Source organism: Bacillus sp. IT-79MI2, assembly GCF_949768135.1.
GTDB lineage: Bacteria > Bacillota > Bacilli > Bacillales > Bacillaceae_G > Bacillus_A > Bacillus_A pseudomycoides.
Window position 1 is genome coordinate 1 of the sequence record NZ_CATKPV010000048.1, and the last position, 102,340, is coordinate 102,340.

Annotated in this window: 101 protein-coding genes, 13 pseudogenes and 1 riboswitch; of the genes and pseudogenes, 92 read left to right on the plus strand and 22 right to left on the minus strand. The window is 34.7% G+C overall.

Features of this window, described 5'->3' with window-relative positions; all coding sequences use genetic code 11:
• Window positions 1-1,066: 1,066 nt before the first annotated feature.
• Window positions 1,067-2,359, minus strand: a complete 1,293-nt coding sequence (locus ACM6HU_RS05240; RefSeq protein WP_016115441.1) for a histidine--tRNA ligase — start codon at window positions 2,357-2,359, stop codon at window positions 1,067-1,069.
• 444 nt (window positions 2,360-2,803) lie between these two features.
• Between ACM6HU_RS05240 and ybaK the strand changes: the two genes are divergently transcribed.
• Window positions 2,804-3,277, plus strand: a complete 474-nt coding sequence (ybaK, locus tag ACM6HU_RS05245) for a Cys-tRNA(Pro) deacylase (RefSeq protein WP_016115440.1) — start codon at window positions 2,804-2,806, stop codon at window positions 3,275-3,277.
• Between the two features lie 304 nt (window positions 3,278-3,581).
• Here the strand turns inward: ybaK and ACM6HU_RS05250 are convergent, their stop codons facing one another.
• Window positions 3,582-3,791, minus strand: a complete 210-nt coding sequence (locus tag ACM6HU_RS05250; protein ID WP_016115439.1) for a hypothetical protein — start codon at window positions 3,789-3,791, stop codon at window positions 3,582-3,584.
• 482 nt (window positions 3,792-4,273) lie between these two features.
• Here ACM6HU_RS05250 and rraA point away from each other — a divergent pair, with 482 nt between their 5' ends.
• From rraA to ACM6HU_RS05285, 7 genes are all read left to right on the plus strand, one after another.
• Window positions 4,274-4,759 (plus strand): ribonuclease E activity regulator RraA, encoded by a 486-nt coding sequence (rraA, locus tag ACM6HU_RS05255; RefSeq protein WP_016115438.1) that lies wholly within the window; start codon window positions 4,274-4,276, stop codon window positions 4,757-4,759.
• A gap of 383 nt (window positions 4,760-5,142) precedes the next feature.
• On the plus strand, window positions 5,143-7,002 hold the full coding sequence (locus tag ACM6HU_RS05260) for a DUF4430 domain-containing protein (protein ID WP_016115437.1): 1,860 nt from the start codon (window positions 5,143-5,145) through the stop codon (window positions 7,000-7,002).
• Between the two features lie 55 nt (window positions 7,003-7,057).
• Window positions 7,058-7,849 (plus strand): DUF4430 domain-containing protein, encoded by a 792-nt coding sequence (locus tag ACM6HU_RS05265; protein WP_016133090.1) that lies wholly within the window; start codon window positions 7,058-7,060, stop codon window positions 7,847-7,849.
• A 22-nt stretch (window positions 7,850-7,871) separates the two neighbouring features.
• Entirely contained in the window at window positions 7,872-8,750 is an 879-nt protein-coding gene (locus ACM6HU_RS05270) for an energy-coupling factor transporter transmembrane component T (protein WP_414848056.1), read from the plus strand.
• The gene (locus ACM6HU_RS05275) at window positions 8,723-10,384 is read left to right on the plus strand and encodes an ABC transporter ATP-binding protein (protein WP_275857594.1); all 1,662 of its coding nucleotides are present in this window, start codon (window positions 8,723-8,725) and stop codon (window positions 10,382-10,384) included. The genes ACM6HU_RS05270 and ACM6HU_RS05275 overlap by 28 nt, the downstream gene beginning before the upstream one ends.
• Window positions 10,357-11,079, plus strand: coding sequence for an ECF transporter S component (locus tag ACM6HU_RS05280; RefSeq protein ID WP_033671326.1), 723 nt, complete (start codon window positions 10,357-10,359; stop codon window positions 11,077-11,079). The genes ACM6HU_RS05275 and ACM6HU_RS05280 overlap by 28 nt, the downstream gene beginning before the upstream one ends.
• A 214-nt stretch (window positions 11,080-11,293) precedes the next feature.
• Window positions 11,294-12,004 carry a YwiC-like family protein gene (locus ACM6HU_RS05285; RefSeq protein WP_016115432.1) on the plus strand — a complete coding sequence of 237 codons (711 nt, stop codon included), beginning with the start codon at window positions 11,294-11,296 and terminating at the stop codon, window positions 12,002-12,004.
• Between the two features lie 46 nt (window positions 12,005-12,050).
• On the opposite strand, the gene ACM6HU_RS05290 is transcribed toward ACM6HU_RS05285, so the two are convergent.
• Window positions 12,051-12,242 carry a hypothetical protein gene (locus ACM6HU_RS05290; RefSeq protein WP_016115431.1) on the minus strand — a complete coding sequence of 64 codons (192 nt, stop codon included), beginning with the start codon at window positions 12,240-12,242 and terminating at the stop codon, window positions 12,051-12,053.
• Between the two features lie 455 nt (window positions 12,243-12,697).
• A riboswitch (SAM riboswitch) is annotated at window positions 12,698-12,796 on the plus strand.
• Between the two features lie 102 nt (window positions 12,797-12,898).
• Between ACM6HU_RS05290 and ACM6HU_RS05295 the strand changes: the two genes are divergently transcribed.
• The 4 genes from ACM6HU_RS05295 to ACM6HU_RS05310 all read left to right on the plus strand — a co-directional run bounded on the left by ACM6HU_RS05295 (window position 12,899) and on the right by ACM6HU_RS05310 (window position 14,781).
• The gene (locus tag ACM6HU_RS05295; protein WP_003202914.1) at window positions 12,899-13,159 is read left to right on the plus strand and encodes a hypothetical protein; all 261 of its coding nucleotides are present in this window, start codon (window positions 12,899-12,901) and stop codon (window positions 13,157-13,159) included.
• Window positions 13,160-13,439: 280 nt separating this feature from the next.
• Window positions 13,440-13,829 carry an SWIM zinc finger family protein gene (locus ACM6HU_RS05300; protein ID WP_016115430.1) on the plus strand — a complete coding sequence of 130 codons (390 nt, stop codon included), beginning with the start codon at window positions 13,440-13,442 and terminating at the stop codon, window positions 13,827-13,829.
• Between the two features lie 23 nt (window positions 13,830-13,852).
• Window positions 13,853-14,428: an NAD(P)H-dependent oxidoreductase gene (locus ACM6HU_RS05305; protein WP_016115429.1), complete on the plus strand. Its 576-nt coding sequence runs from the start codon at window positions 13,853-13,855 to the stop codon at window positions 14,426-14,428.
• Window positions 14,428-14,781, plus strand: a complete 354-nt coding sequence (locus ACM6HU_RS05310) for a hypothetical protein (RefSeq protein ID WP_016115428.1) — start codon at window positions 14,428-14,430, stop codon at window positions 14,779-14,781. Before ACM6HU_RS05305 ends, ACM6HU_RS05310 begins: the two co-directional genes overlap by 1 nt.
• 63 nt (window positions 14,782-14,844) lie before the next feature.
• Here the strand turns inward: ACM6HU_RS05310 and ACM6HU_RS05315 are convergent, their stop codons facing one another.
• The 4 genes from ACM6HU_RS05315 to ACM6HU_RS05330 all read right to left on the minus strand — a co-directional run bounded on the left by ACM6HU_RS05315 (window position 14,845) and on the right by ACM6HU_RS05330 (window position 19,293).
• On the minus strand, window positions 14,845-16,191 hold the full coding sequence (locus ACM6HU_RS05315) for a short-chain fatty acid transporter (RefSeq protein WP_016115427.1): 1,347 nt from the start codon (window positions 16,189-16,191) through the stop codon (window positions 14,845-14,847).
• Between the two features lie 105 nt (window positions 16,192-16,296).
• Complete coding sequence (locus tag ACM6HU_RS05320; RefSeq protein WP_016115426.1) at window positions 16,297-17,559, minus strand: serine hydrolase domain-containing protein; 1,263 nt, start codon at window positions 17,557-17,559, stop codon at window positions 16,297-16,299.
• Window positions 17,560-17,659: 100 nt separating this feature from the next.
• Window positions 17,660-18,859 (minus strand): MFS transporter, encoded by a 1,200-nt coding sequence (locus tag ACM6HU_RS05325; protein ID WP_016115425.1) that lies wholly within the window; start codon window positions 18,857-18,859, stop codon window positions 17,660-17,662.
• Between the two features lie 14 nt (window positions 18,860-18,873).
• Entirely contained in the window at window positions 18,874-19,293 is a 420-nt protein-coding gene (locus ACM6HU_RS05330) for a MarR family winged helix-turn-helix transcriptional regulator (protein ID WP_016115424.1), read from the minus strand.
• 174 nt (window positions 19,294-19,467) lie between these two features.
• On the opposite strand from ACM6HU_RS05330, the gene ACM6HU_RS05335 reads away from it, so the two are divergent.
• From ACM6HU_RS05335 to ACM6HU_RS05345, 3 genes are all read left to right on the plus strand, one after another.
• Window positions 19,468-20,385, plus strand: a complete 918-nt coding sequence (locus ACM6HU_RS05335; RefSeq protein WP_170927969.1) for an alpha/beta fold hydrolase — start codon at window positions 19,468-19,470, stop codon at window positions 20,383-20,385.
• A gap of 120 nt (window positions 20,386-20,505) precedes the next feature.
• A complete protein-coding gene (locus tag ACM6HU_RS05340) occupies window positions 20,506-21,702 on the plus strand; it encodes an MFS transporter (RefSeq protein ID WP_016115422.1) in 1,197 nt (398 codons plus the stop codon).
• Window positions 21,686-21,886, plus strand: a complete 201-nt coding sequence (locus ACM6HU_RS05345) for an NETI motif-containing protein (protein ID WP_016115421.1) — start codon at window positions 21,686-21,688, stop codon at window positions 21,884-21,886. Before ACM6HU_RS05340 ends, ACM6HU_RS05345 begins: the two co-directional genes overlap by 17 nt.
• 511 nt (window positions 21,887-22,397) lie before the next feature.
• Here the strand turns inward: ACM6HU_RS05345 and ACM6HU_RS05350 are convergent.
• Together ACM6HU_RS05350 and ACM6HU_RS05355 are read right to left on the minus strand one after the other, a co-directional pair.
• Window positions 22,398-23,687 carry a DUF5068 domain-containing protein gene (locus ACM6HU_RS05350; protein WP_016115420.1) on the minus strand — a complete coding sequence of 430 codons (1,290 nt, stop codon included), beginning with the start codon at window positions 23,685-23,687 and terminating at the stop codon, window positions 22,398-22,400.
• 321 nt (window positions 23,688-24,008) lie between these two features.
• A complete protein-coding gene (locus ACM6HU_RS05355; protein ID WP_016115419.1) occupies window positions 24,009-24,356 on the minus strand; it encodes a hypothetical protein in 348 nt (115 codons plus the stop codon).
• 577 nt (window positions 24,357-24,933) lie between these two features.
• On the opposite strand from ACM6HU_RS05355, the gene ACM6HU_RS05360 reads away from it, so the two are divergent.
• The 17 genes and pseudogenes from ACM6HU_RS05360 (at window position 24,934) to ACM6HU_RS05440 (ending at window position 37,765) form a co-directional block, all read left to right on the plus strand.
• Entirely contained in the window at window positions 24,934-25,389 is a 456-nt protein-coding gene (locus ACM6HU_RS05360) for a YrhA family protein (protein WP_016115417.1), read from the plus strand.
• A 93-nt stretch (window positions 25,390-25,482) separates the two neighbouring features.
• Window positions 25,483-25,944 (plus strand): ankyrin repeat domain-containing protein, encoded by a 462-nt coding sequence (locus tag ACM6HU_RS05365; protein ID WP_016115416.1) that lies wholly within the window; start codon window positions 25,483-25,485, stop codon window positions 25,942-25,944.
• 44 nt (window positions 25,945-25,988) lie between these two features.
• A pseudogene (locus ACM6HU_RS05370) lies at window positions 25,989-26,156 on the plus strand (T6SS immunity protein Tdi1 domain-containing protein); the annotation flags it as partial.
• Window positions 26,157-26,235: 79 nt separating this feature from the next.
• Window positions 26,236-26,706, plus strand: coding sequence for an Imm30 family immunity protein (locus ACM6HU_RS05375; protein ID WP_016115415.1), 471 nt, complete (start codon window positions 26,236-26,238; stop codon window positions 26,704-26,706).
• A gap of 74 nt (window positions 26,707-26,780) precedes the next feature.
• Window positions 26,781-26,885, plus strand: a pseudogene (locus ACM6HU_RS05380) (DUF6985 domain-containing protein); the annotation flags it as partial.
• Window positions 26,886-27,362: 477 nt separating this feature from the next.
• On the plus strand, window positions 27,363-27,683 hold the full coding sequence (locus tag ACM6HU_RS05385) for a DUF3895 domain-containing protein (RefSeq protein ID WP_016115414.1): 321 nt from the start codon (window positions 27,363-27,365) through the stop codon (window positions 27,681-27,683).
• A 296-nt stretch (window positions 27,684-27,979) separates the two neighbouring features.
• Complete coding sequence (locus tag ACM6HU_RS05390) at window positions 27,980-28,759, plus strand: hypothetical protein (RefSeq protein ID WP_016133087.1); 780 nt, start codon at window positions 27,980-27,982, stop codon at window positions 28,757-28,759.
• Between the two features lie 19 nt (window positions 28,760-28,778).
• Complete coding sequence (locus ACM6HU_RS05395; RefSeq protein ID WP_016115412.1) at window positions 28,779-29,492, plus strand: pentapeptide repeat-containing protein; 714 nt, start codon at window positions 28,779-28,781, stop codon at window positions 29,490-29,492.
• Between the two features lie 208 nt (window positions 29,493-29,700).
• Window positions 29,701-30,060: a hypothetical protein gene (locus ACM6HU_RS05400; RefSeq protein WP_414848057.1), complete on the plus strand. Its 360-nt coding sequence runs from the start codon at window positions 29,701-29,703 to the stop codon at window positions 30,058-30,060.
• Entirely contained in the window at window positions 30,027-30,344 is a 318-nt protein-coding gene (locus ACM6HU_RS05405; RefSeq protein ID WP_414848058.1) for an HNH/ENDO VII family nuclease, read from the plus strand. Before ACM6HU_RS05400 ends, ACM6HU_RS05405 begins: the two co-directional genes overlap by 34 nt.
• Complete coding sequence (locus ACM6HU_RS05410) at window positions 30,328-30,756, plus strand: SMI1/KNR4 family protein (protein WP_016115409.1); 429 nt, start codon at window positions 30,328-30,330, stop codon at window positions 30,754-30,756. Before ACM6HU_RS05405 ends, ACM6HU_RS05410 begins: the two co-directional genes overlap by 17 nt.
• A 275-nt stretch (window positions 30,757-31,031) precedes the next feature.
• Window positions 31,032-31,193: pseudogene (locus ACM6HU_RS05415) on the plus strand (ADP-ribosylglycohydrolase family protein); the annotation flags it as partial.
• Window positions 31,194-31,980: 787 nt separating this feature from the next.
• On the plus strand, window positions 31,981-32,112 hold the full coding sequence (locus ACM6HU_RS05420; protein WP_016115408.1) for a hypothetical protein: 132 nt from the start codon (window positions 31,981-31,983) through the stop codon (window positions 32,110-32,112).
• A 214-nt stretch (window positions 32,113-32,326) separates the two neighbouring features.
• Window positions 32,327-33,646: an HBL/NHE enterotoxin family protein gene (locus tag ACM6HU_RS05425; RefSeq protein ID WP_414848059.1), complete on the plus strand. Its 1,320-nt coding sequence runs from the start codon at window positions 32,327-32,329 to the stop codon at window positions 33,644-33,646.
• A 65-nt stretch (window positions 33,647-33,711) separates the two neighbouring features.
• Window positions 33,712-34,932: an HBL/NHE enterotoxin family protein gene (locus ACM6HU_RS05430; protein ID WP_016115406.1), complete on the plus strand. Its 1,221-nt coding sequence runs from the start codon at window positions 33,712-33,714 to the stop codon at window positions 34,930-34,932.
• A gap of 37 nt (window positions 34,933-34,969) precedes the next feature.
• Window positions 34,970-36,097 (plus strand): hemolytic enterotoxin HBL binding subunit HblB, encoded by a 1,128-nt coding sequence (gene hblB / locus ACM6HU_RS05435; protein WP_016115405.1) that lies wholly within the window; start codon window positions 34,970-34,972, stop codon window positions 36,095-36,097.
• 267 nt (window positions 36,098-36,364) lie between these two features.
• Complete coding sequence (locus tag ACM6HU_RS05440; protein WP_414848060.1) at window positions 36,365-37,765, plus strand: HBL/NHE enterotoxin family protein; 1,401 nt, start codon at window positions 36,365-36,367, stop codon at window positions 37,763-37,765.
• Window positions 37,766-37,910: 145 nt separating this feature from the next.
• Here ACM6HU_RS05440 and ACM6HU_RS05445 read toward each other — a convergent pair whose 3' ends face one another.
• The gene (locus tag ACM6HU_RS05445; RefSeq protein WP_016115403.1) at window positions 37,911-38,603 is read right to left on the minus strand and encodes a cytochrome P450; all 693 of its coding nucleotides are present in this window, start codon (window positions 38,601-38,603) and stop codon (window positions 37,911-37,913) included.
• Window positions 38,604-38,687: 84 nt separating this feature from the next.
• Window positions 38,688-38,900 (minus strand): hypothetical protein, encoded by a 213-nt coding sequence (locus ACM6HU_RS05450; protein WP_414848061.1) that lies wholly within the window; start codon window positions 38,898-38,900, stop codon window positions 38,688-38,690.
• A 447-nt stretch (window positions 38,901-39,347) separates the two neighbouring features.
• Here ACM6HU_RS05450 and ACM6HU_RS05455 point away from each other — a divergent pair, with 447 nt between their 5' ends.
• Both ACM6HU_RS05455 and ACM6HU_RS05460 read left to right on the plus strand, forming a co-directional pair.
• On the plus strand, window positions 39,348-40,631 hold the full coding sequence (locus tag ACM6HU_RS05455) for an aminopeptidase P family protein (protein ID WP_016115402.1): 1,284 nt from the start codon (window positions 39,348-39,350) through the stop codon (window positions 40,629-40,631).
• 91 nt (window positions 40,632-40,722) lie between these two features.
• Window positions 40,723-40,935: pseudogene (locus tag ACM6HU_RS05460) on the plus strand (multicopper oxidase family protein); the annotation flags it as partial.
• A 200-nt stretch (window positions 40,936-41,135) separates the two neighbouring features.
• On the opposite strand, the gene ACM6HU_RS05465 reads toward ACM6HU_RS05460, so the two are convergent.
• The 8 genes and pseudogenes from ACM6HU_RS05465 to ACM6HU_RS05500 form a co-directional block, all read right to left on the minus strand.
• Window positions 41,136-41,504, minus strand: a complete 369-nt coding sequence (locus ACM6HU_RS05465) for a hypothetical protein (protein WP_016115400.1) — start codon at window positions 41,502-41,504, stop codon at window positions 41,136-41,138.
• A gap of 304 nt (window positions 41,505-41,808) precedes the next feature.
• Window positions 41,809-42,489 (minus strand): DUF1266 domain-containing protein, encoded by a 681-nt coding sequence (locus ACM6HU_RS05470; protein ID WP_016115399.1) that lies wholly within the window; start codon window positions 42,487-42,489, stop codon window positions 41,809-41,811.
• Between the two features lie 12 nt (window positions 42,490-42,501).
• Window positions 42,502-43,800, minus strand: a complete 1,299-nt coding sequence (locus tag ACM6HU_RS05475) for a J domain-containing protein (RefSeq protein WP_016115398.1) — start codon at window positions 43,798-43,800, stop codon at window positions 42,502-42,504.
• On the minus strand, window positions 43,797-45,500 hold the full coding sequence (locus tag ACM6HU_RS05480; protein WP_414848062.1) for a molecular chaperone HscC: 1,704 nt from the start codon (window positions 45,498-45,500) through the stop codon (window positions 43,797-43,799). The genes ACM6HU_RS05475 and ACM6HU_RS05480 overlap by 4 nt, the downstream gene beginning before the upstream one ends.
• Before the next feature lie 595 nt (window positions 45,501-46,095).
• Window positions 46,096-46,402: pseudogene (locus tag ACM6HU_RS05485) on the minus strand (MFS transporter); the annotation flags it as partial.
• Between the two features lie 78 nt (window positions 46,403-46,480).
• Complete coding sequence (locus ACM6HU_RS05490; protein WP_016115396.1) at window positions 46,481-46,813, minus strand: hypothetical protein; 333 nt, start codon at window positions 46,811-46,813, stop codon at window positions 46,481-46,483.
• Window positions 46,814-47,885: 1,072 nt separating this feature from the next.
• A complete protein-coding gene (locus ACM6HU_RS05495) occupies window positions 47,886-48,425 on the minus strand; it encodes an STM3941 family protein (protein ID WP_016115395.1) in 540 nt (179 codons plus the stop codon).
• 197 nt (window positions 48,426-48,622) lie between these two features.
• Window positions 48,623-48,751: a DUF1963 domain-containing protein gene (locus ACM6HU_RS05500; protein ID WP_229161768.1), complete on the minus strand. Its 129-nt coding sequence runs from the start codon at window positions 48,749-48,751 to the stop codon at window positions 48,623-48,625.
• 393 nt (window positions 48,752-49,144) lie between these two features.
• Between ACM6HU_RS05500 and ACM6HU_RS05505 the strand changes: the two genes are divergently transcribed.
• The 10 genes from ACM6HU_RS05505 to ACM6HU_RS05550 all read left to right on the plus strand — a co-directional run bounded on the left by ACM6HU_RS05505 (window position 49,145) and on the right by ACM6HU_RS05550 (window position 62,404).
• On the plus strand, window positions 49,145-52,573 hold the full coding sequence (locus ACM6HU_RS05505; RefSeq protein ID WP_414848063.1) for a DUF4132 domain-containing protein: 3,429 nt from the start codon (window positions 49,145-49,147) through the stop codon (window positions 52,571-52,573).
• Between the two features lie 15 nt (window positions 52,574-52,588).
• Entirely contained in the window at window positions 52,589-53,695 is a 1,107-nt protein-coding gene (locus tag ACM6HU_RS05510) for an ATP-binding protein (protein WP_016133072.1), read from the plus strand.
• The gene (locus ACM6HU_RS05515) at window positions 53,656-55,962 is read left to right on the plus strand and encodes a DUF5682 family protein (RefSeq protein ID WP_414848064.1); all 2,307 of its coding nucleotides are present in this window, start codon (window positions 53,656-53,658) and stop codon (window positions 55,960-55,962) included. Before ACM6HU_RS05510 ends, ACM6HU_RS05515 begins: the two co-directional genes overlap by 40 nt.
• Window positions 55,952-57,058: a VWA domain-containing protein gene (locus ACM6HU_RS05520; RefSeq protein ID WP_016133070.1), complete on the plus strand. Its 1,107-nt coding sequence runs from the start codon at window positions 55,952-55,954 to the stop codon at window positions 57,056-57,058. Before ACM6HU_RS05515 ends, ACM6HU_RS05520 begins: the two co-directional genes overlap by 11 nt.
• Window positions 57,034-58,671 carry an SWIM zinc finger family protein gene (locus ACM6HU_RS05525; protein ID WP_016133069.1) on the plus strand — a complete coding sequence of 546 codons (1,638 nt, stop codon included), beginning with the start codon at window positions 57,034-57,036 and terminating at the stop codon, window positions 58,669-58,671. The genes ACM6HU_RS05520 and ACM6HU_RS05525 overlap by 25 nt, the downstream gene beginning before the upstream one ends.
• Window positions 58,643-58,921 carry a hypothetical protein gene (locus ACM6HU_RS05530; protein WP_016115389.1) on the plus strand — a complete coding sequence of 93 codons (279 nt, stop codon included), beginning with the start codon at window positions 58,643-58,645 and terminating at the stop codon, window positions 58,919-58,921. The genes ACM6HU_RS05525 and ACM6HU_RS05530 overlap by 29 nt, the downstream gene beginning before the upstream one ends.
• Before the next feature lie 174 nt (window positions 58,922-59,095).
• Window positions 59,096-59,440 (plus strand): DUF2185 domain-containing protein, encoded by a 345-nt coding sequence (locus ACM6HU_RS05535; RefSeq protein ID WP_016115388.1) that lies wholly within the window; start codon window positions 59,096-59,098, stop codon window positions 59,438-59,440.
• A gap of 283 nt (window positions 59,441-59,723) precedes the next feature.
• Entirely contained in the window at window positions 59,724-60,599 is an 876-nt protein-coding gene (locus tag ACM6HU_RS05540; protein ID WP_016115387.1) for a DnaD domain-containing protein, read from the plus strand.
• Between the two features lie 467 nt (window positions 60,600-61,066).
• Window positions 61,067-61,855, plus strand: coding sequence for an Imm47 family immunity protein (gene imm47 / locus ACM6HU_RS05545; RefSeq protein WP_077293957.1), 789 nt, complete (start codon window positions 61,067-61,069; stop codon window positions 61,853-61,855).
• Between the two features lie 114 nt (window positions 61,856-61,969).
• Complete coding sequence (locus tag ACM6HU_RS05550; RefSeq protein WP_414848065.1) at window positions 61,970-62,404, plus strand: hypothetical protein; 435 nt, start codon at window positions 61,970-61,972, stop codon at window positions 62,402-62,404.
• A 299-nt stretch (window positions 62,405-62,703) separates the two neighbouring features.
• Here ACM6HU_RS05550 and ACM6HU_RS05555 read toward each other — a convergent pair whose 3' ends face one another.
• The gene (locus ACM6HU_RS05555; RefSeq protein ID WP_033671322.1) at window positions 62,704-62,973 is read right to left on the minus strand and encodes a hypothetical protein; all 270 of its coding nucleotides are present in this window, start codon (window positions 62,971-62,973) and stop codon (window positions 62,704-62,706) included.
• A 578-nt stretch (window positions 62,974-63,551) separates the two neighbouring features.
• On the opposite strand from ACM6HU_RS05555, the gene ACM6HU_RS05560 reads away from it, so the two are divergent.
• The 18 genes and pseudogenes from ACM6HU_RS05560 (at window position 63,552) to ACM6HU_RS05645 (ending at window position 77,178) form a co-directional block, all read left to right on the plus strand.
• Window positions 63,552-64,082 (plus strand): SMI1/KNR4 family protein, encoded by a 531-nt coding sequence (locus ACM6HU_RS05560; protein ID WP_414848066.1) that lies wholly within the window; start codon window positions 63,552-63,554, stop codon window positions 64,080-64,082.
• Between the two features lie 164 nt (window positions 64,083-64,246).
• Window positions 64,247-65,917, plus strand: a complete 1,671-nt coding sequence (locus ACM6HU_RS05565) for an IS200/IS605 family accessory protein TnpB-related protein (protein ID WP_414848067.1) — start codon at window positions 64,247-64,249, stop codon at window positions 65,915-65,917.
• Between the two features lie 263 nt (window positions 65,918-66,180).
• Entirely contained in the window at window positions 66,181-66,402 is a 222-nt protein-coding gene (locus tag ACM6HU_RS05570) for a hypothetical protein (protein WP_229161764.1), read from the plus strand.
• Window positions 66,383-66,823: pseudogene (gene imm47 / locus ACM6HU_RS05575) on the plus strand (Imm47 family immunity protein); the annotation flags it as partial. The gene ACM6HU_RS05570 and the pseudogene imm47 (ACM6HU_RS05575), both read left to right, overlap by 20 nt.
• Before the next feature lie 174 nt (window positions 66,824-66,997).
• Window positions 66,998-67,501 carry an SMI1/KNR4 family protein gene (locus ACM6HU_RS05580; protein WP_016115380.1) on the plus strand — a complete coding sequence of 168 codons (504 nt, stop codon included), beginning with the start codon at window positions 66,998-67,000 and terminating at the stop codon, window positions 67,499-67,501.
• Between the two features lie 72 nt (window positions 67,502-67,573).
• Window positions 67,574-68,056, plus strand: a complete 483-nt coding sequence (locus ACM6HU_RS05585) for a hypothetical protein (RefSeq protein WP_016115379.1) — start codon at window positions 67,574-67,576, stop codon at window positions 68,054-68,056.
• A gap of 93 nt (window positions 68,057-68,149) precedes the next feature.
• Window positions 68,150-68,644, plus strand: a complete 495-nt coding sequence (locus ACM6HU_RS05590; protein ID WP_016115378.1) for a hypothetical protein — start codon at window positions 68,150-68,152, stop codon at window positions 68,642-68,644.
• 539 nt (window positions 68,645-69,183) lie between these two features.
• A complete protein-coding gene (gene pulA / locus ACM6HU_RS05595; protein ID WP_016131727.1) occupies window positions 69,184-71,754 on the plus strand; it encodes a type I pullulanase in 2,571 nt (856 codons plus the stop codon).
• Between the two features lie 245 nt (window positions 71,755-71,999).
• Window positions 72,000-72,365, plus strand: coding sequence for a hypothetical protein (locus ACM6HU_RS05600; RefSeq protein ID WP_077293960.1), 366 nt, complete (start codon window positions 72,000-72,002; stop codon window positions 72,363-72,365).
• A 139-nt stretch (window positions 72,366-72,504) separates the two neighbouring features.
• Window positions 72,505-72,861 carry an Imm3 family immunity protein gene (locus ACM6HU_RS05605; protein WP_016115375.1) on the plus strand — a complete coding sequence of 119 codons (357 nt, stop codon included), beginning with the start codon at window positions 72,505-72,507 and terminating at the stop codon, window positions 72,859-72,861.
• Window positions 72,862-72,969: 108 nt separating this feature from the next.
• Window positions 72,970-73,326: a hypothetical protein gene (locus ACM6HU_RS05610; RefSeq protein WP_016115374.1), complete on the plus strand. Its 357-nt coding sequence runs from the start codon at window positions 72,970-72,972 to the stop codon at window positions 73,324-73,326.
• Between the two features lie 2 nt (window positions 73,327-73,328).
• On the plus strand, window positions 73,329-73,919 hold the full coding sequence (locus ACM6HU_RS05615) for an SUKH-4 family immunity protein (protein WP_016133063.1): 591 nt from the start codon (window positions 73,329-73,331) through the stop codon (window positions 73,917-73,919).
• Window positions 73,920-74,063: 144 nt separating this feature from the next.
• Entirely contained in the window at window positions 74,064-74,540 is a 477-nt protein-coding gene (locus tag ACM6HU_RS05620) for an SUKH-4 family immunity protein (RefSeq protein WP_414848068.1), read from the plus strand.
• A 204-nt stretch (window positions 74,541-74,744) separates the two neighbouring features.
• Entirely contained in the window at window positions 74,745-75,137 is a 393-nt protein-coding gene (locus ACM6HU_RS05625) for an immunity 50 family protein (protein ID WP_016133061.1), read from the plus strand.
• Window positions 75,138-75,207: 70 nt separating this feature from the next.
• Window positions 75,208-75,555, plus strand: a complete 348-nt coding sequence (locus tag ACM6HU_RS05630) for a hypothetical protein (protein WP_016133060.1) — start codon at window positions 75,208-75,210, stop codon at window positions 75,553-75,555.
• 84 nt (window positions 75,556-75,639) lie between these two features.
• Window positions 75,640-76,035 carry an immunity 22 family protein gene (locus tag ACM6HU_RS05635; protein WP_033671320.1) on the plus strand — a complete coding sequence of 132 codons (396 nt, stop codon included), beginning with the start codon at window positions 75,640-75,642 and terminating at the stop codon, window positions 76,033-76,035.
• 96 nt (window positions 76,036-76,131) lie between these two features.
• On the plus strand, window positions 76,132-76,272 hold the full coding sequence (gene tnpA / locus ACM6HU_RS05640; RefSeq protein WP_414848071.1) for an IS66 family insertion sequence element accessory protein TnpA: 141 nt from the start codon (window positions 76,132-76,134) through the stop codon (window positions 76,270-76,272).
• Between the two features lie 63 nt (window positions 76,273-76,335).
• Window positions 76,336-77,178, plus strand: a complete 843-nt coding sequence (locus tag ACM6HU_RS05645; RefSeq protein ID WP_016133058.1) for an SDR family oxidoreductase — start codon at window positions 76,336-76,338, stop codon at window positions 77,176-77,178.
• A gap of 166 nt (window positions 77,179-77,344) precedes the next feature.
• Here the strand turns inward: ACM6HU_RS05645 and ACM6HU_RS05650 are convergent.
• A pseudogene (locus tag ACM6HU_RS05650) lies at window positions 77,345-77,503 on the minus strand (helix-turn-helix domain-containing protein).
• Window positions 77,504-77,713: 210 nt separating this feature from the next.
• On the opposite strand from ACM6HU_RS05650, the pseudogene ACM6HU_RS05655 reads away from it, so the two are divergent.
• The 30 genes and pseudogenes from ACM6HU_RS05655 to ACM6HU_RS05800 all read left to right on the plus strand — a co-directional run.
• Window positions 77,714-77,815: pseudogene (locus ACM6HU_RS05655) on the plus strand (phosphoribosyl-ATP pyrophosphohydrolase); the annotation flags it as partial.
• A 197-nt stretch (window positions 77,816-78,012) separates the two neighbouring features.
• The gene (locus tag ACM6HU_RS05660) at window positions 78,013-78,390 is read left to right on the plus strand and encodes a DUF6985 domain-containing protein (RefSeq protein WP_414848072.1); all 378 of its coding nucleotides are present in this window, start codon (window positions 78,013-78,015) and stop codon (window positions 78,388-78,390) included.
• A 236-nt stretch (window positions 78,391-78,626) separates the two neighbouring features.
• Window positions 78,627-78,767 carry a hypothetical protein gene (locus ACM6HU_RS05665; protein WP_016115372.1) on the plus strand — a complete coding sequence of 47 codons (141 nt, stop codon included), beginning with the start codon at window positions 78,627-78,629 and terminating at the stop codon, window positions 78,765-78,767.
• A gap of 416 nt (window positions 78,768-79,183) precedes the next feature.
• Window positions 79,184-79,720, plus strand: coding sequence for a SecY-interacting protein Syd (locus ACM6HU_RS05670; RefSeq protein WP_016133056.1), 537 nt, complete (start codon window positions 79,184-79,186; stop codon window positions 79,718-79,720).
• 125 nt (window positions 79,721-79,845) lie between these two features.
• Window positions 79,846-80,409 carry a DUF1444 family protein gene (locus ACM6HU_RS05675; RefSeq protein WP_016115370.1) on the plus strand — a complete coding sequence of 188 codons (564 nt, stop codon included), beginning with the start codon at window positions 79,846-79,848 and terminating at the stop codon, window positions 80,407-80,409.
• Between the two features lie 95 nt (window positions 80,410-80,504).
• Window positions 80,505-81,104 (plus strand): hypothetical protein, encoded by a 600-nt coding sequence (locus ACM6HU_RS05680; protein ID WP_016115369.1) that lies wholly within the window; start codon window positions 80,505-80,507, stop codon window positions 81,102-81,104.
• A pseudogene (locus ACM6HU_RS05685) lies at window positions 81,101-81,235 on the plus strand (cupin domain-containing protein); the annotation flags it as partial. The gene ACM6HU_RS05680 and the pseudogene ACM6HU_RS05685, both read left to right, overlap by 4 nt.
• Before the next feature lie 322 nt (window positions 81,236-81,557).
• Window positions 81,558-81,683, plus strand: a complete 126-nt coding sequence (locus ACM6HU_RS05690) for a hypothetical protein (protein WP_016115368.1) — start codon at window positions 81,558-81,560, stop codon at window positions 81,681-81,683.
• Between the two features lie 339 nt (window positions 81,684-82,022).
• Window positions 82,023-83,081 (plus strand): endonuclease/exonuclease/phosphatase family protein, encoded by a 1,059-nt coding sequence (locus tag ACM6HU_RS05695; RefSeq protein WP_016115367.1) that lies wholly within the window; start codon window positions 82,023-82,025, stop codon window positions 83,079-83,081.
• A gap of 24 nt (window positions 83,082-83,105) precedes the next feature.
• Window positions 83,106-83,347, plus strand: a pseudogene (locus ACM6HU_RS05700) (chemotaxis protein); the annotation flags it as partial.
• 737 nt (window positions 83,348-84,084) lie between these two features.
• On the plus strand, window positions 84,085-84,429 hold the full coding sequence (locus ACM6HU_RS05705; RefSeq protein WP_414848069.1) for a hypothetical protein: 345 nt from the start codon (window positions 84,085-84,087) through the stop codon (window positions 84,427-84,429).
• An 81-nt stretch (window positions 84,430-84,510) separates the two neighbouring features.
• Window positions 84,511-84,858 (plus strand): DUF2185 domain-containing protein, encoded by a 348-nt coding sequence (locus ACM6HU_RS05710; RefSeq protein ID WP_016115364.1) that lies wholly within the window; start codon window positions 84,511-84,513, stop codon window positions 84,856-84,858.
• A 144-nt stretch (window positions 84,859-85,002) separates the two neighbouring features.
• Window positions 85,003-85,521, plus strand: a complete 519-nt coding sequence (locus ACM6HU_RS05715) for a SecY-interacting protein Syd (RefSeq protein ID WP_016115363.1) — start codon at window positions 85,003-85,005, stop codon at window positions 85,519-85,521.
• Window positions 85,522-85,575: 54 nt separating this feature from the next.
• On the plus strand, window positions 85,576-85,755 hold the full coding sequence (locus tag ACM6HU_RS05720) for a hypothetical protein (RefSeq protein ID WP_016115362.1): 180 nt from the start codon (window positions 85,576-85,578) through the stop codon (window positions 85,753-85,755).
• A gap of 156 nt (window positions 85,756-85,911) precedes the next feature.
• Window positions 85,912-87,045: an RNA-guided endonuclease InsQ/TnpB family protein gene (locus tag ACM6HU_RS05725; protein ID WP_414848070.1), complete on the plus strand. Its 1,134-nt coding sequence runs from the start codon at window positions 85,912-85,914 to the stop codon at window positions 87,043-87,045.
• Window positions 87,046-87,062: 17 nt separating this feature from the next.
• Window positions 87,063-87,587, plus strand: a complete 525-nt coding sequence (locus ACM6HU_RS05730) for a hypothetical protein (protein ID WP_016115360.1) — start codon at window positions 87,063-87,065, stop codon at window positions 87,585-87,587.
• A 71-nt stretch (window positions 87,588-87,658) separates the two neighbouring features.
• Window positions 87,659-88,348, plus strand: a complete 690-nt coding sequence (locus ACM6HU_RS05735) for a hypothetical protein (protein WP_033671317.1) — start codon at window positions 87,659-87,661, stop codon at window positions 88,346-88,348.
• A gap of 65 nt (window positions 88,349-88,413) precedes the next feature.
• Entirely contained in the window at window positions 88,414-88,806 is a 393-nt protein-coding gene (locus ACM6HU_RS05740; protein ID WP_016115358.1) for an immunity 22 family protein, read from the plus strand.
• 21 nt (window positions 88,807-88,827) lie between these two features.
• The gene (locus tag ACM6HU_RS05745; RefSeq protein WP_016115357.1) at window positions 88,828-89,544 is read left to right on the plus strand and encodes an endonuclease V; all 717 of its coding nucleotides are present in this window, start codon (window positions 88,828-88,830) and stop codon (window positions 89,542-89,544) included.
• Between the two features lie 236 nt (window positions 89,545-89,780).
• Window positions 89,781-90,725 carry an ATP-binding protein gene (locus tag ACM6HU_RS05750; RefSeq protein ID WP_016115356.1) on the plus strand — a complete coding sequence of 315 codons (945 nt, stop codon included), beginning with the start codon at window positions 89,781-89,783 and terminating at the stop codon, window positions 90,723-90,725.
• Between the two features lie 25 nt (window positions 90,726-90,750).
• Window positions 90,751-92,490, plus strand: coding sequence for a tetratricopeptide repeat protein (locus ACM6HU_RS05755; protein WP_016115355.1), 1,740 nt, complete (start codon window positions 90,751-90,753; stop codon window positions 92,488-92,490).
• A 207-nt stretch (window positions 92,491-92,697) separates the two neighbouring features.
• Window positions 92,698-92,889: a DUF378 domain-containing protein gene (locus ACM6HU_RS05760; RefSeq protein WP_016115354.1), complete on the plus strand. Its 192-nt coding sequence runs from the start codon at window positions 92,698-92,700 to the stop codon at window positions 92,887-92,889.
• A gap of 207 nt (window positions 92,890-93,096) precedes the next feature.
• A complete protein-coding gene (gene serC / locus ACM6HU_RS05765; RefSeq protein WP_016115353.1) occupies window positions 93,097-94,179 on the plus strand; it encodes a 3-phosphoserine/phosphohydroxythreonine transaminase in 1,083 nt (360 codons plus the stop codon).
• A 12-nt stretch (window positions 94,180-94,191) separates the two neighbouring features.
• Entirely contained in the window at window positions 94,192-95,364 is a 1,173-nt protein-coding gene (locus tag ACM6HU_RS05770) for a phosphoglycerate dehydrogenase (protein WP_016115352.1), read from the plus strand.
• Between the two features lie 13 nt (window positions 95,365-95,377).
• Window positions 95,378-96,625 carry a DUF1015 domain-containing protein gene (locus ACM6HU_RS05775; protein ID WP_016115351.1) on the plus strand — a complete coding sequence of 416 codons (1,248 nt, stop codon included), beginning with the start codon at window positions 95,378-95,380 and terminating at the stop codon, window positions 96,623-96,625.
• Between the two features lie 639 nt (window positions 96,626-97,264).
• A complete protein-coding gene (locus ACM6HU_RS05780) occupies window positions 97,265-97,942 on the plus strand; it encodes a response regulator transcription factor (protein ID WP_077293979.1) in 678 nt (225 codons plus the stop codon).
• Window position 97,943: 1 nt separating this feature from the next.
• On the plus strand, window positions 97,944-99,320 hold the full coding sequence (locus tag ACM6HU_RS05785; RefSeq protein WP_016115349.1) for a sensor histidine kinase: 1,377 nt from the start codon (window positions 97,944-97,946) through the stop codon (window positions 99,318-99,320).
• A 201-nt stretch (window positions 99,321-99,521) separates the two neighbouring features.
• Window positions 99,522-99,962: pseudogene (locus ACM6HU_RS05790) on the plus strand (Tn3 family transposase); the annotation flags it as partial.
• Between the two features lie 841 nt (window positions 99,963-100,803).
• Window positions 100,804-101,493, plus strand: coding sequence for a hypothetical protein (locus tag ACM6HU_RS05795; RefSeq protein ID WP_016115347.1), 690 nt, complete (start codon window positions 100,804-100,806; stop codon window positions 101,491-101,493).
• 243 nt (window positions 101,494-101,736) lie between these two features.
• Window positions 101,737-102,182: pseudogene (locus tag ACM6HU_RS05800) on the plus strand (hypothetical protein); the annotation flags it as partial.
• 85 nt (window positions 102,183-102,267) lie between these two features.
• Here ACM6HU_RS05800 and ACM6HU_RS05805 read toward each other — a convergent pair.
• Window positions 102,268-102,340, minus strand: a pseudogene (locus ACM6HU_RS05805) (YaiI/YqxD family protein); the annotation flags it as partial.

Below are 102,340 nucleotides of genomic sequence, written 5' to 3' on the forward strand. Positions count from 1 at the left end.
CCATAGCTTATGGTGAACGGCTTTTTTCGCGCGGTACTTGGGGCTATCTAATTAAGAGATTCGTAATTCCTAAAGAAAAATAATTTCGTTAAAATCCCCATACCCATCAACCTAACAGAATAGGTTGCTCCAAAAATGATAAGAATGAACTTCGTTGCTATAAAAGACATAAAACCATAAACACTTACTTCATATTTACTTTTGTTGTGAACGGTAAAAAGTATCTACCAATTGATTATACTCGCTTCTTGAAATTTCTTTATTATACAGTTTAATTAATAACTCTTTATGCGCCTTCGAAAACGCTATTTTGTCAATAAATTTTGGATACATATGATCATTCTCTCCTCATCTGATAAATTATTATGTTGCACTTCCCTTGAGTATTATAATAAAATAAACAACCAATGTTTTATGGAATATTGTATATCGAGATGAATGGATATATTTGTAAACTCTTACTATAACGAGAGTATAAAAATTCATAATATTTTAATATTAAAAATAAAGAAATGATTATGGCAATCCCAACAGAAGTTTTAACATGCTTAGGTGGAGCAATTACAGCACTAGAAGAGGCTTTAAAAGTAGCAATGTAATATAATTCTTTACGCCTATTTTTAAAATATGTTAAGTAATGTAATGAAAGGAGCTGAGTTGATATCACGGTATTAGAACAAATAAACCAATCCTCTCAATTATTATTACTTTTATCAACACTTTGTTTTTACATGTATTTACGAAAAGAGAGACAAAAAAAGAAAACTTACTAGTTTAGAATTTACGATGTATATAGTAACGTAATGTGCCTATCTTCTTTGGGGAATTAGTTTTATTGGTAGAGTGTGGGGGTAATGTGACTGTCTTTGTAAGCAGTAGAATTACGATTTATGAACGAGGGATGAAATGATAATAGTATGTAAATTTAGTGCGATATAGAAATATAATAGAGAATAGGGGGACAAAAAATCCACTTTTAAACAAATAAAAACCCATGGAGAAATGCTATTTTCTTCGTGGGTTTTATTATTTTTTTTCGCAAATCACCTAATAGGTAGATGATCTCTTATAAGTACTTACTTAAAGTTCCGTCTTCAATACAAGAGAGGGGAATGGTTTGTTCAGTGCTTCTTACCATATTTCGTAAAATAATTGTTTCTGTTTGTATCTCATTTTCACCAATAATAAGCACGTAAGGAATATTCTCTTTATTTGCGTAATTAAGGGACCGTTTTAATTTACGTCCAGCAAGTTCCAGCTCAACTTTGAAAGTACTTTTAGAACGCAAAAGTTGTGTAATTCGTAAACATTCCACTTCGGTGTTAATAGGAATAATGAAAATATCAGCACAAGTAGATTCCGTTTCTTTTTGCGTAAGAGCTGTATAAATAACATCCAAGCCAAAGGAAATCCCTACTGTTGGATAGGATGTATTGTCGTTACGAAAGGCTCCAATTATATTATCATAACGTCCGCCACTACCAATACTTGAAGTAATGCTTCCATCTGTTAAAAAAATTTCATAAACTGTGCCTGTATACATTGTAAGTCCTCTTGCTAGGAATGGATTGAAAATCGTATTGTTTTGGACGCCAAGAGCGAGTAAGTATTGCTGTAATTGTTGTAGTTCGTTGATTCCATCCGTAACAAGTGAATTTGAGAAAATTTGTTTAAACTCATTAAGTTCTAATGTCATACAAGATTCAACCGTATGACAAACAACCTCTATAGTGTCATTTACTATTCCACGGCTTTGTAAATCCTTCCGTACACCATCAATTCCGATTTTTTCAAGTTTATCTAATGATAAAATAACATCGTTTGTTTGTTCATCTTGAATTTCAACTGATTTAAGAATACCTGTTAATAACTTCCGATTATTATATTGAATTGTAACATCTAAGTTTAAAGTTTTGAAAAGATCAAATGCCATGGCCATCAATTCAGCTTCAGCAATAACAGATTCTACGCCGACTATATCAACGTCGCATTGAATAAATTCACGAAACCTTCCTTGTTTTATTGGTCCATCACGAAAGACCTTTCCAATTTCATAGCGTTTAAAAGGCAGCCTGATATCCGGGTTCATTGCTATTACTTTTGCAAATGGAATCGTTAAATCATACCGAAGAGCGATTTCACGATTTCCTTGATCACGTAGTGTGTACATTTCTTTTAAAATTTCAGCACCGCCTCCATATTTATAGGCCATAAGTTCATACATATTTAATGTAGGTGTTTCAAGCGGTTTACAACCATATCGTTCAAAAGTCTCTTCACAAGCACGTTTAATTCTATTTCGTAACAACTGTTCCGCGGGTAAATAATCTTTTGTTCCTTTTACATTTCTTACATCCATTTGAATCACTCCTTTTTTAAATTAAAAAAAGCTATGCAGGTATAAAAATACCCACATAGCTTTATGAATGCTTCGTGGGTAACAGGAAAAGCCCTGTACCCACGAAGAAAAAATTCTTCGGATACACGGCATTATGTATGATGATGAAGTTGGAAAGAAGTATTAGAATTAAACATATTCAATCTCTCCTTAAGTTTTTTCAAAAGTATAACAAATGTTTTTTGAAATATCAATGTTTTTTGAAAATAAAAACAAGATTAATGGATGAATTAATCCTACTGTATATAAACAGTTTGAGTGATAGAATATGCTTGTCATCACTTGTTAAAAAATAGCAAAGTAAGCTACAATACTTATGTATTTGAAATTATATTTCCAACGTCTTTATCTCAATTCATATATTAAATAATACATATAAATTTGTTGCAGGAGGATTTTAGCACAATGGAATACAAAACGAATGTAATGCGGTTATTAGATAAGAAAAAAATCAATTATAAACATTATAGCTATGTGGATACTGATGCGATTAGTGGAATAGATGTTGCTTTGGTATTAGGACAATCTCCTAATCAAGTATTTAAAACACTAGTCACCATGGGGAAATCAGGGCAGCACTATGTTTTTGTTGTACCTGTAAATAAAGAATTAGATTTGAAAAAAGCAGCTTCTAGCGTTCGTGAAAAATCAATAAGTATGCTGAAATCTAAAGATTTACTCTCGCTCACCGGCTATATTCATGGTGGCTGTTCACCGATAGGGATGAAAAAATATTTCCCTACGGTCATTGATAATAGTGCTACGGAGTTGGATACAATGATCTTTAGTGCCGGGAAGATAGGGTATCAAGTTGAACTAGGACTAGATGAATTTAAAAAAATAATTCGCTTTGAACTACACGATATTGTAGTTGAGTAGTATATTATTAATTCCAATGATTGAGTTGGAGATATAATAGATCCATGTACTGGAATGTAATAAAAAGAGCCATTTGGCTCTTTTTATTATTTTATCCCGCATTAACGGGCAGTAAGACCCCCACCTCAAGATTCAGAGAGAAACGAGGAAGATAGGTGGGGGATCAACTGTCCGTAAAAGCCCGATTGGTGAGGGCTAATAATCAGTGGGGGATGAAGAAAACCCCCACTGATTAAAGTCTCACTTTATTGAGAAGGCTTGCTCTTCTTAATGGAGTGAAGGTAGTGGGGCTAGGTACTGAAATTTAATTCGTATTATTTTGGAATTTCGGTATCTTTTTAATGCCTTCGGTTCCTACGATACTGCCAATAAGTGCAATTAATATACTTGAAGAAATAAATTTAATTATATAGTAAATTCCTGTTCCAGTAACTAAATCTAAGATTAAAAACTTTTTTATAGTTGAGCCTTTTATTATGTGAATAACAATTTGATCGTTTTTTCTATTCAACATTGTCACACCCTTATCCTTTTACAAAAGAATATTACAAGGAAAGGTTGTCATATTCACTCATGACTACATAATAGTTATCTAATTTCAGTGTTGATGATTAAAAAGTAAAAAGAGGTTAACTAGCTTTTTAACAAAAGCTTCATTATAAAAACAAAAGAGCAGCTAGCAAAAGCTAACTGCTCAGCCCCAGGGAAAGGGAGAAAAGATTGTAGGTACTACAAAATTTGATTAAAGCTGTTCACCAGCCTTTATACAGTATGTACGGAATTTGAAATATTATACAGGAGGGAGAGAAAGTGAAAGTATAGAAGATTTCTGATCATGTAACTGAAGTTAATATGAAGTTTCTGAATGAGAGGTCTTCCGATTGTTCTTTATATGTATTTCTTCTTATTAGTATACAAAATTTCGCAATATAAGACAGGTGAAAAATAAAACGACAAGAATATGTAACGTAAAGGAAAAAGAAAAGAGGGAGAAAGATGTGGAGAACGACAGATCTTTGTGATGCCTTTGAAGGAGACGTACAAGTATGTAAGCCTATTTTTCAATCATATGGAAAGAAAGAGCAATTTCATGGGAAGATTGCAACGGTTAAAGTGAAAGATGATAATGTATTAGTAAAGGAAGCGCTACAAACTTTACCAGAGGGGACTGTGTTAGTAGTTGATGGAGGTGCTTCTACGAACTGTGCATTACTTGGAGATAATTTGGCAAACATTGCAAAGGAACGAAATATAGCAGGGATTATTGTATATGGATGTGTTCGTGATTCTAAGGAACTACGAAATATTAACATTGGTATTTTAGCATTAGGTACAATGCCGAAGAGAAGTAGAAAAGAGGGAAAGGGAGAAACAAAAATTCCTTTGCAATTTGGAGAAATTGAGTGGATTCCTAATCAGTATGTGTATGCGGATGAAGATGGTATTATTGTATGTGAACAACCGATTCATAGCAACCTGTAGTATCTATATAATAGAAGCTTTATAATTTAATGTAACCGGCTATTATTCTTAGAAAATAAATCAGAGAAAACATAGACAAAATCTCGTGTCAATAGTAAAATAATACAGAAATTTATAATTTGATGAATGTATAGGTATGTCGTTTATACGATAACTTTAAAAGGAAATTGGTGGAAATAAAATGGGTTCGCCGTTAAAAGTGAATGTTATCACAATGATACATTCATAAGTTACATGCTCTTTCCTATACAAATACAACCGCTACCTATGCGGATAGGAGGAGGTGTTGTGCATTTTGTTTAGCACTCACGGTAGAGTGCTATTGCACGCCCTTGAAGGGCCTTTTTTTATGTATATGTAAGCAAAGGGAGGAATAACCAAGGATGGCAATGATAAAAAAATGGCTGCTTACGTTGATAATGGCAGTGGCATTAGTATTTGTTTCATTTACAAATACTGTACATATTACGTTTGCTGAAGGGAAAACAGCAACACTTGCGATCATTGGAGAATCGCAAAAAGGAGTTATTTTATGTCCGAAAGAAGTGCCAATTGAAGATGGAGAAACAGCCTATAGTTTGTTACAAAAAGTTATGGGGACTAAAGTAACAGCTGAGAATACGAAGTATGGTATGTATGTTAAAGGTATTGACGGTTTAATGGCTGGTGATATAAGTGCTACAAGCGGATGGGCATATGATGTGAATGATCAAGCTGCCATGGTAGGGGCAGATAGTTATAAATTAGAATCTGGAGATGTTGTTGCATTTCGTTTTGTTGTAAATTGGGACAATATGAGCACAGAAAAGTTGCAACAAGTACTCGATAAGATTGGAACTTGTGAAAAAGATCCAGGTACTACAAAACCAGAAGAGCAAAAGCCGGATGGTCAAAAGCCTGAAGAACAAAAACCAGAAGAGCAAAAACCAGAAGAGCAAAAGCCAGATGGACAAAAACCAGAAGAACAAAAGCCAGATGGACAAAAACCTGAGGAACAAAAACCAGGAGAACAAAAGCCGGATGGACAAAAACCTGAAGTTCAGAAGCCACAAGAACAAAAGCCTAATGAGTTGAAAGAACCAATCAAAAATGAATTACTAATAAAGCAATTAGATCAAGCGATTGCGAAAACATCAAAAAAAATGATGGAAGATGGAATCGATAGTGATTGGGTAGCAATTGCACTAGCACATTCAGGGAAAAATATTCCAGTAGGAACAAAAATTAGTTATTTACAATCTTTAACACAAAAAGTAGAAAAACGTGTGGAACGATTTAGCGCTACAGATATAGCAAGAACTGTTTTAGCGGTATTAGCGGTAAATGGAAATCCAACAAATGTTGCAGGAAAGAATTTAGTTCAAAAACTATATCAATCTGAAAAACTAAATTCTGTTACTGGTTATACATTTGCTTTACTTGCACTTGATACAAAAAAATACGAAGTACCAGCTGGAGCAAAGTGGAACCGTGCGGCTTTAGTAAAAGAGATTTTAAATGCACAACATACAGACGGTGGTTGGACATACAATGTGGAAAGTAGTAAGGAAGAGGCTAGTAATATTGATGTAACAGGTATGGTTTTATCAGCATTAGCACCATATCAGAAACAACCAGAGGTAAAACAAGCTGTAAAAAAAGCAGTGCAATATTTGTCAAGTAAACAATTGAACACTGGTGGATTTGAAGCTGATGGTCAAGAAAATTCAAATAGTGTTGCACAAGCAATTATTGGACTTGCTATTACAGGGATTGATCCAACTAGTGAAACATTTACTAAAAATAATGTAAACGCAGTTCAAAATTTAATATCATACCAACTTGCAAATGGTGAATTTAAATGGTTGCCAAGCGACGAAGAGGGTAGCAGTATGGCTACTGAACAAGCACTTTTAGCACTTGTTCAATATAAGGCATTTGTAAATGGTAAAGGTTCTATATATGATTGGACAAATTCATCAACTGAAGATGATATAAACTCAGTTGAAGAGCCGAAGGAACCTGTAGTGGATGAGAGCAATGGGATTGAAAAGCAAGAAGTGATTCAAAAACAAGAGAAACAAACAAACGATGAGAACTCTCGTGTTGTTACGAAAGATAACACAGTAAATAATGAAAAAACTGCGAAAAATCGTCAGTTACCAAAAACAGGAGCATCTGCTTGGGATACTGCTATGCCAGTAGGAATGGGCGTATTATGTATCGCTTCAGCATATGTTTTATGGAGACGAAGAGCAGCTTAACAAAAATTAGGAGCAATGATTTGCTCCTAATTTTATTAGGAAAGGTGAGAAAAACATGAGTATGATGAAATGGTTACTCTCAGTTGTCCTTTCATTTGGATTGCTTGTTGGATGTAGTCAAAATGAATCAAAACCTGAACAAAAAGCAATTTCAAAAACAGAACAAAAAGAAGAACTGAAACAAGAAGAGAAAAAGGAAGAAAGTAAACCGGAAGAACAGCAAGAATCAGTAGAGAATAAACAACAAGAAGAGCTACAAAAGGACAATCAGGAACAAAAATCGCAAGAACAACCTGAAATAAAGAAAGAAGAGAAAAAAGAGCAAGAACCAGTTGCTCAGCAAAAACAACAAGAACAAACAAAAGCGCAGCAAGAAAACGCTGAACAAAAGAAAGCACCAGAAGTAAAAGAAGAGGCTAAAGTAGTTAATCAGCCAAAAGAAACACCAAAGCAGGAACAGTCGAAAGATCCAGAACCTAAAATAGTCCCAAAGCCACAACCTCAACCCGAACCAAAGCCAGTACCAAAACCAGTACCAAAACCACAAGCTCAGCAAGTTACCATTTCTGTACGTGGTGATCAAGGGTATTTATTAGGTGCGAAAAAAGTAGATATGCAAGAAGGAACTACAGTTTTTGATGTGTTAAACAATACAGGGCTAGATATTGATTCAACTGGATCTGGAAACAGTAAATATATAAAAGGGATAAATGATTTATATGAATTTGACAAAGGACCAAAAAGTGGATGGAAGTATCGTGTAAATGGTACTTTTCCAAACCGAAGTGCAGGTGCATATAAAGTCAAGCCAGGAGATAATATCGAATGGGTATATGTGTTAAATTAGGAAAGGGCTTTAGGTAAAGGTTATGAAAATTATCTTTTCTTCTTTACATCCTTTTGTGAATTTTTTTTATTATATTGGGGTGATGATACTATGTATGATGTGTCTTCACCCTCTTTTTTTAATGGGTGCGATTATTATGATTGTACTGTTAAACATCATGCAAGAAAATGGCGAGAAAATAAGAACAATGTTACCAAGTACGTTTCTTTTCTTTGTAATGGTGATTGTGTTAAATCCTTTGCTAACGCATAGGGGAGCGACTACATTGTTTCGTTTAGGGGATAATCGAATTACATTAGAAGCGTGCATGTATGGATTCATAATGGGATTATTGTTACTTGCTATTATGTTCACATTTACTTCCTATAATGATGTGATTTCAAGTCATAAATTTTTGTATTTATTTTCACGGATTTCACCGAAAGTTGCGTTACTAACAATGATCACAGTGCGTTTCGTTCCTTTATTTATCCGGCGTTTAAGACAAATTACACTTGTTCAAAAGACAAAAGGAGTGCAATTAGATTCAGGCTCATTCATAGGGAGAATCAAAAATGGAATGAAACTCTTGCAGGTGTTGCTTGTTTGTTCTTTAGAAGATGCATTACAAACGGCAGATTCCATGCAAGCGCGTGGATTTGGAGTGACGAAGCGTAGTACGTACATTCGATATCGAATGGAAAGGCAAGATTGGTACATACTTGCGTGTTTAGCAATTTTATTACTAAGCTGTTTTGTGTTCAATTTTTACGGTGCTGGCAAACTATTAATCTATCCAAGAGTGGAATCGCTTGTATTTCAGCAATATGATGGAATATTATTCGTGTTATTTATACTGTTTATTAGTTTACCAATCATAATGGAAGGGGGGGAATGGTTATGGTGGCGCATGCAGAAATAAAAAATTTAGCATTTACGTATGCTGATGAAAAAGTACAAGCATTAACGGGCGTTTCCTTGAGGGTCTCTCAAGGTGAGTTTATTGTGCTTGCTGGCCGCTCAGGATGTGGTAAGACAACACTTTTGAAACATTTTAAGAAAGAGTTACTCCCAATTGGAAAGTGCACAGGCAATATGTATTATAATGGAACTTCTTTACTGGAGATGCCAGACTTATTGTCAGCACAAGAAGTGGGAATGGTATTTCAAAATCCTGAAAATCAACTTGTTATGGATACGGTAATTCAAGAATTGGCATTTTCTCTTGAAAATGTTGGTTTAGAGACAAGTATAATTCAAAAGAGAATCGCTGAATTAATTAGTTTTTTAGGGTTTCAAGATTTGTTACACCAGTCTGTTCACACGTTATCGGGGGGACAAAAACAACTTGTTAATTTAGCGGCAGTTCTTGTTTTACAGCCCAAATTATTACTCCTTGATGAACCGACAGCACAGCTTGATCCAATTGCAGCAAAAGATTTTTTAGGGTTATTGAAACGAATTAACGAAGAACTCGGGATTACAATTATCATGAGTGAACATCGTTTAGACGAAGTAATGCCACTAGCAACTCGAGTTGTGTTTATGAATGCTGGGGAAATTATTTATGATGGAATCCCGCAACAGGTTATATCGAAAATGTGGACAGTAGAAGAATTCCGACCGTTTATCCCTCAAATTCCAAGATTGTTTTTAGAATGGAATGTAGAGCAAATACCCTTTACGGTAAGGGAAGCACAAACACAAATTCATTCTGAGTTATCTATCGAACATGAAGTGCCAGTTATATCACGGGCAGAAAAAAAAGAAGTGATTTTACAAGTAAAACATATATCCTTTCAATATGAAAAAAATAGCCCTTTTATTTTAAAAGATTTAACGTTATCGATTGAGCAAGGGAAGTGGACTGCGCTTGTTGGGAAAAATGGTACTGGAAAATCAACACTTTTAACCATCTTGGCAGGATTAAACAAAACTAGAAGAGGAAAAGTACGGTGGAACGGAACGGAGATTTATAAAATTGATTCAAAGGAACGATTTAAAAGAATAGGTTTTGTATCGCAACATCCATATTATCATTTTACATTTGAGACGGTGTGGGATGAAGTTTTTGAAAGAGTGAATGAATTATATGGTGATAATGGGAAAAAAATAGCCGAAGATATGTTAAAACGATTTTGGCTTCATTCTATTCGAGATCGTCATCCACATGATTGTAGTGGGGGAGAACAACAGTTAATCGCACTATGTACAGCTTTATTATCGAAGCCAAGTTTATTATTACTAGACGAACCGACAAAAGGGCTTGATCCAGAAAAAAAAGAAAAATTAGGTGTGCTGTTTCAAGAGTTACAAAAAGAAGGAACAACAATTGTGATGGCAACACATGACATTGAATTTGCAGCTAAATATGTTGATCATTGTATGATGTTATTTGATGGGAACGTAATTATGGATGATACACCAAAGAAATTCTTTAGTGATAATTTCTTTTATACAACATCTATTAATCGTTTTATTCGCAAGCAATTACCTTATGCATTAACGTGGGAGGATGTGTACAAATCGTGTCCAAACGATATTTTGCTCTCATAATGCTTAGTTTCATTATTGCAATAAGTACGCTTCTCTTTACTTCTTTTGTAACAGATAAATATTATATTTGGTGTAGTTTATTTTTATTATCCATTATCATGTTACCTTTTTATATACGATTTGAGAGGAAAGCATTTGTTTCACGTGAAATAGTCATTGTAGCTGTTTTAGCAGCAATAGCAGCAGTTAGTCGTGTACCGTTTTCCATTATGCCGAGTGTACAACCAACATCTTTTGTTATTATTGTATCTGCAATTGTTTTTGGAAGTGAAACAGGCTTTATGATTGGGGCAACGGCAGCACTTGTATCTAATATATTTTTAGGACAGGGGCCTTGGACACCGTGGCAAATGTTTTCTTGGGGAATGATAGGTTTTATAGCTGGTTTACTTCGAAATACATTTATAATGAGAAAGTTATGGGGGAGAGTCATCTATGGGTTCATAGCCGGTTTTGTTTTTGGCTGGATTATGAATTTGTGGGGGATACTTGGCTTTTTAGAAGGATTAACATGGAAAGACTTTATTGCATACTACGCTGCAAGTTTTTACTTTGATCTAGCTCATGCACTCTCAAATGTAATTTTTCTTGTTTTGTTTGGCTCATCGTGGATTAGAATTATTACAAGGTTTAAAAAGAAATATGGAATTTTAGATGATGATAAAGAGCTATTATCTCAAGTAAACAAAGCATAAGTATATATCATAAAGCATAAGAATATAAAGTAGGGTCGCGACTTACATATTCGTTTGCCTCTTTCATGCTTCTTACCACTGGTGAGAAGCATTTTTTCATACATATTATATTGTGAAAAATGTCAAGAAATCGATTTAATATGCTTCGATTTTTATATGAGATTTTTTATATAATAGTAAATGAGAAAAAATTCAAAGAGGAGATGCCATATTCATGAAGCTAGTTGTTCCAAAGCAGCACGGTGCATGGGGGATGCTGCTGATTCCGTTTATACTTAGTGTAATACTTGGTAAACCTACTTTCTATCATATTCCACTCTTTATCGCTTGGTTATTTATCTATTTAGCAACGTATCCATTTTTGATGTATATGAAGCAAACGCGAAAGAAAGAATTTTTACATTCAGCAATTATTTATTTTATTATTGCATGTGTCTTCGGTATACTATCTTTACTATACGAGTGGAAAATTCTTTTCTTCGCAGCTATTATGATTCCGCTCTTTTTTGTGAATATATATTTTGCTCGTCAAAAAAGGGAACGAGCTTTAGTAAATGATATTTGTGCAATACTTGTTTTTTGCATAGGTGGTTTAATAAGTTATTATTTTTCGATGAAAACAGTTGATGAAACAGCATGGTGGATTGCAGCAACTTCTTTTTTATACTTTTTAGGTAGTACATTTTATGTGAAAACAATGATACGTGAAAAGAATAACCCGACCTATCGCTATGTATCATGGGGATATCACATTTTCTTAACTGTTGCATTGTTTGTAGTAAACCCATGGCTTTCTCTAGTTTTTATACCTAGTCTAGTTCGAGCAATTATATTATATGGTAAGAAAATATCTATTTTAAAAGTAGGGGTTTTAGAAATCGTTAATTCTGTATATTTTTTAATTGTCACGGCAATACTGTTTTAGTATGCCATTTGAGTTACATCCCATCTAGTAAATAGATGGGATGTATTCATTCTTGTTCCAAAATATGAACCGTATGATCACATTTTTGTAAGGCGTGCTCCACAGCCTGCAAGGATTGTTCTATACGTTCTCGATTATCAGTTTTTTCGACTGTTTGTAATGCGTTTTCTAAAGATTGTTTTGCTTCATGTAAAGAATGATAAGAATCTTGAACATATCCACGTGCGTTTTTGTTCATTATATATTCCTCCTTTATCCCGCTATTTGTGGGCAGTAATACTCCTACCTCAAAATTCGGTGAAAGCATTGTCCGGCTCTAGCGGCTAAAATCTCCGGTCGTTTCGTCCCCTCGGACGAGGAAAAAAGCGCCTCTCTGTCGGGGGCTCCAACGTCCTGTGATTCTGAGCGAGCCGCTTCCGCTTTTCTAAAGAAGTTAGGTGGGAGATAAACTGCCAGTAAAAGCCCGATTGGTCGGGCTAATAATCAGTGGGGGATGAAGAAAACCCCCACTGATTAAAGTTTCACTTTATTGCATACACTTCTAGTATGAGCGTTAGAAAAGAAAATATAACTTGTTTTAAATGTTTTATCCCTGCTATTACAGATAGTAATGGTTCAATTGATTAAAGTTTCACTTTATATGATTTGACAATTGAAATGAAAATGGCTATAGTAGGCTATAAAGTGAATATTTTCTTATCCAGAGAGGTGGAGGGACTGGCCCGATGAAACCCAGCAACCGCGATGCAGGTGCTAATTCCAGCAGAACATATTTGTTCTGGGAGATAAGACGAAGATATATACGTAACTTCTTCTTATCGAAGAGGTTTTTTTGTTGCAAAAAAACCGATTCTAAAAACAACAGAATAAGAAGAAAGGGGTTGCAATTGTACTGTGACACTTGAAAAATACGTAAAGCTGCGTAATGCAGTATATGAATATATGATGGAGCAAGATAAACCAATATCACTATTAGATATTCAAGAACATATCGTTTCGCATCATGAAGGAAAATTCACGAAAAAAATGTTACACCAATTTTATTTATCAAGGCTATTAGACGAACTGAAACTGGATGGGAAAATTACTTTAGCTGATGAAGAATATCTCTATGCTGAAAAAGGGGTATATTATAAGGCGCGAAAAGGGAGCTAGTCTCTCTTTTTTTTATGTTATAATTTATCTGAAAATTAAAAGGAGTATGTAGAGTAAAAGACTGCTAAAGCAGCCTGATACAAGGGAATGGTGTTGAGTGTGTAGTGTCAAAAGTTGAATATGCCCTGAAAGAGGCATTTCATTCGGCTAAAAACGAAAAGAGACACCTTCGCCGAGTAGGTGTCAGTTGTTGTGTCATGTAGGCTTGCTACTTGACATGTATTAGAATATCATGCAAACCAGGCGGAGTCAAAAGGGAATTTAAGGAAAGGTAGATGTTATGTACGCTTTTTTAGTAACTGAAATGAAAAAATGGATTTCTAGGCACATTATAGATAGAGGATACGAATATTATGAGGAGGGACATGTAGAGGATATAGAAATACATAATGGTAAAGTATTTGCGTTCGTCACAGGGAATTATGGGAATTATGAAGTAATCATTGATCTTGTAGATTTTATGGGAAGTAGTTGTGAATGTCCTTATGAAAAACATTGTAAACATATGGCAGCAGTTGTGTATGCAATTCAAGGTACTGGAGAAAGGAAGATTAGGGAGAAGTTGCAGATGTTAGAAAAAGAGGAATTGATGGTAATCATGCAGAGATTATTAATGAGTTCTAAAAATGTAATGATTGTAGAGAAGATATTACAAAAAAGGAAATTTTAAATTAAGAAAGGTGTTGTTTGGAGATGAATGTACTAATCATATATGCACATCCCAATCCATCTAGTTTCAATGCATCCATTTTAGAACATGTACAAAAAGGATTGCAAAAAACAAATCATTTTGTTACATTGCTCGACCTTTATAAGGAACAATTTAACCCAGTACTTATTTTTAATGAAGATAAGAGAAGACGTGATTTAGTATATGAAGAAGAAACAGAAAAATATAGAACATTGGTTAAAGAGGCAGATTCTTTTATCTTTATTTATCCAATATGGTGGTGGGGGATGCCTGCTATTTTAAAAGGATTTATTGATCGTGTTTTTGTTGCAGGATTTGCATATAAATATGAAGGGGTAATACCGAAAGGATTACTTACAAGGAAAACTGCGTGGGTTATCAATACACTAGATTCACCACTATGGTACGTGGCACTATTATATCGCTCTGCTGATTGGGTGATTATGAAAAAGGGTATTTTACGATTTTGTGGTATACGCCAAATAAAACGTTCAGTCTTTCAATCTGTAAAAACAAGTAAAGCAGCAAAACGTGAAAAGTGGCTTATGGAAATCTACCAAAAGGCTAAAAATTTATAATGAAAAAAATAGAAAATATAATGAAATGCTGTAATCGGAATGATGAATTGTTTCGTACGTATATAGCTTGTTTATTTCAATTGAAACATCATAATGAAGCGTTTAAAAAGGTATGCCAAGAATTAAGAGCAGATTATTTAGTAAGGGGAATTTGTGAACGAGAAGTTGAGGGGATCATCAAGGAAAGTAAAGAGTACAAAATGTATGATTTACCGAGAGTATTAAGGTGGGATTTTTTACGAAATAATCCATCAATGATTGAAAATGTTTGTACGACGTTATTTACATATAGAAGATTAAATCTTTCATGTGAAGAATGGATAAATGTAATAAGGTGCATAGAAAAGAATTGATTTATATAAAAGTTATTATGTAAAAAAGCTAGTATAAAACTAGCTTTTTTGTATGTTTTAAAATCAAATAAAAAGGAAACATAAACCGATAACTACGCCAGCATAAAGTAGATTAACAACACAAAATCCCATAATGTCGCGCGCACTTAAACCGGCAATTGCTAAAGCTGGTAATGCCCAAAAAGGTTGTATTAAGTTCGTCCAAGCATCACCCCAAGCGATTGCCATCGCAGTTTTCGCAGCAGGTACACCAAGTTCTGCGCCAGCTGGAATCATAATAGGAGCTTGTACAGCCCATTGACCGCCTCCAGAAGGGACGAAAATATTTACAATTCCCGCACTTAAAAATGTAAATAGAGGGAAGGTGGTTTCATTAGAAATGCTAATAAAGAAATTAGAAATCGCTCCTCCTAGAGAGAGCCCTTCGCTATTTGCCCCAATCATCATTCCCATAATTCCTGCGTAAAATGGAAATTGGAGTAAGATGCCAGAAGCACTTTTCGTTGAATCTGAAAAAGCACGAATATATTGAATAGGGGTACGATGAAAAATAAGACCAGTGATTAATAATATAAAAATAACGATATCTAGCGTGAGATTAAAACCTTTCGTACTAAAATAATGAAAGATATAGATAAGTCCTAATAGCCCAATGCAAATAGTCATCCAAATACTATTTTCCATCTTCTCAGCAAATGTACGAGCCTCTATTTCTTGGGTAGCCGCTTCTTCTTGAAATACACTCGGATTAACAGTAATCGTATGATTTTCATCAGGGTGCATCGCTCTATTTATAAGCGGCATTGTTACTAAGAAGATGATTACAGGAACAATTGCATACGGTGAAAATAATGTTTCTGTTATTGGGATTGCTTCCTTTATACTTCCAGCGGTTGTTTTAATTAATGTTTCTCCCCCAGATGCTAAAGTAAGTGGTATAGAGGCAGAAAGTCCCGCGTGCCATATAAGAAAACCGGAATAGGAAGAAGCAATGGCAAGTCGATAATCTAAGCCTTGTATATGCTTTGCAACTTCCTTTGCATATAAAACGGACACAACAATGCCAAATCCCCAGTTTATGTACGCACCTAGTAAACTAACAATAGAAATAGCAATAATACCTTGTCCGCTTGTTTTCGGCAATTGTGCAGCTTTTGCTAAGCCTTTGCGAATAAGTGGAGCGTTAGCTAAGGCAGAACCTGTAACAAGTACGAGTGCCATCTGCATGGCAAAGGCTAAAAGGCCCCAAATTCCATTCCCCCAATGGGCAATCATTTCTACTGGTGACTGCTGCGTTGCAAACATTCCAAAGAAGATAACAAAAATCGTTAGTAAACAAGATAAAATAAAGGGTTCTGGTAAAAAGCGCTGCACAAGAGCGACACAACCATTTGTAAAAGAACGAAACAAATACATCAACCTCCTTAAGTTTATTTCTTTACATATTCGCTATAGTCAATGGGATAACCTCCATTAAACTGAAGATTCAGATAAATGATAAATAAAGAAAAGCTTTCACTCCTGTGAAAGCTTTTCTAAGTGTTTTGCAATTTGTACATACATATTGGAATAAGTAGCATGAACATCACTGCTCGGATTCGCATTTGAAGAAAAATGTACAATTACCATATTCGCTTTGGGATCTATATAGAGACATTGTCCATAGCTTCCCAATACTTCAAATGCACCGTGTTCATTATGGGAAATCCACCATTGATTATGATAAGAAATGGAAGCACCAGGCCAGATAGCTAACTCGCCTTCTCGTATGCTTTTTATATCTTCTGGAATAGAAGAAGGTAGAACTTGTTTTCCATTATATTGACCGTTATTTAAAATCAATTGACCAAATCTGGCCATATCTCTTGCAGTCGCATTCAAACCGGCGCTTGCTTGTTCAACTCCTGTTTCATCAGTAACATAATAAGCGTTTTCTTCCATACCTATTTTGGACCAAATTTGTTCACCGACATTTTCAGCTAATGATTTACCAGTTACTTTCCGAATGATCCAGCCCAGTGTTTCGGCAGAACCATTATTATATGAAAACTCTGTTCCAGGTGGTGCTGTTTCTTTTGCTTCTCGCAACATATCATAAATTTTCATTGGACCGTCATAGTTTTTAGAACGAGGAAGGATATTACTAGCTAAATATAATTGAGCATCTTGATTTTCTAATCCCCGTTGTATATACCCATGTGTCGGGTATTCAGCAGAAATCTGCATGTCCATTAATTGTTGAATCGTTGCTTTGCCGAATGGAGTATTTCGTAATTCTTTGATGTATGTTTCAGCAGTCGAATTTCCATTGATGAGTCCTTCTTCGGTTAATGATTGTATAAGCGCACCAGTAAATACTTTCGCTAAAGATGCCATTCCATGCGGTTCATTTTGTTTATATCCATTGAAATACTGTTCATAAACAAGCTTGTCGTTATGCACGACGACAAATGCATCTGTTTTATTCTCATCTAATAGCTTCTTTAAAGGAACATTTCCTCCGTTTTCTTTTTGAACAGAGAAATCATCTAAGTTTTGTAATGCAGTAGGGAATGTGGCTACTTGTTCAGGGTTATTTTTCACTTCACTTGTTAAAGCTAGTTCTTTCATATGTGTGTATGACCAACGCAAATAGGGATCTTGTAACCAATTTTCCTTTGTCACGTTCTCTTTAGAAGGGGGGACTTTATTTTGTTTAAAAAATGCAAATCCAAGCCCTGTTACGACAAACAATAGTATAAGTATAAGTAATAAAAAGGGAGATTTTTTAAAGTTCATATATATACCTCCTTGTTATTTCTACAGTAAGTATACGCTCGTTTTCTTAGAAATACAAAATAAGGAAAGTAAACAGAGGAGTTTACTTTCCTTATTGATGTTAAGCTGATATTTTTCCATCTGTAAGTTGCTTTTTGAATTTTTGCTTTCTGCCATGTAAGAAGTAATAAATAAGTAATGTAAATGCAACGATAATGGCAGCAATGAAATACATATTATGATAACTTGATTTTGCAGCTATTATACCTAAAATGAAAGAACCAAACCCAATACCGCTATCAAAGAATGAAAAATAAGTAGCAGTTGCTGAGCCGCGTCGATGGTTTGGAGCCGCAGAAATAGCAATGGTTTGGAAACTTGGAATTAATGTTCCATAGCCTAAACCAATTAATACACCTGCACCAAGGAACCAAAATGACGTTTGTGCTTGGCTTAAGATGAACATTCCAATTGTGAAAATAATAATCGAAGGATAAACAAGTACATTTTCACCGAAACGATCAAATATCTTTCCTGTAAATGGGCGGGAAAGCACAACAACGAGTGCGTATACGATAAAGAAGTAACTTGCAACTTCTCCTAAGCCAATTTCTTTTGCGTAAATAGGAATAAAAGATAATATGCCACTATAAGAAAAAGCAAGAACAAATCCTGTAAGAGCAATTGGAACAGAAGAAGGTTCAATTAAATCTTTCCATTTCATTCGTTCACATTTTTGTTTACTTACTGGCTTTTCATGTGAGATATTTACAAGTAAACCTAATAGAAATGCTAGTAATGAAAATACAGAACAAACGATAAATAGAATAGTAAATGAAAAGTGCGAAATAATCGTTAAACCTAAAAAAGGACCGATTACCATCGGCAGACTCATAAATACACCGAAATAGGCAAGTGCTTCACCGCGTCGATGAGGCGGTGCGACGTCTGTTACAATTGTACCTGTTGCTGTAGTCGCCATTCCAAATCCAATACCATGAAGGAAGCGAAGGGCAAGTAATAAAAATAAACTTTGTGCACCGAAATACATCACGGTAGCTGCTAAAAATAATGAAAGAGAAATAAATAAGATTTTCTTTCTCCCTAAATCGTCAAGCCACTTTCCGGTAAATGGGCGGCATAGGACAGAAGAAATAAGGAATACTGTTGCGACTAAACCAATTTCTTCGGGTTTTCCTTTCAGGCCCTCTATTACATAGACGGGCAGGGTGGTCATAAGCATGTAAAACGTTAAAAAGAGAAACAGACTACTAAAACAAGTTCCAAGGAAGTCCTTCGTCCAAAGTCTCTCACTTTGCATCGTCATCCCTCCAATTAATCATCTAAATTTTTAATAATAGCTTCTAGTACTTGAAATGCTCGCTGCAAGTCTTCTTCATTAATATCCTGCAACGTTTTTTCTTCAAAAGTATTAACTTCTTCTTGCCATACGGGAATCATTTCCAATGCCGTTTCTGATAAGGAAATGAGCTTTTCACGGCGATCTTTTCCCTCAGTTCGAATGATCCATCCCATCGTTTCCATACGTGTTAATGTACGAGTCATCGTTGGAGATTCAACGTTTAAGTATTGACATAGCTCAGTTTGTGTACAAGGCCCCGTTTGATTGATTCGGAAAATAACAGCCCATTGTGCACTAAATAAACCTGTTGGTGACACACGTTCATTAAATTTCTTCGTAAACTTTCGAGAAGTTTGACTGACAATGTGAAAAAAATGTTGTTTTTCGTCCATGTATTTAATCCTTTCAAATTAGTTACCTAGCTAACTATATACCTCTTTACCATAATTGTCTAGCGATAGACATGTTGTTTTATGTAAAAATTTTGTATCGTTTTCATATTGAGAACGTACATTCTATATGGTATTCTAAAAATAAGTTTACAATTTTCTTTCTATTATAGTTGAATGGGGGAATGTATGATGATTAAGCCTGCAACAATGGAATTTGTTTCGTTATCAAATGGAGAAACAATCGCATACCAAGAAGTTGGAAGGCGAAATAAAGAAATACTTATACTCATTCACGGGAATATGACATCTTCACAGCATTGGGATTTAGTCATTGAGAAATTACAAGATAAATATCATATTTATGCCATTGATTTAAGGGGCTTTGGGAAATCGACATACAATAAGCCAATAGATTCATTGCAAGACTTTGCAGGTGATATAAAGCTATTTATAGATGAGCTACAATTGAAGAAGTTTTCACTGATGGGCTGGTCAATGGGTGGTGGCATCGCGATGGAGTTTACGGCTTGCCATACGGAGCTTGTAGAGAAACTTATTTTGGTAGAATCAGTTGGAATGAAAGGATATCCAATCTTTAAAAAGGATATTAATGGTCAGCCTATCGTATCCACGTTATTAAAAACAAAAGAAGAAATTGCACAAGATCCTGTTCAAATTGCTCCTGTACTAGATGCCATTAAAAATATGAACAAGCTCTATTATCGAACGGTTTGGGACTTACTCATTTATACACATAACAAACCAGATCCAGAGCGCTATGAAAAATATTTAGATGATATGTTAACACAGCGTAATTTTGTTGATGTAAACTATGCTTTAATTACATTTAATATTTCAGATGAACATAATGGAGTCGTGCCTGGAAATGGATATATCCACCGTCTGCAAGTTCCAACTCTTGTCGTACAAGGAGATCGGGATTACGTTGTACCGCAAGTGGTAGGAGAAGAATTAGCGAAGCATCTTCCGAACGCCGAGTTAGTCATATTAGAGGATTGCGGGCATTCGCCGTTTATTGACTGTTTAGATGAATTTACGCAGCATGTTACAAATTGGTTGGAATACAAATAAGCTGAGCATATAAAAGGAGGTTAGAAGCGGGTTTTCTAACTTCTTTTTATATGCTTACACATTGTTGCTTAAAACGTTTATAATGAAGGCTGGTGAACATGTAAAGGGAGAGGGAACAGGATGTCAATACGATTTACATTTTGGATTATGGTGGGGATTGTTGCGATTTCTGGATTATCGCAAGGGATGCTTCTACCAGCTATCGCGATGATTTTTGAACAAGAAGGAATTCGTTCTAGTATTAATGGAATCCATGCAACTGCGTTATATATTGGAATATTATTTATTTCGCCATGGCTTGAAAAACCGATGCAGCGGTTTGGAATGAAGCCAATTATCGTAATCGGTGGATTTCTCGTTATCATTTCATTATTCTTTTTTACACAAACATTTTCATTCTGGATATGGTTTTTACTTCGCTTTCTAGTAGGAATAGGGGATCATATGTTACATGTTGGAACGCAAACGTGGATTACAACGACATCTGATCCAGGTAAAATTGGAAGACAAGTATCTATATATGGAGTGTTTTTTGGTATCGGTTTTGCAGTAGGACCATACTTAGCGAGTACTGTTCAGTATGGACTTGCAACTCCATTTATTGTATCGACGATTCTTTGCTTAATAGGGTGGTTGCTATTACTTCCAACTAAAAATGCTTTTCCAGCTCAAGATGAAACAGGGAAAGAAAATGAATCATCGCTTTCTCGTTATAAACAAGTATTTATTCTTGCGTGGATTGCACTTATTGGACCTTTAGCATACGGTGCGCTAGAAGCAATGCTGAATAGTAATTTGCCAGTATATGCACTTCGAAAAGGTTGGTCTGTTTCTGATGTATCCTTCTTATTACCCGCATTTGCAATCGGGGGAATTATTACACAAATTCCACTTGGTATATTAAGTGATAAATACGGGAGAGATCGCATTTTAACGTGGACATTCAGCATCAGTACAATCGTTTTCTTACTTGCTGCGGTGTTTGACGGGTATTATTGGATTGTATTTGGGTGTATGCTCTTAGCGGGCATGGTAATCGGTTCATGTTTCTCATTAGGGCTTGGCTTTATGACGGATTTATTACCAAGACACTTACTGCCAGCTGGGAATATATTATCCGGAATTGCCTTTAGTATAGGAAGTATTATGGGTCCTGTATTAGGAGGCATATTTATAGAGAAAATACAGTATACAAGCTTTTTTATAGCGGTTATGATAATAATGGCAATTATTGCACTTCTATATATCACATATATGAAAAGTCAAGTCGCATCAAGAAAAATAGAAAGTAGGTTAGGGCATGACAAAACAACCTAATAAGAAAAAATTTGAAGTACAAGAGAATGAAACCATTACAGATTGTTTAGCTCGTATGGAACGTGAAGGATATGCACCTTCACGCCGCATGGAAGAGCCAATCTTTCATGAAGTGAAGAAAGATGGACAAACAGTTGTAGAACCGTGCGGGAGAAAAATTGTTTTTGAAGGAAAGTTGAAGTAAGGAGAGGGGTCTTTGTACTGTACCTCAAAAGTTAGACTTTAATCGGAGTGATTCCTCACTCCGATTTTTCTTTTCGTTTTAATCCAGTTTCGATACGATTTCAAGTATGAACATTGGGATTTTATGGAATCATAGTTCGATCGTGTGTTAATATATGAGAGAAACAGGTCATTATTGTAATGACCTGTTTTTTATTGGAATATGTAATTAATCTGTTGCCCTAGGTGTACACAAATAATAAAGTCGTTGTTGAATTGTAATAAAGTCACTATGTTTTAAAAAGAGATGCGATGTTTATAAAAAAGTCGCACCGTTTTAAAGATAGTAATACCGTTTGCAAAAAGGTTACATTGTTTTATTCATTTTTGATTAAAGAATTCTAAGTGAGTTTTAATCAAACTTTATTCTAAACTAACAACAAGTAAAGAACCCTCTTCGTCAGCTTGAAGAGGGTTCAGGGGTATAGCTACATATTTAGTTTTTTGTGTGAAACCGTTGGGAAATATCTATTCTATTTTGGTAATGTAAATTTCACTTTGTGTCCTTTTGAAATGTCTTTTGCATCCTTATTCATCATAGGACCTAATTCAATCTCAAAGTTCTTGTTTTTCCATATCTTTTCATATTGCTCCTGGTCTAAAATGAAAATCTGTAATAACTCTCCAGATGTTCCAGTTTTAATCGAATCATTATATTTGTAATTTAGTAACATACCTTGGTTGAGCGTATATTGTGCACCATCATTAACTCTTAATGTAGAACTTATTGAAGACGGCGAAATATCTTCGGTCTCTTTGTTATCGAGTTTAAATTTAACTGTCAATAAAACAATTCCATTTTTGAAACTTCCAAATCGAGGGGCTTCAGCGGAATTTGGTGTGAATTTGGTAAATTGATATCCATCTAATGTAACCTTGGTAGCACCTAATTGTTCACTTTTATTAATGTTTGATTTCTCATTTAGCATTGTCTTCTCGCCCATGTTTTCAGCTGTTGCTTTATCTTGATAAAAAGTTTTATCTGTTGTAACTTTTTGATCACCTTGTTTATTTAAACTTAATGCCAAATTTCCAGCACTTCCAATTGGGGCGTCATATTTTCCTTTATTCGCTTGTGCTTCAGGAACTTTGGCTGAAACTGTCGATAGCTCTAAAATTTTTGTTAAATCATCTTTACCAAATGGATATGCAATATAACCAGAAATGCTTTCCCCAGCTTTTACTAAATAATTATTGCTTGGAGATAGCTTTGTAGGTAATTGTTCTTCCTTTGGAATTAAATCCTTATAGTTACTGTAATCTCTCTGAGCACCTGTAAATGTAATATTTATATTTGGCATATAATAAACATCTTTATTTGAATCATTCTTTACAGTATAGTGTGCAAGAATAACTCCACCATTTGTTTGGTCGTTAAAAGGAATATTAAAATCGGTATGAAAATCATTTAATTCAACTAACGTGTAGTTGTCAAGTGATACTGAAACATCTTGTAACTTATGTACTTGCGGTTTTTTGTTTTCATAAAGGACTTTCGTTTTCCCTTGTGTTTCTTTTTCCATATATGAGATAAGCTTTGAATAATCGTTTGATGTAGCTTTCGTATCTTTAGATTCTTTTTCTTTTGATGTATCCGTTTTTTCTTCTTTATTTTCTTTTTGTGAATCTTTTTTCTCTTCCTTATTTTCTTTTGTCACATTCTTTTTTTGTTCGGTAGTTGCTTTATCACTTTGACCACAACCAGTTATCATAAGAGCTGTAACCATCGCAACAGAAAATAAAGACATTAATTTTTTTGACATTCCTCTTCCCCCTGTTTTTCCTCTATTAAACTTTTAATCTACACTATCAGATGATTGGATATATCCCCCTCCCTATAAGCCCTAAGTTTTATTATAGAGAAAGAATTTCCATTTTACTACCTTTTTCCTGTGTTTTACAGTATCCAAATCCCTTATGATTTTGTATAAAAAAGTTAAAATGTATGTGCTATCTGTTTTTGAACTACTCACTACTTAACATCCTCACGGACTGTTTGAAGTGGGAGATTCCTAAGTACGGATATTGAGTGATAATAAAGTTGTTTAATTTCAGAAAGTGAATCATCAATAATAGCCACTTTTTTAAACTCCAAAGTGAATCATATATTTATTCTCTTCTTTTGCTTGAATAATTTTTTTAGCTAATTCGTTAAGATCAGCAGATTGCTTCATACCTTTGTAAGATATAACCACATCTAAGAATTGAGATAATGATTCAGGTGGAATAATCGTAATACCATAATACGCTAAACCGTATTCGGAACGTTTTAACGAATGAAAATACGTTTTCATTGTTGATAAGGATTTAAGTAAATTGCTGATAATATCATCATTTATACAAATACAGTTATGTACATCTGGAGTGTAACTCTTGTAAGTCTTTTGATTATTAATGTCATTAATTATGCCAAATTCGTGATTTAAAGCCATAAATTCAAATCCCCTTTTAATAATTTACTTGACTAACCAAATATCGAAATATTCTTATTTTTATTATACCGAGAATCATTAAAAGATGGAGTGGGTTCTAATTTTTACCCCGTTTTTTTAAACAACTTTATTGAAAATTAAACAACTTTATTATTCCTAAACATCATAGAATTGAAGAAAAACTATGTTTTTTAAACATCTTTAATAACCATCTAGCAAAGTGATTGCTAGATGGTTATTGTATTTCTAAGAAAAAAATTAAACAAGTTTATAATCTCTATACATTAATCAAATTGAATTTTCGGGTATTTAAAATTAAAAATACTAAAGGGGGATTTAATTATGAGTAATATTGGTAACAAACAAGTTAAGAAGTGGATTTTTCGCAACGCCGGAGCTACAAGGAAAATATCTAATAGAACGTTCACTTTAGAGGAACTTCAAAAAAATATTTGAATGGCATGAAAAAAACAATGGGGAGTTTGAAACTAATGCCTTATGATGGTTGTACCATTATGGATTACTATGTGCAATTCTAGCATAGAAAAGGAGTAAATATTTATTAGAAGGTGAATTTATGTGGAGAGAGAAAGTTAGTCAGATTTCCAAAATAAGAGAGAAACGAAATCGTAAACTCAATTTACCTACCAATGAAAACGAGTTATCGAGATTTCGTAAATCTGTAGTAGAAAAATTTGGTGAAGAGATACTGCCACAGCAGTACTATGAATTTTTACAAACAGTTAATGGAATTGAATTTAATGGACTTAAAATGTATGGGATTGATCAAAAGTTTTTGGATTCTGAGCCGATAAATCAGGTAGATTGTTTTTTTGCTGCCAATGAAACATGGGAGTCAATTAAAGGCGAAGATGAGCTGGTTTTTTTGGGAGATTCAGATATAGCTTGGTATTGTTATAATGTTTCTAAGAAAAGTTTTGTTGAACTAGATAAGCCTTCAGGTGAGCATATGGAAACTTTTTGCGATTTTGATACTATGCTTGAATCTGCTTTCTCTACAGCACTTAGTTAAAGGTACAAGTCGTTGGCAACTATTGTTGGAGCACACAAAGCCTGATCAATCACTAACTGTTTAAACTAGATAAAGATAGTGTAGGGGGATTCTATGGATAGTAAGGAAAAAGCAGTGAAAATCTATGATTTAATTAAGAATGGTGATATAGAACAAGCGAAAGGGATAATTATTACTGATAAAGATTTGCTTGATGTTGTAACGCCTTTTGGAACGTGGCTACATGTTGCGGCTAGAGCTGGTAAACTGGAAATGATAAAATTTCTAGTTGACTCTGGTATGGATATTAACATAAACGAAGGTGTACCAAAGTCTGTGCCTATTGCACATGCAGCTAGTGAAGGTGAAATTAGTATTGTAGAGTACTTATTTGATAATGGTGCAGTATTAGATGTTAGTGACCCAAATAGAAATCCTCTATTCTCAGCGATTTATGGTAGGCACTTTGATATTGTAAAGTATCTTGTTCAGAATGGTATTGATATTACTGTTAAGTATACAGGGGATACTATGAAAGATATGTGGGCTTATGAATTTACTATTGAAAGAGGGTAAACAGAAATTGCTGAATATTTAAAAATGAGTACTTGAAGTGGTAACCATATCTTGATGCAGTAGAAAAGTATGGGACTCCAAAATATAATAAATGTTTCGGGTATGTACCTCTTCTTGGACTAGGTGGATCAGAAAAAGTGGAAAACTTACAACAAATAAAACTTATTGAACATATTAATTTAATTACTCAATTCATGGGACCAATTGAATAGAGATTTAAATGTAATAGTATGAAAAAGTAATATTCTATAATATCTAACTTGATTAATTCATTTAAAAGGAGTAGTTTATATGGATTGCAAATTTGAGATTAAGAGATTATATAGTTGTAGGTTTCTAACAAATCAATCGGAATGTGAAGAGTTTGACAATGCATTAGAAAACTTAGCAGATTGTGATGATGAAAAACTTATTAAAGAGTTGTGTCTGGTATTTGAGGATGAAACACAAGAGGAAGAAGTTATGTTTGGCCTAGTTCATTTAATTGAAGATTTTGAGGTGGGAAAATATTTAACGGAGATGCCTAAAGCTTTACCAAAAATGGTTGAGAATGCAAAAGAATGGGCAATGCTACTAAACAAAAGAATTTTAAATAATGATTTGTATAGAATTGAGTATGCTAAAATTCTTGTAGGAATGAATAATGATATAAAATTAACAGTAATCAATTTGCTCAATGAAATTATTGCTGATAATCCTAAGAAATTTGAGAGCGCTGCCAATGAGGTTCTTAGTAAATTAAAAGATGCTGATCAAAAATAAATAATGATGAGAAATGGGTACATGGATGTGAAAAATTCATGTATACCAGGTTTATGGAAAAATAAACGGGGATTATTGGGCTAACATTTGATTGTGCATGGGACATAGAAAATGGATTAGGTATTCGTTTAATAAATGAAGAAGTAGCTAGGATAGGTTACCAAGATGTTGCGATTTAAATAGCAATTGAAAAATGGGACTCTATTAAGAGAAAGAGAATAGTTAAGAATAAAAATACACCTACTATATAGGTGTATTTTTATTCTTGAAAACCACACATGTATTGGAGATTTTTCTCGAGTACAGTGTATTACATTAGAAATCATGCGTATACATAGGTTTGGGCACATAGAATGATTTTCTATAAAAATAAGTACAGGATAAATTTAAAATCTAAGTAGATTGCCCTTTGGTTAACTTAGATACCTTCCACCAGGTTCACTATTACTTTCAGTCCTATTGTAACGAATTCTACAATAGATGGTAGAACGTATATTTGGTATAATCAAAACATACTATTTGAAACGATGTACATGAGTTATGAAATTCATGTAATAAGGTAAGGACTACATAACAATAACTAGATTTTAAAGTTCTAGTACATATAGGCTTCAGTTAGTGTTATACAAATCCACCATTAGAAAGGAAAAGATGTAATGAATCAAATTGCATTTGAAGATTTATTTGAAGAAGAAAAAGTGGAGGTAGCTGAGATACCAGTACCTTTATCGCCATTGCAAAAAGATATTTTGGGATTACTTAATTCCGAAGAAATAAGTGCATTGGAGCTATGCGAACAATTAATACGATCTGGTAAAATACCAGATGAAAGATTCACAACTGATAAGCCCAAAGCATATGGACAAGTATGCTTAATATTAGAAGGTTTTGTTACGGAAGGGAAACTTACTTTTATCAAAAATGATGAGAAAAGAGATAGGGTATATAAAATGAAAGAAGAAGTTTCTAACACATAAGATGTACAAATCATAGTAATGAAATAAGGAAGTCCTCATATTTATGTCGTAAGCTTTTTTAAGTTATTTTCACATAAACGTGAGGACTTCTTTGCAGAGGGACACAAACTAAAATACTGATGTAGTTTTTACTTTTTGAAAATATACAAGTTACTAGGAATGTTAAGTTATTTACGAAATTGAACACTTGCGACAGTTACAGCAAAGTCATAGCGTAGTTTGCTGCTAAATATAAAGATATTGAATTAGAAGTCATAATACTCAAATGGCCATTTAGTATTAAGGGGAGGATATAAATGAAACCTAATTATTTTTCAATTGCAATGTATCCCACAGTATCTTTTAATCAGGAAGAGATACTAGGGCGTATTTTGGATGTGTTTGAGTCAAATGAAAAAGTTGCTCCTACTCATTGGAGCAACTGTGAAACGGTACGGGTAGAATATAATCGTGAGGAAATTATTGAAAAAGTGATTTCGGAGCGTAGGGTATCTGAAGTTCACCTCTATCGTGATAAATCTGTTAACTATAGAGGGAGTTTTGAAGTTAATTTGAGCCATGGCTCATTTTTAGAGTTTGAGTTTCATAAATCTATACCCCAAAAATTGTGGCCGGATTTTTTTGAGTTATCCGACCAAATCGCAGAAATCGTGAAACCAAGTTATGGAGTGGCGCATATGTTTTGGCCAGTATCCTATCCGTGGAATACCGAACGTGAACGCTTACATAAGTGGATGAATATGTGTTCTCAACCTGTACCAGTTAGGTTTCTTCCTAACGGTCCCTTGGGGGTAGGAACTAGAACATATTTTAGTAGTCATGTTTTGGACATGTTTGATAAGGAATTATTACTAAATAGTCCAGCTGTGGTATCAGAACTAAATTGGGGTGGTATGTGCATAGATCTTTTAAAGAACCCATTAGAAGCTGATATTGATACATTGCTTGATAGTTGGTTACATGTAATGAAATATTTGGAACCAGCTCAAGTAATGGCTATACCAAGTTTTGGTGATAATGGAAGGGGAGTATTCTTCTCTCCTAATGTTGCTTGGAAGGACCATCTGAAAAGCTAAATGAAAGGAGGTAGTAATAATGAACGAGAAGAATAATGATAGAATAAGAGTCATGGAAATATTAAATCGATCTCAATACAATGATGAGGTTATAGATCAGTTAGATATGAGTGATTTGGACCTTACTTTTTCAGACCTGTCAGAGGTAATGGGAGATCGTATTATGGCAAAACGGGTCATGTTAAGGGCTTCTTCATTAATGAGAGCATCGTTTTCTGATTGTGATTTTGAGTTGGCTGATTTCAGAAGTTGTAATTTAGAGGAAATACACATTGCAGATTGTAGGTTTGGCGAAGCGGATTTCTCTAAAGCAAATATGAAATATGCAAAGATAAATATAAGTAGTTGCTTCGAGACTTGTTTTGATGAAGTTGATTTTTCATATGGAGAATTAGTTGGAACAATTTTAAATCATGCTACTTTTTGCCATGCGAATTTATATAGAATTGATGCAAAACAGGCCGACTGTACGGGAATGGATTTTAGCAGCGCGAATCTTACAGAAGGTAACTTTGAAAAAGCGTATTTAGAAGATGCAAATTTATCAGAAGTAGATGCTAGAAATGCAGATTTAACAAATGCAGATTTAACAGGAGCGACCCTTTTAAAGGGGAATTTTACGGATGCGAATTTTACCGGTGCCAAACTTGATAATGTGGTTTGGAAGGGAGCAAATGTAGAAGGAGCTAAGTTTGACGAAAGTGTGAAGGAACAAGTATTAAAAATGATATAGAAGCTGATATATAGAAGGCTTATTCCATTTAGTAAGAGAAATAGGTCTTTTTTCTATGGATAAAAAACAAAAAAAGAAAAATTTAATGGTTACAGAAGGACAGAACAAAATGATTGGGGAAGGGTAGCTAAAAGAAAAGAGTTGTCTCATAATTTAATTGATTATGTTAAAAAATAGAAATCACAAGATGTATCAGTTTAGCGCAAGAATGGCCGAGGTTGTAGATTATATATTAGCTTCCCTCAAAAAGGCTATGAACCAGCTGGAAACGGTGTATTGGCAGGGAAGCAAGGCGGTGAGCCCAGGAAAGGTTACCAAGTGGGTTAATAAGCATCATGCAGACAGTAGTAAGAGGATCAATGATGAGATTAAGGAGCTTGAGGCTTCGCTTGCTAAGGGTACAGGAGATGATAGCACTTATCGACACCTTAAAGATTATGAAAGTAATACTTATTTTACTAGAAGTGTAGAGTATAATGCAGGTAAAGAAGGAAAAGGCTTTAGTTATAAAGTCTATCAAAGAGGAGATATTGATTGGAATATGGTTCGAACAAAGGGAGTGGATTAACAAATGCAGAAGCAGCTGCTAAGTATGGTTTAGCACCTATCCTTGATAATGCGGGTAGTGTTGCAACGTTACATCATTCGCAACAAAAAGGAGTGGGTCCATTATTTGAAACATCGACTAGGTCTCATAACATTAGTAATGCCAAAAGGGCACCATTACATCCGTATAAAGGGAAGTTAAATCCATTTTATCGCATGGATGAGCCAATAAGAAGAGCACTCCAAAAAGTAGATTCTGTAAATTATTGGAAAACTAGAGGGGATTACAATGAATGCTTTGCCTGATAAATTAGACCAAGCTCTTGAAGAAGATATTTATAAACGTGAAGATAAGAATAAAGTGAAGGAGACATTAACTAACCTAGGTGTAGAAGTATCTGATACATTCAGAGAATTTTATTATCGGTATGCAGGACCTTTTTGGGAAGAACACGTTCCTTACGAGTTACTAGATGTTGTAGATGAAGAGAATAGTATTGAATCATACACAATTATTGCTCGAAATGAACATGGATTTCCTAAAAAGTATCTAGTTTTAAGTGAAATGTCAGCAAATGCCGTACTAGTACTTGATAGTGTAACTGATAAAGTTTACTCGGTTAATTTTGAAGGTGGAGATGAGCTACTTTTAAGCGGAGAGTTAAAGGAAACTTGGCCAGCATTTTATGTGTTTTTAAAAGAATATTTTAACTGTTAGATGGAGATTAAGTTAATGTTGGGTAAAATGATTTTACTCACGATGCTAAGTAAGCGCAAGGGGTTATAGTAACTTTATAAGCTTATATATGTATGAAAACGATAAAGCTCTTGTAAACATACAGGTGAAGAGAATTTATTTGAAGTTGATAAAAAATGAATCAGTTGTTTAAAAGTAGAGACTCATGATGGTTGTACCATCATGGGCTACTATATGCAATGATTTAATTGAAAGAGGAGTACAAGTTTAGACGAGACGACATTTTACTGGGTAACGGGAAAGCTGAGTTCGATAATGGTAATGGTGCAATAATGAGAATAGCACCATTGGCTTTTATACTACTATATACTGAGTTTGATTTTATAAAAGAAGTAAAAATGATAAAAAGATATACTGAAATTACTCATGCTCATCCTCGTGTTATAGTAGGTTCCATTCACGCACCTTTTTTAGAGTAATAGTATCAGTATGTCCAAGATTTAGAGATTACTTGCAATTATCTTGAAGTTTTCGCACCAGAACCGTATTTTTTGTACCAGAACCGTGTAGGTTCTATGTCTCTATCAAATAATTTTTTGCACCATAACTCCGTGTAAACAAAAAATTTTCTTTCTCTACAGCTAGCTATTTATAAGAGCACATCTTATTTAAGCCTTTATTCGGATATGTAATTTTGCATATCTAAATAAAGGGGATAAATATACAGAGTGTGATTAAATTATATTAAAAAATAATCAATTATTGTTTAAATATTCAAATAGTTATTTTTCACTCGGATATATCAAGTTGTAACTATTATAATTACTTAAATAATATTAAACAATAATTTTAGAAGTATAATATTTCCACTTGCATTAATATTCAATAACTAAATTATTGAATATAATCGACAAAATTCTACTATTTACGCATTGAAAGTTTAATGTTTTAATAAAGGTGTAATTGGTATGACCACTAAGAGGAGGAGAAGGTTGTACTAATAAAAGTGCAATTAAAGTTGCAAGTAACATCATGTCAAGTTTATTTTCATAATACTCAGTTAATTTTGTTTGGTAATAATTTAGAATCAAAAAAACATCTTATTTGTAAAAAATAGAATTCTAAGTTTCTACAAAGCAAAAATGATCTTATTTTATTCCGAGGTGAAAGTATAAGCAATGTACAGTATAATTTCATCTTTTGTAATCTTGTAGGGCTCTTACCGACAAAACTAAGAGGGATATTATGAAATTACTATCAAAAAAAGTCATGGCAGGGTTAGCTGTAGGAGCAATGAATTTATCTATCTGGGCTCCTGCAAGTCAAGCAGCAATTCCAGAGAAACATAAATATTTATACTATTCATTTGGAAGCTAATTCAGATATAGGTGATGAAATTTTATAGTTTACTTTTAAATGAGGAGGAAGTAAGGTCCTTACATTCTATGAGAAGTAAATAATAACGAGAGTTTAACACTCTATCTGAAAGACTTCTTCTTCCTCAAGAGTGTGCAAGAAAAGAGCCTATCGTTAGAGCGTTCAAGATGTATGTATAAGATTGTAAAAAGACAATAGTAAAGAGGTGTTCGGAATGAAAAATAAAATAATTAAAGGATTTTTAATAACATCCATTGTAACTGGGGCGAGTATTCCTATCAATACTCTCGCAACACCAATCGTTCAAGCAGAAACGCAACAGGAGAACACGGATATTTCCTCATCATTACGAAAATTAGGTGCACAATCGAAATTAATCCAAACATATATAGATCAAGCTTTAATGAGTCCTAATGTACAGCTTGCAGAAGTTCCATCTTTAAATACGAACCAAGATCTAATCAAGAAAGATATGAACGAATGGTCAACGGAACTTTATCCAAAATTAATTCTATTAAATGCAAAAAGTAAAGGATTTGTAACTAAATTTAATAGCTATTATCCAACATTAAAAGCGTTTGTAGACACTAAAGAAGATAAAGAAGGATTTTTAGATAGACTTGAAGTTCTTCAAGACATGGCTATGACGAACCAAGACAACGTACAACGTCAAATTAATGAATTAACAGATCTTAAATTACAGCTTGATACGAAACTTAAAGATCTCGATACTGATGTGACAAAAGCGCAGATTGCCCTAAGTTCAGATGGAACAGGGAAAATCGACCAGCTAAAAAATGAATTACTAAATACCCAAAAATCAATTCAAAATGATTTACAACAAATCGCATTGTTACCAGGAGCTTTAAATGAACAAGGGTTTGTTATATTCAAAGAAGTCTATAACCTTTCAAAAGATATCATTGAACCTGCTGCTCAAACAGCGGTGGCAGCGTATAACAAAGGAAAAGAAATTAACAACTCTATTTTAGAAGCAGAGAAAAAAGCAGAGAAAGAAGCGACAGAAAAAGGGAAATCTGCTCTAGAGATTGAAGCTGCCAAAAAAGCTGCTCGTGAAGAAATTGAGAAAAGCAAACAAGCTGAAATAGCTGCAGCTGCAGTTACAAAAACGAAAGAGTATGACCTTACGAAAGTTATTGACCCTGAAAAAATTAAAAAAACATATAGTGCTTTCGCTGAAGTAAATAAACTAACAGCAGAGCAACGAGCACATTTAGCTGATTTAGAGACACAAAACCAAAAATTTTATGATTTAACAAAGAACCTAAAAATAGCAGATTTACAAAAATCCATGCTTCTTCTTATGCAAAATGATTTGCATACGTTTGCAAATCAAGTGGATGTAGAACTTGACCTAATGAAACGCTATAAAGAAGATTTGAATCTAATCAAAAATAATATTACAAAATTATCTACTAATGTTGATACAACTGACCAGCAGTCTCAAAAAGATACATTAAGACAATTAAAAAATGTAACAAGTTACCTTGAAGAACAAGTTTATAAATTTTAATATTATGTTTTTGAAATCTACAAAGATTATAAGAATCTATCGAAAGACTAAGGAGGAGAATAGATATGAAGAAATTTCCATTTAAAGTGTTGACTTTGGCCACTCTGGCAACGGTTATCACTGCTACTACCGGTAACACTATTCATGCATTTGCACAAGAAACGACCGCTCAAGAACAAAAAGTAGGGAATTATGAATTAGGGCCTGAAGGGCTGAAGAAAGCATTAGCTGGAACAGGATCTAATATTCTTGTAATGGATTTGTACGCAAAAACAATGATTAAACAACCAAATGTAAATTTATCCAATATTGATTTAGGTTCAGAAGGAGCAGAATTAATTAAAAATATTCACCTTAATCAGGAACTGTCACGAATCAATGCGAATTATTGGTTAGATACAGCGAAGCCGAAGATTCAAAAAACAGCGCGTAATATTGTAAATTACGATGAACAATTTAAAAATTATTACGATATATTGGAAGCTGCTGCACAAAAGAAAGATAAAGCAGAGTTAAAAGAGGGCATAAATGATTTAATCACTACAATTAATACAAATTCAAAAGAAGTCACAGAAGTAATTAAGATGTTACAAGACTTCAAAACAAAACTGTATGACAATTCTATAGGGTTTAAAAATAATGTTGGTGGCCCAGATGGGCAAGGTGGATTAACGGCACTATTAGCTGGAAATAATGCACTGATTCCACAACTTCAAGCTGAAATTGAGAAGCTACGTTCTACTCAGACAGAGCATTTTAACAATGTATTAGCATGGTCAATTGGTGGTGGATTAGGAGCAGCCATTTTAGTTATTGCAGCCATTGGAGGAGCGGTAGTAATTGTTGTGACTGGCGGTACAGCAACACCAGCTGTTGTTGGTGGACTTGCAGCTCTCGGTGCAGCTGGTATCGGTTTAGGAACAGCTGCTGGTGTCACGGCGTCTAAGCATATGGACTCCTATAACGAAATTTCTAAAAAAATCGGAGAATTAGGTACGAAAGCCGATCTTGCTAGCCAAGCAGTTATTTCGCTTACGAACGCAAAAGCAACTTTGACAGATCTGTATCAAACAGTGGATCAAGCGATACTGTCTCTAACAAATATCCAACAACAATGGAATAAAATGGGGGCCAATTATACAGATTTACATGATAATATCGACTCTATGCAAGAACATAAATTCTCTTTAATACTTGATGATTTAAAAGCTGCTAAACAAAGTTGGAGTGATATTCATAAAGATGCAGAATTCATTTCGAAAGATATCGCTTTTAAACAAGAATAGAACTTATAATCAAAACCTATATTAGGAGGAATATGAAATGCTAAATAAAATCCCTTACAAATTAATTGTTGCATCGGCGCTTTTAACTATGACAACAACTTCTGTAGTCTCACCAGTAGCAACTTATGCAAGTGAAATTGAACAAACGAACAATGGAGAGACGTCTCTTTCAGCAAATGAAGCGAAGATGAAAGAAACTTTGCAAAAGGCTGGGTTATTTGCAAAATCTATGAATGCCTATTCTTATATGTTAATTAAGAATCCAGATGTGAACTTTGAAGGAATTACTATTAATGGATATGTAGATTTACCTGGTAGAATTGTACAAGATCAAAAGAATGCAAGAGCACATGCTGTTACATGGGATACGCAAGTAAAAAAACAGCTTTTAGATACATTGACAGGCATTATTGAATACGATACAACATTTGAAAATTATTATGAAACAATAGTAGAGGCGATTAATACAGGGGATGGAGATACTTTAAAAGAAGGGATTACAGATTTACGAGGTGAAATTCAACAAAACCAAAAGTCTGCACAACAATTAATACAAGAATTAACTAAATTAAGAGACGCTATTGGACAAGATGTTAGAGCATTTGGAGGCAATAAAGAGCTCTTGCAGTCGATTTTAAAAAACCAAGGTGCTGATGTTGAGGCTGATGAAAAGCGTCTACAACAAATTTTAGACTCAGTAAACTATTATAAAAAATTAGAGTCTGATGGATTTAATGTAATGAAGGGCGCCATTTTGGGCCTACCGATAATTGGTGGTATCATAGTGGGTATCGCAAGAGATAATTTATCTAAGTTAGAGCCTACATTAGCAGAATTACGTCAGACTGTAGATTATAAAACAACATTAAATCGTGTAGTTGGAGTTGCGTATATTAATATTAATGAGATGCATAAGGCACTTGATGATGCTATTAATGCTCTTACTTATATGTCCACGCAATGGCATGATTTAGATTCTCAATATTCGGGAGTACTTGGACATATTGAGACTGCATCTCAAAAAGCTGATCAAAATAAATTTAAATTCTTAAAACCTAACTTGAATGCGGCTAAAGACAGTTGGAAAACATTACGAACAGATGCTGTTACATTAAAAGAAGGGATCAAAGAATTAAAAGTGGAACCTGTTACTCCGCAAAAATAAGGAAATATTGGTTCCGTTGCAAAGTTACCTAAAACATAGAGAATCTATGATTACATTGTTAAATAGTCATACAGAAATTAAAAATTCCTTATATACAGAAAAGGCGAAGTTTGATTCAAGACTTCGCCTTTCACTATAAATTCTCTGTAATACTTGATGATTAAAAAACTGCTAAATATAAGTAGGAATGCATTCATACAGATACGGAACTAATTTCGCTTTTAGAGAAAATAGAACTTATCAAACCCTGTATAGGAGGAATATGAAATGATGAAAAAAATCTCTTACAAAATACTCGCTGTATCAACGCTTTTAACTATGACAACCACTTATGCAGTCACACCAGTAGCAGTTTTTGCAAGTGAAATTGAACAAACTAACAATGGAGATATGTCCCTTTCAGCAAATGAAGAACAGATGAAAAAAGTTTTGCAAGATGCTGGGGTATTTGCAAAATCTATGAATGAATATTCTTATTTGTTAATGAATAATCCAGATGTGAGTTTTGAAGGAATTACTATTAATGGGTATGCAGATTTACCTATTAAAATTGTACAAGATCAAAAGAATGCAAGAGCACATGCTGTTACATGGAATACGAAAGTAAAAAAACAGCTTTTAGATACATTGACAGGCATTATTGAATACGATACAAAATTTGAAAATCATTATGAAACATTAGTAGAGGCGATCAATACAGGGAATGGAGATACTTTAAAGAAAGGGATTACAGATTTAAAGGGGGAAATTCAACAAAACCAAAAGTCTGCAAAAGCATTAATAGAAGAATTAACTAAATTAAAAAACGATATTGGAGAAGATGTTAGAGCATTTGGAAGCCATAAAGAGACCTTGCAATCGATTTTAAAAAACCAAGGTGCTGATGTGGAGACTGACCAAAAGCGTTTAGATGAAGTTTTAGGACAAGTAAACTACTATAAAAAATTAGAATCTGATGGATTAACAATGGTAAAAATCCCTTTTATTCCCACGTTGATTTCTGGTGGTATAATGATAGGTACAGCAAGAGATAATTTAGGCCGATTAGAGCCTACATTAACAGAATTACGTAAGACTGTAGATTATAAAATAACATTAAATCGTGTAGTTGGAGTTGCGTTTCATAATATTAGTGATATGCATAGTACGATTGATAATGCTATTACTGCTCTTACTTATATGTCCACGCAATGGGATGATTTAGACTCTCAATATTCGGGCGTACTGGGACATATTGATACAGCAGCTCAAAAAGCTGATCAAAATAGATATAAATTCTTAAATCCTAACTTGAATTCAGCTAAAGACAGTTGGAAAACATTAAGAACAGATGTTGTCACATTACAAGAAGGGATGAAGATTGCAGAGGAAAAAGAACAGGATCTTATGAATCAGCTTCGTCCATCAAACGTTTTCTACTTTTATAAAAAAATTCATAACGCATACACATTTGAAATAAAGACTGGAACAAATGCACCAAATGCGTCTTATAAAGTTATGAATTTAACTAAAAACACTGTTCATAATATGTGGAGTGGAGGACCAAATACAAACATGTGGGCTGACTGGCTTTCATTCAATCCAAAAGATGAATTTGCGGTGGTAGCAGTAGTGGATGGGAAAGAATACGTTGTATATAAAGGCAAAGTAGAAAATATAATGAACTGAACCCGAAAAGTTAGACAGAAAAATTACGCAGCTATTGGAGATGGTACACTAAACTGGACACTAAGTTAAGTGAAAAAGATGATTCAGAGAGTTCTGTTGCAAAGTTTTTTAACAGATAAAAAGTTGGTATGATTGCAGATGGATTTTATGCAATCCTTAGTAATTGTTGTAATTTATTATACGTCGAAAAAACGAAGTTTGGTTGTTGCAAACTTCGTTTTCGTTTATATAGAGCATGAACGGTTTCAATGCCTTTCAAGGTACGTGAAGCATGACGAATGCCTTGAAATCCTGCGAATTTGGCAAAACGCCAGCTGATCATGAGCGGTCCAGCATAGCGAAGTAGCTCTTCGATAGCATTCGGTAGCAAAGAAGGATTACTACGCAACAATGCTAATTGTTCGGGATGTTTCTGCAAAGCAACCATACCATTTCCAATTAAATTGGTTGTGGTCTCATGTCCAGCAGTAATGAGTAATTGGACGGTAGAGAGCAGTTCGGGTTCACTCAGTTTATCCTCTTGATCGTGTGCGTGTATCAGGGAGCTGATTACACCCTCCGTTGGATGTTTTCGTTTTTCTTCCAATGTTTCTCGGATGCATGAGTAATACTCTTTGATCCATGCATGATGGTCTTGATTAGGATCTGCCTTTATGCTCACCCACAAATCATAAATTTTCTCTTGATACAAAACAGGTATTCCTAACATCTCAGCAATAACCCGAAATGGAAGTGGAAAAGCAAAATCTGCAATAAGATCCATCTTCCCTTTTTTCTGTACTGCATCCAATAATTCATCTGTAATCTGTTGAATACGAGGTTCTAGATTCGCGATCATTTGAGGGGTAAATCTTTTTCATGGATCTCCATTGGATGTTGTCCATCATCAAGGAGCATATTTGTTTTGTTGAGATTATGTTTTTTATTTCATCCCCCACATCCTCCGCTTGTATACCTCCATAGCTGTCCTGTCTAAACCAGAAAAGAAAAACCTGCACCCTCGGATAGTTAGTTGTAATAAACCTTTTACTGTGTGATGAATACTTGCTATATCTACTAATAGTAACCTTAACAACCCCATTAAGGCACTAAAGCACTCTAGGTCCTTTCTTGTTGCAGTGCGTTTATATAACATATATGCAATTTCTTTTTTTTATTTGTTTCTCGTAATCTTATAGTTTTTTGTGCTCTTCTGAGATTGAATACATACACTTGTTGCAGTTACCTATTGGATACTATTAATACATCCAGTCCCAGTTGTAAAAAATAAGTTATGTTTTCTTACTTTTTTTATAAATATTTTTTCTATGATATTGGATAATCCACTGTTTTTATAGTTTGAATATAAATTTCCCATTCTTTCTTTAATAGGTGTCTTTTCATAAAAAAAACTCCACATGTAGTATGTAAGGAGATTATCTCATGGGTTATTTGCAAATAGAAGGTGGGGAATATTTGACGCTTACTGATTAATGTTTTACTTTCTACACGATAATTATTAATTGACGAAAAATTATAACAATAATAAAATGAATTACATTGGATAATTTGTTTTGATACATAGAATTCAAGGGGGATTATTATGAAGCCAATATTTTTTGCCCAAAATAGAGAACGATTAACGAGAACATTGCCAGATGGATCGATTACTATTTTATTTGCCGGACAGGCACCACATATGTCAGCTGATGCACACTATAAATTTGTGCCGAATCGAAATTTTTACTATTTAACGGGAATCGATGAGCCAAATGTTATTTTTATTTTAAAAAAGTTTGGAGATAGTGTAGAAGAAACTCTTTTCATTGAAAAACCAGATCCAGTGCTTGAAAAATGGGTTGGTAAAACCGTTTCGAAAGAAGAAGCAGAAAATATTTCTGGTATTAAGAAGGTTGTATATATAGAAAGTTTTGAAGTAACAATTGCGAATACACTTTTCGCAGAAAATGTGAAACATGTGTATTTAGATTTGGAACGTCGTAATTGGAAAGGTACTGAGACGAAGGCGCTAGCATTTGCGAAGCACGTAAGAGAACAGTATCCTCATCTTTCAATTGGGAATGTCTATCCGAACATTTGTGAATTACGAGTGTTCAAAACAGATGAAGAAATTAAAAAAATAAAAGAAGCAATTGCGGTTACTCAAGAGGGTATTTATAATGTGCTGAAACAAGCGAAAGCAGGCATAATGGAATATGAATTAGAAGCGCATTTTGATTTCACATTAAAATCGTCTGGTATTAAATATCATGCATTCGATACAATTTTGGCGAGTGGTAAAAATGCTACTGTGCTGCATTATGAAGATAATGATGCAAAAGTGCAACAAGGCGATTTAGTACTGCTCGATTTAGGTGCTCAAAAAGACTACTACAATGCTGATATTAGTTACACATTCCCAGCTAGTGGAACATTCTCTAATCGCCAAAAACAAATATATAATATTGTATTAAAGGCATTAAAAGAAACAACTGAACTTATAAAGCCAGGATTAAAATTCGCTCCATTAAATGAACATACAAAAAAAGTACTGGCAGAAGAATGTAAAGAAATTGGTTTAATTCAAGAAGATGAGGAACTATCTAAATATTATTATCATGGTGTGAGCCATTTCCTCGGTTTAGATACTCATGATGTAGGAACATACAAAGATAGAGTATTAGAAGAAGGTATGGTCATTACGATAGAACCAGGTTTGTATATTGAAGAAGAATCAATTGGAATTCGTATTGAAGATGATATTCTTGTCACAAAGGACGGGTATGAAAACTTGTCAAAAGATATTATTAGAACGGTTGAAGAGATTGAAGAGTTTATGAGAGAAAATAATGAAAACGTTAAGGAAAGACAAGTTGTTACAAAATAAAAAGACGCTCAATTTTTGGGCGTCTTTTTATTTTGTTCATTTGGCATCTCCATGTTTTCTCGAAAATCGTCTTATATAATAATCTTGAAAAAGCAAAGAAAAGTATGATAAAGATTACACATTAATGTTAGATGAATGGGTAACAGATAAAAAAGAAATCGATAAGCAGTTAAAAGAAATGACAAAAGGGAAAACAGAAAAAGCAGACGGTAATAAATCTAGTATGGATAATAAAAATACGAAAAAGAATGATGATATGAAAGGCATGGATCATTCCGGTATGGACACGGGTAGTGATAATGAGTCAATAAGTATCATGTAGACAGCAGTAACAAGATCAATGATGAGATTAAGGGGCTTGAGGCTTCGCTTGCGGAGAGGGTAAGAAAAACTGATGATGCTTTGGCTGACGAGGTTTAATTCGAGAAGGTTAAATGCTATGGGGTGATCTTAATAACTGTTATTGTAAAAAACAAATATAAACGGGTTATAAAGTTAATAGTTCTAAAATTTAAAATACAAAAGTACGTAAGACAAGTGAATGAATATCGACGTAAAAACGTAAACGTAAAGTAACTCCAAAATATACAATAAAAGTTGATTTTGGAGTTGTTTTTTGTTTACTTCACTTTTTTTCGGCACTCTGTATCTAGGTAAACGCCAACACTCCTTTGGGGTAAGGCGTCTAATTTTAAAATCTTTCGTTAATACAGCCTGATTACAAGCTGTATCCAATGTTTGGGCTATGCCTTTACCAACTCTTCCTCGTCTAGTTTTACTTCCTGGTACTGAGAAGTTAATACTATCTCCAATTTGTGCCTCGGCATACCCTTTTTTAGTAGCTTCTCTAATATAAACTGTATGTGTCTTCATGGATAATTTCCCCCTTAGATATGCTATTTTTGTGTATTTTCTATTAATATTCTTGGTGGATCACCGCATGTCAAAGTAGGAGATAGATTATTAGTGTCATATACATGACTGCTTACTCCCCAACCACTAGGATTTACGTTTCCAATTTAATCAATGTAATCACTTCTTCCTGAAAGAATCAGTTTTTTATGTTATTAGAAGTGAATTCTTCTAAGTTTATCAAATACCTTATATGTAAATAAAATCCCAGGAAATCATAGTTCCTAGGATTTTTTATCAATTTGGTTAAGAAGCATAGCATGATTTAACTTAAATCTTTAAGTAGATTATTTTCCCATGGAACAACACGCAATAGAGTTTTTTTATAATCAAACAAGTACGATACGTAATTAATATTATACTTATCTTTATTTATGAATTCTATATCATTTGCGTTAAAGTGGCTGCCGATACGAAAGGCGTTAAAATACTCGTGCCAATCTGAATAAGAATGTTGTGAAAGTCGTGCAGCCTGTATCATAAAGTTCTTTGCTTCCTGTTTTGATAAATAACCGAGTCTTCTACCGACCCGACATAAACAGATACACCATGCATAATCAAACGCTGCAATTCCGGAATCCGTCAAAATGTGTAATCCGTAATTAGCAATATAAAGTTTTTCATAGTCAGGATTGTCTTTCGATAATTGCTTTCGCGCTGCCTCGGAAAGAGGAGTCAATTGATGGCGTATATGATTAAATTCCTGCCGTGTTCCTTCTTCTAAAAACCAAATGATTTTCTCTTTTAACTCCGTCGAATTTTCGATTTGCCATGTCCATAACACGTTCTTCAAAAAACGTTTCCCAATAAAGCGGTCTCTGATAAGGGTAAATTCATATCGGGTAAAATAGTTTGTAAGGTAAACGCAACTCAAACAAACGGAAGACAGACAGCGGAAATATAGTTCGAGCTGTTTCTCTCGTTTTCTTTTATATAAAACAGGCATTCTGTCTCCTCCTTATGCTAATGTTTTAAGCCTAACGAATTTCCATGCTTCCCAGATAAGTGGGAGTAGGAGAAGTAATGCATATTTAGATGGTAATGGGGTTAAAACAATAAGAATCATAAAGAGCAAATAAACCCAGGTGCGGCTAATAAATAGAAACAAAAAGTATAGCGCATATCTGATAATAAACTTCATATTTATTTCTTGTTTCTGTCTTTTCTCTGGAATTTCAGTGTGAATTCGAATACAGTATGAACGAAATTCGAAGCGTTCCACATAACGCTTTACCACATCCAACGCCCTAGTGGCTACAGTTTCTATATCACCTGATTCGAACGAATACTTCACTATTAAGAATTGTGCGTCCATATGCTCCGGCTCAATCGACAGTAGATGCTCACAGTCCTTGATAGCATCTGCAAACTGCCCGCGGTCATAGTAAATCTGGGCCCGATAAAGTAAACCATCTAGGTCATCCGGGCAAATGGCAAGTATGTCATTGAATGATTGTAACGCACGTTCTTTATTTTCTATGCGCAAATAATAAATGCCCTGCATGCGTAAAAGTTCCGGATCTTCTTGATAAAGCTCGTATGCAAAATCGAGTGCACTTTTTGCTGCTTCTAAGTTATTATTCATAAGTGTGAGCTGGACTTCTTCACGTAAATGAAAATACGCTTCAAAATCTAAATCATCACTTTTCTTGAAAACATCATAACGCATTTCCTTCTCGCCGCTAATTCTCTCTAGCAAAAACTGTACCGTTTCCTCACCATATTCAAATTCTAACGCCTCTCTTTGTTCACTAAAGCGAAATACATTGTCGAGAAGTTCCCAAATCGAGCCGGGGAAATGGTAATGATATTGTAAAAATTCTATTAATCTATCTTGAATCACTGCCGCATGTTCTACGTCCCATATCACATCGGAACTTAATAAGTCTTCCCAATTTTTCGGTTCGATTCGTGCAAAGAAATCGTTATACAGCGTCTCGATTTTTTCCGTAAATGCGTGAACGGGATGTTCTGAAACGAGAGTAGCGGCAAGTTCAGCGTCACCATCCATCCATGTAGGAGATACAGGATGGATATAGGAATTTTCTTCGTTTTCATCTGTTTTTTCTAGTTGAGAGGGAGGTGCGGTCTTCATTTGTTTTGCGCTTTTTATCGCTTTATCAAATGCTTCTCTCAGCCTCTGATATCCTTCAGGATCGTCTTCGGGATGATAGATCTTTAGAAGTTTTGCATAAGCCTTTTTAATAGCTGCGATATTATCGGTAGGCTCAATTTCTAACGTTTCCCAAATGCTCATGAATGACTGATCCACCTTTCAATATTCTCTAAATGCTCTTTTAATATATGAGCGGCTTCTTTCACTTTTTTATCATTTTGCGTTGTGAGCGCATTTTCAAATTGCTGTAACAAGATCGCGACTTTCTGGCGTTCGTCACCGAGTAATTCTTCATAGAGCCGTTCGCCTTTTGCGAGCAGCAATCGGTTTTCGGACCGGTCTCGTGGATGAATTTTAATTTCCTTCAATTCTAGTAGTCTAGCTTCAATTTCTTTTTCTGTAAGATTTCCGGCATTTTGTTGGATAATTGCTCTTTTTTTCTCTCCAGTCGTTGTACTTATTACCTCGACTTCGAGAATGCCATTTATGTCATATGTATAACGAATGTCAATCGCCTCTTGTCCAGCAGGAGCAGGAGGGACTTTAATTTTAAGTTCGCCAAGTTTTAAGTTATTTTTAACCAAGCGGTTTTCTCCTTGATAAACATCGACAAGTATGGAGTGTTGTTTATCATTGACAGTATAAAGTCGTTCCACTCGACTTACAGGAATCGGTGTATTTCGTTCAATAATCGGGAAGAAGTATCCGGATCCTTGTTGTCCATTTCCTAATGCTTGAACAACACTAGTTCCTAACGTATATGGACAAACATCCGTTAAGATAACTTCTTCTAGTGCTTTGTTTCGTTCTTTTAAAGCAACTTGAATCGCAGCACCTAAAGCAACCGTTTCATCAGGATTAATATTCGCATGAGGCATGCGTCCGAACATTTTAGAAATGACGGATTTGATAAGCGGCATCCTTGTCGCCCCGCCAATTAGAATGACAGCATCTAAATCCTTAGGGTTTAGCGACGCATCGCGAAGTGCGCGTTCAATCGGATAGCGAAGCCGTAAGAGAAGCGGGGTTACTAATTTTTCAAATTCACTTCTGTTAATGCGAGTTTCATACGTCTCATTATGAATAACGACTTTCATAATCGCGGCAGGCTCATTACATAATGTAAGTTTGCAACGTTCAGCTTGTGCATAAATTAAAGATAGCGTTTTTGAGTCAAGGGAATCGGAATCGAGTTGGTGTGACTCTAAAAAAAAGGACATGAGACTGTTTGTGAAGTCTTCGCCTCCAAGATAATTATCGCCGGCGATCGATTTAACATCCATCACTCCTTCAAATAATTCTAAAATGGACACGTCAAATGTTCCGCCGCCTAAATCAAATACAAGAAATTTTGTCTCTGCCGCTTCCTGATACAGTCCGTAAGCGATAGCAGCTGCCGTTGGCTCACTAATGAGACGTTCAACTTTTAATCCAGCAATTTCAGCAGCTCGTTTTGTCGCTTTGCGCTGAGCATCGTTGAAATAAGCAGGTACGCTAATGACAGCACCAGTAACCGCTTCGTTTAAATAAGCTTCTGCATCTTGTTTTAAAGATTGAATGATAAAAGATGAAAGTTCTTCTGAAGAAAATGTATACATACCTAACTCGTATTTTTTCTCTGTTCCTATAAATCGCTTAAACGTTGATGCTGTAACGTGCGGATGGGTAATCAGCCGTTCTTTGGCGATGCGTCCGACTAAAACTTCACCGCTCTCGTCAACGCTGATGACAGATGGTGTAAGATATTCGCCAAGTGCATTTGGGATAAGGGCTGCACCATGATCCGTCCAATAGGCTACTAAACTATTCGTTGTTCCTAGGTCAATTCCAATCGTTGCCATAATAATCTCCTCTCGTTTTTACTCTATCATACTATATATTATTATTATTATTATAATATATAGTATGAGAAAAATGGAATCGTAGGGTTTTATTTCTTGAAGGAAAGAGGGAGAAACAGATAGTTTAGTGGTGTTGAGTTTGTTATAAGTAAAGAGGTATAATTTCATCAGAATGTTTTTACAAACATGGGAAAATTTTATGTAAAGGGTGGTAAAGAGGTCAGATGATAATTGGAATTATATGTTTGATTTTAGGAATAGCGTTAATTTGGATGAGTGGAGGGGGACTTTTATTATTGGTGCCTGGCATTCTGTTTACAGTGGCGGGCGGTGTTATATGTGTGATTTTTAGACGGTTAGAAAAAGAGAGAAGAAGATTAAGGAAGAATGGTTAGAAGTTACATATTGTATAGTTTGTACTTACATAATTAGGCGGAAGCATCAGGTCTAAAACATCTCTTATATTTTATAAATTATAAAAAAGAACCCTAAACTTCTCGTTTTAGGGTTCTAATTATGAAAGAATCGTTATTCTATATGACTAGTTAACAAATAGACAATATATCTATTTTGTCGCTTTTCGTCCTACTAATATTCAGTATAGAGATAAACTGAAAAGGGCAATGAGTACGAGAATGAATAGGATATTGCTAAACATGGAAGCGTCCGCATTGTTTGCAATTCCTAGGAAGCTTTGGCGCATTGCGGAATGGTCCATCATTGCTGCTGTATAGGCGATACCGATTGACATCGCGACATTAAGTGTTAAATTATAAAACCCGATTGCTGTTCCTGCTTTTTCTTTCTCGATTGTTACAGATGCAAGAATCAAGTAATGGTGCATACATGAATGCAAATGAACTAGAGAATAGAACCATAGATATGACGAATACTTTTAAACTGAACAATTACATTACAAAGATTTGTAATGACACAATCGAAATAGAGCCCTGTTAATATTAACAGGGCTCTTGCAGAGTTTATGCCTTTTTTCCAAAAATGTTATAGAATCCACCGATTAACAGTGCCAAAGTAGAAAATAAATAAAAGGGTATCATACTTCTACAACAAATAAACATACCAATTGCGGATAGTATCATTAATATTCCAGCTTCTTTATGCGCTCTCTTCGCTCTTATGTATCCATAAACTCCTACAATAGCAGAAAATATTCCTGTATAGCCTATTATGCTATACAGATTAATTGATCCTGAACCATATTCGAAATCCCCAATGAAGATAGAAAATAGCGAACTAAATATCCCTAAAATTATACCGATAAACGCTACAGTATCTTCACCTGTTCTTCCCAATATAAATCTCCACCCTACATTCATATATATTTTATTTCCGTAATACAATTATCATTCATATTTGTTAACAACTCTTAACTCATTTCGAGATGTATCATAATAATGAATATAACCTGTTTCCAATTTTATTTTTTCTGTTTATGATAGGAAATACTTACTTCTAGATTTTCAGACATTGCCCCGCACACTTTTAAAACAAAAATTATCATATAACATCAAGAAGTAATGAGGGACTATAGCAAACAATTAGTTCGAATGTACAAACTCATTCTAATTACGTTTATAGATCCATCCCAATAGTCTCATTCTTTGGAAAACTTAAAATTGTCTACTTTGTATAACACCATTCACACCTACCTAATTAAATTTTGTTATTCATAATTAACGCCCTCTTATTAGCGAAGTTGAATATGTTCCCCGACTGTTTTTATTATGGCACAATCACAGCGTAGGGTGTAGTATAATTGTAATTAATTCACAAAAACGAAAAGTATTTTTTAGTCTTGAAAAATAGCTGTAATCCTTATAACCTCCATCAAAAATAAATAACATCCCTTTAAATACTAAATCCAAAGCGTACAACGGTGTAAATTTTTAAACGTATTAGTATGAATAGGGAAACAATTTTTAAGGAAGAACTTTTTTGGCAAAATAAATGGGTTGACCAATACTAATTTTCTATTCTAGAAAGAGAGTGTTTTAGTAGAAAATAAACCTTAGTACCAAATAACATTTCTTGAACCTCTCACAACTAAAGACATGAGAGGTTCAAAATGTTTATTGTAGATATTAAATGAAGTTAAAATATTTATAAAAAAGATTTCAAGAAGGGAATTCTATATCGAATAGCAGAAAGAAAAGATACTAGATTTAAAGCAATGAAAAGCATAATGTGCCCCCATTCTTTCATAGTATGATTGCAAATCGATAAAGAATGGGGGGATACATATACTCATTAATTAAAATGATAACTATTTAATGGAAAGTAGCAGAACGAAATAAATATAAAAGAACATCTTTTTCATTGAGATGTTCTTTTTTTCCTTATACCTAAATTAATTCTTTTGTTATATTATTTCGCTTCATCTTCAGGAATTAAAAAGCTTATATCATACTCATCTAACTTCTCAAGTAATGCTTCTCCATCGATTTTCAATAAATTCATATGAATATTAAATGGTATAAATCCAGCACGTTTATTAACTCGATACAGCCGTTGTCCTTTTGAAGGTATAGAGGCGATATATCGATCTTCAACATCATCTTCCATCACGATTCCTAAATACTTTTGCCCCTGGATTGCATAAGGTAAAACACCTAATACATCCTCCAAAGCGATTTTTACAGGATATTTTGGATTGTTAATAATTGTAATGTATTCTTGTTCTAAAATGATGGCTGGTTTTTTCGTAAGCATTTTTTGGATAACTTTCCAAAGAGCAATTAGTACAACGAATGCAAGAGCTCCAAATAAAAATCCAACTATGAAATTAGGCTCCTCAGATGAAAATGCATACATAACAATAAAGAGAAACATCACTTCAACTACCAAAGTCAAAAAAAATAATCCGACTACTTTTCTCTTTGACTCGTAAATATCATATTTTCTCATACGATTCCCCCCACTCATATAAACCCACTTTGATTTTCTAACATATTCGTCATTGCTATGCAGAACCGAAAGCAAAATGCCTATCCTATATAAATTGAAAAGTTTATGTGCCTTTTCAATTTATATAGATGATCTATTTCGCCCAACAGGACTGCAACATACAACATACATTTTCGAGGCGGCGATGTTTTAAATCTTCATCTGAAATACAAAATCCAACATTTTATTTTTGGGTAAATCATTTTGTGTGTTTCTTCGCTATGTAATTCTGCTAAATTTAATTGAGTGATAAAATGAAGGGGATGCCCTTTATATGTAGGATACATAAATGATGCGGGCAAATCAGGAGTTCATCCCATTTTCGAACACCGCCAATAACTCTTCTTTCATATGTGTTAGTTGATACTTGTCAAGCAATGTCCCAATATGTTATTTCATAAAAAACGCCTTGTGCAAAAATTAGTACCTATACATCATATCATGAAAACACTCATCACTTACTTTGTTTATCTCTAAACCAAATTTTCAATGATTGTTTTAAATAAATATAAAGTTTTTAAAAGAAACAAATGTTCGTATGTAGATTGATATGATATACTAATAATGTAAATATATTCCGTATTTTTGTATCTGAAATTTCAGATATGCGAGAGAATAGGTATTATCATATGTATATGGTATAACGATGAGTTTATAAAAGAACTAGGGAGGCAGAGAAGATGGCAGTCAGTACACATCAGTTGTTTCAACACCTTAATATGACAGGAGCACAAGAAGAATTAGCATTCCGTTACTTGCAGACGAGGGATGAAGAAGTTTTAAAACATATAGAACAAACAACCATTTGCGAAAATAAGCGTAGTGATTTTGCTTGGCAGTTCACAAATGACTTTAGGAAAACGTATAAGCAAGATCCAGTGTTTTTTCGGTTATTCTATCATTTACTTGAAGATCAACTGTTGAATGTTCTTCTCGTGCGTTTTTCATATATGAGTTTTCCAGATATAAAGGTTTATTTCGAAAAAAGCGGTCTTTTATTCGATAGACTTGTAGTATTTGCTTGTAAGTATTTAACGAATCTTTCGCGTTCTGTAAATGAAGCGGATGTTTTTCTTAGACAATTAATAAGGGAAAATCCGAAGTATATAGAAGAACAGTTGCAAGTTATAACAGGTCAGCAAAAATTACTTTTGCTTCTAGTTATGTTAGATGCAGATTATGAGAGATTTCTTCCTTATCGTTCTTTACTTGAAGAAGAATTGCAAGAGCATGCGGAGTATATATTGAGGCTAAGCGGTGCAGAAGACAAGGTTGAAGCAGCTCAAAAGTACGTTCGAGGCGAATCTGTTAGTAAGGTGTTTGCCGGGTCATCTTTACCTGACTTTACTTGGCAGCAAATTTTTCGTATGTATCCGCATTCGGATGTTGCAAGAAGATATATGGAATTGTTAGTGAAATGCTCTGTTAAAAATTTTATGAATTATGCAATTTCACATGTTAGCCATACTCTTGAACAGTCTGGAAATTACAAAAAAACAAAAAGTTTTGATACACAATTGTATGAAACAATCCGAGATTTGTGTGAGCAATTCGGTATTTCAGAGGAAAGATTTTTCGCATATCGCCTTACGCAACATCATTTAGGTGTTGTTGATTTTGATCGCGTATATGAATACCAATTGTTGCTTCGTATGGTGGAAGAGCAACCGGAATTTGTGCAGCGTACACTGCAATATTTAAGTCAAAGTCATTACCTTTTTGTATCAATGCTTTTAGCGGAAAAAGGGTACGAGTTACATAGAAACAAAGTACGTGAAGAGTTTTTAACGGTTGTCCTTCAAACAAAATCATCTGACATACGTGGTACATATCGTGACTATTTATTAGGCAATTTATCATTTGAGGATATGAAGCAACAGTTCGAAAGTTTGAAGTATAGAAATAATTACTGGAGAATGCCTGTTTTAGAAATTGCGCTTCTTTGGGATATAGAGGAAGCGGCAAAGAAAGAAGCAGTTCTTACGCTTCAACTCGGGAAAACCTATAACTATAGTTTATACGAACTTCTGCAGCGCTATGCTGCTATGGAGAACTCGCCAGAACAGGTGCTGGAAGATCTGCTTTCCTACGGTTTATCGATGGAGAAGCTCGTTTTTTATTCCATTGAACAAGCTTCCGGGCATAGTGAGAAACGAAATAAGGCGACGGAGGCACTCGTTCGTTTGTTTGTAAAAGAACGAGCGTATGTGACAGAGAAATTTCCTGAGTATTCTGCAGATGAACGGATTTTTATTTTGGATGAGTTGGCAAAGGATAACGTAGTTCAGACGCGTAATCTTCTCATTCAAAGCCTTGGGGATTCCTCTAAAAAGGTACGTACCGCTGCCGTAGAACTTCTTACAAAAGATACGGAGGCTGCAGAAGATGTAGCAAATGAATTAAATCATAGAAAGAAAGTTGTACGCGAAAATGTAATGCAAACACTTTTATATTATAAAACTGACAAATATACAAAGCTTGTACAGGAAGCTTTACAAGAAAAGAAAAACGCTTCTTTGACGGAGAAGTTTGCTCCATTGCTTGGAGAAGGAGACTTAGAAGGAGCATCAGGAAGTATAGAAGCTCTTTGCATGCGTATTTTAACGCCGCAAAAAAGGAATGCACTTGTGCAGTGGCTCGGATTTGAACCGCAAATCCGCCTTCGTGATTCTGATGCAATTGCAGATGCAATGATTCCTCTTGCATATTTTCAGCAGTACGTATCAGATTCTGTCATTGAGAAGAAGGAAGCTGCAGAAGTAATAGGTGCGGCTCTAAACGAACAAGATTTAAAGGAAAATATACAAGCAATCTATCAGCTTTGGGTTTCTCAAGGCGCGGAATCGAAGAAACGCGGTATTCTTTCGTTGTACGGTATTTATAGTGATGACGAAATGGCGTTGCAGCTCAAAAAGCAGATTGATGAGTGGGCACTTGGCATGCGCGGAGCGATTGCTGCTGCAGCTGTTCAGGCGCTAGCGTTGTCCCAATCACATATTGGACTAATGTCTATCCATGCGATGGCATTTAAGTATAAACATAAGCAAGTGCGTAATGCTGCGAAAGAAGCGCTAAGTCTCGCTGCGAAAACGCGTGGTATAACAGAGGAAGAATTAGAAGATCAGCTTGTCCCAGACCTTGGTTTTAATAAACGCGGTGAAAAGACAATTGATTACGGCAGCAGAACATTTACTGCCTATTTAACTCCAAACTTGAAAATTGAGCTGAAAACGGGAGAAGGAAAACGAATAAAGTCGCTTCCGAAACCAAATGCAAAAGATGATGCGGAAAAAGCTGAGGAGGCTAAGGCGGAGTTATCCTCTATAAAGAAGCAGCTCCGAACTATGATTACGATGCAAACGCAGCGTCTTGAAACAGCACTTTCTCTGAATCGCTATTGGTCTCAAAATACATGGCAGTCTCTGTTTGTAGAAAATCCAATTATGCAGCAGTTCGCTATCTCCCTTATTTGGGGTGAATATAAGGAAGGAAAGTTGCTTGCGATGTTCCGCTATATGGAGGATGGCACGTTTAATACGATTGAAGAAGAAGAGCATGAACTTACGCCAGAAACTGTTATCGGTCTAATCCATCCGCTAGAATTGTCAGAAGAGGAACGAGAATTATGGAAGGAACAGCTAGAAGATTATGAGATGGATCAGCCATTTCCGCAAATTGACCGTGAAGTATTTCAGGTGAAGGACAATGAGGAAGTCACTGTAGAAAGGTTTGCTGGTATCCAAATTAATGGCCGTTCGCTGTTTGGTAAGATGACGAAGTACGGCTGGAGTCGTGGATCGGTTCAAGATGCTGGTGTATATTATACATTCTATAAAGAAGATACTCGCGCCGGGCTAGGGGCGGAGCTTGCGTTTGAAGGGGCACCGGTTGGGTATGAAGTCGAGGATGATGTGTGCGTTTTTGAAATTCAATTTTACAAAGCAGGCACGGTGAGCCGCGGTTCGTATGACTACGACGAAATTGATCATGAGAGACGCGTTTTACCGAAGCAAGTATCGGAACGCTTTTTTAGCGAAATTTTATATGATATAAAACGGGCAACAGAATCGAACCTTGGCCGTGATGAAAACTGGCGCAGTAAGCGATAAGAAAGGAAATGACATATGCAGTCTATTAAACCATTAATGGAAGAATTATATGAAATAGAATTGAATGCGTTAGAAGCGAATGATTCGTTTCCGAAACCACCTAACTGGCGATTGTCACCGCGTGCCGTTCGTACGTTTATTATCGGACAAGAAGAACCGCTTCTTTTGGAAGGAAAAGAAGTGGAAATTAGTCGTAAGTTTTATGGTAATGATGTGCTTGTAGAACGAGCAATTGTCACATTAGCAGGAAATCGCGGACTTATGCTAATCGGCGAGCCGGGAACAGCAAAAACGATGATAAGCGAGCTGCTTTCTGCTGCGATATGCAGAAATAGCCGCAACACTGTGCAAGGAACAGCTGCTACGATGGAGGATACGATTAAGTACTCGTGGAACTATGCACTTCTTCTTGCGAAAGGGCCTGTAAGAGAGGCGCTTGTGCCAGGACCTCTCTTCGTTGGTATGGAACAAGGGATATTAACTAGATTTGAAGAGTTGACGCGCTGCCCGCAGGAAGTACAGGATTCGTTAATTAGTGTTTTGAGCGACAAAGTGCTGAACATTCCAGAGTTTGGGGAGCAAGGAATTCTTACAGCTAAGCCTGGATTTAATATTATTGCGACGGCTAACACACGAGATCGCGGTGTGAATGAAATGAGCAGTGCATTGAAGCGTCGTTTTAATTTTGAAACGGTGCATCCAATTAAGGATGTAAAGCTTGAAGCAAAAATAATAGAGTCACAAGTAACACGCTTATTAGGAGCATCAGGTATCACCCCAAAAGTGGATGAAACGGTTGTTCAGCTGCTAGCGACTGTTTTTCATGAACTACGGGAAGGTGTAACTGCTGAAGGAAAACGAATTGATCAGCCTTCTTCCGTAATGAGTACCGCAGAAGCAGTATCGGTATATTATCAAAGTGCAATGGACGCGTACTATTATGGAAGCGGACAGGTGAAGATGGATGCACTTGTTCGATACTTATCCGGAACGATTGCGAAAGAAAACAAGGAAGATTTAGAAAAGCTGCGCAGTTACTTTACAAGCATCGTTAGGGCGCGAGGTCAAGTAGGAGGAGAGGTATGGAAGTCGTTTTTCGAAGCTCGCAATCAGCTGAAGTAAATACATTGTTTCAAAGAGCTTACAATTTAAGCAACAACGTCGTATATGTGCCGATTCGCCATCATAGTCCTGCATGCTCTTTTCATGTACAAAAAATAGTTGAATTATATAAACCGGATGCGATTCTTATAGAGGGATTGATGGATTGTAACTCCCTTATTCCGCATATCGTGAGTGCAGAGAGCGAGACTCCGATTTGTATATATTGCAGTTATGATGATAAAACGGATGTGCTTGAAAGAGGAGAAAGTGGAAAGTACCGTGCGTACTATCCCTTTCTCGACTATTCACCGGAACTTGTCGCGCTACGGGAGGGAGCTGCACAAAGCATTCCTGTTTCATTTATTGATCTTCCCTTTAAGGAATATTTGTTTGTAACGAAAAACGAGGAAGAGCGCGGGAAGTATGACGAGCAATATTTCCGGCACAGTCAATATGTCCGTATGCTTTCGGAAAAAACGGGGTGCCGAAGCTTTCATGAATTTTGGGATAAATACTTTGAGTTGCAAGGCTTTCATATGACAAGTGAGGAGTTTGTCCATCAGCTCTTCGATTATTGTTATTATACGCGCGCGGACTATACGCAGGAGATGCTGACAGAAGACGGTTGCGAAGCCAGGGAGATACACATGGCAAAGGAAATTGAAAAAGCGCGTAAAGTGTATGACAAGGTGCTCGTTATTACCGGAGGCTTTCATGTGAAAGGGCTTCTTGAATTGGAAGGGAAAAAGAAACAGCTGTCCAAAAGCCCATTATCTAAAACGTATGCCAAAAACTACCTTATGCCGTATTCCTTTTTGGAAAGCGACCAGACGCGCGGTTATGAAAGCGGTATGCCTGCACCTGCTTTTTATCAACATATTTGGGAGAACAGGGACGAGGCGGCAGCTGAGCAATTTATGATACGAATTGCTAGACAGTTAAAAACAGAAGGTATATCAATGGCAGATGAGATTGAAGCTGCGCGAATGATACGTGAACTTGCACTGCTTCGGGGAAAGATGCAGCCTGGGTTGTATGAGCTGATGGATGCGGTGCACAGTGCATTTGTTAAAGGAGAGATATCTTCGGCAGATAAACCTTTGACGCTACTTCAGACGAGTCTGCAAGGGACGAAGCGCGGAAAATTGTCAAAAGAAGCGGATGTGCCGCCGCTCGTGCATGATTTTCGTGCTTCTGTTCGTTCGTTTCGTCTTCCGGCGCGTTCTACTGTACCACAGGAGACGATTCTTGACATATATAAGAAAGAAAGGCACTTGCGTTTAAGTCAATTCTTTCATTGCCTCGCTTTTTTAGGAGTTCCGTTTTGCGAGAAGCTGCGCGGTCCAAACCTAGCTAGAAAGCAGAATATTAATCTTATGCGAGAAACTTGGAAATATCGTTTTTCAGCACAAGTAGAAAGTGCTCTCATTGATTTATCTGTGTATGGCGGAACGGTGAGAGAAGCCGCGCAGGAAATGCTAAGAGCAAAGCTGTATAAGGCGAAAGGGCGTGCGGGAGAGGTGGCCCTTTTATTGCTAGACGCCTACTTAAGTGGTTTATTTTCCGAGTTCGCTATGTACAATCAGTTTATAGATGAAGCTGTGCAAGAGGATGGAGATTTTGCTTCTATGGCAGATTGTGCTTACTATTTATCACAAATAGAAAAAGCAGATCAGCAGGTGGATAGTGCTAGACATAAAGCGCTTTCGTTATTTTCTGTTTTAGATGGGGGCGAACCAGCAATTATTGCGGAAAAGCTTATCGATTTGTATACGCTGCAGCCTGCGGACCAGCAATTTATTGAAGCATTGGAGCTTTATTTGCAAAAGGAAAAACGAGAAAGCCAAGTAGAGGGAGCGGTATTTGGGCTGTTAACTTCTTTAGGGAAGCGGAAAATCGATGAGGTAATGCAAGTAGCAGAAGGGTATTTTTATGGAAGTGGCGATATGCAAAAGCAAGCTCCGATATTTTTGAATGGTTTGTTTGCTGGCGCAAAAGATATCTTTTTATATAACGAATGGCTGCTTGGCGGGATGTCCCATGTCCTAGAAGAACTTGATGAAGAGATGTTTTTACAAGTGTTGCCGCATTTACGCCTCTTGTTCAGTCAATTCACGCCGCTTGAGGTGGATACGATTGCTAGACAGATTGCTCGATTATATGGAGCCACAGAAGAAGTGATAAAAGAAGAAGCAATTTCCGAAGAGGTGCTGACGTATGCAATACAGTTAGATCAGAAAGCGCGGGGAATTTTAATGAGACGGGGGCTAGAAGATGGAGAATAACATTTCTTTAAATCGCTGGCGTCTTGTTCTTGGGAAACATGCGGATGACCAAATCACATTTCAGGAAGAAGATCCTGCATACAGAGAAATGGATGATGTGCTGGAGTTTTTGTACGAGAGAGAACGCGGAGAAGAACGCGGTGGATCCCTAGATCCCTCTCAGCTAACAGTGCCGACTTGGATTTCGAAAGTGCGGGAGTTATTTCCGAAAGAAACCATTGAAATTATGGAAAATCATGCGCTAGAAAAGTATGAATTAACAGCTCTATTGCAAGATAAGCAAACGCTTGAAAAAATGGAGCCGAATATGAATTTATTAAAATGCATTTTACAATTTAAAGATTATGTAAAACCGGATGTATTGGACACAGCTAAACGTATTGTAGCGAAAGTCGCTGAGGAGTTGCGTCGTAATTTAGAGCAAGAAGTGAAGCACGCATTAAGCGGTAGAGCGGATCGAAATCGTTCTAGTCGCGTACGCACGATGCGCAACTTTGATTTTAAGAAAACGATTCGAAAGAACTTGAAGCATTTTGATAAGGAAACGAACACCATTCATATTGAAAAACCGTACTTTTATGCTGCCACGAAGCACGTTAGCCCATGGCGTGTGATCCTCGCAGTAGACGAGAGCGGAAGTATGATTGATTCTGTTATTCATAGCGCAGTTATGGCGGGTATTTTTGCAAGCTTACCGACGATTAAGACAGATTTGTTCATCTTTGATACAGATGTTGTTGATTTAACGGATCGTATTGACGACCCGGTGGAGACGCTTATGAGTGTACAGCTTGGGGGAGGAACATATATTGCTCAGGCGCTGCGTTACGCAACGAATAAAATCGAGATGCCTCATAAAACAATTGTCGTGCTTGTAACGGATTTATATGAAGGTGGCAGTTACAATGAAATGTACCGAGAAGCGATGAAGATTGTAGAATCAGGGGCAAAGTTGATTGTGCTTACTTCTCTTGATCCGACTGCACAGCCTTTTTATGATAAACAGGCAGCAAAAAAAATGGCGGCGCTCGGTGCTCATGTAGCGGCACTAACACCAGGGAGGTTGGCACAATGGATCGCAACAATCATTTCTTAAATGTTCTTTCCTCTATTGATGAAACATACTTAATCGCCATGTCCAACAAAGGAACATATAAGAGAGCAATGAAGGATTTGGCCGTTGTATCAAATGTCAAAATGGACGTAGAAGAGGGTGCAGTGCAAATACATCTTGATGACGGAATTACTGTAACGTTTACGGGTGATATACGCAGTTACTCTTGTAGTTGTGAAGCCCGTTCGATTTGTAAACATGTCATTATGGCTCTGTTAGAAGCAAAGAAGATGTACGAAGGTGAAGAGAACATAAAAGTTGATTTCTCTGCTCTTTTGAATGTGGACGTTCGCAATATTGTCTCCGAAAAAATGTGGGCTGAAATAATGTTTCGCGAAACATTTCAGCAAAAGTTTGTTTTAGAAGAAGAGGGGGCTTTAATTGCGTCCTTCCCAGAAGAGAATATAGCGGTTCGCTTTCTAACAGCCGAATCGGTAGCGGATGCAATCTGTACGTGCAAAGCAGAGGGGATATGCCGGCATAAGGCGGAAGCGGTATATTGGTATCAAAAAGAGAAAGGAATCTCGCATGAAACGAAACAGATGCATCCTCTTATCATTGCGCCGGATAAGCTATCTATTTTCAAAGAAATGATCGAGCAAATTGTTCACTTTGGATTAACACGACTTACCGAAAATACAATCTATGAAATAGAACAACTTTCTGTAAAAGCACGTTCTTTGAAACTAGCAAAGTTAGAGAATTTATTTCGCAAGCTCGGGGCGGATATCGGGCTATATCGGATGAAACATGCATCTTTTCAAATGGCATCTTATCGGCAAACACTGTCCGCGATTTATGAACACATTTTGTTGTTGGAGCGCCACCATCTGCAAGAGAGTCCGTTTCGTTCGGAATATTACGAAGTTCCACCACTTATTTTGCATGCTTTCGGTGCATCTGGCTGGCAAACGAAGTCTGGTTATGTTGGTGTGACGTATTATTTCTATAATCGAGAACAGGAAAAGTGGATAACATACACACAGTCACGCCCCATGTTTTATGAAGGGAGTAGCACAACTCCTGAAGAACTCCATGAAAGGCAAGTTCCATGGGGAATTGCAGGGAAAGGATACGAACTATCTCGTTCATCTTTCCAATTGAAGCAGGCAAAACTTAACGCCGATTTTCAATTGTCATCTAGCTCACAGACAGTAGGAGAAGTGGAAGGAAAAACAAATGTGGCAGAGTGGCAATCTCTCTTTTTAACCTCATGGGAAGAACTACTAAAAAAAGTAAAAGAGCACAGGTTAGAGGCAAATAAACAAGGAGTCTTTTGTATCGAAGTTGCTGAAATGGGAGAATGGGAATTTCAGAAGCAAGAACAAAAATGGATCATACCTCTTATCGATAAGGCTGGTAAAACATTGCAAATGCAAATGATGAAACGACCAGAAAATGAGCGGATGATTCGACTTGTAAAAATATATTTGGACTCGTTGCATGTAAAGAGAATGCTAGTTCATCCTTATCAGGAAGGAACAAAGCTCGTAGTTACACCTATTATTTTATATACAGAAGCAGGAGAGATTATAAATATTACACTCAATGAAGGAGAAACATTCTATGATCGAGTTAATGCGTATAATCGATGAATTGGAACAAGTTCTAGATGAGATGCTTGTCTCAGGAGCAGGGACTGTACCTTTTTCTTTTTTTCAGGATATAAAACGGGAATGCGAAAAGTACGGTCTTTCTTATGCTGCCGCGCAGCTACTTATCATAGAGGAAGAACGAAATAAGGCCCGCTTTCTTCATAAAGAAGAGACAAGCAAATTGACAGAAGCGTTTTGTAAGTTGCAGGAATATATTCAAGTTGTAAAGGCTGAAGTGCTACATTTATGATTCAGCCAAGAACATTTGTGATTTCAATTATGAGATGAATCAGTTTCGGACAAGGCGTGTCTTTTGACACGTCAATTGTTCGATATATACAAAATTTGTAATTAGAAAACATAGGTATTTGGTACAAATATTTATTCAAATACGTTAGTAATTACAATATTAAGGAGTTTGAAAATGAAAATAAATAATAGTGAGTATGGTGGTTTTGTCGTTTCAAAAAATATTTTGGCTGGAAAACCAGTTAGATATTCATTTAGAGAAGAAAGTTCTATCCCGCAATTAAATGGATGGAATTTGTATTCTATAGATGATACCGATGAATATGTGAATCATGCGGAAAATTTTATCATCTTAAACGCGGAATCTATTTTTAAAATTGCTCCTGCAATGTTTGAGATTTTTGAAGCTCCTTATGGAACGGATCTATGCTGGTTATATGAAGAAGGAGTTCATATTGGATTTTATGATTTAGTCGCCGATAAAGAAGTGACAATTAATGAAGTTATAAAACAAAATTAATTTTTTCATACAGTACTATTTTATAAGTTTTTCAGCAGATGGCAATAAAAGAAGCCCCTTATAAGCCCATTCCATCCCCCTTATAAACCCCTACCAAGTAATAAATCATTAAATAAACAAAAGAAAAAACAACTACAAGAACTACTACAAAAAAATAAAAAAGTAACATTCTAGTACTAGTAAAAATTATAAAATAAATCCACCAAATTTCTGCCTGCAATCCTATATATATGAAGGAGTAACCAATTCTATATTTACCACTAGAAGGGCAGGAGGAAAAAACATGGGAGTATACCGGAGTGTACAAGTGAATTTTTGGCAAGATGAGTTTGTGCTTGATTTAACGCCAGAAGAGCGATATTTTTATATGTATTTACTGACATGTTCGAAGACGAGGCAATGCGGGATTTATCCACTGCCGTTACGTTTGGTAGAGATGGAAACGGGGTATAATCGTGAAACGGTTGAGAAGTTGTTGCAGCGGTTTATTGCGTATGGAAAGATATTGTATGATGCGACAACGAAGGAGTTATATGTTCTAAATTGGTTACGCTATAACCCTGTTACGAATACGAACATAGAAAAGTGTGTGTTACGTGAGTTGAAAACTGTGAAAAATAAAGAGTTTGTACATATGTTTCTTCGAAGATGCCTCGAGGAAGAGTTGAATATTCCGTTATTGCTAGAGCATTTCGGAATGCCTGTTGAAACATCTGATGTAATTCCACAAGAAGTTTTTCAAGGTTATGAAGCGGATGAGGAAGTAGTAGTAGAGGAAGAAGTAGAAGTGAACCCAGGTAGCAGTGTATTCACATTTTATGAACAAAACTTTGGTAGTTTGTCATCTTATGCAGTGGAGGAATTAAGTGAATGGATTGCGGATTTGTCTGAGGCACTTGTACTAAAAGCACTTCAGATTGCCTATGAAAATAATAAGCGGACGCTTGCTTATGTGAAGGGGATTTTACGAGATTGGCATGGGAAGGGATATACAAAGCTCAGTGAAATAGAGGAAGCAGCAGCGAAGTTTCGAAAGAAGGAGCCGTCTATTCTTTATGAAACGGAGAAGTTTTTGGAGGAATGTGAAGAGTGGAAGAAGAATGTACCATCTGAGGAAGAGTTACAGAAGTTCTTGCGGGAAGAAGGGTGGCAGCCGTGAGTGTTCAATATGTTGAGGCAAAGCAAATAGTATTAGAATCTTTGTTTTTTTATGATGAACCCTGTTTGACCAAGCTACATTTTTCTACGGCTGTACGTCAAGCTATATTCAAGTTAATACGAAAAATAAAGGAAGACGGGCAGTAGCTTGATCTTGTCACACTTGTTTCAAAAATGGAGTCCCCGATTTTTCACCAACAGCAAAAGCACCATTGGATCAAGACCCTATAAAGGACCTAGCTAAACGAATAAAAAAGTTATAGATCAATTAAGAAGTGTGGAGATTGATTACATAGCTAGCTGATTATATAAAAGTTCGAAAGCTCATGAAGGTTTTACCATCATGGAGTTTTGTTTTTATATTAGGATAGTGTGATAAGAACGATAAATAAGTGAGAAAAAATTTTACTGGGTGACAAAGTAACAGAGAGAAAAGGCCTGAGAGAATAATTACAAAGGAGAAGGATTATGAATTTGGAAAATATGGTAAGAGATATTTGGTATGGTGATATTCCAAATGATAGAATCGAAAATCTTAAATCTAAGCTAAAAGATGTTACAACTGAGAAAGAAAGCTTTCTCTTAATTAATAAATTGCTAAAATTAGGTGATTTCTCTGTAAAGGGATTACTCATACAACTTATGAATAGTACGCAAGATGAAGTGATTCTTAATTTATGTACAAGACTTTTTTGCTCAATCGCTACTCATGATGACTTATTAGACACAAATAACTTGAAATTCCTTTCAAATGCTTCAGAGGATGGTGTTCATACTTTTGTGGCAAGTGCTGGTGAAACTCTTTCATATAATGTAGTACCATACCTTCTAACTTTGTTAGAAGAATGGGAAGATACTTTTATTGAGAAATCAATCAGAAATACACTTGCATTAATGCTAGGAATTAATGATGACTATTATGAACGATCAATAGAAGAATTAGGAGAAATATATTTTGAGCTCGTTAAAAATAGTGATGACACCAAATATTACTATCATAACGATTTGGCATTTCCTGGAGACTTGGTAAAGAAATTAATCCCGAGAGTAATGATTTCTTTAAGAGATAAAAAAACATTTGATATGGTTACAATTCCATCTATTTTATCTATTTGGAGTGGGGTTAAATGTCCTGTACAATATGGTGCAATAATAACTGATGAAAAATACAGAGGGTTAATGTTATATATTGATTCTTTAACAAAAAAAGAATGGAAGATTGGTGAAAAATATTTTTATGAACATTTAGTTGTGTGAATATACATGGTATGAATTTATTGAAACTTAAATGAAGCATGAGGTGAATGAATTGTTTACAAAAGATACATACATTAGCTCGATAAAAGAAAATCTTCAAAAAATTCAGAAAGGTTGATTCGTAATATAAGAGAAATTCTTAATTTTAATTATTACTGTAAAATAGAGTTAATAGATTTTATGATTTTTATCGGATCATTTGACCTTTCTATCATGATGTTTTCTATGAATAGAGAAGCAAGTGAGGTTTTTTACGAAGGAAACGATAGGAGTGTTTTTGCAGGAAGTCATGAATTACTCGAACGTATATCATACTATAACCTTTCTTATGATAAATCAGACGAGTTCTGGGAGTTTTATGAAGAAAACGATGAGATCATATCGGAAGATGAGGAAAAAATCCTTGTGGAATGGTTTGTTGATTGCTGGAATAAAGCAAATGGAGGAAGTATAAAATTACCTGCCTATTGTGGTTTTCATGATGCTAATCAATCATTTGACTTACAGAAAAATATATGGGTTTCTGATGAGGAAAAGTGGTGGGATTAACAGTTTCATTTGCTTGCATTGTAATTGAAAGCCTAAAATGAAATGGAAAATTTAGTGTATTTAAAAAGATTAAGAAAGAATTTGGACGTTTAGGTGAAGTTAATGTAATAGAATTGATTTTGTTGCTGATAGTAAGTGAACAACTGAGGTTGGCTATGTGGATTAATTTCTTCGCATTTACTGTTCGACTATACAGATGAAAATGATAAGGCTTGTGTTGTGGGGAGACGAGATAAGAACATGAAGTAGAGCATTTAAAATCAATGCTCTACTTCTGTTACCTTTTAACAGCCCTTTTTCTAATTACTTGGAGCAGCATTATTGAATAATTTAAATACTAAAATTAAAAATAGATTTGCTAATGCTATACCGCATAAAAAGAGAGCGGACATGAATTCACCTATTCCATTATTATATAAAAACAAGGAATAGAAGAAAACCGCTAAAATTACTGAAACAGCAGCTGGAATGAATTTGAAGATTGATTTTAGATGTGACTTTTTAGAAAGAAAAACAGTAGCTAACAATGTTACCGGGAAGAAAAAATACAATATTATCTGTATTATCATCATATTCACCTCCTTTCTAATAGCAAATATCTCAATATGATTTTACCGTATTTATACATAATTGTAATTTGATAACACGCCCTATTTTATTAATGAAACTATGGAGAAAAATTTTGATATTATATATAAATCCTTTCTAAAAAGACCTTAAGTACCCTTCCCTTAGCGTCATAACCCGATCTAATCAGTCGTATGTTAACATAAAAATCAAACATAATTTTTTTGAAATAAATCATTTATATTCGGAATTTTAGGGGTAGAAGGCTTAGTTACAGGGGGCTGCTCTAATATACTTGTTCCATCATCGATTCAGTATTAAATTTAGTTTTTCAATCAACATATATCAAATGATTAATAAATAGCATGCAATAATAACAGCAATCCAAAAGGGAATCACGATTAATAATCCATTCACGCAGCCTTTAAAAAAATCTAGATTACATGGGTATTCTAAATTGTAATTAGTAATTTATTTGTTTTTTGTTGTATATTTCATGTCTATATTCCTTTCTGTTCAAAAAAAGACATACCTTAAGTAGATACTACTGAAAGGTATGTCCTTTTCGAATACATATAAGATGAATAAGATAGTATGGAAGTATACATATAATCAAATTAGTACAGATGATGTAAAAGAAATTTTAAAAGGTACCGGTTTTGATTTTCCGTTAGATTATATAGAATGCGTTGCGATGAATAATGGAGGACATGTCGAGCAAATGCTATTTGATGTTGAGGGGATTGAGAGAGTTTTTGGTTCGCTTTTATCTTTTAATCATGAGAGGATTGAGAGAGTTTTTGGTTCGCTTTTATCTTTTAATCATGAGAGTGAGGAGTTTATCTTAGAAACTAATAATGAATATAAAGATACTTTTCCTAGTGAACTATTTCCAATTGGAATTGATCCAGGGGGGAATTTAATCTGTTTTGATTATAAGAATCATGAAGAAAATCCGATTGTTGTTTTTTGGGAACATGAAGGTGCATGGGAAAAAGAAGCGTTGATGGAGAGCGAAGGGATTACTGCAGAACAAGCGGAGGAAGCTGCGCGAGAAAATGTATTCTACATAGCGGCATCATTTACTGAATTTCTAAAGAAATTATACTAAGGTGAGTAATATCAATTTAACCGAGAAGACCCTCTCCTCTAAACGAAGCGTAGGTGGGGGATGAATCGGTTTTTTCTTTTTAAAGAAAATGTTTCTTTTTTTGTAGAACGTACGTTTCGTTTTGTTGTATAATTGTCTTAGCAAACAAAATGGGGTGAGAACAGGTGAAGAAAGCGTTTTTTTCGAAACGGATCTATAAGACAGATTTGCCGCATGAAATGGTAGATACATTGACAGAGACAATCGAAACATTCAATCGGGCGAAACGCTTTGCGTTTCAAACAATTGTCCGAGAAAAACGTTGGAATCGTAAGCTGCATACAGATAGTCTTCATCTCGTTCTCAAGCGGAACTATCAATTGAATGATTACTACGCAAACAGCGCGGTACAAGAAGCAAAATCTTTGTTTACAGGTTTAATGGAGTTACAAAAAATATATGAGAAACAAACACAAGAGAAACTGGGGAAACTTAAGAAAAAGTTGAAACAAGAACGGACAAATCTGACAAACTTTCGCAAAATCAAACAAAGTTGTGTGAAAGGAAAGTTGAAGTTTCCGAAAAACACTCGCTTTGCGAAGCACAACAATATCATCTCCTTGTCTCGTAAAGAGGACACATTGATTTGGCTAAATGAATATCTGTTTGAGCACCAGTACTTAGATATTCAAATCAAAAGGATTCAGACGAAAGTGGGCCTTTTGACCCACCGGCAATATCGTTTAACGCAGAAACTTGCATCATACAAAACGCATATTCCGAGTGCGGTGTTTGGAAGTGAAAAACTATTTCGGTCTCAATTTACAATCGATGAGTTTGTGTGTAACCATGACAAATGGAAAACATTCTTTTCCCGTGCTCGAAATAAACAACTCATTCTATCTGGCCGTAAAGATGCCAAACATGGGAATTTTGTGTTTCAGTATGTGATGGAGAAACAAGAATTATGGATGACGACAAGTACAGGGAAAACACTTATGTTTCCGGCTGTTATATTCCCGTATGGACAAGAAATCATTGAAGGAGTAATTACAAACCAATTACAGTGTAAAAATAAGAAAAAACAAAGTAAACCGATTGCGTGGTCTGTGGAAGACTATGGTTCGTATTATATTTTGAAATGTTTAGTCGATGTACCGGAAAATCCAAACACGAATTATAGTAAAGCAGATGGTGTTATTGGTGTAGATTGCAATCTCGAGCATTTTACGTGGGCAAATGTAACAAAGGATGGAAATTATAAAGGAAGTGGTTCCCTCCATTTTTCGATTCTAGGTAAATCCACCGGACAAATCACAAAGATCATCGAAGTGGAAGCCATTCGCTTAGTTGACTTAGCGGAGCGGTATAATAAGCCAATTGTCATCGAGAATTTAGATACCACACAATCAAAGACAGGTGATCGATACGGAAATAAGCGAGCAAATCGAATGAAGAGTATGTTCGCTTATGAGAAGATGACAAGTGCGATTCTCAGGCGTGCAGATAAAAGGGATGTGGCTGTCTTTCAAGTCAATCCTGCTTACACTTCGATTTCAGGTAAGATGAAATATATGCGGAAATTCGGTATCTCTATTCATCAATCTGCGGCTTTTACGATTGGTCGCCGTGGGCTGGGGTATACAGAAAAAGTGCCACAGGTACTTCAGCCTTATATTCCCAAGAAAGACGCCCATCACTGGAGCCATTGGCATCAATTAAACAATCGATTGGCTATTCGCACACACCATTTCTATCAGCTATACGATGTGGATCAGCCGAAAGAGGCCTTACAGATCGAGCGATTAGACGTATTTGAAAGTGAAAAGAAAAAGCTAACAAAATTGTTTGCATAAAGAAAAAAGAATACCTTGTCCCAGTCTCTTACACTTGTTACCAGAGTAGATAACAAGTCTAGGAACTGGATGCATGACAAAGTGTTCTACACCTCGATATAAGAAAAAAGTAGCTGTACCTGTTTTGCTTTCCACGGAAGATAGAATAGGTCGTCTTACATAAGGACACTACGGAACTTCTATATCGTTGTATCCTCTTTGTTGAACGAGAGGAAGTGTTTTGAAATAGTAGAATCCCCCGCCTCAAGCTCGTGTAGAGGTAGGTGGGGGTAGTTCAATGTATAGCTAATCGAATAGAAATAGGTCGTGGAACAGCACTTAGTGGCATTGAAAGTATCGATAAGTCTTTTGTTCAAAAATACAATAAAAGTGTGGTTTACTTTACTGAGCCGTTCGCTTTTCCAGAGGAATACGGCTATGTACTTACTGGAAATGCAGAAAAGGATGGGAAAGTTTTGCTGGTATTTTTTATTAGTGTTACTTGAAGAGTGGGATGAAATCACAGATACTTCGATGATCATAAGGGATTCCATTGATTTTTATATAAATTATCAAGATATCATTGGAGAAGAAGCAAGTGTAGACGAGATTGGTGAATTTTATCTTAATCACACAAAAAACTGTGATATGGAAAAGTATTATTGCTATCAGAGCCCAGCATTTCCTGGGGATTTAACAAAGAAACTATTTGAAAGAGTCATAAGAGCAGCAAATCATGAAGAACCATTAAAAATGGAGTTGATACCATCCTTATTATCAATTTGGACAGGAGAGAAAGTACCTGCTGATTATCATACGATAATTCGTAATGATAACTATAAAGATTTTGTAACCTATATAGATGCTATCTCGGAAAGAAGTTGGGAAAGAGGGCAAAAATATTTTTATGGATTTAAATTATCATAGTGGTTGAAATGATGGAATTCCTGTTTTTTATATTTTTTGGAAACATTAGGATAAGAGCAAAGGGGATATAGATGGATATGGCAGTATCATTAAGTTACAGGTGAAATGTAATTAATTCAAACGTAAATAGTGTTAACTATTTAAAAGAAATAAATTATAGGGGGCAACAATTAGATGACCGAAATTAAATGGGAGTATATAGATAACAAGATTACCGTTGAAGAAGTACTCAGCGTAATGAAGGAAATAAATTACGATATACCGAAGGATTATGCAGTTTGTGTTGCGGAAAATAATGGTGGTGTTGCAAAGCCAAGTCTATTTGATGTTGAAGGTGTAGAAAGAGTTTTTGGTTCGTTGCTTTCATATGATAAAAATGATGTGGAATTTATTTTAAAGGTTTACGATAATTATAAGGATACTTTACCTAAAGAACTTTTGCCGATAGGATTCGATCCAGCAGGAAACTTAATTTGTTTTGATTATAAAAATCATGAAGAGAATCCAATAGTCGTTTTTTGGGAGCATGAAGGTGCATGGGAAAAAGAAGAACTGACGGAGAGTGAAGGAATGACAGCAGAAGAGGCAGAGGAAGTGGCGAGGGAAAATGTATTTTATGTAGCTCAATCATTTACCGAATTTCTAAATAAATTATATGCTGATGAAGATGATGAATAAATTAGAGAAAGAAAAGAGTAATATGTGTAATGAAAAATATAATATTGAAATGAGATGGGTGGAACAATAAGTATGGCTATAGAAATGAAGCCAGAAATTAAAAAGGTTTTAGAAAAAATAAATTTTATTGATAGATATCAAGCGATGTCTAATCGATTTCGAGGGAATTCTAACGATTTAGATGATAGATTAGGAAGTTACAACATTCAAAAAGTGATAGAAGTACTGAAACATTTTGGATACGAGGCAACATTTGATTATAAAGAGAGATTTTTTAAAGTAGGAGTAGTTGATCATTCACCGCAATATATGATTTGGTTTAATATTAGTTTAGAACATGGAATGACAGAATTCATTTGGGTTGCTTATTATAATGGCGAAGTTCGATTAGGGAGTCCTTGGAGTATTTATCCGAGATTATTAATAAATCCAAGTATGAGAATAAAAATGCCTATTTTCCGTAGTTACGAAGAATTAGAAGAAATATTAAAAGAAGCTTTTGTACTCTATGAAGAGTTTAAGTGGGAGTTAATATCATTATATGAAAAAGAATAGGTAATGATTTTTGAAAACAGTTTTCGAGCGTTTCGTTTACGAATGGTTTCAATGAGGTGTAATTAAGCATCAAGAAAGGTGGTTTAATAAGGAATGAACGGTGAGGAATACAATGACTGGGTACAAGAGGTAGTTGATTTCTCAAAGGATTTTCAGTTTTCCTCTTTAACTAAAAAACTTTTGAATAAAATTTATATCATTACCGATATGCGACAAGCGGAATTTCTCGCTTATGAGGAAGTATATGGTGAGGATGAATACACGTGGACAGATATAAGGGAGCTAGAAAAAAGTAAAGTTCTAGGAGTATATTATAGGTTATCAGAAAGTGAAAGACCAAAGGAATTACATAATATGTTAGAGGTTATTGACGATCATGTAAGGCAGAGTTCAGTTAGAATGGATGGATTTTTCAATGATGTTGTAGCTGACCTCAATAATTGTTCTTTTAGCCGTGCTATCAATGGAAAAAATAACGACTTCTTTGAAACTATGTTTGAAATCTATAAAGCAGGTGGCTTTCCTTGTGGCTGGGATGGTGAGTACCCTGGTGATGGAAGAATTATCGCTTATTTTGAAAAGAGATAGTTAATACAAGCGAGTTATAAAGAAAGAGGATTCAACACATGAATCTTGTAAAATAAAGTAATCCCAAACTCCTCTAAACACGTGGATGTATTTAGGGGAGTTTTTATTATATGTTGACGCTGAGATAAAGTTTCAAAGTCAAAATATATCCATGCTTATTATCTTCAATGGGTTACAACTTTACATGTTAACAATATATACATAGGGTAAAAACAGAAAATTAATAATATATTGACCTCTTTATGGTTCATGCTATAAAATTGAAAGCGGTAACAAACGTTTTCTTTAGAATGTTTTCCATGATCTTTTGATATTTAGAGATATAATAAGGAATAAGTAAGTCTTTTTTTTGATATTTAATGCAAACGTTTTCGTTGATTTCTTATTCCTTTCTACCTTTAATTTTTCTATTAAAAGATCATTGAAATACATAAGTAAAACATTCAATACGGAGGTGTTATAAAAGCGATTTCTAGATTAACTTATGCAGTGTTACTCATAATGAATAGTTCGTAATATTTTAAGAAAGGGTGAATGGAGTGTATATTACAAAAAAATTAATAAACAAGACGTTTTTATTACTTACTGTAATTGCTATGCTATTATCTGGTTTTTCTTTTCAGAGTGTACAAGCAGAATCAAATACGAAAACAACTGAAATTATCGTTCATTATAAGGAGAAGTCTGGAAATACAAAAGACTGGAGTCTTTGGATGTGGACTGAAAATGCGAGTGGCAGGTCCTATGAATTTACTGGGGAAGATGAGTTTGGTAAGTATGCTAAGGTAAAGATTGATGGTAACTATAATCGTGTAGGATTTATAGTTCGTACGAATGAATGGGAAAAAGATGGTGGTGATCGTTGGATTGAAAATATTAAGGATGGCCGTGCTGAAGTATGGGTTCTTTCTGGCGATGATAAAGTATACGATTCTAAACCTTCTTCTGAACTTTCTATTCAGAAGGCCACTATTGATAGTTTCAATGAAATCACTATAACTACCAATGCTCCATTCAATATTAAGGAGCAAAAAATTGAAATTGAGGGCGTTAACATTGAGAAAGTTAGTCCTTATGATACAAATAATGGAGATATTACCAATAAGGTCAAAATCATTACAGAAAAGAATCTTGATTTTAAAAAAACATACAAAATCAAAATGGGAAATTCCATTGAAGCTAATACTGAAATTGGTAAAGTAATTCGTAGCGAGGAATTTGATCATTTATTTTATTATGATGGTAATGATTTAGGTAATATATATACGCCACAGGAAACCAAGTTTCGTTTGTGGGCTCCCACTGCGAGCGAGGCAAAATTGGTTACTTATAAAAAATGGAATGATGAAAAAGGTACTGAAATAAGCATGGATCAAGGTGAAAAAGGAACTTGGACTGCAAAACTTACAGGTAATCAAAAAGGCCTTTTTTATACATATAAGGTGAAGATTGGGGACAAATGGATTGAGGCCGTTGATCCATATGTGCGTGCTGCTTCTGTGAATGGTGATAAAGGTGCAGTCGTTGATTTAAAAGAAACAAATCCGAAAAATTGGAAAGGGAACAAAAAGCCGAAATTTAAAAATCCGGAAGATGCTATTATTTATGAGTTGCAAGTACGTGATCTTTCCATTCAACCTGAAAGTGGTATTAAAAATAAAGGAAAATATCTTGGTGTAACAGAAAAAGGAACGAGAGGACCAGAAGGTGTAAAAACAGGTCTTGATCATATTAAAGATCTAGGTGTTACTCATGTCCAGTTTTTACCGATATTTGATTATGCTTCAGTCAATGAAGAAAATCTAAATGAACCGCAATATAACTGGGGATATGATCCGAAAAATTATAATGTACCAGAAGGCTCGTATTCTACTAATCCTTATGAGCCGACTGTTCGAATTACTGAATTAAAGCAGATGATTCAAACACTACATGATAATAATCTTCGTGTTGTGATGGACGTTGTATATAATCATATGTACAATGCAGCTGAGTCTAATTTCCACAAGTTAGTTCCAGGTTATTATTATCGTTACAATGAGGATGGTTCACTTGCAAATGGAACTGGAGTAGGGAATGATACGGCTTCTGAACGAAAGATGATGAGGAAATTTATGATAGATTCCGTCGTGTATTGGGCAAAAGAATATAATTTAGATGGATTCCGTTTTGACTTGATGGGTATTCATGATGTCGAAACAATGAATGCGATACGTAAAGCCGTTAATCAAATTGATCCTTCTATTATCCTTCATGGAGAAGGATGGGATTTAAATACTCCTCTTGCGCCTGAGTTGAAAGCAAATCAAAAAAATGCGGAGAAAATGAAAGGAATCGCTCATTTTAATGACGATATTCGTGATGGATTGAAAGGCAGTGTATTTGGGGATAAGGATAATGGTTTTGTGAACGGAAAACAAAACATGGAAGAACGTATTAAAAAAGGAATTACGGCTGGTATTGACTATGATAGAAAAGTGTATACTTATCAGGATCCTGAGCAGGTTCTGACATATGTTGAAGCACATGACAACCATACATTATGGGATAAGCTTGAGTTGACTAATCCTGGCGACAGTGAAGAAGTACGTAAACAAATGCACAAGTTGTCTTCTTCCATCATATTGACATCGCAAGGGGTTCCATTCTTGCATGCAGGGCAAGAGTTCATGCGTACAAAATATGGTGACCATAATAGCTACAAATCTCCTGATTCTATTAACCAGATGGATTGGGTGCGCCGTGCAGCATTTGATAAAGAAGTAGATTATATGAAAGGTTTAATAGAGTTACGTAACAATTATTCAGCTTTTCGTATGACAACTGCAGAACAAATTAAAAAGCATCTAGCGTTCATTGATGCGCCAAAAAATGTTGTAGCTTATACAATAGATGGTAAAGCAAATGGTAATAAAAACGAATATTTTGTTGTAGCTCACAATGCGAATAGAGAAGCTGTGGAAATAACTCTTCCATCAAAAGGTCCTTGGAAAGTGCTAGTAGATGGTGAACGTGCAGGAAGTAAAGTGCTTTATGTTTTCCATGATAATAAGATTAAGGTTCCTGCATTAAGTTCATTTGTTTTAAAAACAGAGAAACCAATCAAATAAGAATAGATGATGTAAAAGGAAATCTTGTTTGAAAAATCCACTAACCATATCGGGAGTGCAACAGGTTCCTTGCTATAAACTATAAAGTAAAAGATAGAAATACTCATCTTCCTATTAATAAATTAATTCCCAAATATGATAATATATATATTATGGAAAAAAGATGGCAGAATTGTAGAAAATATACTAGATTGAAAAGTGAGAAGTTTAGTATTAGACGAACAAAAGTTTAAGGGGAGTTTAAAATGAGTATAAAAGTAATAAGGGCAACAGGAATGATGGGCGGAGCTACAAGAGTGGCTTTAAAGGTAGATAATGAGGTTATAATGAAATTAGAAAATAATGAAGAGTACACGCTCCCTTCTGATGTAAAAGAAGCGAAGTTAAAAGCAAATCAATTATTTTTTGGAAGTAAAGAAAAGCAAGTGAAAAGTGGCGATATAGTCGAAATTAAGATTAATAGTATAGCCATGATATTGTATATGGTATCGTTAATAGCAGTATTATTTGGTTCAAAGATTGATCCTAATGTTATTTGGTTTGGTGTAATCGGCTCTTTGGTATCGCTTGTCTATTCAATAAATAATTGGTTCACATTAGAAGTTAAATAATAGGAAACAGCAGAGATTTTAAAAACTCTGCTGTTTTTTACATCATAATTGTTTGAATTGTGTTGCGTAGTCTAATAACTAGTGAGTATCTATGTCTAAACAACTACTTCAAAATTAACACCTAATGGAGGGATTTGAAATGGAAGACTGGGAATACAATGAATTGTTTGAAGCTATTAATGAAGCCTATAATGATTTTTTAGCTTTAAATAGAGGATATAAATATGCAATAGCAAGGGCTGCTAATGAATATATAAATCTAGGGAAAATAGAAGACGTTATTGCTGATACAGCTGTAGGTGAAATACTGTTAACTCATGACAAAGTTTTTATTGGATACATTGAAGGTATAACAAAGAGATTAAGCAAGTTTAATCCACTAGACGCAGTGGGGGAATTAACGCAAGAAGAAATAAGAGATTTATCTAATAGAATACATAAAGTATTGGAAGGTCTTGAAGAAGTGGAGATTGATTATAATCCTTCAGCAGAATAACAAGATCTATTCTCTTTCGTGCTCAAGAGGAAGTATTTGAAGGTAAACGGGTAGGAGAGAAGCTTTATCTTTGTTTTGCTCAAAATAAATGAGAAAGCGGGAATTTGAGTGGAGAGCTATTTTATTAAGATAGATGGGTTTGAATATCCAGAAGCATATAGAAAAGCAATTGAATTACACTTAGTGGATTTTGATTTATGGTATATGATGGAATCAGCACAAGCAACTAGACGCTTTCTTGATTTGAAAGAAAGGTATCCAAATAGAAAATTAGTTCCTTTTGCTAGAAGAGATGATAATGATGATATTGCCTGCTTTGAATTTGGAAAAGGACAAAAGGTTCAAGTGATTCATGACTTCGCTAGGGAAGGGTTTGAACAGAGGAAGGAATTCGGTGATTTTTGGGAGTGGCTTGAATTCACGATTAAGGAAATGATTATTTTTAATCGAATGGAAGAGGAGTAATATTGCTAGACGAAAAGCTTGTATGGGAGGAAAGGTTTAAATTGATGAACCCCAATGAATTTCTAAAAAGATGGAACCAAAAAGTATATCCACTTGTTCATTATGAAGAAGATAAACTCAAAAATTTAGATATCCCTGTGGCATGTAAATATTTTTTATTAAAATCTGGATTACCTGAATCTGCAGCTCCATTTTTAAATTTTGAATCAACAAAAAATGGAAGCTTATTAACCTTAAAGGAAAAATATAATGTAGATGCAAGTTATGAGAGGAATACATATTTAGGGTTTACAGGTGAAGGAAATATTTTATCCATGAAAGTTCCTTCAGGGATGGTCGTATGTATAGATCATGAAAAAATGGAAGAAGTATATGTAAATCAATCCATCCCACAATTAGCAGAATGCATGTTGGAATATAGTGAGTTTATAAAGAGAATAAAAGAAGTGAATGGTAGACATGCATATTTGAATAGAGAATATAAGAAGGAAGATTTAGAAGTTATGATAGAAAAATTCATTGAAATTGATAAGGATTGTCTAAATCATAATACTTTTTGGAATGAAGAAATAAATCCTTTTCATAAAGATTAGAACTTATAAAGATGAAGAGGAATATGTAGGAGTAAATGATGAGAATGAAAAAAGGAAAGAGGTATTTAGATGATTTCACCTAAAGAATTTTGTGATAAATGGAATGAAAAAAGAGACGGGCCAGTGAACAAATTAGATCGAGATATGTTACAGCACACAAATTTATCTAGTGATACAAGAAGGTTTTTAAGCGAAGTCGGTCTTCCGGCATCGGCTGCTCCATTTATAGAGTTTGATAACGCAACTGAACCGATGCAGAATGTAAACCAAAAATTTGGCATGCCAATAGATTACCAATCTTATTGGTTTATAGGAACAACTGGTTCTGGCGATCCTCTTTGTATTGATGAGAGAACAAATAAGGTAGTCTATTTACATCACGACAACAACTATGAAGAAATCTTCATTAATTCTTCCATCCATCAATTTGCAGAAAGCCTTCTATTATTTTCTAAGTTAATTGATGAAGCGATTCACATAAATGGTGAATTTGCTTTTTTAGATAATGAAATTCCAGAATCAGTGCGTATCTGGTTTGAAAATGAAGTAAGGCGTATTGATCCTAAGGCTGTGGAAAAGAATACGTTTTGGTTTGAGGAGCTTGAAAACCTTACTGAATGACAGAGTGTATTTTATCATTTTAACCGAGAAGACCCTCTCCTCTAAACGAAGCGTAGGTGGGGGTAGTTCAATGATGATGTACTTTATTTTTATGGCACCTATTGGGCTTGCATAAATGATGATTCTCTATATGTTTTTCTCTGGATTTTCAGATGAAGCCCTGTTATTTTGAAAAGAAAATCAAAGAAAGTAAGGCATATAAAAATGATTAATCAACTTAAAATCTTAAATCCTCAAGCACTTATAAGTATTTTTGGAATGATATCAGAGTTTGAACAATCAGAGTTATTAGATGTTCAGCTTAGAAGAGATGGTCCGACCTTAGTTATCCGACTCATGACAAAGGAACCTGTTGAAAATAAACCGAAGCGATGGAATAAATGGGATGTAATTTATATAGAAATTTCATTCTTTTGTATTCAAGATTTAATAATCAAAGATATAGGAACAGACAATATAATTCATCAATTTGAAATAAATGCTATTGAAGAAGAAGGGCAATTAAAAATTAAGTGTAGAAATCAGATGCAAGTTGAATGCTTATTTGGTTGGGCAAAAATAGAGAAAATAACCCCTGGTTTAATAGGACTACACTGACCTAGTTTTAGTAGCTAATTTTAAGAACACCTACTTTTTATAAAATGTAACATTTGAGGAGGGCCGCTGCGTGGCTATATATTCTGTCATTCTTGAATCAAGTATTAAAAGTCGCTTATTAATGAAAATAAAAAACTATACAAATTGCTCTTTATCTGAAATTCAATCCAACATAAAAAATAAATATCCGGTAATGGCTGTTAACCGTCGGAATTCAGAAGAAATGGAGAAAATGAAGAATTTAATTGAAGAACTGTCTTCAAATAAGCTTCAATTTAGGCTTTTTAAGCAAGCTAATGAGGAGATTAGAGAGGTAACAGTTGCAATGTTTACAAATGGTATGGAAACTTCCAGGAAGATTGCAAAACAAAGGGAGCGTTTGGATGCATTATTAATAGAAGAGGACGATGACGAATAGATGAGTGATCTAGCAATGGGTGAGGAGAATTCAAAATAAAACTACCCCTAATAAACGAGTAAGAATGAATAAAGGAGGGTTAATATCGAAAATCCAGGCGTAATCTCTCTATGGCTAGGGAATATCAAGAGTAAAGAAATGCTGCAAAAGTATGTGGAAATAAAGTTCGATGAACAGGGAGATAGAATCCCATCACAATTCATGAGAGATTTCCAAATTGATTTTATCGATTACAATGAAGACCTATTGGAAATCACATTTATTGATATTTCAACTACATCTTTACAGTTGTTATTAGAAGGCGCATCTTATTATGAAAAGATTATATCTCAATTCACAGATTATTATGGGGAACGTATGTTAGAGAGTTATAATGCAGTGATCAGAGTGTATGATTTTGAATATAGCGAAGCGAATGCTGTTGAAAATAGAAATATAGTTTTTGCTGGTGCAGTTGTTTATGAAGAGTGGGAAGAATAATGTTGGTGAATGTATTTTATGATCAAAGTATACTGCGATTATAATGTGATGAAAAGTTGAATGACAAGTTACAAGAGGTGACTGAAAGGTGCTTATATTCAAGACTATAAAAACAGTGGGTTATCAAAAGCTACTTGGTGTCAAAAACAGCACCTACCGGTTCATCGGCTATATTACTGGTTGAAAAAATTCTCACCTCGAAAACAACACCTTCATTTCCTCTATTTAATTTTTTGAAAAGGATATATTTTCCTGAATATCATAATACATTATAGAAAAATGCCGAGAGGGGTGTATGTGATGGGTTTCCCGCCTCAACAACAAAGTAAACCTGGCATTGAATCATTAATGATACCCAGACCTATATTTGATAACCCCAATTACAAACCAGCCGGTAAGCTTATAAATAAGGTAGCGCTTATAACTGGTGGGGACAGTGGGATTGGGAGAGCTGTCGCTGTAGCCTTCGCGAAAGAGGGTGCAGATATAGCAATCTCATACCTAAATGAGCACAGCGATGCCAAAGAAACGGAGTTCTATGTCAAAAAGTACGGCCGTAGTTGCATTACCATTCCAGGTGATATTGGGTATGAGCAGCATTGCCAACAAGCAGTAATGCAAACAATTCACCAATTTGGCCGTATTGACATTTTGGTGAATAATGCCGGTGTACTATACATAAGGAACAGTCTACTTGATGTAGATTCGAACCAACGAGCAAGTACCTTTCACACAAATGTTTTTTCTCAGTTTATTTTTACGAAAGCTGCTTTGCCATACATGAATTCAGGGAGCTCCATAATAAATACAACATCCCTTAGTGCCTATCATGGAGATCAAGATGCAATTGACTACTCGGCATCTAAAGGGGCTATTGTTTCATTTACACGTTCGCTGTCATTGTCACTGGCATCGCAAGGGATTCGAGTTAATGGTGTGGCCCCAGGACCAATTTGGACTCCATTAATTCCATCTTCCTTACCTTCAGAATGGCTTGCCACATTTGGAGACCATGTTCCTATGAAGCGAGCCGGTCAACCGTTTGAAGTGGCACCTGCTTATGTATTCTTGGCCTCCGATGATGCATCTTACATATCAGGGCAAATTCTGCACGTGAATGGTGGGGAAATTGTAAACGGCTAAATACTTACAAAATTAATATTAATTGTTATTATTCAAACTGGGTATTTCCCTTTTACCTTATATTCATTCAACTCTCTTTTCTTCTTCATAAAGAGTAAATATCCCATTTGAAACATGATGGAAGACCAGATTAGAATGGTAATCAATTGCCCATACAAATGGCATTCTAACCGTTCTCTTCTATGTGTTTAAAGTTAATATTTTGTTTCTTTTGATTAGCTAACTTACTTAAAGTGGCGTATCAAATATCTGTTAATCTTGATAATTCTCGTAAGGAAATTCCTTTACGGCAAAAAAGAAGACAAAATGGAAGGGGGGGTCTAATGAAAAGTACTTCAAGAGAAAAAGAAATATTGTCATCATGTTAATGCTAGCAGCTGTTGTAGGGGTTTTTTACCACTGTTTATGTACAAAGCAATAACAGGTGAAAATGAAGTGTACAAATATCATTGCTAATCAGCTTTATAAGTTAATAGAAGAAATCATCCGAAGCACTGGTGTAACGCAAGGTGATTTCAACAATAATACTAGATAGAAAGAATACATAGAAGAAGTATGCAAGAAAACAGGGGAAGAGTTAACGAAGTATATAGAAGCGAAAAATAAAGAGCATAAAGTCGAAAAACTAGCAGATTTATATTGCTTTCTTATTGTTCTTTGTTTTATGTTGGTTCGAGTCTAGCTTGAAGTATACAATTTAAACAGGTAGGAGGAAAAATTGAAAGAAATGGACAAGTAATTCAAGAATGGGGTCCAATTGATTATAGTTTCAAATCTCAATTGAGTAAAGTGGAAGTGGCAGCTAATAGATCAAAATTTCAAGATGAAGCCCAAATAAATGAGGATGAGATAGAAGAAGCTGATTTATGTCCTACAATTCAAGAAGAATCATATAGCAAATTCATCGCTGATATAAATAGACTAACACAAGAAGCTGAACAAGCTATATTCGAATATTATCAAGAAGAATGTTTAGAGTATAGAGCTATGTTAGGGGGTGAGTCTGCTGATGAAATAGCACCAATTATAACAACTACCCAACAATTAGGGAAATTGGTTGATCTTATTGGCCTTACTATTTTACCTGATTTTGAAGATGGAGTTAGAAGGGTAGGATTAGTATTCAATTGTACATGGGAAGAGGACGGCGTTGGTGTAAGATTTGAAAATGAAGAAGTTGCTAAAGTTGGTTATCAAGATATTGTTATTTAAACTGTAGGACGAGAAAACTTACATATTAATAAAGTGAAACTAAAACGTATTTTATGTAGGTTTCACTTTATATGATGAATTGAAATCCCAAGTGAACGAAATGTCTCTAGGGATTTTGTGCTTATTAGACAAAAATAAATATAAGATGGAAATATAGTACAATAAATGTAATATAAAGTTTAATTGAAATAGAAAGAATAGTAAGTTGATTTGATCGATTTGAAAGCTGGAATGATGTGTATCATACAGATAATGCAGTAGAATTATTTCAAGCTTTTGTTACAGTGGCCGAAGAAGATGATTTTTACTATACATGTGGTATGCATTGCTTTGGGCTACCGGATGTAATTACTTTTAAAGATCAAGTAACTCCGTAATATGCTCAAGAATTAATGAACGTTTTTTGTCTGTATAATCTCATTGAAAATCCTAGCTTAACGGACTATTCTACATTCAGCTTAGATGAAGAAAACCCTCATTTCATATTGCAACATACGGAGTGTAAACATTTTTCAGAAGATGAATTGTTTTATAATCAGTATGGTATTTGGGCGTTAGTAAAAAAATAGTAGTATAAAATTTGTTGTGATAGGAATAGATGGTGCAGGAAATCCGATTTATTGTAAATCACTAACTGTAGAAATGATGAGAGTTGATATGGATACAGGTGAATAAGAATGGAGTGCTTCTAATTTAGGGGCATATTTACATAGGCATTTACTGAAGAGATACAAATCCATTTTTGATGAAAGATTTGTAGGGGGAAAATTAAGTGAAGTAAAGGGGAATATGCGTGTCTATTAAGAATGCAATGCAACAATACTTTAGGTTAAGAATAAAATTAGCGCACGAAGGTTTAGAGTTTCTATTAAAAACACCAGTTCTTGAAGAAGTGAATCCTATTCTTTATGATGGGGAAATAAATGAGGAAGGTTATATTCTATGGAAACCAGTAGAAAAAAATATCGTACACGACTTTATTCATTTAGAACAAGAAATGGATATTCACTTTCATCAAACGGTTATTATGTACTTTAATTCCTATTGGTTTGCTAAATTAAATGGTTTTTATAAAAATTATTATATTGAATTAGAAGCGGTATTGCCGAATATTGAATTGAATTCATTTGAAGAACAGTTAAAGGGCTATAAGGAGAACCACCAAGAGAGATTAAAACATATCCCAATAGGTATTGAAGGTAACGGGATGTTAGTTGTAATTGACAATGAGGATGGAAAAGTTAAATTAGAAGATTATGAAAGAGGTTCATTTGAAACCATTTCAGAGAGCATACAAGAATTGATTTCAAATTTACGTTTGAAGAGGTGATAGTCAGTACAAGTTTAAAGGAACTCATATCTCGATTAAGCTTCCGATGAATTTAGTAGTGTTTTGCTGGCTTTATATCTGTTAATTGGTGTGTATTGTTATAGAAAGTAAAGGGGCGTATTTATATGACAATCCGGTTTTGTAAGGAAGCAGTTGCATACTTAAAACCAATAGTAAAAGAGGATCTTGATGAAGAGTGTTTTACTTTATCTGAAGAAAGTAGTTTTGTCCATACATTTTTTAATGAAGATTTAATGATTACCTTTTTAGCTGAAAATGATCAAAACGATTATTTTCAATATGTTCAAAATAAGCATATATCAGGAGAAGGATTGGATGAGGAACAGTTATTAGAAATCGGGATCAATAATCTTTATAAATTAGCAGATGAAAAAGAACTACGGGTTCACACGCTATCGGAAGGGTGCTTTGCTTTAATTCTTGACGGGAATTTCGAAGCTAGCTTAATTGTTTTAGACGACTTATGGGATCACTCATTAAAAGAATTCGTATCAAATGGATATGCAGTTGCGATACCAGCGAGAGATATTCTTGTTTTTTGTGATTGTAATGCTAGTAACGGAATTGAAAAAATGAAAAGTATAATAGAAAAGGTTTGGGAAGACGGAGATCATTTACTTATTGATAAAATTTTGCTGAGAAGTGAGGGGAAATGGAGCTATTTATAGCCATCCAAAATATTCAAAAATAAAGTTGTACTTATTCTAATAGAGTGAGTATTTGGGATGAAAACGAAGTGCTTGTGAAAAGAGGGAGGAAATAGGTGGAAAAGTTTATTAAGAAGATAGGGGATAAAACTTTCATTGCTCAGGCAGAAAAGATCTTTGCAGTGCAGGTAGAAGGGTTATTTCATTTTTTAACTGAAGTAGAAAATGATCGTTTAATAGATGGATTTTCTATACAAGTTGGTTGGTCGATTTATTTTCTTGATAAAAGGGAAGATGGGTATCATATTATCATACATGATTATACGAAGAATCCATTTGAAGATATGACAGATGATTTGACGATTTCTTTATGGATATTATTAACACAAGTGAGTTTTTTAAAACCATTAACAATTGAAGGGGAATTGCTGCGTTTTTGTGACAAAATTGTTGCTGCTAAAAATGTACTGGAGTTAGATAATATTTATTTGGAAAGAACAAAGGGGTGTGAAAAAGGTGACTCCGGTTGGTATATAGGTCCTGTTAATGATGAGCATAATGCAGAAGAGTACGAAGCGCTTTATGCATATGAATTACTAAAATTGAGACCTTCTCTTATTCGAGTTTTGACATTGCCTTTTGAATATCTTGTAATCTTTGAAAAAGATGAATTGAAAGCAGTTGTAAATGAACGCAATGTTAACATTATGTTTTAAACGTTCAAGAAGGAATAGAAGTACCACCTTTAGTTCCACATCAAATGAGAAATGAATCCGAAGGCGATGTAGAATTTTTGGTAATATCTCAACCTAACAGTAAAGGTGACAGGGTTTTAACAGACAAATAAAATGGGTTGGTTTATTGTGCTATCGGGTACGATTGTTGAGTAACATAGGAGAAAATGTTCAAACTTTTTTATAAAAATCACATCTATATCAAAACTGTTGAATCTATTTTGATAGCTCCTTTTTCAAAATGGATTCTTTTTCTAGTTGAGCAGTTTAGTTGAAAAAGAAAATCAAATCGTATAGCATACAAAAAAGAAAGCAAACTAAAATCGTGGGTGCCGATAATGAAAAAATACTACTCCGCTATCTTTATATAGCGTATTTATTATAGTTGGCATCCTTGAAGGAATCACTAAATCATACTACAAGGGCGGTGAAAAAATGGCTAAAAATAAGAATAATCAATTGAAGAATAATAAAAATGTTCTACCAAAAGCAGATGTAGAATTTGCGGGAGAAAACGGACTTGAAAAAATAGCATTAAGAGCTCAAAAAAAATCAAAATAAGTAAACAATATGGGGCAATAAATCTGTCCCTCAAAATTAACCTGATGTTTTTTAGGGATACTAAAAGTAGATCGTCATAAGGCGGTCTTTTTATTGTTTTCCGACAGAAGACTCCTTTTTCAAAAATTAAACTCTGAAAGAGACTTTATTTATAGAACATTATCAAATCAATATAATTTCATATTAATTTGACCTCAAAAACGCTATTCTTTTTGTAGAAATAAACAGAAAGGAAGGCGTTTTTATTGTATATTTTAGAGTTACTTTATGTTTACGTTTAGAACATGTTAAAATAACCACGTATGCAAACTATAAAAAGAGAATAAGGGAGTCATGAGCTTGAAGAAGGCATTGAAAGGTTTATTATGGGGGACAGGCTCGATATTTGGTGCTTTCGCGGCATTTATTACGTATGTGGTAATTACGGATGTGAAGCATAAGGATGTTGAGAAGTTGAAGGTGGCAAATAATAACGAGCGCGTTCTTAAAGTTGGGGAAGAGTTTAAGGCGACAACGTTTAATATTGGCTACGGCGGTTTAGATAAGGATCAAGATTTCTTCTTAGACGGAGGGACGGGTTCGCGCTCTAGTAGTAAAGAGCAAACAGAAAAGAATATCAGCAATATGCTGTCTTTCTTACAAAAGGAAGATTCTGATTTTATTTTAGTGCAAGAGATGGATGAGAAGTCACTTCGTTCATTTGATGTGAATCAGTATAAGGCGTTTCAAGATGGACTGAAAGATCATGCGTCTACGTTTGGTTATAACTTTAATGCGCAGTGGGTGCCGGTGCCAATTAAGAAGCCGCACGGATATACGAACAGTGGACTTAGTTCGTTCTCAAAATATAAAGTAGAAGAAGTGACGAGATATCAGCTTCCTGGAAGAGAGATGTGGCTTCGTCAATTATTCGAATTAGATCGAGCGATTGTTGAGCATAAGGTTCCAGTTGATAACGGAAAATATTTACGAATGGTGAACGTTCATTTATCTGCATATGATAAGGGCGGAAACATTCGAAAGCAACAAGTTGAGTTTTTGAAAGAGTATATGAATAAGCATTACAAAAATGGCGATTATATCGTGCTTGGCGGAGACTGGAATCAGCTATTATCTGATGTGCAGTTAAAAGATCCGAAGTTTAAAGAAGAATGGCCAGAGTGGTTAGTACAGCTACCAGAAGATTTCACTGATGGTGGGTTCCAGTGGGCTGTTGATGATACTGTTTGGACAGTTCGTGATAATGTGAAGAGTTATGTCGAAGATGAGAACTTTGTTACGATTATCGATGGATTTTTAGTGTCTCCAAATGTGGAGATTGTGAGCGTACAAGGGCATGATTTGAAGTTTGAAAACAGTGATCATAACCCGGTTAGCGCAGTGTTGAAGTTAAAATAGTAGGGGAAGACAACGGAATGGTTCAAGAGAGAATGTGTGCAAGAAGAGTGTAAGCATATGTTGTCTGAAGTCTTATCCAATGTAAATAATCTCGGCTCGTTCATTCCATTAATGGATGAATGACAGAAATTGCAACGCATCAAGGAAACTTCCAAGTAAAGAAGACAAATATTGTCCAAGATGTGAAATATGCTTCGGATGTTATTCAAGAAACTTCCGCGGCAACAGAGGGAATATTAGCGAGTATAGAAGAAGAGATGCAATAATGGCTCTATTGAAACGTTTGATACTTTGAGCAGCTAGAGGGAATTTTAAGAAAGTAAAAGTGAAATGCTATCCTTTAAAAAAGAAGCCGCTGAAAAAGCAGGAATATCACGAATGACTCTCTATCGAAAAGCAAACTCAAATATATAAATCACGAACCTCGTTGACATCCAACGAGGTTTTACTTTTATTACTATCTACTTTGCGTGTGGTGTCAGCCTCGCTGGTACTCTCCCATCGCTATCAAGCTAAGATTTTACAGTACCCCCAAAACACAAATTTCATCTCAATTTTTTGTTTTATATGTTTCATTAAAAAAATGTTTTAGACTATAGAATAAAGTAGTAGACTGTTAAAAAATAGTTGTAGACTGAAAAGGTGTTTTCAATATGTGAAAACACCTTTTGCTAACATAGATTCCGCTATTGAGTAAGATAGTTCGCGATAAGAATGATAAAAAGTAAATAGCGCTCTACATATCAAAGTGTAAAGGTTCTCTATAATTTGAAAGAATACATACAGATCGAATAGGTGGTAAAACATTAACCTTAAAACCATAATAGGCGTTATAAGCAAATGCTGGAATGTTATAATTTAGGGGAATATAGTTTCATAGTTATACACATATAGAGGTGAGTATATGACGAATTGTTATTTTGAGTTTGTAATACATAAAGAGGCCCGTTTTCATAGGCTAAGAGAATTTTTTTACAAGCTTAAGGAAGAAAAAGAAAAGGAGATGATAAATTCTAGTGATTCTATGTGGCTAGATTATTTTGAAGAAGATGCATTAAAACAGTTTTGGTGGCCGACGGAAGAAGAATTACGTAACTACCAGATGTTATGGGAACAAACTCCCATAGAAAAACGTTTAACAGATCCTAAGCTTACGACCCCATGGGATTTTGAATCTATGATCGATGCGTTTGCTTGTGGGGAATATGAACTAATATCTTGTGAAAAGGTATCAAACAATATGGGAAGAATTGAATTTTATCCCTATGGATGGCCATATGGCGGGAGCGATGTGTTTAGAGCGTTGATTGAGTATAGTGGATTCAAAATTATCGATGAGAGCGTATAGGATTTACGATCTTTAAAGGTATAGTGATAGATATGGAATAGAATAAATCATAAAAAGAAACTACAGAAGGGATGAGAAAATATGTCCAATTACTTAAGGTCGGAATTTATCGAAAATGCAGGCGGCTGTATCGTATCGAAAAATATTTTAGATGGAAATGGAAAATTGAAATGGTTGGTTAGAGATGAATCTGTAAATAGTGTTGATAATGGATGGAGATTTTTTTCGGATATTGATGATGACGATTATGTAAACGATCCGAATAATTTAGTAGTATGCGATTTTAATACGGTAGCCCAAATTGAACCTGCTATTTTAGCGATTTATTTCTTTCCGGTCGGAAGTGATTTACAGTTAGTTGTAGAGGATGGAAAGCGTTATTTTGTTGATAATATAACGGAAGAAGTTGTAGATTTTTTGTATCATTAAAATAACATACATAACTAGAAAAGTATTTCATAGGGAAGCAAAAATTGGCTTCTATTAATAGTAAGATGAAATTTGATATAAGAAAAGGAATAATTTTTAGGTAGTGAATGAAGGAAAGAATAAATGGTTTGGGAGAAGTAAAAAATGAAAGAAGAAATGAAGCAGTATTTTCATATATTACTTAAAGAGTGGAAAGATTTTAATGATTCATTACCAAAATCTCCATGGATAGAAGAAGCAGATTCTTTTATATATGAAGGGGAACCAGATGCAGAGGAATACGTCTTCTGGAAGCCTATAGAAAAAGATGTGCTTCATGATTTTTCAGTTATAGAAAAGAAATTAGCAATACAATTACATCATTCGATTAAAGAATACTATAATTCTTACTGTTTTTTTGACTTAGCTGGAAGTTATTTAGAGTATAACCTGGAGCTAAATCCTGTTATACCGGGAATTGAACTCCGAGACTTTTATATCACTTTACAAGGCTATAAAAAATCGCACCATAATGAGTTAAAGAATATTCCTATAGGTATGGAGTGTAATGGGCTTTTAGTTGTTGTAGATAATGAAAATGGACAGGTGAAGATAGAAGATTATGAAAAAGGCAGTCTTGAAGTGATTAGTAATAGTTTAGCAGAACTTATTTCAATGCTCTAATGAAAGTATATAATATAGGGTTCAATTTGAAATATAAGTTAAGAGATAATGAATATGAGTAAATTATTATTAGAAAAAATAGAATTAGTCAAAGATATTTTAGGTGATGATTCATTTAGTTTGGTTATTGGTGAAATTGTGGAGGCAGAAAACCAAATAGATGAAAAATTAGAAGATAATATTTTAATAGTATTCCAACAGAAGTCCCCTTCCTCAAGCGCGTGCAGGACATAGTCCAGTGGTAGGGAGGGGATGAATGTTGGTCATGCACAGCACGAAGTTTTCGTTTCCTTTTTTGTAACTTCATGTATACTAGTAGTGAAGGGGAACGTATATTCGTTTATTTGTTTTTAGGAATTTGAAACACTACAATGAAAAAAGAGGAAGGTGATGAGAATGTTGCTGAGCCAAAAATATGAAATTTTCCCAACGAAAGTACAGAAAGAAATGTTAGAACGTTGGCTGCAATATTGTCGTCAAACCTATAACTCTGCTCTTTTAGATAAACAGAGAAAATATAAAGAAAATAAGCAATTGTATACACGTTCTGACATGCAAAAGCAACAAGTAATTGATAAGAAGAGATATTCTTTTCTGAAAGAAGTGCCATCACAGCCCTTACAAGAAGTATTTTTACGACTCAAAAAGGCATATGATGGCTTTTTGAGTGGGGATACAAACTATCCCAAATTGAAAACGTATAAAGACTATAATAGTCTCACTTTCCCTCAATTTGGATTCAAATCGAATGGGAAACACCGCTTTGCGATGTCATTTGCAGATAACGGAAATTTATATAACAAACAATTAGGAGAAATAGAGATTCATATGCATCGGCCGATAGAAGGAGCGATCAAACAGTTGATTCTGAAACGCCAATCGAAGAGATGGTACGCTATTTTTAGTGTCGAAAGACAAGTGGTACCTTCCTCTATTGTTATGGAAAATGCGATTGGTATAGATGTAGGACTTAATAAATACGCTGTTCTTTCCAATGGAGTGGTATTTGAAAATCCAAGGTTTCTGCTACAAAAAGAAAAACGACTGAGGAAAGCACAGCGTAACCTTTCGAAGAAAAAGAAGGACTCTGCGAACTATAAGAAGCAAGTAGAACGAATTCAGGTCCTTCATGAAAAGTTAGCGAATCAAAGAAAAGATTTTTTGCATAAATTAAGTTTTCACCTTACGCAAATGTATTCGGTGATTTGTATAGAGAATCTCGATATCCGAAGCATGGTTCGGAATCGAAACGTATCAAAGTCGATTTCTGATGCAGGCTGGGGCGCTTTTCGCAAGATGCTTATGTATAAGTGCGAAAAAATTGGAGGTCTTCTTGTGAAAGTAGATCCGGCATACACATCACAAGATTGCTCGAGCTGCGGGAATCGCGTGAAGAAATCCCTATCGATTCGGACACATATTTGTCCAACGTGTGGAACAGTATTAGATAGGGACCATAATGCAAGTCTAAACATTTTGTGCAAAGGGTTAGAACAATTACTTGTGAGAACGACAGAAGACTGAAACTGTAGGGCAAGGTTGTGTCCAAACAGTATAAACGACGCCTGTGGAGAGTATGTAAGTCTGCTTGGAAATCCCAAACAGCAGCACTCTATGAAACAGGAAGCCCCTTCTTCAAACAACTCGTAAGAGTGTTAAGGAGGGGTCATTCACAAGATTATTATTTTATTACAAGAAAATACAAAATATTGAATGGTGGAGTAATTACTATATACGGCCATCAAAAACTTGAAAGTATTCAGTTTTATGTGGAAGATATGCCAGATAGAGATGATAAATGGATTTGTATAGGGACAGTAGAAAAGTATCCATTATTTATTAATAAAATTGATGGAGAAGTATCTTGTTTGTTTGGAGATTTAATTGATCAAAATTTTGTTATTGAATCATACGGTGATTTTAGCAGTTTTTTAGAAAATTATTTTTTAGGGAGCCAATATATTGATATCGGCCTGTCTTTTGTTGAAGCGGGTGGAATAAGGAATTCCATTGGAAGTAAAGATGACGAGTGGTATAAACTGTTAGAATTGAATAGATTAGTTTAAAGGTATTACTTTGAATTTGGTGGTGAAAACTTTTTTACTTTAGAGAAGTAGAAATGAAAGGGGACGGCTATATGGAACCAAAACTTGCATTTTTAAGAAAATATAAAAGAAATGTAAAGCTTCAATCAATAGATAAAATAGATAATAAGGTCATACCTAGTATTTGGTATGAAATTTTTAAAGAATACGATAGCAGCAAGAGAATAAAAATGGTTTTAGAGATTTGGAGAACATACGTAGGGAAAGAATTAAGAAACACAATCTTATATTTGGAAGAGCACCTTTTCAATGTGGAGTTAATAGAAAATAACGGCATGTATTCGATGTTATACATACTGGAGACATCGGATGGTGAAATAGTGTATTATGAAGCAGGAAATCCTATGGATACATTTCATAATAAAGTACTAGAAGTTTCATGGGATAGAATTCCCATTTCAGTTCGAAAGTTTTATGAAAAAGTTCATAATGGTTTTTATTATTATGCGAGCGGTGCTATGGGATTAGTGCCTTTTGAATGTGTTACTTATTTTGATGATGATGAGTGGGGAATTATTGAAGAATTAGAGGAGAACTTACAAATTGATTTGAAAACAACTTTTGGATTTTTTAAAAGTGGAGCGGGCGGTTATGTAGCTATTGATTATAACAATTGCAAATATGATAAATCTACATTATGGTTTACAAACGATCAACCAAAATATAATGTTGATTTTTGGGATGTAGTAGATGAATGGATTGTGATTGGTTTTGAAGCGTAGTATGTAGAGGGTTTAAGAATTACTTTTGTGTACTGAGAAACTATATATGAATGGAGTTTGTATGCATGGAAAAAGAAGGTGTGGTCTCATTATGGCTAGGAAATATGGAATCTGAAGATTTTTTAGAGGATTATTTCAGTATAAAATATACAGATGATGGTGATTCCATACCATCACCATTTATAAAAGACTTTCATATTTGTATGTATGATATTGATGAGGACTTTATTGAAAAAGAATTTTATTTAAAGCGAAGTGATAATCTAGAAGCTTTATTAACCGGGTGTTCTTATGAAGAAGTTGTGATACCACAGATGAAAAGATTTGCTTCGAATACACTAGAGATGAAATACAACACGATTATTATGATATATAACTATGAATACAGCGGCGAAATAACAAATAAAAATGAAAATCTTTATGAAATGAAATACATAGGAGCTGTTTCGTATAAATGATAATAAAAAGGGGATGAGAACATGGAAGTTAGAGAAGTACATTCATTTAATCTGAATTCAGAAAAAGAATTTTCTGAAATTCAAGATAAATTGATACATAGAATTGAATTGAAAAATAACTTTCATCTAGAAAATGTAAGTTTAATAGCTGGAGTAGATTTAGCTTATTGGGAAAAAGATGATAAGCACTATGGAACTTGCTGTATTGTTGTTATTGATTATCATACGAAGAAGGAAGTGGAGAAGGTCTATAGTTATGGGGAGGTAACGGTACCGTATATACCAGGTTTTTTAGCATTCCGTGAGTTGCCTTTAGTAATAGAGGCAACTAAAAAGCTTACTTCAGATCCAGATATATTCATGTTCGATGGAAATGGTTATTTACACTATAAACATATGGGGATTGCGACACATGCTTCTTTTTTTCTACAAAAACCTACAATCGGTGTAGCGAAAAGTTATCTTAAGATTAAAGGTGTTGATTTTATCATGCCAGAGAATAAGGAGTTTGCTTTTAGTGATATTATGATTGATGACGAAGTATATGGGAGGACTCTGAGAACAAGAGAAAATGTAAAACCAATTTTTGTCTCTTGCGGAAATAATATAGATTTAGATACGAGTATTCAAATTGTATCGAATTTAATAGGGAAAGAAAGTAGATTACCAATTCCAGTAAGGTTGGCAGATTTAGAAACGCATAAGGTAAGAAGAGACAAGAGGGAAAATGATAGATGATAGGTATGTCTATGTAAAAAGGGATAGGAGGATGATCCCTTTTTTTTGTTATATTCGACGAAATACGACAACGCATAAAAACTTTATTTGCTATGATATTTTTTGGAATATTTCATTTTTATAATAATGAGTTGTATTAGCTATTCTTTATGGTGTTTTTGGAGAGATTCACTCTACAAACACCATGACAACATTAGTTAGAATCAAAGTGTTTATTTAGAGGGGAATGAATAAAAGTGAAAGACATGGAGAAATATCGCGAAAAAATTAAGGTGATTTCTTTTGATAGAGAACAAAATAGAATGGTGGAAGTGGAAGAAAATAAAATGATTTTCGCCGATGTTGGCGGAATGGAAGAGATTAAGAAGAAAATTAATATGGATTTTATTATGCCAATTAAAAATCCTGAATACTTTCAAGCGTTTGGTAAGAAAACAGGTGGAAGCTTATTATTTTATGGACCGCCTGGTTGCGGGAAGACATTTTTAGCACGTGCGGTAGCTGGGGAAATTGATGCGAATTTTATTCATTTGGAACTGCAAGCTATACTTTCTATGTGGACTGGTGAGTCTGAGAAAAATTTACATGAGATTTTTGAGGAAGCGCGGAGAACAAAGCCATGTATATTGTTTATTGATGAGTTAGATGCATTTGGAGGGAATAGACAAAAAATGGGTTCCCATCATCAGCGGACACTAGTAAATCAATTGCTAGTAGAAATGGATGGAAGTAATTCTTTTAATGAAGGAGTTTATATTATTGGTGCAACAAATACACCATGGTATATTGATCCTGCGTTACGTCGTCCAGGACGTTTTAATTCTCTTGTTTTTGTTGCACCACCGACTTATGAGGAACGATTAACAATATTAGATTTGAAAACAAAAGATAAGCCGAAAACAGAATTACAGCTTGACTTGGTCGCAAAGTATGCAGAGCATTTTTCGGGTGCCGATTTAACATATTTAGTTGAGGATGCGATTAATCAAGCGATTCAGCGTTCATTTGAAACAGGGCAATTACAACCTCTTTCAAATGAAGACTTGCTAGAAGCGATGAAAAAACGTCAGCCAACGACTTTAGATTGGTTTTCAACAGCGAAAAATTATGCGACATTTAGCGATGTGAATAAGGATTTTGATAAAGTGCTAGATTATATGAAAGAACACAGATTGAAATAGCAGGTAAGAAGCAGGGGATGAGGGAATGGAAGACAATTTTAGAAGGGTTTATTATTTGCTGAAACTTGGTGATGTTGAGCGTGCCAAAGAAGAAGCGGAACTTATGGTTAGGGAAGATCCAGAAGATGTTTATGGATATCTCAGCTTAAGCTATGTATATTTCTATGGGCTTCATGAAAGTGATATTGCAAGTGAATATATAGAAGAAGCACTTAAATTAGATCACTTAAATGAATTTGTTCTTTTAGCAGGATTAGATATTTTTACTGCGCAAAGTAATTTTACAAGATTAAGAGAAATAGCGGAAATTGGTATAAGAAACTATCCTGAAGAGGGATCATATTATTTCTATATGAGCGAAGCTGTCATGCATCTTGAAGGAATGAAAAATGTACTTGTTTACCTAGAAAAGGCGATGGAATTAGACCCTGAAAATGAAACGTATGTAGGCAGGTATGCTTATATCCTTTTGAAACATTTCCCAAAACGAAAAGAAGAGGGATTAAAGGCTGAAAAGCGTGCTTTAGAATTAAATCCAGAAAATATAACGAATCTTTTCTGTTTTGCAAGTATAGCGAAGGAGAAGAGGAATTTTAAAAAAGCAAGAATGCTAGCTGAAACTGCGATGAAACTAGATCCAAATGATGAGGGCGTTAGAGAAATTTATAAGGATATAATTGTAACGAAAAATAAATTTTGTGCTTTTACTATGGGATTTTCACAAATTTTAGAACGAGCTTTTTCTAAATTTTGCTCGTTATTTGGATTTGTATATAATTTGAATCGGTATGTGTATACTTTTTTAATTGTATTAAGTTTTATTGGATGGCTTATTCTTCCTATATATGTGATAGGTAGGTATGCAGGTATTATCTATTTTGTTGTTCTTGTGATGTGTCTTGTTTCTTCTATTATTAAAGGGAAGATATATAAAGAAGTTGGACTAGGTATGCCTTCGGATTGGAGAACGAATCTGCGCCGGAATCAATTTATTAGAGATCGAGAAATCTCTAAAATGAAACGTGATGTTGGGAAAGTAGAGCCTGTAAATATATCGACACAAAAGCTGTCACCAGAAGAGATTGAGTCGCAATTAGCAAGTTTTTGGGGAAAAGAAGCCGTGTTTGAAAAACAACAAGCCGAAGAAGTAGCGCCCACGGTTGCTCGGTCACAATTATCGTCTGAAGAGCATAAACAAATTCAATCGTATTCAGATATTAAATCTCCGCGTTATAATAAATGGGGAATCTGCTTAGTCATTATTTTCTCTTTTACTCTTATGTATCGTGCTGAAAAATTATACAACCTGTATCAGAGGGAAACTGGAAATACAACGCCACATATCAGCCAAGAAACAAAACAATCGATTGTTGAATATCAGGATAGAGCGCTCGAAGAACAAAAAGAAAAATTCAATAAGTATACGGTGGAATCTATTTTATATTCATTGAAAAGAAGTGATTTTAGTGAGAAATCACTTCAGCAATTTGTTGAGGAAGATTATGTTCCAGTTGTGATGGGAAAGGTTGGTCAACCTAGTGTCGAGAAATTAAAAAATGCACATCCAACTAAATTTTATAAAGAAGGAACAATTACATATGTATTATTGCAAGATGAGGAGGGCTCGTTTCTTTTAGAAATCCGAACAACAAAAATAAGTCACGTTTACGGTGAAAGTTGGGATAATAGTGAGCGAGAGATGCAGAGATACCATGAGTTAATTACGAAAATTGATACACAAGGTATTGCAGTAGGAACAAAATAAAATCATATAGGTTACATTGTTTATTTTTATATAACAAGTAAGGGGGACAAATGTCCTCCTCTTAGTTTTTGCTGAATGTTGAGGTAGGGATATTACTGCTCGTTAATGTGTGATAAATTTAATTGAAAAATAAGAAAGTTTTTTGATTTGTTACATATATTTTAGTGAAAGGCCTTTCACCATTTTATCACCTAGGGGGCAATCATAATGAAGTTTTTGTCTTACCTTACAGTAATTCTGGTGATTCTTGGCGGTTTGAATTGGTTGTTTGTTGCGCTGGATTATAATGTAGTTGAGAAATGGTTTGGTTCTACACCAGCTCTTGTGGATACCATTTATTGGCTCTTTGGTCTTTCTGCTCTTTATCAAATTTATGATCGGTTTTTTACGGACAATTAGCTCTTATAAATTTATGAATGGAGTGTTAAGCGAGATGAAATGCTTAACACTTTTTTGTATGTTTATAAAAGTAAATGCATCTGCAAACGGTTCCATTGCGTCTTGCATCCTAATAAAGCAAAACAAATTGACCGTATATTTTATATGGGTTATAATTCAGAAAGTTTAAAAAATAACGAATATAGAAACAGGGAGGTCATACGGTTGATGGAGAGAGTTTACAATTTTTCAGCAGGGCCATCTATACTCCCTTTGCCAGTTTTAGAAAAAGTGCAAAAGGAGCTTTTAAATTATAACGGGACAGGTATGTCTGTTATTGAAATGAGTCACCGATCTTCGCAGTTTCAAAGTATTATAGATGAAGCAAGTAGCTTGCTTCGTGAATTGATGCACATTCCTGAGAATTACGATGTTTTATTTTTACAAGGAGGAGCATCTTTACAGTTTTCAATGGTTCCGCTGAATTTAATGAATGAACATAAAAGAGCCGGATACGTACTTACAGGTTCATGGTCTAAGAAAGCCTTACAGGAGGCTCAGAAAACTGGTGAAGTAGAAGTTATTGCTTCATCGGAAGAAAATCATTTTTCAACGATTCCACATGTAGATGTTCCAATGATTCCGAAAGAACTAGATTATGTACATATAACAACGAATAACACGATTGAAGGAACGAAATATGTTGAGTTACCACAGTTAGAGAATATTCCGCTTATTGCTGATATGTCTTCGAATATTTTATCTGAAAAATACGATATAGAGAAATTTGGTTTCATTTATGCAGGAGCACAAAAGAATTTAGGACCAGCAGGACTAACGATTGCAATTATTAGAAAAGACTTAATTGGTAAAGCGGATACTTCTTGTCCGACAATGTTAAACTATGAAACTTACAGTAAAAATAATTCCTTATATAATACACCGCCATCCTTTAGTATTTATGTGACGAAGCTAGTATTAGAATGGTTAAAGGAGCAGGGCGGCGTATCCGCAATTGAAGAACAAAATAGAAAAAAAGCAGCGCTTCTATACGATTTCTTAGATGAATCAAAATTATTTACTTCACCGGTTGATCCTGCATATCGTTCGCTTATGAATATTCCATTTACAACACCATCCAATGATTTAAATGAGCAATTTTTACAAAAAGCTAAAACACTAGGGCTTGTTACATTAAAAGGACATCGTTCTGTTGGTGGTATGCGAGCTAGCATTTATAACGCAATGCCAGTGGAAGGCGTTCAACAATTAGTAGATTACATGAAGGATTTTGAGCTAGAGAATAGATAGGGAGATGGGGAAATGTTTCGCGTTCAAACATTAAATCAGATTGCTGAAAAAGGCTTGCAAATTTTTGGTGGAGAGCGATATGAGGTTGGAGAAGACTTAGAACATCCAGACGGTATACTACTTCGAAGCTTTTCCTTACATCAAGAAGAATTTTCAAAAGATTTAAAGGCAATTGCAAGAGCTGGAGCTGGTGTAAATAACATTCCTGTAGAACGTTGTACAGAAAGAGGGATTGTTGTTTTCAATACACCAGGGGCAAATGCGAATGCAGTGAAAGAGCTTATTCTTGCCAGTCTTATCATGTCATCACGTAATATTATAAGTGGGGTTAGTTGGACAACAGGATTAGAAGGTGAAGAAGTTCCGCAGCTTGTCGAAGCAGGGAAAAAACAATTCGTTGGTTCAGAGATAGCAGGAAAACGACTTGGTGTTATTGGACTTGGTGCCATTGGTGCTCTTGTCGCAAATGATGCATTATCTCTTGGTATGGATGTTGTTGGATACGATCCATATATATCTGTTGAAACAGCATGGCGCTTATCAACACACGTACAACGTGCATTTAGTTTAGATGAAATCTTTGCAACATGTGATTATATTACATTGCATATTCCACTGACAGATCAAACGAGAGGGATAATTGGAGAACATGCTGTGCAAACGATGAAAAAAGGTGTCCGTCTTTTTAACTTTTCAAGAGGAGAACTTGTGGATGAAGTTACGTTAGCAAAAGCTTTAGAAGAAGGAATTATTAATCATTACGTAACTGATTTTCCAAATGAAAATGTAATAAAAATGAAAAATGTAACGGCAACGCCCCATCTTGGAGCTTCAACGTATGAATCTGAAGAGAATTGTGCAGTTATGGCTGCTTGTCAATTACGAGACTATTTAGAAACAGGAAATATCCGTAATTCAGTAAATTATCCAAATGTGGAACTTCCTTATGTCGGAAAGAAACGAATTACAATTATGCATCAAAACGTTCCAAACATGGTGGGGCAAATTACAGGATGTTTAGCGGAACATCATATTAATATTGCTGATATGATAAACCGTAGTAAAGGCTCTTTTGCATATACAATGATTGATATCGATAATGGAATTGATGATATAATTAAAGAAAATGTAGTTGAAAACATAAAGAAAATCACAGGTGTAGTAGCTGTTCGAATGATTGTATAAAGGAGAGAGAGATTTGGCGACAATTCGACCATTCAGGGCAATTCGTCCAGTATCTGATAAAGCTGCACAAGTTGCAGCACTGCCGTATGATGTGTTAAATAGTGAAGAAGCAAGAGAAGTTGTAAAGGGAAACCCATATTCCTTTTTACATATTGATAAAGCTGAAATAGACTTAGATCCGGCTGTTTCACCATATGATAATAGCGTATATGAAAAGGCAAGTGAAAACCTACAACGTTTAATGCAAGAAGAAGTATTGATTCAAGATGAAGAGCCATGTCTTTATATTTATCAATTAACAATGCAAGGGCGAACACAGTCTGGGCTTGTCGTTTGTACATCAATCGACGAGTATACTGATAATACAATTAAAAAGCATGAGCGGACCCGTCATGAAAAAGAACAAGATCGCATTCGTCATGTTGATATATGTAATGCGAATACAGGTCCGATTTTTTCAACATATCGTGCGAAAGAAGACGTAACAAAGTTAATTGCAACTTGGCAAGAAAATCACACGCCAATTTATCAATTTACTACGGATGATGGTGTGGAGCATGTAATATGGAAAATCGCAGAAATTGATGCGATTTCTGCATTAGTAGAATCATTCGAAGAGATTCCTTCCTTATATATTGCAGATGGACATCATCGATCAGCATCTGCTGTGAAAGTTGGGTTAATGCGTAGGGAACAATATCCGAACTATACAGGAGAAGAAGAATTTAATTTCTTTTTATCTGTTTTATTCCCTCATGATGAACTATCAATTTGGGATTATAATCGTGTTGTGAAAGATTTAAATGGTTTATCACAGGACCAATTTTTACAGCAAATTTCACACTATTTTTATGTGGAAAAAGCTGATGTATCTCCATATAAACCAACTGAACCAAAATCATTTGGTATGTATTTGGATCAGGGGTGGTATAAACTAACTGTGAAAGAAGAAACATTTGATGCCCATGATGTTGTACAACGTTTAGATGTTTCTATTTTACAAGATCACTTATTGAGTCAAGTATTACAAATTCACGACCCACGTGCAGATAGCCGCATTGATTTTGTTGGTGGTATTCGAGGTTTAGAGGAACTAGAGCGCCTTGTAAATCGTGGTGATTATAAAGTAGCGTTTGCTTTATATCCTACATCAATGGAAGATTTATTAGCAATTGCCGATGCGGGGGAAGTTATGCCACCAAAGTCCACTTGGTTTGAACCGAAGCTTCGTAGCGGCCTTTTTATACATTCTTTAGAATAGAGAAAAGACAGCAGATCAAATTTAAGACATACAAATAGTAAGAGTAAAGATAGTAAGGATTGAATATCCCTACTATCTTTTTTAACTATAAGTACAAATTAAAGATCCATAGTAATAATTGACGACTTATGAAAATACGCTATACACTATTCTTTCTTCAACTAAGGGATAGGCTCTAAAGTACCGTAGTTGATTGAAATTCCTCTTCCAACCATAAAATAGTATGAACACATTCTATCCATTTTCATCTTCTATAGTGTAGTACCTGTGCTGTATGAATGGATAACAGGTAGTTATCTACAAAAACAACGTGATTTTTGTATTGATCTAATGGTTCTAGATGTGATGAAATTTATGAAATCGTAGCCATCCGTCATTTTGCATTGATGACCTTGGATTCCGTCTTGCTCGTTCTTTTTGACTCCTACAAAGAGGGAGGACAGCTTAACTAACGGAGTACTACAGGTGAATAAAAAAGAGCCTGTATCGAAAATTACTTGGTAATCGAAGGTGTAGGTTTTAATTTGTAATATTTATTAATATTTGTATATATTTAATTTTAAATGCGGGCTTTTTCTTGCAAAAAACACAATTGTTTCTTAATGTAATAGTGTAGAAGGATAAACAAGGAAGGATTTAATGAATATGATACATATTTTATTAGCGGATGATGACGGGCATATTAGAGAATTATTACATTACCACTTACAAAAGGAAGGCTATAAAGTTTTTGAAGCTGAGGATGGAAAGGTAGCGCAATCCATATTAGAAAAAGAAAATATTCACCTGGCCGTTGTCGATATCATGATGCCATTTATTGACGGATATACTTTGTGCGAAGAAATTAGAAAGTATCATGATATACCTGTTATTTTATTAACTGCTAAAGATCAATTGGTGGATAAAGAAAAAGGATTTATTTCAGGAACAGATGATTATATTGTAAAGCCATTCGAACCAGCGGAAGTTATTTTCCGTATGAAAGCTTTACTTCGTCGTTATCAAAAGCTGAGTGCGGACGTTATCACGCTTCACGGAACAACGATTGATAGAAAAAGCTTTGAGGTAAAATGTAATGACCAAACGATTTTACTTCCTTTAAAGGAATTTGAATTGTTATCACAACTTGCAGGGTATCCTGGAAGAACGTTTTCAAGAGAAGAGTTGATTGAACTTGTTTGGGGGATGGACTTTGAAGGAGATGAACGGACAGTCGATGTTCATATTAAACGTCTTCGAGATCGTTTTTCAAAACGAACAGATGATTTTCAAATTAAAACGGTACGTGGACTTGGTTATAAGTTGGAGCTGAAATAAGATGAAGTCACTTTATTCTAGATTTGCATTGATTACTATTGGGATTATGCTTCTTAGTAGCATCATTGGTTTTTTATTAACCAATGTTTATTATCAAGTAAAATTAAAACCGTATAATAGTGAAAAGATTTTACGTTACGCCGAGGAAGTAAAACATTTATATGAAAAACAGACTGAGGAAAATAAGGATGAGTATTTACATTCTATTGCGAAATTAGGTTATGAGATTTATGTAGTAGATGATCAAAAACAGGGGAAACGAATTGGAAATGCTTTTCGGACTATAAAGATTAGTGATGCTACCATTGACAAAGTCTTACAAGGGAAAACATACAATGGTGTTTCTACCTATCCAACTCGTCTATTTATAACAGGCTTTTTTGATAATGAATTAATTAATAGCGTAGGGGTTCCGCTGAAACATGGTGATAAGCAATATGCCTTATTTATTCGTCCTGATATTCAGCAACAATTCGGCGAAATGAGGATTTTCTTAGCGGTATTGCTTGGATTTATTGTTGTATTAAGTATCATTTTTATTGCAATCGCAGCGCGGTATATCGTTCGTCCGATTCGCATATTTACAAAAGCGACGCAAAAAATTGCGAATGGTGAATATGATATTGAATTAGAAGAAGGGCGAAAAGATGAGATTGGAACATTATCTACGAGTTTTAAAAAAATGATAAAAAGTATAAAAGAGTTAGATCAAATGAGACAAGAGTTTGTTTCTAACGTGTCTCATGAATTTCAATCTCCACTTTCCTCGATTCAAGGTTTTTCTAAAACTCTACAGTCAGAAAAGATGACAGAAGATGAAAGAAAACGTTATTTACAAATTATTGAGGGCGAAAGTAAGCGAATGTCTAGTTTATGTAAGCAGTTACTTACGCTTGCTTCTTTAGATAAAGAGGAAAAGGTTCTTCAAATAAAAGAATTTGATGTGCATAAACAAATGAAAGATGTCATTTTTATGTTGGAATGGAAATGGCGTGAAAAAGACATAGCGGTTGAATTTGACGTACCTAACATAAATGTAAGAGGCGATGAAAATTTACTTCATCAAGTGTGGACAAATATCTTTACAAATAGTATTAAGTTTACAGATAGTGGTGGAACGATTGGATTTGCTGTAGAAGAATTAGAAACGAGTGTAGTGATTTCAATCTCAGATAGCGGGATTGGTATGGGACAAGAAGAAGTAGGTCGGATTTTTGATCGATTTTATAAGGTGGATACAGCAAGGGCTCGTAATGTAGAAGGAAGTGGCTTAGGTTTATCCATTGTGAAGAAAATTGTTGAATTGCATCATGGAGAAATCTCAGTGGAGAGTGTAAAAGGAGAAGGTACGACGTTTCGAATTGAATTACCGAAATAATGAGAAGGACTGATTTGAAGAGGAAATCTTTAAATCAGTCTTTTTTTATAGGATAAAATGATAAAAATGCTAAAAGAAAATATGTAAATCATTTGAGGTAGATTGTTGGAAGTAGCCATTTGGAAAGGGGTACGTCATTTTCTATTATGTTTAGTATTGCTAGTTGTATATTACATAGAGCATGCGACACAAATTTCATAGGTAAATGCAAAACATGGTAGGGATCCAGGATTAAGTTTTTATACACATATCTGAGATCAATACGCCCCATTTTATGTACAAGTTATTAGTTCTTCAGAAGAAGCGCCCCATATTATTGATGGCCTACTGTATCATGAAACAGATTTAAAAATTGAAGAACATTATACGGATACAGCAGGCTTCGTAGATCACGTTTTTGCCATGTGTCATATGTTAGGATTTCGATTTGCTCCTAGAATTAAAACGTTTAGTAAAAATAAAATTTATACTTTTGGAAAGCCCGTAAATCAACCACATCTAGAATTTATGATTGGCGGAACAATTCATACAAAGAAAATAAGAGAAAATTGGGATGACTTATTACGATTAACTAGCTCTGTTCGTAATGGAACCGTCACAGCTTCTCTGATTCTCAAAAAGCTTGCGGCTATTGTAAAAGAAGAATTTGAGGATTTAAAAAGGGGTTTATTAAGGAATTAGTTATTGTGGGAAGCAAGGGTATAGTTCACTGTTGTAATGCAAGGTTTTTTCTTATTGAACTAAAGAACCAAGTTAGGCCAGTAAAGAATGTGAATAAGCTTATGTATAAATTGATTACGTTGAGGAGTAGAACCAAATGGGGATTAGAAAAGCGAAGGTTGAAGATGATTAACGAATCTGTATAAGAGTCATCTTACCATGATTATGAAGGAAGTAAAACGAACTTCAAAATATCAATCACGATCTAGAAAAAGTTAGAAAATATTTTAGCGTTTGTTTATCCCTTCTGAAAGAATAAGGAATTCTCTCAGAAGGGTTCAAAAGAAAAAACATTTACTTTATCAAAACTTAAAATCAAGAAAGAAGTCACCAAATCTTATTTAGTAGCTAATCCAAAAAAACATTTTGAATAAAGATTGATCATTTCAATAAAACCTATTCAACAAACGTTCCCATTTGTTTACCTTACATACGCGAATTACCAATAACTTCTGTTCCATATATTACATCTTGCAAACATTTTTTTTAAAGTTATACTTTTTATATCAACGAAGAAATTTGTATCACCAATCATAAAATTCGGCTATACCCTTGACTTAGGAGTTTGACAGGCTAAAATTCGGTCTGTTTTTTTGCTGCAACAAAGACATGTGCAATACTACTACATCTTGTGATAAAACAGATAAACATATTTTTTTATTAAAATTCTCCAATTATCTTATATTTTCATAGGGTGACTGAGTAGTTATCAGGAATATTTATATAAGCTACAAATTAGGATTGCGTTTCATAGGAGGTTTAAATGAAAAAAATATTGCCGGGAGCCATTTTATCTTATACCCAGTATGGATATTTAAAAATACCAAAAAATATTAAAAGCCAATGTCCGAATTGCGGTAAATCAAGTGAATTTACGTTGAAAGCAAATTTTTACCAAGTGAAAAAAAGAGGATTATTCGCAGAAGGGCTTTGTTCTGAATGTGAAAAACCATCAGAGTTTGTCATTATGTTTCATAATTGTTCAGATCAAATCAATGAAGTAGACATCTTTATGTATAATCCTTCAGATTCAAAAGATCCTTTACATCAACTCGAACACAACCAAAAAATCCCTATAGACCTTCTCAGATCATATCGCTCTACCTTAAATATCAGTCAGTCAAAAGATCATTCTGCTACTGCAGTAATGTCAAAACGAGTTCTTGAAGGTGTCCTCAAACATTTCCTTGGGGAGAAAACGAATGGGCAGTCTCTTTGCCAGCAATTCGAGCAATTTCCAAAACATGTTGATTTAACGAAACCGATCCAAAATATTGGCCACCTTGTTCATCCGGACAGTCCTTTTTATGAAATGCTTGAACTAAAGCAAGAAATTGACGATGAAATGATTGTTTTATTAACAGAATTATTGGAAGTCCTGGTCGAATATTTATTTATACTGCCTGAAAAAATCGAATTGATACATGATAAGATTGAACAGAAATTGAAATAGAAGTCGCACATATGACTATCCATTTGAGAGTAGGAATATTCCTTTCATATAAAGTGAAACTTCTATCAGTGATTTTTTCATCCCCACTGACGGAAGACCAGCTAATATACGAAAAAAAGAAGATAGCCACCTATATATGAGATGGCTATCTTCTTTTTTTGAACGAGCTTTTAAAAAGTCCATTATTATTTTAACGAAAAATATCTTTTGCTACCCAGCCGACTACACCATCTTTTTTTATGTGAGGTGCAAAAGATTAATGCTTGTAATATATCCCTGAGGATATATTACAAGCACTCTGGCAAGAGCATAAATTAAATGCAATGGACAATCCCTATGGAACATGTCATGCACGATTGAAAGGAGATTGTCCACATATGGAAGCGCCACCTTGTTTGACATGCAACAGTGGTAATCCTTGCAAAGGCTTGGCGATTGGATTTTCAGAGCTAGATATTGAAAAATATGAGTTGCACATTAAAACGACAACAAGGGCTGTAGAAGTAGCTAAACAACATAATCGTGAGGATATGGTTGAAAAACATGAACGAAATCTACATCGATATGTAAAGGTAAGAGGGGGAAGAAGTGTGAATACAATTTGTTCACAAGAGGAAATTATTGAAAAAGTAAAAGAGATTTTATGCAGTTGTATACCTAAACACATTCCTAAAGAACAACTTACGTGAGTGTAGTGTAAGGCTAAAAAAAGAACTGAAATACTTGTCACAATATTATTTTTCTAGGTTTTCCTTAAAAATGAACGGTTCATTTTTAAAGTGAAATCGCTCTTTTAAAAAGCTCCCTAAATTTCTCCCTATCTTCTGATGTAAATGGTTTTGGCCCC

Excerpts from the sequence above, each read along its gene's own strand:
- ACM6HU_RS05240 (WP_016115441.1), bottom strand. The coding sequence starts at position 2,359 with ATGGATGTAAGAAATGTAAAAGGAACAAAAGATTATTTACCCGCGGAA.
- ybaK (WP_016115440.1), top strand. The coding sequence starts at position 2,804 with ATGGAATACAAAACGAATGTAATGCGGTTATTAGATAAGAAAAAAATC.
- ACM6HU_RS05250 (WP_016115439.1), bottom strand. The coding sequence starts at position 3,791 with ATGTTGAATAGAAAAAACGATCAAATTGTTATTCACATAATAAAAGGC.
- rraA (WP_016115438.1), top strand. The coding sequence starts at position 4,274 with ATGTGGAGAACGACAGATCTTTGTGATGCCTTTGAAGGAGACGTACAA.
- ACM6HU_RS05260 (WP_016115437.1), top strand. The coding sequence starts at position 5,143 with ATGGCAATGATAAAAAAATGGCTGCTTACGTTGATAATGGCAGTGGCA.
- ACM6HU_RS05265 (WP_016133090.1), top strand. The coding sequence starts at position 7,058 with ATGAGTATGATGAAATGGTTACTCTCAGTTGTCCTTTCATTTGGATTG.
- ACM6HU_RS05270 (WP_414848056.1), top strand. The coding sequence starts at position 7,872 with ATGAAAATTATCTTTTCTTCTTTACATCCTTTTGTGAATTTTTTTTAT.
- ACM6HU_RS05275 (WP_275857594.1), top strand. The coding sequence starts at position 8,723 with ATGGTTATGGTGGCGCATGCAGAAATAAAAAATTTAGCATTTACGTAT.
- ACM6HU_RS05285 (WP_016115432.1), top strand. The coding sequence starts at position 11,294 with ATGAAGCTAGTTGTTCCAAAGCAGCACGGTGCATGGGGGATGCTGCTG.
- ACM6HU_RS05290 (WP_016115431.1), bottom strand. The coding sequence starts at position 12,242 with ATGAACAAAAACGCACGTGGATATGTTCAAGATTCTTATCATTCTTTA.
- ACM6HU_RS05300 (WP_016115430.1), top strand. The coding sequence starts at position 13,440 with ATGTACGCTTTTTTAGTAACTGAAATGAAAAAATGGATTTCTAGGCAC.
- ACM6HU_RS05305 (WP_016115429.1), top strand. The coding sequence starts at position 13,853 with ATGAATGTACTAATCATATATGCACATCCCAATCCATCTAGTTTCAAT.
- ACM6HU_RS05310 (WP_016115428.1), top strand. The coding sequence starts at position 14,428 with ATGAAAAAAATAGAAAATATAATGAAATGCTGTAATCGGAATGATGAA.
- ACM6HU_RS05320 (WP_016115426.1), bottom strand. The coding sequence starts at position 17,559 with ATGAACTTTAAAAAATCTCCCTTTTTATTACTTATACTTATACTATTG.
- ACM6HU_RS05325 (WP_016115425.1), bottom strand. The coding sequence starts at position 18,859 with ATGCAAAGTGAGAGACTTTGGACGAAGGACTTCCTTGGAACTTGTTTT.
- ACM6HU_RS05330 (WP_016115424.1), bottom strand. The coding sequence starts at position 19,293 with ATGGACGAAAAACAACATTTTTTTCACATTGTCAGTCAAACTTCTCGA.
- ACM6HU_RS05335 (WP_170927969.1), top strand. The coding sequence starts at position 19,468 with ATGGGGGAATGTATGATGATTAAGCCTGCAACAATGGAATTTGTTTCG.
- ACM6HU_RS05340 (WP_016115422.1), top strand. The coding sequence starts at position 20,506 with ATGTCAATACGATTTACATTTTGGATTATGGTGGGGATTGTTGCGATT.
- ACM6HU_RS05345 (WP_016115421.1), top strand. The coding sequence starts at position 21,686 with ATGACAAAACAACCTAATAAGAAAAAATTTGAAGTACAAGAGAATGAA.
- ACM6HU_RS05350 (WP_016115420.1), bottom strand. The coding sequence starts at position 23,687 with ATGTCAAAAAAATTAATGTCTTTATTTTCTGTTGCGATGGTTACAGCT.
- ACM6HU_RS05355 (WP_016115419.1), bottom strand. The coding sequence starts at position 24,356 with ATGGCTTTAAATCACGAATTTGGCATAATTAATGACATTAATAATCAA.
- ACM6HU_RS05360 (WP_016115417.1), top strand. The coding sequence starts at position 24,934 with ATGTGGAGAGAGAAAGTTAGTCAGATTTCCAAAATAAGAGAGAAACGA.
- ACM6HU_RS05365 (WP_016115416.1), top strand. The coding sequence starts at position 25,483 with ATGGATAGTAAGGAAAAAGCAGTGAAAATCTATGATTTAATTAAGAAT.
- ACM6HU_RS05375 (WP_016115415.1), top strand. The coding sequence starts at position 26,236 with ATGGATTGCAAATTTGAGATTAAGAGATTATATAGTTGTAGGTTTCTA.
- ACM6HU_RS05385 (WP_016115414.1), top strand. The coding sequence starts at position 27,363 with ATGAATCAAATTGCATTTGAAGATTTATTTGAAGAAGAAAAAGTGGAG.
- ACM6HU_RS05390 (WP_016133087.1), top strand. The coding sequence starts at position 27,980 with ATGAAACCTAATTATTTTTCAATTGCAATGTATCCCACAGTATCTTTT.
- ACM6HU_RS05395 (WP_016115412.1), top strand. The coding sequence starts at position 28,779 with ATGAACGAGAAGAATAATGATAGAATAAGAGTCATGGAAATATTAAAT.
- ACM6HU_RS05400 (WP_414848057.1), top strand. The coding sequence starts at position 29,701 with ATGGCCGAGGTTGTAGATTATATATTAGCTTCCCTCAAAAAGGCTATG.
- ACM6HU_RS05410 (WP_016115409.1), top strand. The coding sequence starts at position 30,328 with ATGAATGCTTTGCCTGATAAATTAGACCAAGCTCTTGAAGAAGATATT.
- ACM6HU_RS05420 (WP_016115408.1), top strand. The coding sequence starts at position 31,981 with ATGAAATTACTATCAAAAAAAGTCATGGCAGGGTTAGCTGTAGGAGCA.
- ACM6HU_RS05425 (WP_414848059.1), top strand. The coding sequence starts at position 32,327 with ATGAAAAATAAAATAATTAAAGGATTTTTAATAACATCCATTGTAACT.
- ACM6HU_RS05430 (WP_016115406.1), top strand. The coding sequence starts at position 33,712 with ATGAAGAAATTTCCATTTAAAGTGTTGACTTTGGCCACTCTGGCAACG.
- hblB (WP_016115405.1), top strand. The coding sequence starts at position 34,970 with ATGCTAAATAAAATCCCTTACAAATTAATTGTTGCATCGGCGCTTTTA.
- ACM6HU_RS05440 (WP_414848060.1), top strand. The coding sequence starts at position 36,365 with ATGATGAAAAAAATCTCTTACAAAATACTCGCTGTATCAACGCTTTTA.
- ACM6HU_RS05445 (WP_016115403.1), bottom strand. The coding sequence starts at position 38,603 with ATGATCGCGAATCTAGAACCTCGTATTCAACAGATTACAGATGAATTA.
- ACM6HU_RS05450 (WP_414848061.1), bottom strand. The coding sequence starts at position 38,900 with ATGTTATATAAACGCACTGCAACAAGAAAGGACCTAGAGTGCTTTAGT.
- ACM6HU_RS05455 (WP_016115402.1), top strand. The coding sequence starts at position 39,348 with ATGAAGCCAATATTTTTTGCCCAAAATAGAGAACGATTAACGAGAACA.
- ACM6HU_RS05465 (WP_016115400.1), bottom strand. The coding sequence starts at position 41,504 with ATGAAGACACATACAGTTTATATTAGAGAAGCTACTAAAAAAGGGTAT.
- ACM6HU_RS05470 (WP_016115399.1), bottom strand. The coding sequence starts at position 42,489 with ATGCCTGTTTTATATAAAAGAAAACGAGAGAAACAGCTCGAACTATAT.
- ACM6HU_RS05475 (WP_016115398.1), bottom strand. The coding sequence starts at position 43,800 with ATGAGCATTTGGGAAACGTTAGAAATTGAGCCTACCGATAATATCGCA.
- ACM6HU_RS05480 (WP_414848062.1), bottom strand. The coding sequence starts at position 45,500 with ATGGCAACGATTGGAATTGACCTAGGAACAACGAATAGTTTAGTAGCC.
- ACM6HU_RS05495 (WP_016115395.1), bottom strand. The coding sequence starts at position 48,425 with ATGAGAAAATATGATATTTACGAGTCAAAGAGAAAAGTAGTCGGATTA.
- ACM6HU_RS05500 (WP_229161768.1), bottom strand. The coding sequence starts at position 48,751 with ATGTATCCTACATATAAAGGGCATCCCCTTCATTTTATCACTCAATTA.
- ACM6HU_RS05505 (WP_414848063.1), top strand. The coding sequence starts at position 49,145 with ATGGCAGTCAGTACACATCAGTTGTTTCAACACCTTAATATGACAGGA.
- ACM6HU_RS05510 (WP_016133072.1), top strand. The coding sequence starts at position 52,589 with ATGCAGTCTATTAAACCATTAATGGAAGAATTATATGAAATAGAATTG.
- ACM6HU_RS05515 (WP_414848064.1), top strand. The coding sequence starts at position 53,656 with ATGGAAGTCGTTTTTCGAAGCTCGCAATCAGCTGAAGTAAATACATTG.
- ACM6HU_RS05520 (WP_016133070.1), top strand. The coding sequence starts at position 55,952 with ATGGAGAATAACATTTCTTTAAATCGCTGGCGTCTTGTTCTTGGGAAA.
- ACM6HU_RS05525 (WP_016133069.1), top strand. The coding sequence starts at position 57,034 with ATGGATCGCAACAATCATTTCTTAAATGTTCTTTCCTCTATTGATGAA.
- ACM6HU_RS05530 (WP_016115389.1), top strand. The coding sequence starts at position 58,643 with ATGATCGAGTTAATGCGTATAATCGATGAATTGGAACAAGTTCTAGAT.
- ACM6HU_RS05535 (WP_016115388.1), top strand. The coding sequence starts at position 59,096 with ATGAAAATAAATAATAGTGAGTATGGTGGTTTTGTCGTTTCAAAAAAT.
- ACM6HU_RS05540 (WP_016115387.1), top strand. The coding sequence starts at position 59,724 with ATGGGAGTATACCGGAGTGTACAAGTGAATTTTTGGCAAGATGAGTTT.
- imm47 (WP_077293957.1), top strand. The coding sequence starts at position 61,067 with ATGAATTTGGAAAATATGGTAAGAGATATTTGGTATGGTGATATTCCA.
- ACM6HU_RS05555 (WP_033671322.1), bottom strand. The coding sequence starts at position 62,973 with ATGATAATACAGATAATATTGTATTTTTTCTTCCCGGTAACATTGTTA.
- ACM6HU_RS05560 (WP_414848066.1), top strand. The coding sequence starts at position 63,552 with ATGAATAAGATAGTATGGAAGTATACATATAATCAAATTAGTACAGAT.
- ACM6HU_RS05580 (WP_016115380.1), top strand. The coding sequence starts at position 66,998 with ATGACCGAAATTAAATGGGAGTATATAGATAACAAGATTACCGTTGAA.
- ACM6HU_RS05585 (WP_016115379.1), top strand. The coding sequence starts at position 67,574 with ATGGCTATAGAAATGAAGCCAGAAATTAAAAAGGTTTTAGAAAAAATA.
- ACM6HU_RS05590 (WP_016115378.1), top strand. The coding sequence starts at position 68,150 with ATGAACGGTGAGGAATACAATGACTGGGTACAAGAGGTAGTTGATTTC.
- ACM6HU_RS05600 (WP_077293960.1), top strand. The coding sequence starts at position 72,000 with ATGAGTATAAAAGTAATAAGGGCAACAGGAATGATGGGCGGAGCTACA.
- ACM6HU_RS05605 (WP_016115375.1), top strand. The coding sequence starts at position 72,505 with ATGGAAGACTGGGAATACAATGAATTGTTTGAAGCTATTAATGAAGCC.
- ACM6HU_RS05620 (WP_414848068.1), top strand. The coding sequence starts at position 74,064 with ATGTTACAGCACACAAATTTATCTAGTGATACAAGAAGGTTTTTAAGC.
- ACM6HU_RS05625 (WP_016133061.1), top strand. The coding sequence starts at position 74,745 with ATGATTAATCAACTTAAAATCTTAAATCCTCAAGCACTTATAAGTATT.
- ACM6HU_RS05645 (WP_016133058.1), top strand. The coding sequence starts at position 76,336 with ATGGGTTTCCCGCCTCAACAACAAAGTAAACCTGGCATTGAATCATTA.
- ACM6HU_RS05675 (WP_016115370.1), top strand. The coding sequence starts at position 79,846 with ATGACAATCCGGTTTTGTAAGGAAGCAGTTGCATACTTAAAACCAATA.
- ACM6HU_RS05690 (WP_016115368.1), top strand. The coding sequence starts at position 81,558 with ATGGCTAAAAATAAGAATAATCAATTGAAGAATAATAAAAATGTTCTA.
- ACM6HU_RS05705 (WP_414848069.1), top strand. The coding sequence starts at position 84,085 with ATGATAAATTCTAGTGATTCTATGTGGCTAGATTATTTTGAAGAAGAT.
- ACM6HU_RS05710 (WP_016115364.1), top strand. The coding sequence starts at position 84,511 with ATGTCCAATTACTTAAGGTCGGAATTTATCGAAAATGCAGGCGGCTGT.
- ACM6HU_RS05715 (WP_016115363.1), top strand. The coding sequence starts at position 85,003 with ATGAAAGAAGAAATGAAGCAGTATTTTCATATATTACTTAAAGAGTGG.
- ACM6HU_RS05720 (WP_016115362.1), top strand. The coding sequence starts at position 85,576 with ATGAGTAAATTATTATTAGAAAAAATAGAATTAGTCAAAGATATTTTA.
- ACM6HU_RS05725 (WP_414848070.1), top strand. The coding sequence starts at position 85,912 with ATGAGAATGTTGCTGAGCCAAAAATATGAAATTTTCCCAACGAAAGTA.
- ACM6HU_RS05735 (WP_033671317.1), top strand. The coding sequence starts at position 87,659 with ATGGAACCAAAACTTGCATTTTTAAGAAAATATAAAAGAAATGTAAAG.
- ACM6HU_RS05740 (WP_016115358.1), top strand. The coding sequence starts at position 88,414 with ATGGAAAAAGAAGGTGTGGTCTCATTATGGCTAGGAAATATGGAATCT.
- ACM6HU_RS05745 (WP_016115357.1), top strand. The coding sequence starts at position 88,828 with ATGGAAGTTAGAGAAGTACATTCATTTAATCTGAATTCAGAAAAAGAA.
- ACM6HU_RS05755 (WP_016115355.1), top strand. The coding sequence starts at position 90,751 with ATGGAAGACAATTTTAGAAGGGTTTATTATTTGCTGAAACTTGGTGAT.
- ACM6HU_RS05760 (WP_016115354.1), top strand. The coding sequence starts at position 92,698 with ATGAAGTTTTTGTCTTACCTTACAGTAATTCTGGTGATTCTTGGCGGT.
- serC (WP_016115353.1), top strand. The coding sequence starts at position 93,097 with ATGGAGAGAGTTTACAATTTTTCAGCAGGGCCATCTATACTCCCTTTG.
- ACM6HU_RS05770 (WP_016115352.1), top strand. The coding sequence starts at position 94,192 with ATGTTTCGCGTTCAAACATTAAATCAGATTGCTGAAAAAGGCTTGCAA.
- ACM6HU_RS05780 (WP_077293979.1), top strand. The coding sequence starts at position 97,265 with ATGAATATGATACATATTTTATTAGCGGATGATGACGGGCATATTAGA.
- ACM6HU_RS05785 (WP_016115349.1), top strand. The coding sequence starts at position 97,944 with ATGAAGTCACTTTATTCTAGATTTGCATTGATTACTATTGGGATTATG.
- ACM6HU_RS05795 (WP_016115347.1), top strand. The coding sequence starts at position 100,804 with ATGAAAAAAATATTGCCGGGAGCCATTTTATCTTATACCCAGTATGGA.